Raw genomic sequence first — 115,343 nt, forward strand, 5'->3', positions numbered from 1 at the left:
TGTCATACCGGAGTTATTGGTTGCATTAAATGAAAAGTACCCGAAAATTAAAGTCGCTTTAGGAGAGATTCTGGAAGTTGATTTGGTGAAAAGTATTCAGAATGCCAGCATCGACGTAGGTTTTATCAGAGAATCTCCGTTTGATAATAACCTGTCTTCAAAGGTTCTTTTCCGGGAAAACTTTGCCTTGGTTATTCCCGATAATCATTGGCTGAATGAGGAAAATTTTGAGAATATGGGCCAGCTGAAGAATGAAAGTTTTATCCTTCCTCCAAAACATGCAGGAGAAACGTATTACAATGTGTTGCTGGGAATATGTCAAAGAGAAGACTTTCTGCCTGAAATAATGTTTGAATCAAATTTTGGCGCAACCATTTTGCGTTTGGTAGAGCATAACCTCGGGGTTTCTATTTTACCTGTATCCTATAAATACGGGTCGAATTTAAAAGTAAGGTTTCTGGAACTGAAGAATATTCCGGAAAAAACAGAATTGTCTATGGTTTGGAGAAAAGATGATAACAATCCTGTTCTGAAAAGTTTTTTAAAAGTTGCTAATATGTTAACTTTTGGCATGGATTAGAAAGTATAAAAACAACTCTCAAATGATAATCGTATGACTATGAACTCAGGACGTCTTATTTTTCTGGATTTTATGCGTGGACTGATTATGATTCTGCTGGCTGCTGAAAGCGCAAATTTGTATGAGGCTCTGAGTGAACTAACGACTGAGGAAAGTTTGGGAAGAATTTTTATGGATCAGTTTACGCATCATAAATGGAATGGCTTACATTTTTGGGATCTGATTCAGCCTTGTTTTATGACTATTGCAGGCACTTCGCTTTATCTTTCAACACAGAGCCGGCTTGAGAAAGGCGAACCTCTGAGTGAAATACAGAAACATGTACTGATCCGAAGCCTTAAGCTTTTTGCTTTTGGAGTGGCCTTGCATTGTGTGTATGCAGGAAAAATGGTTTGGGAACTATGGAACGTTTTAACACAGCTTTCTTTAACACTGTTGATTGCTTTTACCATTATTCAGGAAAGAATCAGGGTGCAATTGCTTGTATCTTTTGCCATTTTGCTCTTTTCAGAATGTCTTTACCATTTCGTAAGCATTAAAGGGTTTAACCAGCCTTTTGCTCCCGACAGAAATTTCGGAGCGTTTATGGATATGGTTCTTATGCGAAAAATAAATGAAGGAGGTCATTGGGTGGCTATTAATTTTATTCCTTCCGCTGCTCATACAATCTGGGGGGTAGTCCTTGCTAAATTTTTAACAGGTCGCCTGAGGCCTAATCAGAAGATCAGAACACTCTTTACAATAGCTTTAGGAGCGCTGATTTTTGCTTATCTCCTGGATCTGACGGATCTGTCACCGATTATAAAAAGAATTTGTACCGCTTCTTTTATTATCGCCTCAGGGGGCTGGGTTCTTGTTATCTTTGCGATTTGTTACTGGATAATAGATGTAAAAAAAATAACCAGATGGATTCCGTTTTTCCTGATAGTCGGGATGAACTCCATCTTTATTTATTTGCTGTTTGAAACAGTTGGCCACCAGTGGATTAACAAAACGGTTGCTATTTTCAGCAATGGTATTACTGGTTTTATAGGCATTCCTGTTGAAGTACAACCGGTTTTTGCGGCGTTAGGAGCTCTGCTGGTGGAATGGTACATTTGTTACTGGCTTTATAATAGAAAGATTTTTTTTAAACTTTGAGAAGAAATGGCAAGTTTGGATGTAACCGACTTAAAGATTTTACAACTGCTGCAACAAGATGCCCTTATGACAAATAAGGACATTGCCGCAAGACTGAATCTGACTACAACACCTGTTCATGAGCGTATTAAACGTATGGAGCGGGATGGTGTAATTGAACAATACACGGTGATTCTGAATAAATCAAAACTAGGCAAATCACTCACTGTTTTCTGTGATATATCATTAAAAGAGCATGCGACTGAATTTTTGGCACAATTTGAAAATGATGTAATGCTGCTCCCGGAAGTGGTTGAATGTTACTGCGTTTCCGGTCATAGTGATTTCCTGCTGAAAGTTCTTGTAAAAGATATGGATGAATACCGGGAATTTATTCTCCATAAATTAGCAGCCATTAAGAATATAGGAAATGCACAAAGTCATTTTGTAATGAGTGAAGCTAAAAACTCGACATTTCTTCCTTTGCAGTAGAAAAGCACTAAATACATTTTTATATATTTTGAGCAAAAGCCTGTTCCTCTTTCCGGTAAAGGTTTATTGTTTTTTATTTGTATCCTTAAAAATGGAAAAAAATTTACCATTATTCCCCTTAAACCTCGTGGTCTATCCTTTGGAAGACCTCAATCTGCATATTTTTGAAGAACGTTATCAACAGCTTATCAACGAATGCCTGGAAAACGAAACAACTTTTGGCATACCCACTTTTATAGATGGAAAACTTCCGGGTTTTGGTACAGAAGTGAAAATAACCCAGCTTTCAAAAAAATATGATGATGGGAGAATGGATATTAAAACAATCGGACTGAGAGCTTTCAGAATTATTGATTTTCATAATCCGGTTGCCCCTAAATTATACTCCGCGGGAAAGGTACAACTGTTCAAAGAACCTGAAACACAAAGTATGATTATGCCGGGTTTACTGGAAAGAGTGAAAAAGTTTTATCAGCTGATGTATGAAGACCTGAACTTTAATCCGGAAAAAATACAGCCGTTTTCATATCAGGTTGCTCATAAAATCGGCCTTACTATTGAGGAAGAATATATGTTGCTGACTATGCCGACAGAGTTGGAAAGGCAGGCATTTCTGATTCAGCATCTGGAGCGAATTATTCCTATTTTGACGGAAGTAGAACGTACGAAGGAGCGAATCAGAATGAACGGACACTTTAAGAATTTAGATCCCCTGGATTTTTAACAAAAACTGAGATTTTTACCTAGGAAGATTTTTCCAAAACGATTAATTATCATTTAAAACGTTGATTTATGAATGACAGTAAAATATTGAAGCCTAAAGTTGCCCACTCCAGGTTGCAGGCAATTATTGAGGAGAAATGCCCGAGGTGCAGGCAAGGTAAGATGTTTGAATACCCTTTTCTAAGGGTTGATAAATTTGATAAAATGCATGAATTTTGCCCGGTTTGTAATTTACGCTTCGAAGTTGAACCAGGTTTTTGGTACGGTGCAATGTTTATAAGTTATGGATTTTCTGTAGGATTATTAATTGTTTTAGGGGTTGTTATTTATTGGTTTTTCAATGATCCTCCGATCATGGGTTATATTATTCCGATTACTGTAATTTCGCTGTTAGCGGTTCCCTTTAATTTCAGACTTTCCAGAAGTGTATTCATTCATCTTTTTAGCTTTGTAAAATATAAACCGCAGGAATAAAAAAAAGCTCTCCGAAATGCACCTGGCATTCGGAGAGCTTTTTCTTGAAATTCAGGCGTTTTAAGGTAAATCAAGCAAGAAACCGATTGTAAAGTTTGCATCCCAGTCAAATACAAATTTTTCACATCCTGTTCCGTCAGCAACGGCTTTGTAAATATTTAAACCTGCTTTTGATTTGGCATTTTCCAGTTTATATGCAGAAGGAGCATTGAGAACAGTGTAACGTTCTTTGCCATTGCGAACAGCTTTGGCTAGCTCAAACGGAACTCCCCCGATGATAAAACAAGTTTTTCTTTTATCTGAAGGAATTTGTTTTGCTTTAGCTGACACTTCACTGTAAACAGTAGCATCGTCCACTCCGTTCTGGAAATATTTTGCTCCGTAAGACTCTAATGAATGCAATGCTGTTCCTTCAGTCCAGGAAATTTTAGTGTTTCCTGAGCCAATATCAACCACAAAAGCATTTCCTCTGAATTCTGCGGGAAGTACTGATTTTAATCCTAATTTACCTTCCTGCTCCGGAGTTACGGTATTTACAAAATAGTTTAATGATTTAAGTACTCTGATGATTTTCTGGGTTCCATCGGCCTTTATTGCTCCGGAGCTTACCACGAAATGAATATCCTTGCCGCTTACTCCGAAATCAAGCATTCCTCCGATATATTTCTTCAGACCTGCACGAACATCATCATCAGTGGCCATATTTTCCATGACAAGGCTGTTTCCAAATTCAGCTTTTTCCAGTTTCCAGTTTTTGTCTTTGTCAATTCTTACCACGAATGAGTTAAAACCACTGGCTCCAAGTTCTACCACACCTTTTAACTTACCATTCACAGGAGAAGGTGCTGTGAATTCAAAAGTAGGTTTTGGAGAATCTGTTGCTGTGCTCGAAGATGAAGATGCCTCTTCTGCTGAAGAAGATGCTGACGATTCAGTAGCAGCAGGCATTGAAGGTGATGATACTTCCGTCTTTTCTTTAGACTTTAATTTTTCAAGTAAATCAGTACCTCCGACGTATTTCAAGCCAAAATAGATGGCTGCCAGCACTAATACAGTTATGATTAATCTTCCGGCTATGGTTAAACGTTGCATTTTTTGATGAAATTGGTTTAAAAGAGTTAAAAATATTTTTATACACTTTAATGAAATCCGACCTTATTTCAGGTTCTACTCAAGAAGACTTTTATAGTTTGAGTCTTTAGGAGGGTTGATGCTGCTTTTCGGAGAAGGATCCTGAGGTGAGTCGATGCTGATCATTTTAAATTCACCGTTATTATAAGCATCCAGCATATTCTGACCTTTTTCTGTCAGTACTCCATTCTGAATATCAACCGAATTAATGAAGTCCATTGAATAATCCATAGCACGTTTCATTTCTCCTAATTTTTTACTCATATCATCCTGAATATATTCCATTGATTCATCAAAATAGAACTTCTTGTCAGGGTTTCCTTTAAAGATACTGATTGCCGTTTTCAGGGCATTCGAACTGCTTTTCACGATTTCATATTCTGCTTCTTTCAGTTTTACTTTAATTTCAGTTTCCTTGATGATATAATCAGCTGAAGACTGTACTTTTTCCATAAACCCCAGCACTGTTTTCATGTTCTTTTGCAGCGGAAGAAGTTTTTCATTCATTTCCTGTAAACCTGCTCCTTCAATAGTTGCCAAAGAAGCCGCCTCTTTCATCCCCGGTTTTTCGGTCATGGAATTTGCTTTGTTTGCTTCAGCAAATTTTTGTTTAATCTGGTCATTATTTTCATTAATCTTCTTGTTCAGTTTTACGAGCTGACCAGCAAGAATGTCAATCTGGCCAGACATTTTATCACGTTTTTCTCTCAGATCCTGAATGTAGATTTTCATGATTGCAATAGGATCGAGCTGGATGATCAGGCCAGTGATTTTTCTCATCAGGGTTTTGAAAAGAAAGAAGACAGCTGTACGAACATCTTTGCTTGTCAGCAGAAATATCAGAAGCCCTAAAGCCAGAAGAAGTATTGATAGATAAAGCGTATTTTCAGTGACTTTTATGAGAAATTCTACAATTCTGTTAAAGTAATACAGTCCGAAAGCACCCGCGGCTGCGAGGAATAGGAGGGAGGTCATCCCTTCCGGTTTACTCCAAAAAGATTTCTGGGGTTGTTCGCCTCCGATTTGTGATAAGTCTGCTGCCATTGTTTAAGTTTAGTTTAAAAGATTTTAATATGGTTCAAAGAATTGATTGTGTATGTTATTGCTATATCGTTTTATCGGATTACAGCTTAAGCTTCGCTTTTCAAATATTGCTGAATCTTCAGAATATCACCTTTAATCTGTTCAACAAATGAGTTGTAGGTAAGCTCATAATTACTTTTATTGGAAGTGATTTTTGCACTTTGCTCTGTGATATCTGTTGTTACTTTAGTAAGTTTTGCATTATTCTCATTGATTTTGTTCTGAAGATCAATGATTTGCTTTGCCATGTTTTCATTTTCATTCTGAAGGTTTTTCAGCTCATTTTTCAAACCTCCGACTTTCTCAGCAATGGCAAGTTCCACATCATTCAGAAAAGCCTTTTTGTCTGAGTCAAGGATACCGATATATTGATTGGCTGAAGTTGTCAGTACTGAAACTTCAGAAACGCCTCCCATAGCCTTAAAACTTGCCCAGGCAGCCTGATATTGCTTGTCTTCCGAAAGGTTTAAACCGGACAGGCTTTTTAAGGTCTGCATATATTCGAAATAATCCGGCCCTTTCAGATTTGATTTTTCGATAAGCTGTACAAAATGATCCACAAACTTTTTGTCTATAACCCCGGTTCCGGACGCATTTTGTACGGCAACAGTCTGATGAATCTGTGTTTGAGACGGCTCGTTTTCAGGATTGGGGGTGGTAGCAGTGGTTTGGGTTTGAACATGCTCCGATTCTTCATTGATGAAGAAACTTAAAATTCTGCGACCTAAACTTTTTTCTTCTGCCATGATAGCTTGGGGCGTTTTGTGATTTGGATGATACTTATTGTAAGAGATTATTGTTTATTCAAGTCAGCCTTCCTGCAGAAAGCACATTGCAATATTAGCAAAATGGAATGCGTAATGTAAATTCAGATTGGAAGAATGGTGATCCGGCTTGATGGCGTCCTTAAATTTAAGGATGATTTTCGATTTTAAGCTTTGAAATCTACTATTTATTGGTTTGTCCGCTTACTAAGTTATGGTTTATTAACATAAAATAATTACAATCGGATAAACGCATTTCCTTACAAAGTGACGTAATTCAATAGTTTTTTTACTTTTGTGAAATATATAACACACAATTTAAAGAATAATTTATGCATAGTGCCTTAAAAAGATATGGGTTATCCCTTATTTTTATAGGAATCCCTTGTCTGATCCATTGTTGGTTTGTGCTTTCAAATATAGTAAACTTCCCCTTTCAGGATGATACTTTACTATTAGAATTTGTTAATGCCGTCAGTAAAGAAAATGTAAGTATCAATGTTTTTTTTGAACAGCTTTTTAAAGTAGATAATGATCATATCCTCGTTATTCCGAGATTAGTCTGTTTTACAGATTTCTTAATTCATGGACATTTAGATTTCAGGCTTTACATATTCATTGCGAATATCAATCTGTTTGCCATATTTTTCTTTTTGTGGTTTCAGTTTCGGCAAACAAAACTCCCTTTCTATTATTTTTTTCCGATACCCTTTCTGTTTTTCCAACCTCAGATGTGGGAAATCTCTTTGTGGGCCCTGAATGGAATGCAGCATTCTTTCATTTTATTGTTTGTCTCTGCGATTATATACTGTATTGAAACAAAGAAAACATGGGCTTTCATTACTGCCCTGGTTTTGGGACTTTTTGCCACATTTAGCCATGGGAATGGTATTTTGATTTATCCTGTGATTTTTTTAGCCCTCATGGTGCAATCCCGCTATCGTGAAGGATTTATCTGGATCCTCGGGATGATTAGTTCCCTTGTTTTATATCTTTCAAGGTATGAAGTCAGCCAATCGGCTAGTTTGTCGACAAATATTCTGAGGATTCTGGAATCATTTTTTGCGATTTTCGGCTTTAATGCTTCCGTTTTTCTTCCAATGAATGAAATAATAGTCACTTCGCTTGGGGTAATACTGTTTTTCTTTATGTTTTTTGTCATTGAAACAGATTTGATAAGAGGCATTATTAAAAAAGCAAAAACAACTCAGCTTGAAAACCTGGGGCTCATTACTTTATTTTGTTTTATTGTTCTTACCGCCGCTATTATTTCATTTGTACGCTCCTGGAACGGGGTTGTAATGGAAAGCAGATTTGCAATTTATGCTTCACTCAGTACCATTATCGTTTACATAATGCTGGCCGTAAAACTTGATGAAAAGTATAGGAAGATATGGTTTCTGGCAATTTTACCATTGTCGGTCATTTTTAATTACTGTTCTTATATCAATGAATTCAAAGTAGTTGATTATCGCAAAAGCTCTTTACAGGCTGATATCTTTAACTGGAAATACAATCATACAATGTTGTCTGTACCAGGTCAGTTTACTAAGAATGCAGATTTCTTTCTAAGCCCGGTTTATCAGAAGAAAATCTGGATACTGCCTGACTACTGGGATGAAAATGCAGGAATAATTGAAAATTCAGAACCTCAGAATGCCGGAAATTACAAGTTAAATGTGCATCTGAACCGGCAGAAAATAGCGGAGAAAACGGGCTTTTCCATAAGAAGCGAAGCAGAAATAATAAACCTTGACTTTCCTTTTGTCAAAGGCAATACGAATGAAGCAGTTTATCTGGCATTAAAACATAATTCAGACAAAACCCTCTTATTAATTCCGACGTTTTCAAATACAAATTCAAGGATTCGGACACTTTGGGAACAGAAATATTTCAAGCAGGGATTCAGAGCGAATTTCAATACCGACCATTTACATGAAGGAACTTATCAGATTGGTTTTGTTACCTTGCATAACAATATAGCAAGCATACACTTCAGTAAAGACGTTTTTAACATTAAAGGGCAAAAGATTTCTTTTGTAGCTGATGGCAGAATACTATCTGAAATTTGAGAAAAACAGATGCATATTTTCGGGATAGGCTAATACTTTTATGTTGTTATCGAGCTCTTTAATGTTAGTTTTCAACTTTTTTATTTCTGTGGCAAACCGGATTTCCATCGTTTTGGGGTTATTTCCCTGAAAACGATGGAACATGCTTTCCGGTCCGGTTAATAAGTCCAGTTCCGTTTCAAGTTCCTTAATTTGTTCATTCAGAATCTTATTGTAATGTTTAATCTGGCTTTCTTCTACGCTCAGATTGGTATCCTCTGAAACCAGAAGTTCCATCTTCAGCCTGAATAATTCAAATAAATCATTATTTTGATATGCCTCAGTAATCTGGTGCATAATCTGGTTTTTTCTGATTTTCTTTAGTTCATCCTGTTCTTTGTCCGGATGAAAAACCTTCACCAGATCCGTATAAATCGCTCTGGAAGCTTTGTTTAAATCTTTGATATCTGCTTTGATTTTTTCCTCTTTAGAGATTTGCTCAGACGTTTTTTCAACATCAGGAGCCTGTCTTTTTTTTTCAGAAAAGTCTGATTCATCGTTTTCTTTATATTTAGCTGGCCGGGCTTCTGCTTTAAATGAAAGTAAATCGGCATATTTTTCGTACAATGGCCTCAATTCAATTTTTCCTGCTTTTATAACTAAATCATAGGCTCTTTCAAGAATAAACCCGGCAAGTATTTTCCTTTCTTTAGGCTTGAAAAAAGCGCTTTCATAGTGCTTGTCAAAAAGTCTGACAAATTCGACCAGCTTATTGTTGAATTTTATTTCTAAAGGGACAACCTCTTTGTAAACTCTGATCCGGATTTTCTCCGACAAACTCTTTGCTTCTTTAAGTTGTTGTTTCAATGAGTTAATTCTTTCAATGTGTGCATTGAAAATCCTTTGTAAGCGGGATAACTCCTTTTCAGAAGTTGATTTCAGTTTTAAGATTTCGTTTTGTTGCGGGGAAGACATTACTTTGCAATGAATAAGTTGTTCAGGCAAATGTTGATTTTGCTCTCTTAATAATTGAGTTTTCAGTAAATCTAATTCAAATTGTGCAAAAAGTAACAAATTTACCTTCTCATGAATTATTTATGAGCAGAGCATTGGAGTTAGCCGGATTAGGAGCAGGTAATGTTTCTCCTAATCCTATGGTGGGATGTGTTATTGTTCATGAAGGAAGGATTATAGGAGAGGGCTGGCATCGGAAATACGGAGAGGCGCATGCAGAGGTAAACGCAGTAAATTCAGTAGAAAATAAATCTTTATTGTCTGAATCAGAGGTGTATGTTACCCTGGAACCATGTTCTCATTTCGGGAAAACCCCTCCCTGTGCTGATTTATTGGTATATCATCAGGTAAAAAGGGTGATAATCTGCAATGTTGACTCAAATCCATTGGTTGGTGGAAAAGGGATAGAAAAACTTAAAAATGCCGGGATTGAAGTTATTACCGGAATACTTGAGGAAGAAGGCAGGATTTTGAACAGACGGTTTTTTACATACATTGAGAAAAAACGACCGTTTGTGATCCTTAAATGGGCCGAATCACAGGATGGATTTATTGCTAAGCCTGGCTTTGAGGCTGTTCAGATATCAAATCCGCTTTCGAAACGACTGGTGCATAAGATGAGGTCAGAGGAGGATGCGATTATGGTTGGAACAAATACTGCCAGATATGACAACCCGCAATTGAATGTGAGAAACTGGACCGGAAGAAATCCGCTCAGGGTGGTGATTGATAATAAGTTAGAGCTTTCGGAAGATTTATTTCTTTTTGATGATTCACAGCCAACTATTTGCTATAACCAACTGAAAGATAGGACTGAAAAAGAAACAATTTTTGTGAAAATTCCTGAAAAGGAAACCCTGCTGTTCATACTGAATGATCTTTTTCAACGAAAAATTCAATCATTGATCGTTGAAGGAGGTACAGGATTACTTCAAAGTTTTGCTGATGAAAGGCTTTGGGATGAAGTCTATCTGATAAAGGGAGACAATTTTTTAACAGAAGGGATTAAAGCCCCCATATTATTAAATGCTGAATCGTCCCTGTATCAATGTGAGCAAATAGGAAATGATAAATGGTTTCGCTATCGTTCAGATTTTTAATATTTGCTTTTAACCTCCTGATACCGGAGGAATTAAAGCGATTTCATCTTTTTCGGAAAGCACCAGTCCTAAATCGGCGTACTCACTATTAACTGCCACCAATAGAGATTTAATTTCACTCAGCTGAGGAAATTTTGTTTTGAGGTTTTCAACAAGAGCATTTACGTCTGATTGATCTGTCAATTCCACCTCGGTTGATGAGCTGCCGATAATGTCTTTCGTAATACCGAAAAGAGAAACTTTATATTTTGTCATAGAAATTGCGTTATCATTTAAAGGTTAAGCTTAATTCGTAAAAGAGTCTTAACTTTGTTAAACAGAAAAAATGGGATTATCCATTTCAAACGTTCTTTGCTGAGTAATTTTCCGGAATAAAATCCGGTTTTACCAGACAAAGGTACACGAACCAAGATATATTTTGATGTGCAAAAGTCCGAAAATCATAATAACATCAGTGAGGTAAAACCCTTGTTGCTTGACAACCATGGTCGTCCATTGACGTATTTGCGATTGGCGGTAACGGATCGTTGCAATTTAAGATGTTTTTATTGCATGCCCGAAGAAGGCATTAAATATTTACCGAAGAGTAAACTACTTTCCTATGAAGAAATGCTCAGAATGGTGAATATTCTGGCTGAAATGGGAATTAATAAAGTCAGAATAACCGGAGGGGAGCCGTTTGTAAGAAACAATTTGATTGATTTTCTCGAAAAACTGGCTGAAATAGAGGGCATAAATGATTTAAGTATTACGACAAACGGTGTTTTTACAGGGGATTACATTAAACAAATGAAATCTATCGGGATCAGGTCTGTCAACCTTAGCCTGGATACACTGGATAAAAACAGATTTTATAAAATCACCAGAAGAGATGAATTTGATAAAGTCTATGAAACCTTATTCAGGTTAATTGATGAAGGATTTGAAGTAAAAGTTAATGCCGTGGTGATGGAGGGGAAAAATATTGAGGACCTGATTCCATTGGCCGAACTTACCCGTAATAACAATGTTTCTGTACGATTTATCGAAGAAATGCCGTTTAATGGAGAAGGGGCTCATTATGCCAGACTTGAATGGGATATGCTCAGGATTCTGGAGGAACTTAACTTACATTTTCCTGATTTGCAAAAGCTACAGGATGGCCCTTACTCAACTTCTTATAACTATCAGATACCGGGTTATCAGGGAAATGTAGGAATTATTGCTGCTTTCAGCCGTACTTTTTGCGGAACCTGTAACCGGATCAGAGTAACAGCTACAGGAGAGTTGAAAACCTGCCTTTATGATGATGGTGTGCTGAATGTCAGGGATTTAATGCGGGGTGGGGTAAGTGATGAGGAATTGAAATCAGAATTTATGAAGGCTTTCCGAAACAGAGCTAAAGATGGTTTTGAGGCGGAAAGTAACAGAAAGAATATTGTTAAGGAATCAATGACCACCATCGGTGGATAGAATTGTAAAGCGGTAAAAAGCTGAACAATTTCATAAAAGTCTAAAGACCAAATGACAATCAACCAAATATTTGAGAGTTTTAATACGCTTAAAGTCCTGATTATCGGGGATGTAATGATTGACTCCTACACATGGGGGAAAGTTGAAAGAATTTCGCCGGAGGCACCGGTTCCTGTCGTTAACGTAAAAAGAAGAGAAAACCGGCTTGGCGGGGCAGGAAATGTAGTATTAAATGTAAAAAGTCTTGGTGCTGAGGCAATCATTTGTTCTGTTGTGGGTAATGACTCTTACGGAGATGAGCTGGTGAAACTTCTTGAAAAAAGTGAATTACCTACTCAGGGTATAATTCAGTCGGAGACGAGGATTACTACCGTTAAAGAAAGGATTATTGCAGGCTCTCAACAGGTAGTTCGTGTTGATACCGAGACAGATAAGCTCATAAATGAAGCTGAAAAAGAAGCGCTTATTTATAAAATTAAAGAACTTGCCGGAACGGCAGACGTTATTATTTTTGAAGATTATGATAAAGGCGTTCTTTCAAAGGAATTAATAGCAGAAGTAATAGATTTTGCCAATCAACATAAAATCCCTACCGTTGTTGACCCTAAAAAAAGGAATTTTCTTCATTATAATAAAGCAACACTTTTCAAACCTAATCTCAAAGAACTTAAAGAGGGTCTGAATATTCACTTTGACGTTAAACAACCGGAAGAACTGGCTGAGGCTGTAGAAAAATTGAGAGTTGAACTTGAGGTGGAAGGAGCTTTTGTTACGCTTTCGGAGCTCGGAGTTTTTATTGATTTCAGAAACGAGAGAAAACACATTCCGGCACATATCCGCCAGATTTCTGATGTTTCAGGAGCCGGAGATACTGTAATTTCTATTGCTGCCTGCTGCCTTGCCTTAGGGCTTTCTCCGGAACTCATAGCCGGGTTATCAAATCTGGGAGGAGGACTGGTTTGTGAATCAGTCGGAGTGGTTCCGATTGATAAAGGATTATTGAAAACGGAAGCTTTAAAGCATTTTAATTAAACGATATTATCGCCTGAGCATGTCAGTTTACGAAGTACATAAAGATAATTTTTTGATTTCTACTGATAAGGCTAAATTACAGTTAGGAGTGATTCATCAGTATTTATCTGAAGAATCTTATTGGGCGAAAAATATCCCGATAGAAATTGTCGAAAAGTCTATAAGCAATTCTATTGCTTTTGGCGTGTATGACAAAAATGAACAGGTAGGTTTTTGTCGTGTAATCAGTGATTTATCTACATTTGCTTACCTGGCAGATGTGTTTGTACTAGAAAATTCGCGGGGGAACGGTCTTTCTAAGTGGCTGATGGAAGTGGTATTAGAGCATCCTGATTTACAGGGACTTCGTCGGTGGGTGCTTGCTACAGAAGATGCCCACGGACTTTATGCGCAATATGGTTTCGTCCCGCTCGAGAAGCCACAGAATTTTATGAATATCAGGCTTGCCAATCCATATGCCTGAAAATCAGGGTTTTTCTTCTATTCCCATCATGGTTAAAGATGGATTAATAGTTCTTGGTGTAATGGTGATTTTGAAGACCTTATTCCCCTCTATTTTATATTCTACAGCATATCTTCCTTTTTCTTTTAAACTCCTGTACACTGCGGTGTAATTTACTTTTGTTTCCCATCCGTTAATTGCCAGTGAAGCAGCCAATAAATCAATGCATTTACTGAGATTTGAAAAATAAGAAAATGCTGTTTCTTTTTGCCTGAGAGCATTCAGATTTCCGATCGGAATGACGGCAACTTCATATATAGTTTGCTGCTTCATTTTTAATGAAAAAGAGCGTTTTTAAGATACAATGGCCAATTTGGTTAAATAATTTGAATAAATTGAAAAATAATTTCATAATTTTTCAGGCCATAAACTTTTTTAATACTTCTGTCGTTTTAACATCATACTGCTTAATAAAGCAAAAAGCCCCACTTTACGGTGAGGCTTTTTATTTTCAAAAAATCTTATCTACTGAACAACCGCAGTAAATTCAATTTCTACAAGATAGTCTGCTGAAACCAATTTGCTGATTTCATAAATACCTGTAGTTGGTTTGATTTCTCCGAAATATGCACCATGAGCTTTCGCTATATCGTCAAATTTAGTGATATCTGTTGTGAAAATTCTGGTACGAACTACGTCATTCAGACTTGCTCCTGCCTGTTCCAGAACTTTGGCAATTCTTTCTATAATATTGTTTGTCTGAGCATAAGCATCATCAGCCTTTACTGATTCACCATCAACAATAGCCACGGTTCCTGATACCTCAATAATGTTACCGAGACGAACTGCACGGCAATAACCCATTTTGTCCTCCCACGGAGAGCCCGAGAGAATATTTTGTCTTTGCATAATTGATTAGATTGTTTAATTCAATCGTAAAGATATTGACAGATGGAATCGGAAGGTAATTTTTTTGAAGATTTTGGAAGAAAGACGTATTGAATCCCGGGATAAAAGAAATTCAATACGTCTTTATAAATTAGCTAGTAACCAGGATTTTGTTTCAGATTACTGTTACTCTGAATTTCATCTAATGGAATTGGCCATAACCAACCTTTCGACGGATCGAAAGAGCGGGTATCAGCTTTAAGTCTTGCGAAAACCCATTTTGAAGGATCAGAAGGGTCAGAAAGTTTGCTGATGTCATAACCATAGACATCTTTTACAGCAGATTCAAGCTTCCATCTTCTCATATCTGAATAACGTGTACCTTCAACGGCAAATTCTACCCGACGCTCATGACGGACAATCTCACGAAGTTGTTCTTTTGACAGGCCGCTTCCTTCAGCATTTTCAATAGCTGGCATATTTACAGAAGATCTTGTTCTGACCATATTGACCAAATCATATACTTCTTTCCCTGTATTTCCGGATTCAATCAATGCTTCGGCCCGCATGAGAAGTATATCAGCATAACGCATCAGAATGTAATTTAGGCCGCAGTTATTTTTATCTGTATTGCTGATATCGGCATATTTTCTCGGACGTGCTCCGGTAATCTGCCCATCACTGGCAGGGATAAATTTAACATTTCCATATTGAGAACCCGGCAAAACCAGTGTAGCAGAGAGACGAGGGTCGCGATTGATAAATGGATCCTGCTCGTTATAACCTGAATTACCGGCATTAATACTTTTACCGTTTTTCATATAATAAGCATCAATAATATCAGAGGTAACACCCGGAGTCGGCCATTCAGAGAAAGATAAAGCAGTACTTGGCCAGGGTTGCGGGCGTAAATTACGGATGTACTGAATGTCAAAGATTACTTCCACATTATTCTCGTTCTCTTCCTTGAAAAGTCCTTCATAGTCAGCAAAAAGCCGGTATTGATTCAGATCCATTACCTCTTTAGCTGCCGCCGCCGCTTCAGTCCATTTTTCGTTATAAAGATACAAGCGGGTTTTAAAAGCTAAAGCAGCTCCTTTAGTGGCCCTGCCAACATCGGCTCCGGTATAGGAAGCAGGTAAATTGGCAGAGGCAAAATTGAAATCATCAATAGCTGCTGCAAGAACCTGATCTTTGGCCGTTCTGGTTACTTTAGCTTCAGAAAGGGGAAGGGTTTTCAGAATCAAAGGAACATCTCCATAAAAATGAGCGAGATCGGCATACATCATTCCTCTGAGGAATCTTGCTTCAGCCTGCATTCTTTTTTTAAGTGTTTCGTCAATTTTAACATTCTGGGTATTTTCCAGGAAAGTGTTTACACGTCCGATTGTGCTGTAAGCAATTCTCCATTTTCCCAAAGCTCTGCCACTGCTTGAGTTTTGCTGCCATTTACTGAATTCCAGCGAACCCTGCCAGGCATGATGGCAAAGGTGGTTGTCAGACATGAAGTCGTATTGATACCAGTTGTCATTAATGGCAGAATAAATCCCCATCAAAGCCATATCTACTTCTGTGGCATTGGTATAAAATGTTTGCGGAGAAAATTGATCTAATGGTGATTTATTAAGCAGGTTGTCGCTGCAACCGCACAATAACAAGGTCAATGCTAAGAATATTTTTCGGGAATTTTTCATGTTTCTGGGGAAATTAGAATTTAACATTAAGACCTAGCGTGTAAATCCGAACTTGCGGATACGCTTGCGCACGGACCTGATCCACAGGTTGCTCAGGGTCAAAACCTTTAAATTTGCTGAATGTCAGAGCATTTTGGATATTGGAATAAATACGAATACTTCCGATCCCAATTTTAGATAATACAGATGTCGGTAAAGTATAACCGATTTCGATGTTTTTAAGACGCAGGTAAGAAGCGTTTTCTACGAAGAAATCAGAATGGATATTGGTACGGGTTTCATCAAAAACCAAACGAGGATATTTGGTATTAGGATTTTCAGGAGTCCACCTGTCCATCCACCAGATACCATTGTTTGAGAAGTTTGAGAAAGGAATATACAATTCCTGAAAACCATAACCCTGGATTCCCTGTACTCCCTGCCAGAACATGCTGACATCAAAACCTTTCCAGTCAGCATTTAGTTGAACTGAATAAGTTAAATCCGGGAATTGCTTTCCGATGATTGTACGGTCTTTGTCCATCGTAACTTTTCCGTCCCCGTTCAAATCTTTAAATTTAAAATCTCCGGGTTGCGGATTGAAGTTAGCTACCGTAACAACGCCTTCTTTTAGCGTGTACTTACGCTGGCTGTTCGGAATGCTTGCATCGTTATTATTCTGCCAGTTGAAATCTGAAATCTGGTATAAGCCATCTGTCTGATAACCATAGAAAGAATTGATTGCATATCCTTCGATATAAGCCTTCTGACCATTGATAATCGGACTGCGGCCATACAGATCCGTGATTTCATTTCTGATATGACTTAAATTTACGGTAGCTCCGAAATTTAACTTATTGGCAAATTTCTTGCGATAAGAGACTGCAAATTCAATCCCGCTGTTTTTAACTTTTCCGACGTTCTGGAAAGGAGGTGTTAAATCTCCCATGGTAATAGGGATAGGGATTTGCATTAAAATATCATCCGTTTTCTTCTGGAAATAATCTAATGTAAAGCTGAAACCATTTGAAAGTGTCAGATCTGCTCCGATATTCGTTTGAGTGGTAGTTTCCCATGAAATATCTGTATTAGCTAAAGCCGTGGCTGCTACTCCGGGTTTAAGTGCTCCTCCTAAAGTATAATTTTGTCCGGAAGACAAAGTACTTACATAGGCATAATTGCTGTTAATATTCTGGTTACCTAAACGGCCCCATGAAGCTCTTAGTTTTAACTCTCTGATTCCCGGAATTTCATCCTTGATGAAGTTTTCTTCCGAAATACGCCATCCGGCTGAAAATGACGGGAATGTTCCCCATTTCAACCCTTCTCTGAAACGGGAAGACCCGTCCCGTCTTACATTCGCTTCAAATAAATAGCGGTTATTGAAAATATAGCCTACTCTTCCGAAAACAGATTTCAATCCGAGGTCATAAGCACCGCCTCCGTTAGACATAGTTGCCGCATCCCCAAGGCCCAACTCAGGCTGAGTGTTGTTGACAAAGTTTTTGCGGTAGGCATTGCTCCAGTCTGTTCTGAAGCTCTCTTCTGAATAACCTGCCAGCAAAGCAATGTCATGTTTCCCGAATGATTTGTTATATCTGAGTAAACCGTTCAGAAGTGTTTGTGAATCCTGCTGGTTATTTTCCGAAAGATCAGATGGCAATTTGTTATAATTTCCATCTAATTTATAAAGTGAAATATTCGCATGATAGCGATTGGTTTGTGTCTGAATCCAGTTGTATCCCAGGTCTAATTCAGCACTTAGTCCGTCAAGAATAGTATATTGTGCTTCGATCTGGCCATTAAACTGATGACGTAAATCTGTGGCGGTACTTCCTGCCATTGTTTCTCCATAAAAATTCCGTTCACCGATTACAGCAACATATTCACCTTTGCTGTTTCTTAATGGCCAGACCGGAGCAGTAGTAGCATACCATTTGGTGTTCCATTCATCTGCAGGAGACAATCGGTTACTGCGATTTCCCGCAATTCTTCCTGAAAGACGTAAGGCTTTGTTTTTAAGGAAATAGGCATCAAGGTTAGAGCGGAAGTTGATACGATCATACTGGTTGGCAATCAGAATCCCTTTTTGGCTGAGATTCGAAAGCATGAACGCGTATTTAAGGTTATCGTCCCCGCCCGTCAGACTAAGGCTATGATTTTGCATAGGAGCTTTGTCATAATACACATCGAAATAATTGATATTCGGATAAAGCGGATCACTTCCGTCTCTGAATTTCTGGATTTCTGCAGCAGTGTATCTGGGTTGACGGCCAGAATTAATAGAGGCCTCATTGTATAAAGTGGCATATTGCTCGGAATTCATCACTTTTGGCAAAGAAGTTGACTCCTGCATACCGAAATAGGCGTTGTAAGAAACCTGTATTTTTTTGGAAGTACCTCTTTTTGTGGTGATGATGATTACCCCGTTTGCGGCTCTGTTTCCATAAATTGCAGCCGAAGAAGCATCTTTTAACACAGAAATGGTTTGAATATCCTGTGGGTTTACATCATTGATATTAGCCGGAAATCCGTCTATTAATACCAGAGGATTACTGTTATTTAATGTCCCGACTCCGCGGATATTGATTACAGCATTATCATCTCCCGGTTTTCCGGAAGTCTGAGCCGCATAAACCCCCGGAATCTGACCTTGTAAAGCAGCACTCGAATTGGTAAGCGGACGGGATTGCAATTCTTCCATATTTACAGTTCCAACTGCGCCGGTCAGGTTTACTTTCTTTTGGGTTCCGTAACCTACCACAACCACTTCATTTAAACTGCTGACATCTGCAATAAGCGTTACATTCAGGACAGAGCGGTTGCCAACTGTAATTTCGGTTTTCTGATATCCTACTGATGTAAAAATCAGAATGGCTTTTTCATCAGGAACTGAAAGTCTGAAATTACCTTTTTCATCAGTAGTAGTACCTTTATTAGTTCCTTTAATCTGAATACTTACTCCTGGAAGAGCCTGATTATTGTCTCCGCCAATTACTTTTCCTGAAACGGATTGCTCCAGAACTTCCGTGTTTTCTTTGGGAAGGGATACTTCCTTTGGGCTGATCAGATGCTCTTCAGCCGGATTCAGAATAATTTGCCCTCCGATAACTTTGAAGGAAATTTTCATGGGTTTTAAAAGCCCGTCCAGAACTTCTGATAATTTGGATTCGGAAGCGTTGATATTTACTTTTTTATTTACTTCAATAGACTTTGAGCTATATACAAACTGTACATTGGTAAGATGTTCAATCTGGGAAAGGGCAACCCGTAATTTTACGTCTTCGGCTTTGAGCGTGAGGCTCTTATTGAGGAAGTCCTGCGCCATGCCGTCATGTGCTTTAGACACTGCGACAAAGGTGATTGCCAATACGATTTGATAGAAGGAAATTTTCATAATGGTTAATAATAAGCCACTACATTGTCGATTTTTTTTCATACATTTGATTGGTTTTGTTAGTTAAAAGATTAGACAAAACAAGCCCTCCTTTCATCTGAAAAGATGAATAGTTTCGAAGCTGAGAGGGTTTTTCAAAGCTGGCAATGGGGGAAACATTGTCAGCTTTTTTACATTTCCGGGGGATTAACTTTTCATATTGTTTTTGAATTTTGTGTTAGGGTTAATTAATAAATACTTCGGGAATCTGTTTCTGAATCAGAACTCATTCGCATCCTTTTCCGGTGATAAGAATAGTCGTACCGTTGACTGTGTAGCTGGCCCGCATTACTCCGCAAATAATATCCAGTTTGGTATAGAGAGGTTTTTCAGCAAGATTTGCTGTAATTGTACAAGTGCTTATATGCTCATTTTCCAGCATAATGTCAATTCCGTAATTTTTCTCCAGATCGTCTAAAACTGCTGACAACGGAACATCATCATATTTGAAAGAAATAGCATTTGATACATTATTAAGCTGAACCGGTTCACTCACCAGACCTGTTACGAAAAGATTGCTTTCCTGGAAATAAGTGACTTTATGATTTGGGGTAAGAATTACACCGTTTTCTTCTTTTTTACCTGTTATTGTTTTTTCAAAAACAGATACACGCCCTGTTACAACTTCGACCTCAATATTAGCTGTCTTAGGCTCTGATTTTATAAAAAAGCTGGTTCCCAATACTTTGGTTGTTATTTTTCCGGCATAGACAAAGAAAGGTTTTTCCGGGTTTTTAGTCACATTGAAAAAGGCATTTCCTGCTAGATACACCTCTCTTTTATCAGAAGAAAAATGATTAGGGACCCGGAGTGAACCTGCTGGCTGAAGGGTAACTTTTGTTCCGTCTTCCAGGGTAATTATCTGTTTGGCGGATGAGGTATTTGTAGTAGTATAAAATCCTTCAGTGTTTTTTTCAGTAATTAATGTTTCTGTATTTTTTTGATTGATCTTCAGAAGAGAAAACGTTAATGCCAGTAAAAGGCAGGCAGCAGCACTGATACGGAAAGAAACTTTTTTCCATAAAGGAATCTCTTTTGTCTGAAGAGGAAGGTTGATTTTAATGGTTTTTTGTTCAATTTTCTGCCAAAGCTGAAATTTATAATCATCAAGCTCTTCTATCGAGGTTAACTCTTCAGGCTCTCTGTCGAGAAGGTCGTACCATTGTTCTACCAGGGTACTTTCCTGCGAGTTGCACTTACCGTCGATATATTTTTGTAAAAGTTCTTTAAATGCTTTCCGACTCATTGGATGTTGAAATTGAGCTTATGTATGTTTTCGGATATATAAGTCAATTAACGCTTTCTGTTCCGCAAAAGGTTTTATAAATTCTTTGAAAGTTTATAGTTTTTGTAATGTTATGCTAACATGTTCTTTGTAAAATACAATGAAGATTAGTTTATTCCCCCTGAAGCAAAATTAAAATCATGGCGAAAGAAGTGAATTCCTGCAGATGCGTCTGGAGGATTTTGAGTGATTTGGCAAGATGATGCTGAATGGTGCGCTCCGGAATACTGAGCAGTTCGGAAATTTCCCGGACAGATTTATGTTCGATATGGTTTAATTTGAAGATTTCCCTTGTTTTTTCAGGAAGCTGGGCAATTGCGCTGTCTATAGCTGCTGTAAGTTCAGACAAAGCGACCTGCTCTTCTGTAGGATTAAAAGCATCCTGTGCTAAATTTTGGGCATAGCTGACGTATTTCTCTTCAACAATCTGTGATTTAATATGATTGATGATCTGATAACGCAAAGAGGCAAAAAGATAGTAGTTGAGCTGGGAAATCTGAAGCTGATCTTTCTTCTCCCAAAGTCTTACAAAAAGATCCTGCAAAATTTCCTGAACGGTTTCTCTGGACTGAATTTTTCGCAGGGCAACATGAAATAGTTTTTTCCAGTATCGATTGTAGATTTCCTGAAATGCGGATTCATCTCCTGTTTTGAGGAGTTTTATCAACAGTTCATCACTCAACAATGCATATTCCATAAAAAACATTTTTACAAAGTTGAAACAAAAATCAAAAAACTCAAACTATAATACAATTTTATATGATTTGGTTTCAATTTTGTCAAATGTTCTCAGAAACTATCAAAACTAAAAAACGTCTGAGTTTGCTGTTCAGACGTTTTTAGTTTGATATGGATTTATGCGTTGACTAATACCAGGTTTCGTTCCATCAGTTCTGTCAGTTGTTTGACAGTTTGAATGTTATGTATTTCTTCATCAGGAAGATTTACATGGTATGTATTCTCTAAATGAACAATCACCTCCAGATACTCCAAAGAGTTCAGTCCTAAGTCTGAGCGGAGATTCTTCCACGGTTGAATCAAAGTCGGGCGAATATGAAAATTCCGTGAAAGAAATTGCTGAAATTTCTCATAATTGAACTTCATGGTTTTCTTTATATTTGATAGGTTGACGATTGATTAAAGCCTAAAAACGAGTATCTGTCGGATTTAGTGTTCCAAATTTGTAAAATATTACTGAATTTTCCACTTTTAATTGATGAAATAATGAATAAACAACACCAATTATGCTTATTCAGGGATAAAAGGTGTTTTGTACATTATACAGTTCATTTAAAATATAGAACCAGTCTGATTGTATTCTTCCTTTGGTTGAATTGTCGGCGGTAACAGCTTATACATAACAGGCGTCACCAGACGAGCCAGTAATGTTGAACTGATTATTCCTCCGATTAAAACTAATGCCAGCGGAGAATACAGATCGGAGTACTCAATTACTAATGGAACCAGACCTCCGATGGCTGTTAACGAGGTAAGTACAATCGGAACAAACCGTACTTCTCCCGCTTCTCTGATTGCCTCTTCGAGTTCCATTCCGTCCTGTCTTAACTGATTGGTAAAATCTACCAATAAAAGAGAGTTTTTAACCTCTATTCCAATCAGGGCAATAAAACCTACTACTGCGGTAAATGACAGGGTTTCGCCCCAGAGCAGCAACATTAAAATCGCACCTACAATCCCTAAAGGTATGACAGACAGTACAATAAGTGTTGATTTGAAGTTGCGAAACTCCAAAATCAAAATGGCAATCATTCCAAAGACAGTTATAAGGATAATAACCCCTATTCCTCCGAAAGATTTTTCTGCATTTTCTGCTTCTCCGGCTACAGTGTAGTAAAAACCTTTTGGAAACTTAAACTTATCAAGCTTCTTAATTACTTCCTGATTTGACTGGGCTGTATTATATCCTGATTTCAGAAATGTTGAAATCGTTACATATCTGTCCTTGTCATAATGGAGAATCTGATTCTGAGAAGTCTCAAAACGTACGTCCACTAATTGTTTCAGAGGAATTGCCACTCCATTTGCATTATTGACGTACAAATGATCAAAAACTTCAAGGTCTTGCTGAACTCCCTTCCTTGGAATAGAAATATTGATATTATAACCATCTTTCTGGCCGTCTTCCCGGTATGTTCCCATGTTCAGGCCAGCAATACCTAACCTTACAATTCTGTCGATTTCTGAGGAATTTACCCCAAGCAATCCTGCTTTTTCTTTATTAACAACTACTTTAAGATCAGTTGGTTGAACCTTTAGCGGGTTGTTGGTATAAATTGATCCGGGATGGTCAGCCAGGATTTTCTCTATTTTAAAAGCGACACTTCTCAGGGTATCAAGGTTATCTCCAAAAATCCGGTAAGCTAATGGTGCCTCAAGAGGAGGCCCTTGTTCAAAATCTTTTACCTCGATTTTAGCATTGGCATATCCGACCAGTTTAGTCCGCAATTCGTCAATCAATGTTTTCTTCTCCTGAGTTTCCATATCCTCAAGAAGAACGAATATTTGTCCCGTATTTTCAGATTGCCCTTTCTCTATGACGTTATAATAGATTCTTGGATTAAAGCGACCGACGTTTGAAGCGAAATTTTTTACTTCCGGTACCTTTTTTAGCTCATTTTCGACAAATTTTACTGCTTTTTCAGTTGAAGCCATATTCGAACCAACCGGTGTTTCCACATTTACGAGAAACATTGGTTTCTCTGAAGTAGGGAACAGTGAAAATCCGAGGTATAATTTTGCAATGAACATTACTCCGACAAAGACTCCCATTCCGGCAAGCAGGGTACTTTTCGGATGACGAAGGCACCAGTCCATTAACTTTCCATAAGTTGCTGAAATGATCTTTTTCATTCCTCTCAAAATGAAATTCCCTTCAGGATTGTGTTTTTCTGACAAAAGAACCGATGAAAGAAAAGGTACGATTGTCAAAGAAACCAACATGGAAGCCAGTACCGTAAATATTACAGCCATAGGAAGGCTTCGGATAAATTTTCCGGCCGCTTCCGGGAGATTGGCAACAGGCAAAAAGGCAAAACACAATAAAACCGTACAACCTAATACTGCAAGACCAATTTGTTTAGTTGCTTCAATAGAGGCTCTTTTTCTCGGAATCCCCATTCTCATAAACCTCTCAATATTCTCCACAACCACGATGGAATCATCTACCAGAATTCCCAGTGCGACAATCATACCTACAATAGAAAGCTGGTTGATGGTGAAACCGAACAGGTATAACATCGTCAGACCAATTGCTAAAGACAATGGGATTGAGATCATTACAACGATACTTGCCCTTGTTCCAAGTGGCAGTAAAGTAATAAGAACCAATAAAATGGCAATACCAAAATCTTTTCCGAAACGACTTAACCTTTTGTTTACTGAATCGGCCTGGTCAAAGACTGTTACCATATCCACACTTTTGGGTAATTGTGCCTTAAACTGAGCAGCGATAGGATCAACTGTATTCCGGATGGCAATAATATTCTGTCCCTGTTTCTGACAGGCGGTTACAAAAACACAACGATGCCCGTTAAGCCTGGTTTTATGCGTTTCATCTTCGTAGGCAAATTTGACATTAGCAACATCTTTCAGATAAACGATTTTTGAACCATTGGTAAAAACAATCGTGTTTCTGATTTCATCCAGGTCCTGATAAGCGCCGGAGGTTTTAACATTAAATTTTTTAGAAGCAAGATTAATACTTCCACCCGGAATATTGATATTTTCTGACTGAATTGCTCCGATAACACGGTTTACAGGAATTTTATCCTGAGCCATTTTTTCCAGATTCAGCTCGATTGCTATTTTTTTCTCCGGAAAACCCCAGGTTTTGATATTGGTCAGAGATTTAACCTTCTCTAATTTCTTTTCAAGGTCTTCAGCATGCTCCTTTAATTTGGAATAAGGCAGATTCTCACTGACTAAGGCAAACTGATAAATGTTAACATCAGTTGGTCTGAATTTTTGGATACGAATATCAAGGATTTCGGCAGGAAGGTCTTTTCTGATGGCATTTACTTCTCTGACAACTTCCTGATATTTTTCTTCCGGATCCATTGAAAAATCATACTCTATCTGAAAGATTGCAGCTCCGTCAAGAATAGTTGTACGAACTCTGTTGATGTTATCAAGTTCATTGATTCTTTTCTCAAAAGGGTCAACAACGAGCTCTTCCATATCTTTCGGAGTTGCTCCCGGATAAATAATCGTTACGCCATATTGCGGGGATTCAAATTCCGGATCTTCTCCCCTGGGCATATTGAGGAGGGAGTAAAGTCCTATTGAAAGGACGGCCAAAAACACTACTAAGGTGAATTGGTAGTTTTTTACGGAAAATTCTGAGATTCTCATACTAAAATGATTTTGAAGGATAGAATGCGTGAGGTATTCTCACACTCTTTTCAATATTTCAGGAAGAAAACAGGCATATCCGGCAAGCTGAAATGATACTTACCTGATATAAATCCCGCTTTCTTACAAATAGCTGTTTCCTGTTATTGTACAACTTTGACTTTTGTGCCATCAACCAGGTAGGCAGAGCCATCTGTAATTACAGACTGAATACCGGACAATCCGCTTTCTACAAAGGCTTTGTCTGTCGTTACGCCGGCCAGCTTGACTAAATGTTTTTTTGCGATATTTCCTTCGAGTACAAATACGTAGGCATCTTTACCATTTCCTTCAATAATCGCATCAAGCGGAACAGAGGTAAACTTCTGAATTACAGAAGGAATGATCAGAGAATTGGCAAAAAGGCCAGTCGCCATTTTGCTACCGGAAGTATTGAGTTTTAGTTCTGCCTGATATAATCCGGAAGTCTGATCGGCGCCTTGTGATAAATTTGATACAGAAGCAGTAAAAATCTGATTCGGGAAAGCATCCAGCTGAACTTTTGCGTGATCGCCGATTCTGAGACGGGTCCAGTCTTTGTCGGCAATTCCTACCTTTACAACCCAGTCATTAGCTCCGGTAGCATTGATAAAAAGCACTCCTGTACCCGCATTGGCTAATTCCCCTTCATTCATTAGTTTTTTTACAACTACACCTGAAGTTGTGGCATAAATTTTTGAAAAACCCTGATTATATTTAGCGATTTCCAGATTTTGTTTGGCAACACTAAGCGCCGTGCTAAGATTTTGAACCTGTTCGAGTGTAGCTACGGAGTCTTTGTACAGATTATTTATTCTTTTAAGATCCCTTTCAACTTTAGAAACATTATCGGTTGCCTGGCTTACCTGAGCGTTAATTTCTGTGAGGTTCAAAGTAGCAAGAAGCTGTCCTTTTTTTACAGATTGTCCTTCCCGAACATATATTTTTTCAATAATTCCGGTGGTTTTGAATGACAACCTGGCTTCGGTAAGTGAAGAAACCAGACCTGATGCTTTTATAGGTTCAGTGTTATTTCCTTCGGTAATATTGATCACTTTTACGGCAATTACTTCATCAGAAGAAACGGCTTTTTGATGCGTATTTCTTTTCTTTCCACATCCGGCAACGGTGACAATCAGGATTGAAGAAAAAATGAAAGATATGGCAAGTATTTTGTTTTTCATTTCTTTAAGTAGTTGAATGTTAGAATATTGTAATGCACAGTTTCAGTTTTTACGGTAATGGATTATCCGGTTTTGTCAAACGGAAACCGCAGATATTGACGGTTGAATTATTGGTTTAAGTCATAGCTTGCTTTTGCGCGCTCCAATTCTGCCCAGCGAAGCCATACATCGTATCTTGCAAGAGATTGCTGTAACTGAGCGGCGGTAATTTGAGTTTGTGCATCAAGCAGTTCAATAAAATTCAGCTGGCCTTCTTTATATCTCCGGAATGAATCACGGTAATATCTTTCCGCTGTTGATACCTGTGTCGCTTTACTTTCAAAAATCTGTTTGGCAGACTGATAAGAATTATGTGCTAATTCAGATTGCAAGTCTAACTGGTTTTTTACCTGAATAAGCTGTTCATTCAAAGAAGCCAGTTCCATTTCAGTTTGCTTGACTTTCAATTGATTACGACCGAAGGTGTATACTGGAATATCGAATGAAATACCGACCAGGAAAAAAGCATTAGGTTTGAAAAAGTTTTTGTCAGAGGCAAAAATAGTAGAAGCATTTCCCTGAGAACCGAAGTCAAAAGAGGCTCCTATTTTTGGTTTTTTATAAGACTGATTAATATTCAGTAGCTGTCTGTTGATATTAATTCCGGTTTGCAGTTTGTCAAGTTCTTCTCTGTGACCCTCATTAATTGTACTGTGAAAATCGGCCTTGCTATAGGTGGAGTCTTCTTCGATGCTAATAGTAAAATCACGATTTAACAGGAAGTTGAAATAAGCTGCGGCATTTTTTTTATTATTTTGAGCGGCCTCGATTTCAGATTCGATTCTGCTGATTTCATTTCTGGTGCGAATGAGAACAGAAGGATTGGCAGAACCGTTGGCAATCAGGCTTTGATTAACCCTTTCGCTTTCGCGGAGTAATTTTAAGGCATTTTCATAGATTTTGATGGCTTCCGCTGATTTGAGATAATTGAAATAGGCAGATTTGATGTCTTTGACTAATTCCCTTTTCAGTACCTGAATTTCGGTTTGCTGTAAATTAATCTGCTCTTTTTTAATAGACTGATTGTACTTTATTTCAGCATTAATCAGGGGCATGGTGGTTTTAAATCTTGTGTCGTAAAAGTTTTTTGGGACGAGCTGTTCGCTTACATTGTCGATCTGGGGAAATAAAGAAGTCTGGGTTAGCTGATTAAGTGTTTTATAAACCGGATTAAGCAGATCTCCTACCGGGAAATCGATCTTTCTCCCACCCATAGCAGTTGAATAGGTGGTATTAAAACTCACAGTTGGCAGAAAGAGTGTTTTAGCTTCCCCAAGCGCAAAAATGGCCTTTTGGAGCTGAAAATTCTGTTGCTTTAGTATCTGGCTGCTTTTCAATCCCTCCTGAATATAAGCGTCAAGTTTCTTATCCTGAGCATGACTCAGGTAGCAGGGGAAGGTTAAAAAAGCCAAAGTGATGATTGTTAGGAGTTTAGCTTTCATTATATATATTTATTATTTGAGTTGTATTAATTTAATGAACACTGTTCAGTGTTTAGGCAAAATAAAAAGCATCAGTTTTCCGGGAAAATCATAATGCTTTTAAAATTTCAACTTTACTCTGTAATCTTATCCGGGAAGAATCGTATTACTTGTTGCTACTAAATTGGTAGAACATTTTGCGATAATTTGTCCGTCCGTATTTTTTATATTGCCTTCAGCATGAGCTATCTTTTTCCCCATTCTGATGATTTTTGAGGTTACAATCACTTTTTCTCCACATTTTGCCGCAAAAAGATAATCAATTGAAAGGTTAACAGAGCTATAGAAAATATTGTTGCTCAAAGTATAGACTGTCATGCCGATTATATCATCAAGCAGTGCGGCGGAGGTGCCACCATGTAAAATACCAGCAGGGTTACACATATCTTCTCTTACTTCAAACTCAGCTGTTATGGAACCCTCTTCTGCATGAATCAGCACTCCATTAAGCCATTTTGACATAGGAGAGGGGCTATGATTTCCTATCGGGGAATTAACTTTTGACTTAAAAAAGTCGAGAATTTGATTGCTCATGCGTGTCTTTTATTGATTTTCAGGCCTGGAAATGGTGTTTTGTTTAATCATTCCCAGCATTAATTCCACAGAACCGTATAACAGTTTTTCAATATCAAAATCCTTGAAAATATGAAACCTGTCACGAATATGCAGGGAGGTGAGTCCATGCATATATGACCAGATTGAAATAGAGAGCAGATTAATCTCTGTAGGTTGAATATATTGTTTTGCGATACATTCTTCCAGGGTTGTTTTCAGGTAAGTCAGACATGTCAGACCGCAGTCCCATCCTTCATCTGTCTCTTTGATAGCTTCCATGGGTGCTTTCTGAATAAACATCAGGTCATAAATTTCAGGATTTGTGATGCCAAATTTCATATAAGTATGGCCTAAAGCACGAAGTCGCTCAAAGGGATTTTCGATTGAATCTGACAACCTGAATTCTTCAGTAAGTTTTTCAAAACCTAATTCGTGTACCTCATGGAAAAGCTCATTTTTATCCTTGTAGTACAAATAGATAGTTGCCGGACTATATTCAATGCGTTCTGCGATAGCTCTGATAGAAGCTTTTTCGTAACCTTCTTCGATAAAAACGTCCTTAGCGGCTTCCAGAATTTTGGTCCGCATTTCCTGTTTTTCCCTGGTTTTTCTTTCTGTAATTCCCATTAATTAATTTTAAAAAGATTAGTAATGGCCTGGAAACCAATTACTTTATTATTTAGCTCTTGTCCAGACCGTCGTACGGCCAAGTAAAGAAAATCCAACAAATCCTCTGATGTCCAATTGATTAGGATTTTTCAGCTTCATGTTGGAAGAATACGTTTTACCGCTTTTAGGATCATAAATACTGCCATTTTCCCAGGCTTTTCCGGTAAAGTCAAAATCCTTTAGAATTACCAGACCAATCAGGTCTTTTCCTCTTAGAGATTCCTGTGGATTTTTCACATCCTTTGTGTCTCCGTTTTTCCCCCAGATTATTTTTCCGAAATATTTTTCACCCTGCTTAAAGATAGTGATTTTCCCGTCCTTTTCCTGAGTAAGCCAATCCCCAAGTATATCATCCTTATGAAGCGACTGAGAAAAGCTAAAGTTTAATGTTAATAAAGTTATTGTTAAAAAGCTGAATAGAGTTTTCATAAAGATTTGAATTTCAGTATTGTTGTTTAAAGAAGGAGTTAAAGACTTACTAGTATAGTTATATTTAATATTCAATGTAAATTTAATAAACACTGTTTAGTAAATCCAAATTTTTTCAGGACTTTTTAAGAATTCGGCAAATATTTTCAAAATTGGCGGGCAAAAAATTGCAGTTTTTCAGGATGAAAAATAGATTTTTCAAATAAAAATTAAATTTAGAGAATAAATTCTACGAAAAATTATTTTTTTAAAAATAGTAATTATCTGATTTTTAGGTTATTATGTTGTTTAGGTTATTGATTTAACACAATTGAGATTATTATTTGGTTGTGCTATAAGGAGGATATGCTTAATTTTGTGGTCTATGTCATTAACCATTTCATCTTCGTTACGCAATTAAGATTTAACAACTGAAATCATCGGTTAATCAAAAGTAGATTTTTAAGTATTATTAAGATGGGTTGAGGAGAGACCTCCCTCGGAAAAAATAATTAGAAGATATGAATTATCCACTTACTCAAATTCCAGAAAGAACTGAAAAGCCGCGCCAAAAAGGATTGACAATGGTGATGGACAAAGGACTAAGCCTAAGACAAGTTGAAGATTTTTTGGAGACTGGTGAAAACTATACTGATATTGTTAAACTTGGTTGGGCAACATCATTTGTTACACCAAAATTAAAAGAGAAATTAGCCATTTATAAATCGGCAGGTATTCCTGTTTACTTTGGAGGTACTTTGTTTGAAGCATTTATTGTTCGTAAAAAGTTTGATGATTATCGCAGGATTCTGGATCAGTTCGGAATGGAATATGCAGAGATTTCGGATGGCTCTTTAGAAATGGATGGTGATGAGAAATGTGAATACATCAGACAATTGTCTAAGCAGGTAACCGTTTTGTCGGAGGTTGGTTCTAAAGACGAGGCAAAAATTATACCTCCTTACAAATGGATTAAACTGATGAAAGCGGAGTTGGAAGCTGGTGCATGGAAAGTAATCGGGGAAGCGAGAGAAGGAGGGAATGTTGGTTTGTTCCGTTCATCCGGAGAAGTACGCCAGGGTCTGGTAGAGGAAATTTTAACTGAAATTCCGGAGGAAAAAATCATCTGGGAAGCACCTCAGAAGTCTCAGCAGGTTTGGTTTGTTAAATTAGTAGGAGCAAATGTAAATGTCGGAAATATTGCACCACATGAAGTTATCTCACTTGAAACAATTCGATTGGGGCTTCGAGGGGATACATTTTCACACTTTTTAGATAAATAAAAAGAGATTTATGGCCCCACTTCAATTTGAAGAGGGGCTTTTTTTTAGTATTAAACTTTAAACAAATTTATGAATTAATGGAAATCGTTCATTTTTTACTCGACCTACTCAAAAACCCATTAGAAGCGCTTAACGGATTTATCCAGGATCATGGCACGTTTACATATGCTGTGTTATTTTTAATCATCTTTGTTGAAACCGGTCTGATCGCAATGCCTCTTTTACCCGGAGATTCCCTGCTTTTTGCAGTGGGTGTAATTGCTGCAACAACCGGTAAGATTGATGTTTGGTTTGTGATTCCTTTGTTGATAGGAGCAGCATTACTGGGAGATAATGTGAACTACTTTGTGGGTAAATATTTTAGTGATTTCATTAAATCTAAGGATAAAATTCTCTTTTTGAAAAGAGAGCATATTACTAAAACAGAAGAGTTTTACGAAAAAAATGGCGGAAAAACAGTAATTATGGCTCGTTTTGTGCCGATTGTTCGTACTGTGGCACCATTCGTTGCAGGAGCAGGCAGCATGAAATATCCCCGTTATATTTTGTTTTGTGTAGTGGGAGCAATTCTTTGGGTAACTTCAATTACGTTATTAGGTTATTTCCTGGGAACCAATGAAGTTATCAAACAGAACTTCGAAAAGGTAGTATTAGGAATTGTAGCGTTCTCGGTATTACCAATGGTTTTCGGTTATCTGAAAGCTAAGTTTGCCAGGAAAGCAGCTTAAGAATAGAAAAGGGTATTAGTAATAAAAGCCTGTCAGAACTCGGTTCTGACAGGCTTTTATCGTTATGCAATATTCAGAATGAATACTATTTGAGAATACTTGAAAAATTGATGCTTTTAAAGAAAACATAAATTGTAGAAAGAAAGGCTCCGAGCAGGATAAAACCGATAACCATTACTGAGCGTTTGGGTTCGCTTTTCTTTAATGGTATCTGGGCAGGTTCAAGAACTTTAAATACGGGCGCTTCCTTTTGAATTTTAACTTTAGCTTCCTCTAACTGACGGGATAATTCAGAGTAAAGATTAAACGATAAATCAACGTCATATTGGAGCTTCTTTTCCTGATCTTTTGCTACATTTAGGAAGAGCCCTCTGTTTTTATCCTGATAATTGGATAAGTTAAAGAGAGAACCGTCATATCGTTTTTTTGCATCTGAAACCCGATTCTCAAGAAAGGTTATTTCCTTTCTTGTTTTCTCAGTACGATAGTTTGTTATATATCTGGTGAGATATTCCTGAGCAAAAGTAGCCAGGTTAGCTGCTGCAATCGGATCAGTCATTTTAGCAGAAATACTGATAACCCCTGATTTTTTATCTATTGCAGCACCTATTCTTTTCTGCAATTCTTTGATAATAATCGTTTCTTTTTTGTTGAGGCTTAAGGCTCCTGAAGTAATGCTCTGCTGAAGTAGTGTCTGATTGTTTTCATATCCATCATCAGAATCTCCCAGAATCTTATAATAAAGCGTATTTTCTCTTTGGTGGCGCAAGTACTCGTAGATACTCTGGTAATTCCTGCTTTTTTTGATGAAAATCTTTTTCTTTAATGCCTCAAGCATAAAAGGAGTACTTTGAATAATGTTCGGGTAAAGGTCTGGTCTGATAGCCTCAGATGAACTCATACTTCCCAGATCAATTCCGGCAAGCCCGGCAAGTGATTTAAACTTACCAAGTCCTCCGACGCCATCCTTTGACTCAAGTTCCGGAAGTAATTTAACTTCCGAGACAAATTCATTAGGAGTCAGAAGACCAATTACTGCACCCGTAATACCAAAAAGCAAGGCAATAACTATTATTAATAAACGGTGTTTTTTAAGAGATTTAAGGAAAACGCTTAAATCGATGGCGACTTCCAAATCATTCTTTGCTATATGTTTATTTTGAGATTCCAAGGTTTAATCATTAAGTGATAAAAACGGATACAAATTTTACTTACAATCTCTATTTGTTAATCAGATTGACAATTGAGGTAATCGTAAGACTGAGAGAGGCTATCCCTGCAACAATTGCGATTCTCTCCGAGGGGGTTAATTTGCGGGCATTCTTTGCTTTTGAAGGAATAACTATTTCCGATCCTTGTTCAACTTTTGGATAAATCGGGATGAAAAAAATATGCTTTGTTCTTCCTGAAGTACCGTTTGCATATTTTACATATACCCTGTTTCTGACTGCAAATTCTGTGTAGCCTCCTGCCGCAGAAATGTAATCTTTAATTGTAAATATACGGTTAAAAGGTATAGAGACAGGATTTAATAATTCTCCGGTTAATTTCACTGTTTGTAACTCTCTCGGAATCACAAGCCTGTCTAAATCAAGCAATAGTAAGTTTTCTTTTGAATCAGGTTTTTCAAGAACTTTTTGTAATTCAACCCCGATAATGGTGGTGTCTCTGTAAAACCTTGCTCCTCTCAGGAATGCACCTTCTTTCAAACCTCCAGCCATCTTAATTAAGTCGGAAATACGCTGAGATTTGTCTTTTATTGAATATTTTCCCGGAAATAATACTTCCCCTGAAATTTCCACATTTTTCTGAGGCTCATATCTTGGAGATTTACGTACATAAACCAAATCAAATGGTTTTAGTACATACTTGGATTCTTCGGAGGTAAGCTGAAGATTTTCGTTAATATCAAAGGTTTTAATAATCACGGACTGATTCGGCTCTAAACCGGTAGTATCATCTTTTACTCTGCGGGAGAGCTGAAGTTTAGAGACACTTGCCCCATAAGTAAAACCACCTGATTTTATGATTAAATCACCAACGGTCATACCATCAATATAGTCAAATGTCCCTTCGCGGTTAACTTCACCGGAAATAGTTACTGTACGGATTTCTCTTAGTCTGCCGATTGCTGTAATTGTAATAACATCTTCTCTGATTAAGGGGATATCCTTTACTTCGCCTCTCAAAAGTTTGCCAAGATCGAAAGCAATGATTTCAGGGTCGTAATTTTCTTTTCTCCGGGTAATAATAGCCCGGTTGAGGAATGCATCCTCTTTAACGCCTTCAGCTTTTCTGATAAGTTCTTTTACTGTTGAAAGTCCGTTTTCGATCGCATATTCTCCCGGTCTGAAAACAGAACCCTTAATTTCTACTTTATTTTCGTATCGCTCAATAATAGCACCGATAGCGTATTTATCGCCATTTTGAGGGATGAAAGTGTTTACTTCATCCTGAGTAATATTGATAAGTTTTAACTCTCTTGAAGTATTTCTTTTAAGTCCTATGGTATATGTATAAGCCTTGTCAGTAAATCCTCCGGCAAAACGTAAGACATCTTTTAAATTTTCACCTTTCTGAACCTCGAAAATCATCGGACGTTTTACCTCTCCCTCAAATTCTACTCTGGTTTCATAATCTGATACCCTGATAATATCCTGATCCTGTAAACGGATATTGTCTTTTTGGTCAGCACGCAGCAGGAAATCATAAAGATCAAGGACTCTTACTACTTTGTTATCTCTGATTACTTTAATATTTCTGAAAGAACCATTTTCTGAAGGTCCGCCTGAGAAATAGAGGGCATTAAATACTGTTGCCAGAGAGGAAAGCGTATAAGTTCCCGGATATTTGACCTCTCCGGTTAAAGTAACTTTTATACTTCTTACATTTCCCAAAGTTACCTGAGCAGAAGCACCGCTTCCGGGATGGTTTAATCCCTGATATAATTGACGTAAACGGCCAATAATTCTTTCAGAGGCAGCGTCAACAGTTAATCCGTTTACATAGATGGGAGAAAGGTTTAATACTTTCACCGTTCCCTCCGGACTTACTTTTAACTTATAATTATCTAAAACATCCCCAAAAATATCGACATTCAATTCATCGTCAGGACCAAGCTGATAGCTTTTAGGAGTGGCTATACGAAGGTTTGGCTCAAAGGTCAGGGTTTCATTATTAAAGAGATTACTGCCAAAAACTTTAACTTTTTTAGGCATTTCCGGTTTCTCTGTCAGTAAGCTGTCCTTCTTGTCTTTGTTTGATTTTAATTTGCTGATATTTAATGATTTGTCTGGATTCTGTTCATTATCCTGATCATCCTGTTCATCATTTTTATTCTTAGCAGGAGTATCTGTTTTTTTCTTGGAAAGGTCATTTGGAAGCGTTCTTCCCGTTGAATTTGTGTTGTCCTTGTCGTCAGATGTATTTTTTTGATTTGCCTTAACTTTAGCAATCCTGTCTTTCATTTTAGCAATATCAGAGGGGGTATAACCTCTTGAAAGAGCCGCCTTCTCAATCTGAGATTCTGTCATGCCACTTTCCTGAGCTTTTTCGTAGAACTGGACAATCTGTTCATCAGTTAACTCATCAATTTTAGGATTCTTTGTCTGAGAAAAACCCGGGAGAACAATAAGAGAAAATAGTATAATAAAAAGTGAAGTTTTCACTTGGAATGTAAACTGCTCTAGTGAAAATTTAGATTTTTCCAGTATATTAAAATTCATTGTAACTTAATTTTAGACAAGTTCCCTTATTTAACTGCCATTTGTGAAGAAACACAGTCTAAACCAAGGAGGATTTAGAACCGCAAAAATAGAGAAATATATTGAAACTTGTCAATGAAGGCAAATGGAAAGAGAATTTTAAATTATCTAAAGGTTGGAGAGATTAAAAAAAATAACATCAATCAAGTTAAATGAAAATAGTCCTGTTTCATATCCTTTAAAACCAGGTCTAAATAATCGGGTAAGAACCTTCAATATAAAAGGGGAACTTTTTGAAAATTCCCCTTTTGTAAGCTACAGTTTCTCCATGAGTTGTACGACCATTCTGTCTTTCCAGGACTTAAATGTACCGTTAAGAATTCGTTCTCTCGCCTGACTAACCAGCCACAGATAGAAGGTTAAGTTATGAACGCTGGCAATCATTGCACCCAGCATTTCATCTGATTTTACCAAATGGCGCAGATAGGCTTTGGTATAAAATGAACTTACGTAGCTTTCCGGAAGGCCCGGATCAAGTACACTGAAATCATCTTTCCATTTTTCATTTCTGATATTAATAACTCCCTGTGTGGTGAAAAGCATGCCGTTTCTTGCATTTCTGGTAGGCATTACGCAGTCGAACATATCAATACCAAGTGCAATGCTTTCAAGAATATTTGCTGGTGTTCCGACTCCCATCAGATAGCGGGGTTTATCTTTAGGTAAAATATCAGTAACCAACTCAGTCATTTCGTACATCATTTCCGCAGGTTCCCCTACCGAAAGACCGCCAATAGCATTACCTTCTCTGCCAAATTCTGCGATAGCTTCTGCTGATTTTTTTCGGAGATCTTTATAAACACTACCCTGAACGATAGGGAAAAGAGTCTGACTGTATCCATATTTCGGTTCAGTAGCGTCAAAATGCTCACAACACCGTTTCAGCCAGCGGTGGGTCATTTCCATTGATTCTCTTGCATACTCATATTCACATGGATAAGGCGTACATTCGTCAAAAGCCATAATGATATCAGCTCCGATTGTTCTCTGGATATCCATAACTTTCTCAGGAGTGAAAATATGTTTTGAACCGTCGATATGAGATTTAAAGGTAACCCCCTCTTCTTTGATTTTACGGCCTGTACCTGACAGAGAATAAACCTGATAACCTCCGGAATCAGTAAGGATCGGTTTGTCCCAGCCATTGAATTTGTGTAAACCTCCCGCTTTTTCAATAATATCCAGCCCCGGACGAAGGTACAGATGATAAGTGTTTCCTAAAATAATCTGGGCATTAATATCCTCTTTCAGTTCCCTCTGATGGACCGCTTTTACAGAACCTGCTGTGCCAACAGGCATAAAAATCGGTGTTAAAATTTGTCCATGATCGGTTTGAATTACACCTGCACGTGCATTAGAATTCGGATCGGTTGTTTTTATATCAAATGTCATAAATTTTCTATTTCCACTGGCTTTACATTTTCTGAAAAACCTATGCTGTAAAAATGTATATTTTCAAAAAAAATCAAGAAAGTGCTGATTTTCAAACCCCGGACCTGAGATAATTACATTGCAAAGTGCCGGGAAAGACCCTGAAAATGCCTATCTGAAATCAAGATTTGAAATTTCAGGGTGCAAAATTACGAAATTCAGGGAGAAAACTATGTATTTTACAACAAGCACTCATTTGTAAATATTATCTTTGCATTTCATAGCTCAATCTCCTGATTATTAAAATTATTCAGATTTGATACCAATTTTATTCAGCTTATTCGTCCTGGCAATTGTCTATCAATTGTACTTTTTGATTTTCATTTTTGCTAAACTTAACAGATATGAAACGCCTGGCTTTGAAGAGTCAGTGAATAATGACGGCATTTCCGTGATTGTTTGTGCCTGGAATGAAATTGAAAATTTAAAGGAATTAATTCCCCTTTTAGATAACCAGAATTATCCTGATTTTGAAGTGATTATTGTTGATGATCGCTCAGTAGACGGGAGTTATGATTATCTGCTGGCTAATTGCCATTTGTTTAAGAATGTCAGATTTCTGAGAATTGAACATACACCTGAGCATCTTTCAGCCAAAAAGTACGCATTGACGCTGGGCATAAGATCCGCCAAATACGATATTCTGCTACTTACAGATGCAGATTGCAGACCGCAGTCTGAGTCATGGATTTCAGGAATGAAAGCTTGTTTGAGTCAGGAAAAGGAAATTGTACTGGGCTTTTCACCGTATTACAAAACAAAAGGTTTTCTGAACAGATTGATTCAATATGAAACCTTTGTCACAGCTTTGCAATATTTCTCTTTTGCGCTTTCCGGGATGCCATATATGGGAGTGGGGAGAAATCTTATGTATCGAAAAGAAATTTTTACCAGAAACAGAGGATTTGCACAGCATACAAATATTATTGGCGGGGATGATGATTTGTTTATGAATGATGTTGCAACCGGAGAAAATACAGCTGTCTGTCTGAATCCCGATACCTTTGTATATTCATTTCCGAAACTTGACTGGCAGGCATGGTACAGGCAGAAAATCCGCCATATTTCAGTTAGTAAATATTACCGTAAAAAGAATAAGTTTTTGCTGGGGAGCCTTGCAACATCGCAAATGCTGGTGTGGATGCTTTTTCTTGGATTGATTGGCTTTTTGATTTATGATGTATTAGTTTTTTGGCTGATCGGGCTTTTTTTACTCAGACTGATTTCTCAGTGGATTATTTTCAGCAAGGCAAGTCAGAATCTGAATCAGATCATAAAGACAAAATCCATTCCGGTTTTCGATTTTATGTTTACTATTTATTACTTAATTATGGGTTTTTGGAGTTTTGTATTCAGGAAGAAGAAAATAAAATGGCGTTAGGTTTCAGGTAAATTCTGTCCACAATACCCTTATCAATTAATACCAATACCCCTTAGCGGATGAATCAAGAGCTAATTCTTAAATATTTTCCACAAATAAGTCCAAAACAGCAGGAGCAATTTGCTCAGCTGGGAGATCTGTACAGATTGTGGAATGACCAGATAAATGTTGTCTCTCGTCAGGACATTGAGAATCTTTACGAAAAACATGTATTGCACTCTTTGGGCATAGCCAAAATAATTACTTTTAAAGAAGGTACTGAAATACTTGATGTAGGAACGGGAGGCGGCTTCCCGGGAATCCCTTTAGCCATCATGTTTCCGGAATGTAAATTTCATTTGGTAGATAGCATCGGGAAAAAAATTAAAGTTGTTCAGGAAGTGGCCAATGCTTTAGGACTTGAAAATGTAAAAGCAGAACAGGCAAGGGTTGAAACGTTACAGGAAGATTATGATTTTATTGTCAGCAGAGCGGTTACCCGTCTTTCACCTTTCTATAACTGGGTACGCAATAAAGTCAATCGTAATTATTTCAATACCCTGAAAAATGGAATCCTTTATCTGAAAGGCGGAGATTTGGATGAAGAACTTCAGGAATTTGGCAAAAAACATAAAGTATATGAGCTGTATGAGTTTTTTGAAGAGGAGTTTTTTGAGACAAAGAAGGTAGTTTATGTACCGATGGTCTAAAAATATATATTTTTTGAAAAAAAAATTGAAGGTGTAAAAAACTGAATATCAAAAGTTTTCGGTTTTTCAAAGGCAAAATTAGCAGGGAAATAGAATTTTTTCATTCAAAACACTTGCGTAATACCTAATAACCTACTAATTTTGCATCATCAAACAACAGTATTCCTTCTTAGCTCAGCTGGTTAGAGCACATGACTGTTAATCATGGGGTCCTTGGTTCAAGCCCAAGAGAGGGAGCAAAAAGCCTTAAATCGAAAGATTTAAGGCTTTTTTATTTTCAAGTCTTCAGCACGCAGACCTTTCCCTTTTTAAATGTTTCTAATGGAAATATTACATTCTTACCAGAGAACTTATCAGATAGTATTTGTAGGGTTTTCAAAAACACAATAAATATTTATTCCTATCTTTACTAAACATTTTAATCTATCTCTAACATTTAACATATCCAGAAAATGAACACTTTAGGAAAAGTATTCCAGTTTTTTGTTGCCTTATTACTTTTATCTTCTACATCGGCTTTTAGTCAGGTGAAATTGACCAAGCTTTGGGAATCTGATACTACTCTGACGACTCCTGAGTCGATCTATTACGAACCCAAAGAAAATATCCTTTATATCTCATGTATTAACGGAGGCCCTTCTGCTGATAACTCGAAGAGTTTTATTTCAAAAATTGATTTAAATGGAAAAATTACAAAGCTGAAATTGACTGAGAATCTGCAATCAACCAAAGGATTGGTAGCTTTAGGATCGAAACTTTATGTTACAGAGATCTTCAAATTAGTTGAAATCGACTTAAAAACCGGAAAAGTACTGAACAAGTACGAAGTGCCTGAGGCTAAATTTTTGAATGATGTAACAGTAGATGCTAAAAACAATGTGGTTTATTTCACGGATATGAGATCAGACAGGCTTTGGAAACTGGACAAAGGTCAGATTGTAAAAGTTGCCGAAGGTGCTCCGCTTAAGAGCCCGAATGGAGTAGTGTTTGAAAAAGGAAAACTGATCGTTGGTAACGGTGATGGCAAAGTTTTGGCTTATGACCTTAAAACAGGAGAATATTCTACTAAAGCAGAAGGATTAGGTGGAATAGATGGAATCCTGCCTGATGGAAAAGGCGGATATCTTGCTTCTGAATGGAGAGGAAAGGTTTGGCATGTTAATCCGGAGGGTAAAACGTCTTTACTGCTGGATCTGGTAGATGCTAAAATCAATACTGCGGATTTTGAATATATTCCGGGTAAAAAATTGCTGGTAATTCCGAATTTCTTTAAAAATAAAGTAACGGCTTATTCTGTTGATTAAGTTCTGAACATATTAAAAAGGGCATGAAAACCCTGCAAAACTTTTTATGAAATCCCACGATTCAACAGATTTTCGTGGGATTTTAATGTATAATAACCCTTTAATTAAGCAATGGAATATCGTAAACTCGGAAAAACAGGCTTTAATATTTCAGCCATAAGTTTAGGAACCTGGCAGGTTGGTGGAAAATGGGGTGATGATTTTAGTCATGATAATGCTGATAAAATATTGAATAAAGCGGTCGATTCAGGGATAAATTTTATTGATACAGCGGATGTTTACGGAGGAGGAGAGAGTGAAAAGGCTGTTGGCCGGCTTGTCCGGAACCGATCTGAACGAATTTTTGTCGGTACCAAGTGTGGAAGACAACTAAATCCTCATATCAGCGAAGCTTATCAACCCAAAGTTTTGAGGGAATTTGTAGAAAAAAGTCTGAAAAATATGGGACTTGAAACGCTTGATCTGATTCAGTTACATTGTCCGCCGACAGATGTTTTTTACAGACCTGAAATCTTTGAAGAATTTGATATTCTGAAAAAAGAAGGGAAAATCCAACATTTAGGGGTGAGTGTTGAGAGAGTCGAAGAAGCTTTGAAAAGTATAGAATTTGATAATGTAACGACGATTCAGATTATTTTCAATATGTTCAGACAAAGACCTGCAGAATTGTTTTTTGAACAGGCTTTGAAAAAAGACATCGGCGTAATTATCAGAGTTCCGCTTGCCAGCGGGCTGTTAACCGGAAAATTCAGTAAATCTTCTGCTTTTACAGCGGGGGATCATCGTAGTTTTAACAGAAACGGAGAAGCGTTTGATAAAGGTGAAACATTTTCTGGCATAGATTATGAGGTTGGTTTGCAGGCGGTGGATTGCCTTAAAGAAGCTTTTCCGAAATACCGGAACCTTGCTCCGCTTGCACTCAAATGGATTCTGATGCACAAAGCGGTAAGTTGTATTATCCCGGGTGCTTCGGTGGAAGAGCAGGTAAAATCAAATCTTGATGTATTTAAGATTCCGGAATTATCAGAAAAGGAATTAAATGCAATACAGGAGATTTACGAATCTAAAATCAAACCTATGGTGCATCAGTTGTGGTAATACAAATATTACATTACAGACAATAGAATTTAAAATGTGTAGTTATTATTCCGGCTCTGCATTATTATGAGTCAGCATGGAGGTTTTCCGGATCCGGATATAAAGCAATTTTTGTTTTATGCCAATCTCTCTATATTTGTGCAATTAGTTATTTAGTTCAAAACTCAATATGACAAAAATTCTCTTAGTAGAAGACGATGATAGCCTTGGTTTTGTAGTGAAGGATAATCTTGAACAGGAAGGTTATCAGATAGACTTGCAAACTGATGGTAAAAAAGGTCAGAATGCCTTTCAAACCAATCAATATGATATTTGTATTCTGGATGTAATGTTACCGGAAATGGATGGATTTACATTAGCTGAATACATAAGGCATTCAGGAAGTGATGTACCAATCGTTTTTTTAACAGCTAAATCCCTGAAAGAAGATAGAATTAAAGGTCTGAAAATCGGAGGGGACGATTACCTTACCAAGCCTTTCAGTATTGAAGAACTTGTTCTGAGGATTGAAGCTATTCTGAAGAGAACCGGGAAGAAAACCGTGGCAAATTCTCATATTTTGCATGTCGGACAATACACATTTGACAGTAAAAATCTGAAATTGTCAATTAGCGGGGAGGAGCAGGATCTGACTCATCGGGAAGCTGATTTATTGTCTTTTCTGATTCAAAATAAGAATGAAACTATTACCAGAGATAAAATTCTGATCGCCATCTGGGGAGATGATGATTATTTTAAAGGCCGGAGTCTGGATGTGTTTATTACCAGATTAAGAAAATACCTGGGGAAAGATCCGGCGATAAAACTCACCAATGTCCACGGAGTGGGTTTTAGATTAGATGTTTAACGTAAAAGGATCAGCTGAAATTTCAGCTGATCCTTTTACGTTAGTGCAATTCAATTATTGAGTTTTCTTTAAAATTTACCAGGCAACTGTTACAGCCCCGCGTTTTGTCAGAACTCCTCTTTCCGGATAATATTCAGATTTATAATTGATAATCCAGGCAAAACTGTCTGGTTTTACAACTTCTCCTTTGTATCGTCCGTCCCAGCGGTCATCAGGCCGGGTTGAGGTAAACATTATTTCTCCCCATCTGTTAAAGATTTTAAGAGAGAAATCTTCCCTGGAAATATGAGCTGTAAAAATATCGAAATAGTTGTTTAGCCCATCTGCATTCGGAGTAAAGATATTTGGAACAAGAATGCTTGGTTCACAGCGGTCGATAACATTTGTTTCAAATGTATTGGTACAGCCGTTGTTATTATCCTTAACCAGTAGGGTATAGACCCTTGGCTGAATCACAGTTATTTTTGGTGTATTCTGACCACTTACCGGAGCAGGTGTCCAGAAGTATGAATAATAAGAAATCGGATTTCCGGCATCTACAATTATCGGTAAATTATCAGGAACACATAAATAGTATTCTCCTCTCATAAAAATAACAGGAGCAGGTAAAAGCGTAATTTTAATTGTATCAGAAACTACGCAAAGTCCTTGAGAGGCTCTGATCCAGTAATCTCCTGAATGGTCAGGTAAAATTGACGGTCCTGATTGTCCGTTTGACCATGAATATTGTATTCCCGGAATTGGTGATACTCCGATATATTCTTTTCCATTGTTACAAACAGAACGATCAGGCCCCAGGTTAACATTAGGTGCCGGTAGAATTGTAATTGTTTTCTGAGCACTGCCTGTGCAGCCATTCAATGTCAGAGAATAGGTTAATACATCTGTTCCCACACTTGAAGGAGGAGTATATTTACCTGTTGGAGTGACATTGTTACCAGACCAGATTCCCCCTGCAGGAGAGGCACTCAATTGGACAGGAGTACCGTTGGCACAAATGCTGGACGGAAGACCAACATTTATTTTGGGCGTTGGATTGAAAACGATATTTACTTCGCTGAAACTCTGGCATCCCGGATTGACAGGATCGGTTACTGTTACAGAATAGATACCCGATTTGGTAACCGGAATACTTGTAAGATTTTTATCTCCGGTACTCCAAAGTATGTTTCCTGTTGCCGGGATAGGCCCCAATACAAAAATCTGCCCCTCACACAAAGGAGATGGGGGAGGTAATAATGTAACAGTTACTCTTGGTTTAACCCCGATTTTCAGATTATTTACAAAGTATTTACAACCTGCGGCATCACTTAATTCAAGTGAATATGATCCTTGTGATAAATTTCTTATTTCATAACCGGAGCCGATGGCAATTGTCGTTACCAAGCCAGATGAAATAGTTTGATCAGGCGGGCCGATTTTATTCAAGGTATAATTTAATGGGATAAATTGACTTCCGGAACCTACTTCAAACCGGATAACACCATCGTTCAGCACATCACAGAAGGTATTGGTTGTCTGAGTAACAATATTTGGTTTTAATATATTGATAAGGTTCAGACTGATATTAACCAATGTATCACAGGAAAGCAGGCTTTGTATTTTAACCCGGTAATTTCCGGCGGCAATACCTGTAATTGAATTAGATGTCTGACCTCGTATTTCAATACCATCTTTATACCACACAAATGAATACTTATCTATCGGGATAAAATTATCAAGTGTAATGGCACCGTCATTGGCATTACAGCTGGTAGGTTCTTTTTTGGTGGTTGAAAAATTCGACAAAGGCCTTGTTCCTACATTAACAGAATCCGAAACTTCACATCCTGTGGCATTATTTTTTACCGAGACAACATACAGGCCTGGTTTACTGACAACTACTGTAGGTGTAGTAGCTCCGGTAGCCCCTGAAAGCCATCTGTAAGAAAGGTTAGGGTCATTAATCCCGCCACTTCTGGCGTCAAGTGTAAAGCTGTTCCCTTTACAAATTGTAGTATCTTTAGCAATATCTAAAGGTTCTTTGGCATTAAGTTTCACTACGACCTCATCCTCTGTGGTACAACCACCTTTTCCGAGAATAAAGACGTTATATTTACCTGACTTTTTGGCCATGATAGATGCGGTAGTATCTGGCAGAAAATTGCTATCCAATGTCCAGCGGTATTGGGAATTCGGAGCAAGATTTTTAGAATCAAGCCGTACTTCAAAGGCACATAGATTAATATCTGGCCCTAAATTAGCATTGGGTTGCGGGTAAATGGTAAAAGGCTGTGCCGGTAATGTGGTATCCTGTTTACAGGAATTAGACATAGTTACCGTAACATAATAGCTCCCGGGAGTATTAAATAGATAATTTACTTCCATTTTATTAGTTCCCGTAATTGAACCTACTTTATCGGCCGGGTTGGGTTTCCCATCCTTCGGAAGAACCCCTCTGTAAAAATTCCAGTCTGTTTGGGTGTTCTTTATCGGATCGCAAAGATTACTTGTCTGAAATTTACTTGGTTTGCCAAAACAGGTATCTCCTCCGGTAATACCGACTCCCTGGTTATCTTGTTTTGTGAAGATGACAGGCTGCGTAGGAAGTCCGAGCTGACTCACCCTTCCATTAAGATCAAGACCATCAATTTTGTATTTTATGGAGTCTTTTGCAGCAACAGCCGGAAGTAACTTGTTCGGCTCTCCGATTACCGCTAACTTGGTACTTCCCTGAATGGCCATATAGATTTTACCACCATTAGGGTCAATCTGAACCGAGCCAAAATATTGATTGGTTTTAGAACTTAATGAGTCAATGGTTTTTCCCGACTTTAGAATATCCGGAGCATTGTTTTTTGAAATATCAAACTGTAAGAGTTTGGAATACTGTTCCGGACTTGCCAGGGAATCCGCTTTGAGTGTAACGTATAGTTTGGTATTATCAGGTGAAAACTCTACGCCATAGGCACTTGGAGGTGCGGGGCCAAGGTCAACGGTTACCGGATTTTTAATATCTCCTGTTTGTATGTCAAAATCATAAAGTTCAACGCGGTTTTTAGGAGGTCCCGGAATAATAACAGCAATTTTTTTCCCGTCTGCCGATACTTTTGTATAACCCTTCCCTTTTTGAAGAGAGTCAATCGGACTGCCGACAGAAATGGATTTTTCCTGAGAAATACCGTTTTTTGTAACCCTGTAGAGTCTGAAAGTATTATTTCCATAGTCATGCGAAATAATCCAGTAAGTTGAATCCGTAGTATTGCCGGCTGTAATTAAATGCTCAGTGGTTGGTTCATAGCTGAGCGGAACATTTGATTTGACAACTGCCCCTTTACCTCCGTTTCTTCGGATGTCTATAAGGCTGTAGCTAAGTTGTTTTGTACCGTTTGTTTCAGTGGTTGTAAAAACATAGTATAAAGATTGACATCCCCGGCAACTTGGCTGCGGAACAATTACTGATGATTGTGAGGAATTCGGACTACCCCCAAGCGTATCGGCTTTAGTATTCAGAAAGGGGAGAAGGTTGCCGTCTTTATCATAAATGTTTCTACCGTTCGTGTAAAACAAAAGATTTCCTTTTGCATCTGTAATACCCGAAACCCCTTCTTTACTATTAATTTTACCTTTATCGTCAGAGCTGGGTTCAGAACCACCTGATCCTGTTCCACCAGTACCTCCTGTTCCGGTACCTCCTCCTGTGCTACCGGCACCACCTCCCCCAGCCGGGAATTTAACCCCGGCACCGTTACCAAAATACCAGTAATTGGAAGCATCTTCCTGTTTAGGAGGCTCTACACAGATCTTAACATTCAGTTTTGCTTCGGAAGAACAGGACGTTACGGAATCTATAACTTCTACAGAATAGCAACCTTCCTTATCAACGGTCAGTGTCTGAAGGGTATCTCCCTTAGGATACCACAAATATTTCAAGGTTGTCCGGTCTTTTGGGACATGCCTATAAGGATCTAAGGTAATAGACTGTCCTTTGCATATTACAGTATCTTGCTGAGTTGGCTGATTACCAAGATAGAAGCCCTGAGGCGGCTGACCGATTGTAATTGTTTGCGATACTGTCTGAGTACTTCCATCGGCCAATGTTCTGGTCAGCGTAACTGTTTTATTTCCGGGAGTAGTATATAAATGGGCAGTATTTTTTGAGGTGGAAGTTTTTTTATTCGGGTCTGAGGAAGAATCGCCGAAATCCCATTTCCAGGCGACAGCTTTTTTTACAGTATCCTGAAAAACTGTTGCAGCAGTAGTATCAGAACAGGTTGATAAACAGTATTTCCTCGAATAAAATCCGTTTGGAGTCTGAGCATAGCTAAAACTTGTGGTCAGGATTAAGCCAACCAAAATTAAGAATGATAAAAAAAAAGATTTCTTTATATATCCAATCTTCAACATTTCTACGTTAACTTTCTACATTGTTTATCATACGAAAAGAACAATTGCCTAATGGCATCAAATTTGCTGAATTAGTCTTAGAACATGCAAATTTATTTGCTTAAATCGTCGGATACAGCTTTTTTAGAACGAAAAGATAATCTAAAAATTATATGATTCACGAATTTGTGCAGTAATAAAATAACGGTCTCAGAAATCATACGGATTAAAATTCAGTTGTAAGTTTTTTGAGATTGAATATCCTTTTCGGTGTTTCCAAATGTATTTTTAATAACTATAAATGGTGATTTTGGTTTCAAAGTTAGAGACAAATTCTGAAGTGCAATCAGCAGTCAGATAATGTCTTTCTCCAGTTTGAATATAATGATATTAATTACCGATGTCAATATTAGATGAGTAGATACTCTGTAATTTGGCATTATGAAAAAATTAAACGTCTTTTTTAGACCTCAATTTAATGTTGAAGAAAGTTTATCTTACGATACTGGGCTTAATTACATGCGTATGCTCTCTGAAGGCGCAGGATCCGCAATACTCTCAATTCTATGCTGCGCCCCTTTATATTAGTCCTGCCTTTGCCGGATCAGCGTTTGCACCCAGGCTTACTTTCAACTACAGAAACCAATGGCCTTCTCTGAATGCCAATTTTATTACGACCTCTTTTGGGGCAGATATGTATTTTGATAAGATAAATAGCGGAGTAGGGCTATTAGTAACATCAGATCAGCAATTTACAAATCTGAAAACAACAGATTTGGGTTTACAATATGCCTATCATCTGAAAGTAAATGAACAGGTTTCCATGTCGCTTGGTGTTCAGGGGTCCTATGTGTCGAGAAGTATTAATTTTAAGGATTATATTTTCGGAGACCAGATCCAGAATTATTTATCAACCGGAAGGTTTCCTCCTTCTGCAGATCCGATTTTAGCTGGTGGAAATGTGGCTCCTCAACTGAATTATATGGATTTTTCTACCGGAGCATTGGTTTATACTGATCAGTTTTGGGGCGGGATAACTGTAAATCATATCAACAGACCCAATCAGTCGTTCGGAACCAGTGAGGCCCGTTTGCCAATGAAATACAGCGTAATCGCCGGTTACAGAATACCTTTGGCTGATTATGTGATCGGGAATAATTTAGGTGATGCGATAGAGAAAGAGAAAAGTCTGACTCCTGTGATTAATTATAAACGACAGGGAGAATCAGATCAATTGGATGTAGGAATGTATCTGACATATTCACCGCTTGTAGTTGGCTTATGGTACAGGGGAATTCCTTTGAAAAAATATACCAAAGATGGGGCATCAATCCCAAGTCATGATGCACTGGTAGGTTTGATTGGTTATCGTCAGGACAATTTTTCTATAGGTTACAGCTATGATGCAACAATTTCAACATTGAGCGGAACAGGCGGATCGCATGAGATTTCCATTTCTTATATTTTTAATGATTTGTTTGATCTTAAACCAGCTCCGAGAAGAAATAAAAAAGAACTTTCCTGTCCTAAATTCTGAAAAACGAATTTGATTTGGGAAATAAAAAAGGCGATATTTTACAAAATATCGCCTTTTTTATGGCTGATTCATTTAAGCGTCAACGATCAAGGTATAGGTAAGACCTTACTTTCTTTGAAAGTAGATAAAATCACCATTGTCTGGGTTCCTGCAACCTCTTCAATTTCATTGATTTTTTCCAACATCAGTTTCTGGTAAGAAGAAATATCTTTTGCAATGATTTTAAGTAAAAAATCACCGGAACCTGTTACGTGATGGCATTCAATGACTTCAGGAATCGTATTGATTTGTGATACAAATGATTCCGTAACTTGTTTTTTATGTCCGGTCAGCGAAACGGTTACAAAAGTGGTAACTCCTAATCCTACTTTATCTCGGTTTAGTTGTGCGTGATAACTTTGAATTATGCCAGAGGTTTCAAGTTTTTTAACTCTTTCAAGAGTCGGTGCAGGAGATAATCCGATCTCTTTAGACAATTGAGCATTGGTGATTTTTGCATTTTGTTGCAAAATTTCCAACACTTTATGGTCAATCTGGTCCAATTTGTTGATACTCATTTTATTTGGTATTTTGATTGAAATACAAAGCTACATACTTTCTTCCTTTTTTCTAAAAAATATTGCTAATATACTGATTAGTAAAATATTATTTTTATTAATCGGTAATTTAATCGTAAAAAAGCTATAAAATTTTGGAATTACCAGAATAGAATGCTTTTTCTTAAAACGAAATATTATTCTGCCTTACAGACTAACTTTTGCTTTTTTTGTTCAGATACCAAATCTTTTGTTTTCTTCCTTTTTAAAAAATGAGCTAAAATACCTAAAATCATTGCAGGAAAGTGCATGAATCTGAGTCCTTTTCCTGATAATCAGCATAAGTGGAATCCTGTTGTCCTGCTGATTTTTTCGTTATTATTGATAAAATCTGAAGAAAGCAGCAATGAACATTATTTATTTGATGGCGAACAAAACGGATAAAATGGACTGCCAAATAACATTTTTTAAATTTTTTTCAAAAAAATACAAAAGCTCAAAAAACTGAGAATCAATTATTTTGCCTGATAGGAAGGCCTTCAGGAAGTGATTTTGGGAATTTTTTTTACGGGCATATTTGCAAAAGTGAATGAAACCACCTAATTTTGCACTCACAATCAACAAGCGAAAATAGCTCAGCTGGTAGAGCGCAACCTTGCCAAGGTTGAGGTCGCGGGTTCGAACCCCGTTTTTCGCTCAGCTTATAAGCACCGATTTGGTGCTTTTTAAGTTTAGTAGGCCAAAGGGAAGTCTTTTGCTGAAGCCGAAGTGGTGGAACTGGTAGACACGCAGGACTTAAAATCCTGTGAGCCGAAACGCTCGTATGGGTTCGATTCCCATCTTCGGTACCATCGCTAAAAGGGTTACACATTCAATGTGTAACCCTTTTTTTATTGGCAATGAGCTATATCAAATAGCTCTGTCCACTCCATAACGCTTTTTTAAAAGAATTGGAATAGATCCCAAAATGCCCCAGTGTATCAACGAATCAGAGGCATTTTAATAAAATCTATAAGAATACACGTTAGAATTCTCTGAGAAAAATCTTTTGCAAGACTTGATAATTCATTCTTATAAGGAATAAGAGTAAGAGAAGAATAGTGGTATCAAATATAATATAGCCTGTTTGATGAGATAGAAATACATGACAGGCAATCAGATTGAGAACCATTGGGATGAGCATGATTACCGCTAAAAGATAGGTTTTTTTGAAAATAAGTAACAAACCGGACAGAAGCTGGCAAAAACCTATAAAGTAGATGTAACCGCTTTCTGCAAGTAAGTTATAAAATACAACAAACGAATTGTTCACTTCATTAACTGGTACAGGGTGGTGCCAGATTAATTTTTCTGCGCCATGCCATACAAATAATAAAGACAGTAATAGCCTGATTACATAAATAATAGTATTCATACTACGAAATGTTTGTTTGCTGGTTATTATTTTTCAGCCATTTAAAAGCTATCCATAAATTTACAGCACTTAAAATCAGCATCAGTGAAAGCATTAGGATAGGAGCATAATTGGGAGACTTACTTTCCACTTCATTATAATCCATTATTAAAACATATATACTCAAAAATAAAAGTAATGCGCTCAGGATAAGGTTGATCATTCTAACCCATTTCTGATCACTGATTATCATTAAGATGATTATGGTAATGGGAACCGAGAAAAACATCACAGTATTCATAGAAACCTGAGCAACTGTCATCCTTTCCGGATTAGGTGCAATGATGCTTTTCCCGAGAAACAGAGGCAAAAACTCTGTGATGATATTCACAATTATGCCTGTCATATAAGTAAGCCAAAGTGCGATTGTTTTTTGCTGGTAATTCATCTTGTTTTGAGATAAGATTATTAAAAATTTACTCTTCCGCTGATACCAAAGGTTTGAGGAGTACCCAGCATAACGAATGTTCCGTTTTGTGCATAGCCGAAGGCTAAATACTTTTCTTTAAAAGTGTTACGGATCCAGGCTGTCAGTTCAAATTTTGAAAAAGAGAGTCCGGCTTTAAAATTGACTAAGCTGTAAGGGGATTGCCGGATAGCGTTTTTAAGGTCAAAATAGATTTCACCAATGCTGTTCCATTCCGCTCTTAGCTGATAACGAACCTTATTTGTTTTTGTAAAGGCAGCCTGATATTGAGCAGCTAAGACTGATGTATATTGAGGAGTAAGAAATACCTTATTTCCATTAAAGTCCTTCATAGTTGTTCCTTCCGGAAGCGGTAACTTTTCATATCTTGCATGATTATAGCCTACATTGTATTCAAGTTGAAGGCCTTTTACAGGAATGTAGGCTGCTTCGATTTCTGCTCCGTAATTTTTAGCTTCTCCTGTATTCATTGTAGCTTGCTGATTACCTGATCCCGGAAGAAAGCCGGTAGTTTGCATATCAAACCAGTGTATATAAAAAAGGGCCGCATTAATTCTTAATTGGTTATTTAAAGCAGTAGTTTTTACGCCAAATTTATAATTATTACTTTTCTCAGAACCATAACTGATATAATTCGGATTAGTTGTTTGTTCATTGAACCCTCCGGCTCTGAATCCCCGGCTATATGACAGATAAGTCTTTATATTGTCCTTCAGTTGCCAGCCTATATTAAGTTTAGGAGAAAAAGCATTATATCCTGCTTTTCGGGTGCTGTCTTTTAGCAGAACCCGGTCAGGAAATCCATCTTTTTTGAATAATTGACTATTTGTAAATTCTTTGCTTTCATCGTCATAACGAAGGCCCGCTGTTACTTCAAGTAAGTCAGTAATCCTGTAGGTTGTTTGTCCGAATACCGACCAGATGTTGAAATTACTCTTGGAAGTAAGTATTATACGATAGGGAGCATAAGGGTCTGCTGAAACAGCATCTTTTCCAATACCGTAGTCGTATAATGCCGGGCTTTTTTCAGATACATATAAGGCACCGCCGGTCCATTTCCATTTCGACGGGCTTCCGGGCAGGCTATTGACTCTTATTTCCTGTGTAAAACTGTTCTGATAATTGTAATCAGGTAATTCCAAATAAGTAAAAGAAGTAAAATCGTACGGAGAAAAATCTCCATCCATTAATCCGGTACTAACAAAACGGCTTTTTTGAAAGGAAGAAATACTTTTTACCGCAATATTTCTACCCGTATAACCAATTTTAAGTGAGGGTTGCACACTTGACTGATTTACCCATGTATTCAGGTTCTGATTAGTAGTATAGGGATTTGAAAATGCAATTGCAGTATTAGCTGCATAAGGATATGCTCCCCGGTTTTTATTCTGGTATGTATTTAGATTCAGGTTAAAATCCCAGGTGGCAGAAGGTTTGTATAATAAAGTGGCTGAAGTGCCGTATCCGGTGTAATGGTCAAATGTCGAGTTATCGAAAAGATTGGTGATATAACCTTCTCTGTCATGGTAAAAACCTGAAAGTTTAAGGAATAGTTTGTCTTTTATCAATGGGCCGTTTATTGCCATACTGTAGCGTTGCATGCCATAATTCCCTGAACTGATTTCTGCGAAGCCATTCCAGTGATTTGCAGGAGTTTTGCTGTAAATATTTATTACTCCGCCAATCGCATTTCTGCCGTATAAGGTACCCTGAGGTCCGCGGAGTACTTCTATTCTGTCAACATCATTAATGACAGAATAGGCATTTTGCAAACTGGTTTGCGGGATATCATCTACAAACATAGCTACCCCCATCGTGGTACTGTTTGCTCCCACACCTCGGATAGTGATGTAAGGACGCTCATCACCGATGTTAGAAACAAACAGATTGGGAACCAGTGCGGTAATGTCTTTTACCGACCATATCCGGTATGCGTTGATTTTTTTTGCAGTAATTGCTGAAATGGCTAACGGCAGATTTTGCAGGTTATTTTGCTGCTTTTCGGCAGTAACGGTCACAGTCTGCAATTCAGTAGTGTTATCAGAGCATTTGATTTTTATCGCTGTGGTTTCATTGGAAACTACCTTAATCTTATGTTTTTGCGTTTCAAGCCCTATAGCAGAAATCACTAATGTGTATTCTCCCTGAGCAAGACCTGAAAATTCAAAACGCCCGTCTGTATTCGTTTTTGTCCCTTTATTATTCTCTTCAATTCTAACACTTGCATGTGCCGAAGGACTTCCGTCTTCTCTGAAAATATACCCCTGTATATTCCCTGGATTCTGAGCCAAAACAGGAATAGATGGCAGTAAAATAAATAATAGTATGATAATCTGTCTGAGCATTTTTATGGGGATTAAAATAAAAGAAGTTGTTGTTATTTGGAATTATTCCAAATAGTTTAAATTTGCCTGCAAATCTAAACTACTGCCACCTGATACTGAGAACCCAAAACGGATTAAAGCGTACGTGAAACGGATAAAAATCATGAAACAACAAATTCATACGGAAGACTTTCAGCAGCTTATTATTGAAAATGCTTATCCTGAGCGTTTCTATAGCGAAGAGGGTATAACAGAACGGATTATTGTGATCAATGAGAGTTTTGGAAAGAGCAGCCTGAAGGAAATATTTTTTGATGGGGTATATATAAGTGTCGGAGCCCTGAACATATTTAAACCTACTATTTTACATACAAAGGCTGATTTTGAGACAGTAGCTATGCACTTTTGTATTGAGGGGAGCTCTCATAGCCGTTTACAGGGAAGTTCAAAAAACTTTACCACTTTTGGAGCAAACCAGCACAATCTTGTTTATATGCCTTATTATGAAGGGAAATTAGAATTACCCGAATATGCAGACATGAAAATGCTGGAAATTAATCTGACGCTTGAATTTTTTCAAAGAATAGCTTCGGAGGAATTTCCGGTCTTTAAATCCTTTTTTGAAAACATCCGCAGTAAAAGTCATGGTATATTGGGTAAACACAATCGGACAATTACACCTAGGATGCAATGGCTCATAAAAGAAATAGTTGAATGTAAACAAAAAGGATATTTAAAGAGGCTGTTTTTAGAAGCAAAAATACTTGAGTTATTTATGCTTCAGGTCGAAATGTTTGAAGAGCCTCAGTTGCAAAAGCAGGCATTTATAAAGAAGAAAGACGTAGATAAAATCGTTCATGCGCAACATATCATTCTTGCAAATATTAATACCCCTTACTCATTACTTGAGCTTTCAAGACAGGTAGGAATTAACGACTTTAAATTAAAGCGTGGTTTCAAAGAAGTATTCGGAAATACTGTTTTCGGATATATTCATCAGATACGGATGGAGAGGGCTAAGGAGAAATTGTTACAGGGAGAAATGAATATCTCGGAGGTGGCAGATTATACCGGATATAAAAACCGTACACATTTCAGTGCTGCTTTTAAAAAGACTTTCGGGTTTTCTCCGACTGGATTAATTAACTGTAAAGGAGGGATTTCCTGAAAATAAAAAAACCGATTCAGGAGAAATCTCCTAAACCGGTTTGAATTAACCCAAACAAAAGATTACCAGCCCGGCGTCTGCTTATAAGCGCCGTTGCTTCTTGAAATTTCGTCCGGGCTTATAGGCCAGGCCATATGTTTGTTAGGATCGAAGTTTCTCGCAGGCCATACTTTCTGAATAGTATATGGAGAATTAGGATCTGTCTTATTCGTATGAATTCTTCCTGTTAACGGTGCATTGATTTTAGCAAAATCACCCCAACGTTTTAAGTCTGCAAGTCTGTCTGTCCATTCGCAAGCAAGTTCAGTACGTCTTTCATGTTTCAGATCAGACATTGTAGGGTTTGCAATTGGCTGTAAACCTACTCTTGCTCTTACTTCATTCAATGGCGCAGCTGCTTCTGAGCTTTTGCCCTGCTGTAAAAGAGCTTCTGCTTTGAATAAAAGAATTTCAGCATAACGCATTAGAGGCAGGCTAAGTTTAGTAGTAGGATAATCACCGTTTTGATTAATCATCATGTTACTTCCTGCATTCTCGTTTGAGCCGTAGCTGTATGGCTCCATGTATTTGTTAATCTGGAAACCAGAAAGGCTGTTGGTCGAGAAATAGCTTCTTTCTTTACCGAAATAAGTAAATTTATCTCCAAACTTCAGAATAGTCACTTCACGTCTCGGATCATTCGCTTCGTACTCATCATAAAGCTCCTCTGTTGGCTGGAAATATCCCCAGCCATTATAAATACCCCATCCTTTGTTTTCAAGAACAACACCCATAAATTCTGATCCGCCCTGAACATCAGAAGTTACAGACCAAAGGTATTCCGAACTCCAGTTATTTTCTATTTTGAAAACAGCCTGATAATTGGCTTTTCCATTGGCTTTTCCTGAAATCAAAGCTCTTTTACCTTCAGTCTTGATTCTATCGCATAAAGCCGGAATCAAAGCCCATTTCGACTGATCGTATTGTGCCCAGTAAGCATATACTTTAACCATATATCCCCATGCAGCAGCCTTGTGAGCTCTTCCCTGATTTTCGGAAGAATATGTTTCGAAGAAAGGTAAAAGATCAGCAGCTTTTGTAAGATCACTGATAATCTGAGCATAGTTATCTGTTACAGAAGGAAGTTGCGGAGGAATTCTGCTGCCAAATTCAGCATTTTCTACACCATCATATGGAACTCCCTGGTTTTTATGTCCCCAAAGATAGGCTAACCAGAAGTGAGAGAATGCTCTCATGAAATAAGCTTCGCCTAATGAACGGTTTCTTACGGCGTCACTGATATTTGTTGCACCTTTTACACCTGCAATAGCCTGATTGGCTTTATTCATCATCCAGTACAAATCATTCCAGCCATCTGTCATATAACCCTCACGTCCTGAAGGAATGAAATTTTTGATGTTTTCTCCGTCCGCTTTTGAACGGCCCACGATTAAGTCATCGCTTGCATTCTGCATCCAGAAAAGGTTTCGTCCCCAGGTTGATTCATTACGCATAGGAACGTAAATGGCAGCAATTCCTTTTTTAACATCGTCCTCACTTTTCCAGAAATATGCTGTGGTCGGCTCTCCGTTTGGTTTGGTATCAACCCAATCTTTCTGACAAGAACCCATTGTGACGCCCAGGCAGATCAAAAAAGCGGTACGTCGTGTCAATGATTTTATATATTGTTTCATAAAAGTAAATCGTTAATAATTTTCGGTAAATGGCAGAATGAATTTGCAGAACCTTTATTTAAATTATTACGGAAAGTTTCAGTAACAAATTCATTCATGTGCCAATTATGCTTTAACTGTTTGTTGAAAAAGACCTAGAATTTAAGTTTTAATCCCAAAGAATAAACTCTTGAAACAGGGAACTGTCCTCCGTCAAGACCAATACCGCCTACTTCCGGATCCATTCCGCTGTACTTGGTGAAAGTCAATAAGTTGTCTCCGCTGAAATAGATTCTCAAACTTGAATTCCAAACCATTTTCGGGAAAGTATAACCGATGATTAAGCTTTTAAGTCTCAGATAGTTTCCGCTTTCAAGATACCAGTCTGAAGGAGTCTGGAAGTTTTTATTTGCATCACTTGCCGAAATACGGGGAATATTTGAACCTGTATTGGTTGGTGACCAGGCATCGAGGATTTTATCCCAACGGTTGTAACCCTGTTCTGAGGCATTTAAAGTAGATTCTTTGAAAGCATTGAATATTTTAACGCCACCTACGCCCTGAAGGAATAAGCTAAGATCAAAGTTGTTCCAGTTTACATTCGTTGTAAATCCGAACGTCATAGTCGGGAAAGCGCTGCCCATATATACTCTGTCCGCATCATCAATTTTACCATCGCCATTCTGATCCACAAATTTCAGATCACCTGCTTTAGCATTCGGCTGAATTTTTTTACCTTCTTTGGCATAAGCATTAGCCTCAGCATCTGACTGGAAAATACCATCAGATTTAATTAACCAATAAGAATAATATGGCTGACCAACTGTTGAACGGAATGGAGCTAATGTACCTCTCCAGGCGTCAGAGTGTTGCCAGAAAGAGTTGACATTGTCATCAATATATTCAACGTTGTTTTTCAAAGTGGCAATGTTTCCGCCGATTTCGTAACTAAGCTTACCGATTTTGTCTCTCCAGGTTGCTGCAAGTTCAAAACCTGTATTTCTGATTTTTCCCTGATTAATCAATGGAGCACCATATCCGTAAGTTTTTGTCCATTGAGTATCCTGTGACTTAATCAGGTCAAATGTAAGTTTGTCGAAGTAATCAGCTGTGATTGAAAGTCTTTCTTTAAAGAAGGCCATGTCAACACCGATATCAGTTTGCTGAGAAGTTTCCCATGAAAGGCTCGGGTTGTTTCTGCTGCCTACATATAAAGCGCTTGACAGAGGAGCACCGTTTCCTACCTGATAAGTATAGTCTGAAGAAAGTTTAGGATAACCATAATACAATCCTACAGATGCAATGTTTCCTATTTGTCCCCAGCTCGCACGGAATTTCAAAAGATCTACACCTTGTACATGAAAGAAAGGTTCTGAGCTAAGTTTCCAGGCTGCTGTAACTGCCGGGAATCCTTTTCCGCGGAAACCATCAGCTAGTCTTCCTGCAATGTCATAACGGTAGCTACCTGTAACAAAATAACGGTTTGCCCAGCTATATGATAATCTGCTTACATAAGAAAGGTTTCTGTCTGTCCAGTCATAATCGCTTGGTCTGATTTGGTCAAAAATAGTAGCATTTACAAAAAACTGCGCCCAATCCTGTTCGTTTTGTAAGCCTCTTGCTGCTGTAGTAAACCCTTTAGCACTATTTTCCTGAGCAGTTACAGAAAGCATTGCTCCGATGCTGTGTTTATTGAAGGATTGAGCGTAATTGGCTGTATTTTCCCAGATCCAGTTATAGCCTTTATCGGTACGATATGATAATGTATTCTGGTTGTTCGGTTTTCCGGGTTCTGTTCTTGAAGGTTCGAAATTTTTGTAGAAAGCACTTGTCTGACGATAAGAAAATCTGGTAAGGAAGCTTAAACCGGGAATGATGTTGGAGAAAGATAATTCCGAAACAGACTGAAGGTCATTACTTTTATCATTCGGATTGTTACGAAGTAAAGTAGCAACCGGGTTAATCGCATCACCGTGAATACCAAGATATGGAGAATCTCTCGGTCCTACACCCCCGAAACTTCCGTCAGGATAATAAACTGTAGCCGCTCTCGGCATATAAATTGCTGAAAGAATTGTTCCGCTATAACCACTCTCTGTTGATGTTCCTACAGCTCCATGATTATTCCAGAACAATTCCTGACGGAACTTTAGTCTGTCTGTGAATTTATAGCTTGTGTTAAAACGCAATGAAATATTTTCACTATAGGTATTAAGAAGAGTACCTTCATTTCTTTCATAACGTCCCTGAAAAAGTGTTGAAAACTTTTCTGTTCCGGCGTTAATGGAAATATTATGTCTCTGTACAATACCTGTTCTGAAAATTGCGCCAATCCAGTCAGTACGTGTAATCTGGTCATTCGGGTTTTTGGTAGCATCCCATCCATCTAAAGGAGCCTGTCCTGCATTGGCAGCAGCTAAGTTTGCTACCATTGCCTCATCCTTCGCAGTTAATGACTGCGGTGTTTTCCAGGCACTTTTAACACCTGTAAATCCTGAATATTCTACTGTAGGCTTACCTTGAGTTGCTTGTCTTGTCGTAATCAGAATTACCCCTGCTGACCCTGAAAATGCACCATAAATTGCAGCAGAAGCCGCATCTTTTAATACAGTAATAGATTCAACATCTGCCGGATTATAAGGAGCATTTGGTACACCATCCACTACATAAAGAACACTTTCACTTCCTCTTGAACCCGTACCTCTGATTGTAATATTAGGGGTTTTATCCGGGTGACCTCCATTATTGATTGCCGTAACACCTGCTACCTTACCCTGAATCATACTGCCAACATCCAACACCGGACGTTCCTTGATTTTATCCATATCCGGAACAGAAGAAACTGCTGCTGAAAGGTCCTTTTTCTTAGATGTTCCGTATCCTACCACAATTACTTCATCCAAAGACTTCGAATCCGTTTTCAAAACAATATTGATAACAGATTGCTTCCCGATAACAACTTCCTGTGTAATAAACCCTACAAAACTGAAAATCAATCTTGCGCCGGTATTCTCCGCTGTGATGGCATAATGTCCGTTTACGTCTGTTGTTGTACCTTTAGTTGTTCCCTTCAGTAAAACACTTACGCCCGGAATTGCATTATTGTTTTCATCAAGAACAGTACCTTTTACAGTAACTGCTGCCGTGATGTCAGAATTTGACGATTCCTCAAAAGAAACGCCATCATCGCTGGAAGATTCATAAGCAGTTTTTTTGATAGCAGATAAGAGGATCTTTTCATTAATTGCACGATACTCAATCTGTAAAGGAGACAATAATCGATTTAAAACTCTGCTTAGCTTCTCGCTTTGAGCATTAAGAGAAACTTTCTCCTGTAAACTCAATCGGCTGTCACTGTAAACAAATTTAATTCCGGTTTGCATATGAATCTCCTGCAAAGCTTTTTTCAGGCTTACATGCTCTATATGCAAGGTGATTTCTTTGTTCAATACTTCCTGAGCATTGACAACTCTGGCATGAGTCATGCTGACAGCAAACAAGCAAAGTATAAGTTGGAAGGCACTTATCCGCATGATTTTTAGTCGGTTACGATAGTAGTGTTTGGTAAAATTCTTCATAATTTGAGTTAGATAATGATTTTTTCTGGACAAAAAGAATCCATCATCACAAGTGTTTGTGATAGATTAAATTGGGTTTCGTTAAAGTTTGAGCGTTTGTTTACACTGGATTTTGAGGGTTTATGGATAATGACAGTAAGAGTTCATTTTGATTGAGGGTGAGTTTAAGTTAATGATTTATCAGTTACAGCCAGGCCCCGAAAGTTCTACCTGATTATTTTCCAGACTGTAGGAAAGATTGGTAGTTTCTGAAATAATGTCTAAAATCAATAATAAATTCTCCTGATCGAAATCTGCAGTAATTCTGCAGTTTGCAATCTGGGCATTGATAAGTGTGATTTTTGTATCAAATTTCTCTTCAAGCTGTTTGATTACATCTTCCAGACGTGAATTGTCGAAGCTGATTGTAACTGGTTGATAAAGTGTCTGTTTATTTTCTTTAATAATATTTTTGTTGACTGTTAAAAGAGTAGTCTGTGGATTATAGGCAACAGACTGACCGGCCGTTAAGATTGCGGAGGATTTATTCACACTTTCTTCCATCACTTTCACAGAAACCTTTCCGGTAACTACAGAAACCTCAACAGGAGAATTTTTAGTCCTGGACTTCACAGTAAAACTTGTTCCAAGTACCGCAATCTGAATTTTATCTGTCTGGATGATAAACGGATGCTGACGGTCTTTGGCGATTTCAAAAAAACCTTCCCCACGGAAGATGATTTTTCGTTGTTTTCCTGAAAAACGTACCGGAAAACGAACTTCTGTATTCGGATGGAGCCAAACCGCACTTCCATCAGAAAAATTATGTCTTACAATCTTATTTTGAGTATTGGTGAATACTTTCCAGTTGTCTGAGATTTCTGCTACAGCAGATTCCTGACTGAATACTTTTTCTCTTTTCTGCCAGAGAACACCCAATACTCCCAGAATAATTAATACTGAAGCAGCAATCATTCCTGTTCTTAACCAGGAAGGCCTGAATGAAATGACTTTCCCGGAACCCGGTAATTCGATGTGTTGGTTAATATTTTCCCAGGTTTCAACCTGAAATGTGTCTTTTTGCTGAGGGGATAACTTTGACCAGCTATCTTCATCGCCCGGAAGGGATTCATACCAAAGCTCAACCTTTTCCTTTTCTTCAGGGTTAAGGCTGTTTTCTAAGTAACGCTTAAGCAAGTCCGGGTCAATGTTTTTTTGCATTATAAATAAGGGTGTGTTTCGTGAGTCTGACTGTAAGTCGCATGTCAGCGATAAATACCCTTACTCGATTTCAAAAAAAAATTAAGAAATTGTATAAAACCCTAATACGGCGAGTAATGCGTAGTCTTTGAGGTGAAGGCGAAGCAGGCGAAGAGCCTTGGTAATATGTTGTTCAACGGTTTTTTCGGCAATCTGGAGTTTGCCGGCAATCTCTTTATTTGTATGCCCCATTCTGCTCAATAAAAATACCTCGCGGCATTTTTCCGGCAGTTTAGACAATGCGTGCTGATAATCGTTATTAAGTGTTTCGTAAGCTAAGGTTTCTTCTGTGCAGTTCGTAGAATCAATTTCCTGAAGCAGCAGTTTTTCCTGTAATAATTGTTTTCTGAACTGATTGATAATCTGATTTTTAACTATTCCGAAGAGGTAATTCCTAAGATTGGTTTGCAGTTGAATTTTAGGATAATTTTGCCAGAAACTTATAAAAAGATCCTGAATGGCTTCCTGGGCCATAAAATGATTTCTCAGTTTTTCGTTTGCTTTATTATATAGCATTGGCAAATAACGAAGATAAATTTCCTCAAACGCGTTCACGTCGTCATGATCCTGCAATAAAGCCAGCAAGGTTTCGTCGTCGAAATGTTTAAGTAAATTATTTTTCATTTGGAATAAAATAATAGAAAATGATTTTTTCTCACCAAAATATCAATGATTCAATAGTCAAAAGGGCTTTAGAGAAAGTCTGATAATTTCAGTAATAAAATGCCTACTATTCTTTTCTGTGGAATGCTAAGCCGAAATTTACATTGAATAAAAGGACTTTTGCAAGGACTGTTATTCGATTTTAAGAAAACTTAATAATGTGGAATGCATCTGTCAGAGAATTAAATATAGATTTTCAGGAAGCAGTTTGACGGTAATTGCCTGAAAACTACTGAAATTGGATGCGATTCTCAGTGTTTGCCAAAATAACCTGTTGAAACGCAGGTTAAATGTGAATAATATCCTGATTTATGGAAATGATAGGAGTAGGGAGGAAATATCAATGTTCAAATTAGTATAAAATTCTGTAAATCTGTATTTGAAAAAGGATTAAACTTTTATTTTTAAAGATGATAAAGAAAGATATTCAGCTTCATGGGATAGTATGTTCGGAAAAAGTCAGTAAAACTGAATACTGTTTAAAAACACAAAGAGGTAGAAATTACGCTACCTCTTTGTGTTTTGGCTTATGAAAAACCGATTTTTGCCCGGAACCTGTTAAAACACCGATGGAGAATTTGGCGATAAATCATACCAAATTGCTCATAACACCAATCTCTTAATTGTTTAATTTCTTCAATAACGAGGCTCTTTACAGCTTTTTTTAACTCTTTTTCAAACAATTTTGCATCAAAACTTACTTTGCTTAAAATCATTTTTACATATTCGATGGTAGTCATGGTAGTCCTAAGATTTTTGAGCTGGTTAACAATCAAATAGTATTAAGAAGTAATTTTTATAATGTTTAAAACGTATTTATCAGAAAGCTTTATCGGTTTTCAATGGAATAAACACTTTAAATTTCCAGAAATCACTCAAACCGATTATACTAATTTCTAAACATAAATAATCTATTTGCTAACCCTCTATATAAAACTATTATTTTTGTATAACGATGTGTTTGCGACAAAATTATATAATTATTTTAATATTTTTTTGTTTCCTGTTGAGTTTTTTTGCAAAAGCTCAGGAGACAGAAATTTCTGTACTTATTGGGGAACGAAATATTGGAGTGAATGAACCTTTGGCAGTGAGCGTAACAATACGCAAGACCGGAGAGGTTGAAACCCCGGTTGCCAAATTCCCGGAAATTCCGAATTTTTTGAAAAGAGGAACTTCCACTTCCCGTGCTACATCATATGCAAATGGCCAGAAAATTATCACTTATACAATCACCCAAAATTACCAGGCTATAAAGGAAGGGAGCTTTAAGGTTAATCCGATCAAAATTACAGTCAATGGGACGGAGGTAAAATCAGAAATGGCAAATGTCATTGTTTCTCCTGAAAAAGATAACAAGTCAGCGTCAAATGATGACTTTGCTGATTTTATAGATGCCAGTAATTTCAAAGATTTTGAGGAAGTCAAAGAAGATGCGTTTCTGGCACTTACTACCACAAAATCCAAACCTTTCGTAGGAGAGGGTTTTACGGTAACACTCGCATTTTATGTGGCTGAAAGCAATGGGGCAGAAATGCAGTTTAAGAATAATGAAATCCAGATTCCTGAAATCATAAAAAGAATAAAGCCCAACAACTGCTGGGAGGAAAGTCATGGATTGACAGAAGAAAAAATCAGCAAGGTTACGATAAATGACAAAAAATACACAGAATATATGTTTTATCGGGCCACATTCTATGCGCTTAATAATCAGAAAGTTATATTTCCAGCTGCTGCCCTCAATCTGGTAAAGTTCAAAACTGTCAAAAACGGAGAAAAATTACCTGAAATAATCAGATTTGTTTCCCGACAGGTTATTGTGGAACCGAAAGAATTACCTGCTCACCCTCTGAGACAGGAAATTTCGGTAGGAACATTCTATCTTAAAGAAAATACCAATAAAGTAAAGATGTCTACCGGAAAGGCTTTTCAATACCGAATGACTATTGCCGGAGATGGAAATATCTCTACTATAAAAATCCCTGAGATAAAGAATGACAGTCTTTTTGACTTTTATCCACCGGAGTCTGAGTCGGTTGTAACACCTCAGAACGGAAAAATTATTGGCAATAAAACCTTCACTTTTCAGATTATTCCGAAACAAGCTGGTAGTTTTGCATTATCAAAGTACTTCAGATGGATTTATTTTAATCCGGTCAGCTCGAAGTATGATACTCTGAAATCAAGCCTTGTGATTCAGGTTTCGGGAAAGAAGATACAGACTGTTGAAGCTCCGGTAACTGCCGGGTCGGTTTATGATGGACTGGATAAGGTGGATACTTCAAAGCAACAAACTGATTATTCAAAAATATTGAAAGATGAAGCTAATGTCCTGATAATATTTATGTTATTAGGCATGACTTATATTTTTTGGAGAAGAAAATAGGTGAAAAATGGTTTAGAGAATGTTTTAAAATCATTTTCTGAGTCATTTTGGTATATAAGTAAATTTGAATCTAAATTTCCAAATGAGCAGTTCATACGGTAAAATATTTAAAATCAGTACTTTCGGAGAGTCCCATGGTGCTGCTGTGGGAGTAATTATTGATGGTTGTCCTGCCGGAATTGACTTTGACCAGGAGTTTATCCAAAGCGAATTGGATCGTCGTAAACCCGGGCAGTCACGTATCACCACACAAAGAAAGGAAGCAGATGAGTTTCAGGTTCTTTCAGGGGTATTTGAAGGTAAAACGCAGGGAACACCCATTGCCATGATGGTTTGGAACGGGGATCAGCGGTCGAAGGATTATTCTCATATTTCTGAACAGTTCAGGCCATCTCATGCTGATTATACATATCAGGTTAAATACGGAACACGTGATTATCGAGGAGGAGGAAGAAGTTCTGCCCGCGAAACTGTAGCAAGGGTTGCTGCCGGAGCTTTGGCAAAACTTGTACTCAGACAGATTAATGTGGAGATTCACGCTTATGTTTCGCAAGTCGGAAAGTTAAAATTAGATAAACCGTATCAGGGCCTAGATTTGTCAAAAGCCGAAGAAAATGCGGTAAGATGCCCTGATCCGGAAATTGCACAGAAAATGTTCGATTTGATTGACGAGACCCGTAAAAAAGGAGACTCAATCGGTGGAGTAGTAAATTGTGTTATTACAGGAACGCCTGCGGGATTGGGAGAGCCTGTTTTTGACAAACTTCATGCAGAATTAGGAAAAGCCATGTTAAGCATCAATGCGGTAAAGGGCTTTGAATATGGCAGCGGGTTTGAGGGAGTCGAAATGTATGGCTCAGAACATAACGACCTTTTTTATGATGAAAATGGAGTAGTTAAAACCCATACAAATTATTCCGGAGGTATTCAGGGAGGGATTTCCAACGGAGCTGACATTTATTTCCGTGTAGCATTTAAGCCGGTGGCAACTATTATGCAGGATCAGGAAAGCCTGGATCAGAATGGTAATGTTGTAACGGTATCAGGGAAAGGACGTCATGATCCATGTGTTGTGCCAAGAGCCGTACCAATTGTAGAGGGTATGGCAGCTTTGGTATTGGTTGATGCTTTATTAAGACAGCGGGCTTCCGGCCGTTTACTCATTTAGCAGGTTGGCCGAGGTAAGAAAACGCTTGATGAAATAATAATACTTGTTGATAATCAGTTAAGAACCTAGATTAAATTTAATCTCCGGAGTAATGTATTTCTCCGGTTTTATTAAACAATATCTCTGTACAAAGATTTATGAAGTCCTTTGGGTTTAAAGAGTCATAAAGAGAGTTTTTGGAATAATAGAGAACTGTTGAAAGATTAATTTAAAAGGTATCGAATGATTGAGATAAAACTATCCGCAGAGAAGATAATTTCTTTTTTTGCTGACATCGAGCTGACACCCATTGAAAAAGGCTATCTGGAATCCCATGCCATCAGATATAGCCACATTATCCAAACCATAGATCCTTTGATCAAAAAGATTATTGAGACTAAGAATAAGGTAAACATCCTTGATATCGGACCTCATTATCTGACAGGAATACTTAAAAGATTTTATGGCGAAAAGGTTGAGATTAATACCCTGGGCTGGCCGATTGACAAAAAAATAGTGCCTTCTGAAATGATTCATACTCATTTCAATTTTGACCTGAATTGTTGTCAGCACAAGGAGAAATGGATTAGTTCTGACAAACATGACCTGGTAATTATGGCTGAGGTGATAGAACATTTGCATACAGCACCTTCTATTGTACTGGATTTTGTGTCAACTTTTATTAATCCGGGAGGATTTCTTTATCTGGGTACACCCAATGCAGTGTCTTTGAAAAAAAGAATGATTATGCTGATGGGGCAAAATCCTTATGAAAAAATCCGTGAAAACTGTATCAATCCGGGACATTTCAGAGAATACACTATTCAGGAGATCAAAGAATATTGCAGAGAGGTGAATTTATCTATCTATGATTATGAAATTGTAAATTATACTCCTGCAATGGGAGTAAAAGGTAAAATTGTACGTTTTTTGGGAAGAAAATATAATAACTTTAATGAAATGCTGAGTATTATAGCTCAGAAAACCAATGTTCTTTTCTGATGAATATTTTATGGGAATAGCGCTTCGGCAAGCCGAAATGGCATTTGAAGAAGGTGAAATTCCCGTAGGAGCTGTCGTTGTATGTCAGGAGAGAATTATCGCAAAAGCTTACAATCAGACAGAAAGATTAAACGACGTTACGGCACATGCGGAAATGCTGGCATTAACTGCCGCCACTCAATATCTTGGCGCAAAATATTTAAAGGATTGCACTTTGTATGTTACGCTTGAACCCTGTCTCATGTGCGCAGGGGCAATTTATTGGTCACAATTGGGGAGACTGGTTTTTGCTGCCTCAGATGATAAGAGAGGATTCGAAAACGTAAAACAAACAGTGCTTCATCCTAAAACGATCCTGATAAAAGGAGTTCTTCAGCATGAATCAGAGGAACTTTTACGTAATTTTTTTAAGAAATTAAGAACCTAAAAAGATATTCAGTCGTTACAGTGGCAAGAGGACTCTGAATAAACCGATTGAACTGAGAGGAGAGATTTTGATTATGACGGGCAAAATTTTAATTTTGTCAGTATATATTTTTGGTTTAGTCTATTTCAGAGCAATAACCTTATAACTTAATATAACTTAAATATGACATTTGTATTAGATCCGCTTCCATACGCAAATAATGCGTTAGAACCTCATTTCGATGCCTTGACAATGGAAATTCACCATGACCGTCATCATAATGCATACGTAACTAATCTTAATGCTGCCGTTACCGGTACAGAATTGGAAGGTAAGTCACTGGAAGATTTATTGGCAAATATCAGTAAATTGGCTCCTGCTGTTCGTAATAACGGAGGAGGTCATTTTAACCATACTTTCTTCTGGAATATTTTGTCTCCAAATGGAGGAGGAGCACCGGTAGGTTCACTTGCTGAGGCAATCACTGCAAAATTTGGTTCATTTGACGATTTTAAAGCTGAATTTAAAAAAGCAGGTATTGGTCGTTTCGGTTCTGGCTGGGCCTGGTTAGTAGCTCAGAAAGATGGCTCAATTGCGATTTCATCCACCCCAAATCAAGACAATCCGTTGATGGATGTTGCTGAGGTGAAAGGTACACCAATTATTGGTCTTGATGTATGGGAACATGCGTATTATCTGAAGTTTCAGAACAAGCGCCCTGATTATATTGATGCATTCTGGAATGTATTAAACTGGGAAGCTGCTGAAGCACGTTATAAAGCCGCTAAGGCTTAGATAGTTAGAACGAACAATTATCAAAACCTCATTTTTTTTGATAAAATTTCATTCAAATTCTTGTATTTTGATAATTGTTCGTTAATTTTGCATTCCCAAAACACACGGAGATTGTAGCTCAGCTGGTTAGAGCATCGGTTTGTGGTTCCGAGGGTCGTGGGTTCGAACCCCATCATTCTCCCAGAGCCTTGTCATTATGACAAGGCTTTTTTTTATAATAATGAATAACCATTTTCGGGTAAGAATAATGATGTTTCTATGCAGCCAAATCATCTCCATGATATTTTGACCCTACGATACAGGAAAGTTATTTTCGTTATTTTACCATTAATGTATATTGCAGGGGTTATTGGTCTTCAGATACCCTTTACCCAGGAGCTTTTCAAATCTCTTTCCCCATTTAACCTTTGGATTTCTCTGGCACTTTTGCTTCTTTTTCAGGAAGAATACAATAGAAAATTTATTGTTTTTAGCCTTATCGTTTTCAGCACCGGCTTTTTTGTGGAAGTTTTAGGAGTAAAAACCGGGGTGATTTTCGGGGAATATGTTTACGGGAAGACCCTGGGATTTAAAATATTTGATGTTCCGCTTACAATTGGAGCCAATTGGCTTACCTTAATTTATTGTACCGGAATATGCTCTGATAAAATAACTGCCTTTCTAAGCAAGCATGTTCATACAGGGTTTTCGGCAAATATGTTTGCATCAGTATCAGGAGCCTTTCTAATGACTGCACTGGATGTTTTAATTGAACCTGTTGCCGTAAGACTTGATTTCTGGCATTGGAAAGATGGAATAATACCTGTGCAGAATTACATCGCCTGGTTTGTGATTAGTTTTATCCTCCATGTGTATTTTAATAAATCCCGGTTTTCTAAGACAAACGCTTTAGCTCTGAGATTACTGCTTTTAGAGGTTTTGTTTTTCAGCGCACATACTTTAGCATTCGCTTTGTTGTCCTGATGCATTGATATTCAGGAAATTGGATATAATTTTAAACTTTTTTAAAAAAGAAAAGTTCTGTTAATATTCATATCTTAAGGACCGATGACAGAAAACAATGGAGGCCACATTATTTGAGAAAAAACAACCTGCCAGCGTAAAATAATTTCTATTCAGATAAATCTTAGGAAGAAGGTTACATATTTCAGCAAGACAAGATAGACCACAAGATGAGTATTTATTCCATAAAAGATTTAGAGCAACTTTCAGGTATTAAAGCTCATACACTAAGAATTTGGGAGCAGCGATATGATATTCTGCGGCCTAACCGTACAGATACCAATATTCGTACTTATGATGACGGGGATCTGAAATTGGTATTGAATATTGCTTTATTGAAGGAACACGGATATAAAATCTCCGAAATTTCAAAAATGACACCTGAGACAATGAGTAAGGAAGTCGTGAAAATTTCTGACCAGCAACTCAGTTATCCTGATCAGATTCATGCGCTGACATTGTCGATGCTTGACTTAGATGAAGAGAGGTTTGAGAAAATTATTAATACAAATACAATTCAGTATGGGTTTGAAACGATGATGATTAACATCATTTATCCATTCTTAAGCCGTATTGGTACCTTATGGGTAACAGGATCGATCGGACCTGCGCAGGAACATTTTATCTCCAATCTTGTCAGACAAAAAATAATTGTTGCTATAGACGGACAGCTTGCTACTTTAAAACCCGGAGCGAAGAAATTTTTACTTTGTTTACCTGAAGGAGAATTACATGAATTGAGTTTACTTTTTGGTAATTATATCATTCGGGCCAGGCAGAATAAGGTAATTTACCTTGGTCAGAGTTTACCTTTTTCTGAATTGCTTTTCGCTTATAAAGTCCATAAACCGGATTATATATTCTCAGTAATAACATCTGTTCCGGGGCCGGATGAGGTACAGAGTTATGTTTATGAATTGTCTAATGCTTTTCCGGAAGCGAAGATACTATTGAGTGGATATCAGGTGGTTGGACAGGATATTGATTGTCCTGAAAACGTAAGGATTCTGATTCAGATGAAAGAATTAGGAGGGATTGTAGCAGGGAACTAAAAAGCGGCCGGATTTCAATCCGGCCGCTTTTTAGTTCTTAAATAAAATGATCGCCTCTTTCCTGAGCGTCAGTTACAAAATTCTTGACTTTTTGCTCCTGATCTTTCTGACAGATCATTAAAACATTATCATATTCTGCTACAATATATCCATCCAAACCCTGTACCACGACTAATCTTTCCTGAGGTGTTTTGATAATGCTGTTTTTTACATCATACAGCATCACATGGCCGTCTGTTACATTCTCGCTTTCGTCCTTATTGGAAACCTCATATAGTGATTTCCAGGTTCCCAGGTCAGACCATCCAAAATCACTTAATACCACAAAAACATTCTGTGCTTTTTCCATGATACCATTGTCAATAGAAATGCTCTTGCAAATGTGGTATGCCTTGCTGATAAAATCTGATTCCTGATCTGTGAAATAAAAAGGCTCTCCGTCGTCAAAAATCTCAGCCATCTTAGGAAGATATAAATCAAATGCTTTTTTAATGGCTCTTACATTCCATACAAAAATTCCGGCATTCCATACGTATTCACCGCTTTCCAGAAAAGCTTTTGCCAGCTCAAGATGAGGTTTTTCTGTAAATGTTTTTACTTTTTTAACCTCATTATCGTCCTGAATGTATTGAATATAGCCATAGCCGGTGTCCGGACGGCTTGGCTGAATACCTAACGTTACCAATACATCTTCATTCATTGCTTCATTGATGGCAATGTTTATCCTGCGTTCAAATTCTCTTTCCTGAAGAATAATATGATCAGAAGGAGCAACAATGATATTGGCATTAGGATTCTTTTTGGCAATTTTATAGCTGGCATAAGCAACACAGGGTGCAGTGTTTCTGCGGATGGGCTCAGCAAGAATTTGTTCGTCAGACAGAAACGGGAGCTGTTGTTTAATCAGATTTACGTAATCTGCACTGGTAACGATGTAAATATTTTCTTTGGGACAAATACCATCAAACCGGGCAGCCGTTTGCTGAAGCAGGGATTTGCCTGTTCCCAGCACATCATGGAATTGTTTAGGATTATTTGTCCGACTAAAAGGCCAGAATCTTGTTCCTACACCTCCAGCCATAATAACTACAAAGTTGTTGTTCATTGTAAAGTGTTGAAAAGTAATTAATGTGCTTCTTTTAAAAAGTTATCTATTCTAAGGGCAGCGTTTTCACGAATGCTCATGTAGAAGAAATTAATATCAGCTTTATGCCATACTTTGGTTTTAAGCAAAAACCTTCCTTTGATATAAGGCTGACTGATCCAAAGCATCCCCTGATGGTTCTGTGCATCGGTTAATTCGGGAATCATTCTGAATCTCAAACCTACTCCACCTTTGTTTAATTCTTTAGGTGCATAATTTTCATCAAGACTCCAGGTCAGTGGATTGGTACTTACAGAGGATCTTAAGCCATTTTCGTACCAGGATGGATAATAGTCTCTGGTAAAAGTGTTCCAAGATACGAAACAACCTACTTCTTTTGCAGATTTACAAGGTTTAATATTTGTAAAACTATTATAAGAAGTAGAAATTCCTATCAGATAAGCGGCAACTAACTGCGTTTGTAAGGGTTTTTCGTCAAAAAATTCTTTGATCAGCCGGGTAGCGTGGACTGTTCCCTGGCTGTGAGATGCAATAATGACAGGCCTTCCATGATTATAGTTTCTTAAATAATATTCAAAAGCTGACTTTACATCTTCATAGGCGAGATTCAGTGCATTGTCTCTATCCTGATGATTTTTCGTAAAAAAAGCAAAATAATGTGCTTGCCGGTATCTTGGCGCATAAATTTTGCAGGAACCATTAAAGACTGATGCCTGATTCAGAATCGTAGAATAATCTACATTTTGATTCATTTCAGCATTATTGACATCTGCGTTCCAGATATATTGATCTTTGGGCTCACCGGTAAATATAGTAGGGTGAACAAAGAAAACATCTGCTAAAGCTGTTGCCTGTTCATTTTTCAGATTAGAATTAACAGGAATGCTGTCTGCCGGATCGACTTTTGAAGGTAAAGACGCCCAGTTTTCCTCTCTGCTGTAGTCAGGCCTGGGTGGTACTGAGGTATGATTGAAATCCTCTTTGATTATCGTAAGATTCTTTTTACAACTGACTAAAGAAATTGTAATGAGTAAGATAATGAGATTTTTCATATGTATATATTGTCATTACAGGATTTGGATAAGTAGAAATTACTATAAAATATTAACTTGAAACTTTAAATATTCGATTTTATGGAAAATAATCGGCAAGCATAACATTATATAATAATTTTTGGAAAATTTTGTAACATGTTTATTTTTTTTAACCGAATAATTTGCATCTTTATGGCGTAAAGCTAGGTAATACAACTGTTAATACAATAAAAATCAGATTATGAAATCAAATTTTACAATTTTGCGGTTTAGCACAATAACCGTATTAATCCTGCTGATAGGAATAACTTCATTTGCACAAACTAAGATTTCAGGAAAGGTATCAGATGCTTCAACCAAGGAATCTCTTGTAGGTGTAAGTATCTCTGTAAAAGGAAAAGTGGTTGGAACGATTACTGATCAGAAAGGTAATTTTTCTTTAACAACTGTTACACCTGTACCTTTTAAAATCGGAGTGACGATTGTCGGGTATGCCCCCCAGGAATTTACCATAACAGATAGTAAATCTGATTTAAATATTCAGATGGTAGAACAATCTGTGATGGGCCAGGAAGTGGTTGTTTCGGCCTCCAGAGTGGAGGAAAACATTATGAAATCGGCTGCGTCAATTGAAAAAATGGATATTCGTGCTATCAGAGAAACCCCGTCCGTAAACTTTTATGATGCGCTAGCTAATATAAAAGGTGTGGAAATGAGTACACAATCGCTCACCTTTAAGTCGGTTAATACACGTGGATTTAATTCGAATGGTAACGTGCGGATGGTGCAGTTAATGGATGGAATGGATAATCAGGCTCCGGGCTTAAATTTCTCGGTGGGTAATATCGTAGGAATGTCTGAACTTGATGTAGAAAGTGTTGAATTAATTCCGGGAGCTGCTTCGGCTTTATATGGCCCAAATGCCATTAACGGGATTCTTCTGATGAATTCTAAAAGTCCGTTTCTTTATCAGGGCTTAAGTGCTTCGGTAAAAACAGGAATTATGAATGAAAGTAACAGAAGTACTGCTACTACTAACTTCAATGATATTTCAGTACGTTATGCCAAAGCATTTAATAACAAATTCGCTTTTAAAGTTAATTTTTCTTATTTGGGAGCGAAAGACTGGGAAGCAACAGATTACAGAGACGGATATAACCTGAGTAATTCACTTTTTGCTAATCCGAACAGAGCTACCAACCCGAATCAGGGATATGACGGTGTGAATACCTATGGAGATGAAACCGCTTCAGATTTACCAATTGGTGCCGGCGGATCGAATGTCAGGGTTTCAAGAACAGGATATTATGAAAAAGACCTGGTTGATTACAATACCAGAAGTTTGAAATTCAATGCCAGTTTACATTACAGACTTACAGAAAAAGTAGAAGCCATTATTCAGGGTAATTATGGAAACGGTACCAGCGTTTATACAGGACAGGATCGTTACAGTCTTAAGAATTTTGACCTGGGACAGTATAAAATCGAATTGAAAGGAGATAATTTCTTCTTACGTGCTTATACCACTCAGGAGCGTTCAGGAGATTCTTATGCTGCAGGTACTTTAGGCCAGCTGGTGAATGAAGCGTATAATCCAAGTGTAATCCGTAATGCTTCAGGAGCAGTAATAGGTGGCTGGTTTGCAGAGTATGCTACAGCTTTTGCAGGTGGGGTTCCAGGTGTAACAGGAGGTAACCCTGCAGCAGCCAGAGCCTTTGCCGACAGAAACAGACTGGTTCCGGGAACACAGCAGTTTGATGATGCAGTAAATGCTATTAAAAAGAAACCAATTCCAAACGGAGCCGGATTTAATGACAAGACCAATCTTTACCACTATGAAGGAATGTACAATTTCAAAAACAGTGTAAAGTTTGCTGAAATCATTGTCGGAGGTAACTACAGAGTTTATTCATTAAACTCAGAAGGAACTCTTTTTGCAGATAAAGACGGAAGAAGTATCAGTATTAAAGAATGGGGTGCTTACGGACAAATTTCAAAATCTTTCTTCTCTGATGTTTTGAAATTGAGTGCATCAGCAAGATATGATAAAAATGAGAATTTCGATGGTCAGTTTACACCAAGGGTTTCGGCAGTAATTTCTCCAAATCCTGAGCAAAACTTCCGTGTTTCTTACCAGACTGGTTTCCGTATTCCTACAACACAAAACCAATACATCGATCTGAAAACTCCTCAGGCTTATCTGATCGGAGGTTTACCTGAATTTACCAACAGATTTAACAGTGCTACTAACCCTGCATTTACCAGAAATACTTTCTTATCTGCAGTAGCTGATATTACAGCTCAGGTAACAGCTTTGGGTACTCAGTTAGGTAATAGCTTAGCACAGGAATTTGGTGCTAATCCTGGTGCTTTCTTCCAGAAATATGGTATTACACCAACTTCTGATCCGGCGGCTATTCAGGCAGCGATTAAAAACCTTGCTACTCAGCAGGCAACGGCTCAGACGCCTCAGATTGCGGCAGGTGTGTTAGCTTCAGGAAAGTATCAGCCTTATCAGCAAAAAACTTTCAAGCCTGAAAAAGTAAGAACAATAGAACTTGGATACAAAGGCCTGCTTACTCCTAAATTATTCCTTGATGCTTATTATTACCACAATACTTACAAGGATTTTACTTATCAGGAGATTGTTTTACAATCAACCAGTGGTTCTCCGCTTGGTTTGCTGAATACCGGAACACGTCAGGTTTATGCATTCCCTGCTACCAGTGAAGGAGAAACTACTTCGGAAGGCTGGGGTATTGGTTTAGACTACAGACTGGATAAAGGTTATAATGTTGGATTCAATGTTTCTAAAAACTCTCTTAACGGATTTGATAATAATATCTTAAATTCAGGAGGCCGTGCTGAATTTAATACACCAAACTATCGCTTGAATGCAAGTCTTGGAAATAGAAATATCGGTGGCTCTGGATTTGGATTTAACGTTACCTGGAGATATCAGGAAGGATTTGTATGGCAGTCAGGTTTTACTGCGGCATGGAGTGCAACGGATACAAACATCCCGTCATTTAATACTTTAGATGCTCAGATTTCAAAGAAACTGACAGGAATTAAATCTATCCTGAAAATCGGCGGAACAAATATTCTTGGTAAATCTTACACTACTTCATTTGGAAACCCTTCTGTAGGATCAATGTTTTACGTAGGTCTTACTTTCGATGAATTATTGAATAAGTAACAGATTACAATATCTGATTTAGAAACGGGGAAGAAGTATAATTTACTTCTTCCCCGTTTTTGCATTCAGGGCGCCGATTTGTAAAACAAAGCGTTCATGTATGGTATTGCTGATAATGTTTGTCCTCTACCGGCAAATTATTCATGGTTTTCCCCGGTTTGTTGAGTGAAATACTTTTGGTTTTAATTGCATAACGCTCTCAGGCCTTTCATAGCTTATGCTCTGCTTTCAATCATTATGAAAAGAAAGACCTGGCTTCAACGATTTATATCCATTAAAAAAGCATCGAAATCAATGAAGATTCCGATGCTTTTAAATATTGATTGATTTTACAATCAGAAGATTTTTATTGCTTTCTCGAATTATGAGAGATCGTCTCTACCAATTCTCCTCTTGCCATTTTTTCGGCTTTATCAATATAAGTCAGAGACTTCTGAAGTGTTTCATCCATTTGTGCCATTACCTGAAAATATTCGTTATTCAGTCCGTTTTTGCCTTTATTCTGCCAGATATTGCGGGCGATATAAGCTTTAATCTGAGTTTTAATATATGGTTTTGAGCGATTGAAATCATTCTCTCTGAGTTTAACATCAGATCTTCTGGCAAGCTTCTGCATGTCGCTCAGCATAGCATCAGTAATGACGAAAAGCTTGTTAAAATCCTTGAAAGTCATTTTTTCAAGTGCTTTTCTGTTGTCATTCGCATAATCCAAAGCATACTCACGGATGATGTTTTTTCCCAGCAACTCATAAAGGTATTTAGTAAACATGGTAGTATCTCTTGGAATAAACACATCAGGAGTAATGCCGCCGCCACCATAAACAGTTCTTCCGCCAACAGTACGATACTTTAATTTCTCGTTAAATTTAATGCTGTCTGCTGAATAGAATTCCCCGCTTTTAGATCTCTGGTCGTAATCTTTTTCATATTCATCTTCCTTCCCTAAGGTATATGGTTTCTGAATACTTCTTCCGCTTGGTGTATAATAGCGGGAAATCGTAAGTCTTAGTTCTGAACCGTCAGAAAGGTTTACAGGCATCTGAACGAGCCCTTTACCGAAAGAACGACGGCCAACAATCAGGGCTCTGTCATTATCCTGCAAGGCACCTGCAACGATTTCAGCAGCAGAAGCACTTCCCTCATCAACAATCAGGGTTAAAGCTCCTTTTTCAAAAATACCATCTCTTTTGGTAAAAGTCTGAGAATCGTATTGAGTTCCTTTACCATCTGTATAAACAATGAGTTTTTCTCCACCCAGCAATTCATCAACAATTTTCTCTGCACGATCTTTATAACCACCCGGATTTCCACGAAGATCTAATACTAAACGCTTCATATTGGCATTTTTCAGATCACTTAAGGTATTTTTAAACTCGTCATAAGTGGTTTCAGAAAAACGGTCAATTTTAATATAGCCGGTCTGGTTGTCAATCATATATCCTGCACTTACTGAATAAGAAGGAATACGGTCGCGGGTCACGTTAAAAGTTTTCAGGGTCTTTTCACCATAAGGTAAAATATCCAGTTTTACTTCGGAACCGCGTTGACCTCTTAATTTACTGTAAATAAAGGCATTGGTAACTTTAGGGCCGGTAAGGGAGGCACCATTTACTTTGATAATTTTATCGCCGCTTTTTATTCCGGCAGAAGAAGAAGGGCCATTAGGTAAGGCACTTACAATATAAACAGTATCGTTAAAAACATTGAATTCTATACCAATTCCGTCAAAGCCTGCTTCCAAAGGAGCTTTCGCTAAAGCGGCTTCATCTGCAGAAAAATAAGAAGTGTGAGGATCCAGCTTTTCCAGCATTTTCTTGATAGAATAATCTACCAGAGTATCAGTATTAACGGAATCTACATAGCTGGTTTCCACAAGTGATAAAACTTCACGGTATTTGTTAAAACCTTTGGTAACACCGGCCATTTTGTTGTGACCTCCGAAAAATGTCGCACCAACCAATATCCCGCCTGCTAAAGTCAATGAAATTAATATGGGTAATTTTACGATAATCGGTGAATTTTTTATGTCTTGGTTTTCTTTCATCACTGGCATGTTTTCAATTTTCCACACTTCGAAAAGCAAAAAAAGGGTTTAATTCCCCTGAAACGCAATTTTAGTATTAAAATAATAAAATTTTGACTTAAAGTTACAAAAAACAAAAATTCTATCCTCGGCTTTTAGGATAAATTCATCACTTTTTATGAAATATCCTATCTTATAAAATTGGTCTGTTTCCTCAAAATATGAAATATTTTGCAAAAATCATTAAAAAGGGGCAATTTTGGTAAAACAGATTTTCAGAGAATGGCAAGGATATTGGCAATTGATTACGGGAGTAAAAGAGTAGGGCTGGCAGTAACAGACCCTTTAAAAATTATAGCGTCTGCGTTGGATACTGTTCATAGCAAGGATGTGATCGCTTTCCTGAAAAATTACTGTGAAAAGGAATCTGTAGAAGCTATTGTGGTAGGTATGCCTAAAAACCTTGATAATAATGATACCAATAATACTCCGTTAGTTGAAGCTTTTGTGAAGAATCTGAAAAAGCAATTTCCGGAAATGCCGATTCATTTGCACGATGAGCGTTTTACCTCTTCAATGGCATTGCAGGCAATGATTTCAGGAGGAATGTCAAAAAAAGACAGGAGAGAGAAAGGTAATGTGGATAAAGTTTCAGCAACGATTATTTTACAATCGTTTATGGAAGAACAGGAGTTAAGGAAATAAAAAAACAGTTTAACTGATCGGTTTTGAATCAGTTAAACTGTTTCACCATATTAAAATATGCTTACTTCTGAACCACTTTAGCGAAGCGGTGATAGAAAGGCGTTTTACTTTTTTCACTTTTTGGCATGTACTTACCTGTAATGATAGGTACATACATTACGCGGCGGCGGGATTTTTCACCAAAGTTTGGAGAAACTTCCACTCTATGCCATAAACGACCGTCGTGGATTGTCAGATCTCCGGCATTGATTTCAAAACCGATTTCGCGTGGATCCGGATTGTGATCAATAAATTGTTTTTTACCGAATAACAACTTCAATACACTTTGATTTTGCGTGCCGGGTAGTACTCGCAATCCACCGTTTGAAGAAGGACAGTCGTCCAAATGGATACCAACGTTCAACATCGGAAGGATTTTCTGACCCAGGAACAAATCACGAGGGCTGTCTGTGTGCCATCCCATTTGCGTAAATTTACTGTTTTCAGCATTTACATAATGGTTAAACACTAATCCGTCTTTTTCGTTATCACTAATACGGCCATCATATGGTTGTAAGAGTTCAACCAGAAGTTTGAGGCGTGGATCTTTCAGAAATTCAGCGAGAACAGTACTGTACTTATTCGTGAAGCACATCCTTTGGATCATTTTATTGCCCTTGGGATCTTTTCCGAATTTTAGTGGAATACCATTGATTTTCTCAATGCCTTGCTCAATCCAGCTTTTTTCAATTTTATCTAATTCACTAATGAATAGTTGAATCGTTTCCTGATTAATGAAATTCTTAAATTGGATGACTCCGTATTTCTGAAAATAGGCTTTCTGCTCTTTAGTCAGCTGGTCACCCAGGGTGAAGGTTTTATACTCGAACTTTACCATCGTCTAAAATTGTACAAAATAAAGTTTTTAAAAAAGTTTCTTATGGTTTTTGGGTATCGCTTTCAAGACCAAAAATACAAAACGGTAGCGTATAGACCTTTTTACCAATGTTATATGATAATAAAATGCAAATTAAGCAAATGTAATTTTAATTTTAATTAATTGTCAAATAATTATTATTAAATATTGTAATATTAATACGAAGTTGTAAAAATAATATTTGAAATTTGTACTTTAATAATTTTTGTAAGGTTGTAGTGATCTTTAAAATCGTGAAATATATAACACAAACATTGTACAAAAAGTTGCTTTTACTGGGTTTTCTTTTTTTGTATAAAATTAATTTTATTTCATCACAAAACATCAATGATTCTCTGGCATTGACCAGAAATCGTAATTTACTTGTTGTACCTGCTATTACACACTCCATTGAAACCGATTGGTCTTTTGGAGCGGCTGCTTCCTATACTTTCAGGTATTCACACGAAGATACCCTCACAAGAACTTCAAATTTACAAACTTTAGCGTTGTATTCGCTTAATAAACAATTTGTTGTTGCCCTAGATGGTACAATTTTTTTTCCTCATGAGAAATATATTTTAGGACTTCATGGCTCTTTCAGCTATTTTCCGGATAAATTCTGGGGTTTAGGCAATGATACACCGGATTCCAATGAGGAAAGCTATATCTATAAACAATTCTATATTTTTCCACATCTTCAGCGAAGTTTTTTCCATCATAATTTTTTCATCGGCGCAATGTATGAGTTTCAAAAGGTTTTTGGAATTAAATACGGAATGGATAAACCGAATATCAGTGAGAGTCTTTTTGAAAAAGAAAATATTACCGGAAGGAACGGAAGCATCGTTTCCGGTTTTGGTGTCAGCTTTACCTGGGACAGCCGGAATGAGGCTTTTTCACCAAATAAGGGAAGTTTTGCCCAATTGAAATACATAGATTTTAATAAATTATTCGGTTCGGAGTACTCATACTGGAATATCGTTTTCGATGCCAGGCGATATATTGCCGTTAATACCAAACATGTTCTGGCTTTACAGGCATTTGCATTTTTTAATGAAGGGACTGTACCCATCAGAAGTATGGCTTTGCTTGGCGGAAACAATAATATGAGAGGATATTATGATGGTCGTTTCAGGGATAAAAACCAGGTCGTCTTTCAGGCTGAATACAGATTGCCTTTGTTTTGGCGGTTCGGAGCAACAGGATTTGGCGGTTTAGGGGAAGTCAGCGACAGAATAGGAACCTTAAATACATTACATTATACCTATGGTGCCGGCCTGAGATTTGCCCTTAAACCAAAGGAAAAACTGAATATAAGGGTGGATTATGGATTCGGTGAAGGGGGATCGAATGGCTTATATTTTATGATTGGGGAAGCTTTTTAGTGAAAAATCAATGCCCGGTGTGAATGTACGATTCGTATATTTCTCACCGGGCATTGATTTGTTTACTCCTTTGTATGAACGGCGATTAACGGAGAAGCGAATTGTACCTCATTTTTCTCCAGAATTTTCATGATTTCAAAATTGATATTTTCCTTGATTTGCTGTGATTTCCAGTAATCCTGGGTTTGTATGTAATAGATAACCAGCACATCTACAGAATTTTCACTGAAACCTTCGAATCTTACCCCACCTTGCTTTTGATTTGTCAGTTCGTCTGCATCAATAATTTGCTGTATGTCAGCAATGACTTTTTTCAAACTATCCACGGGTGTATCCAATCTGAGTTTAAGCAGATATCTAGCCCTCCTGTAATCTCTTTTAGAAAGGTTATCAAGTGCCTGGGAAGTCAATAACCTGTTCGGAATTGTTACCAGACTTCCTTCCAGTGTTCTGATCCGGGTACTTCTGAAACCAATTTTTTCAATTTCTCCGGAAATTTTATCGATTTGTACACCATCTCCTACTGTAAAAGGTAAATCAAGGAAAATAGTAAATGAAGCAAATAGGTTTTCCAGGGTTTCTTTGGCAGCCAGAGCAATAGCCAGACCACCTATTCCAAGTCCGGTAATAAGTGCTACTACGTCGATATTGAAAACTCGTCCCAACATGACAAATCCGGTAGCCACGACTACGAAAACAATGGCAAGATCTCTGAAAAAAGGAACAAACTGGTCATCCAGTTTACTTTCGGTAAGTTCAGCTTTACGCAGAAAAATCAGGGCAAAGAATTTGATAACTCTGATGATAATCCATGAAATAGCTCCGATCAGAATACACTGGAAGGTTCGTGCAAGGATTAAACGAATACCAAATTCATCTATTGTAGCAAACTGCCAGCTGGGGGGGAAAACCAGATAATGAAAAGCAAGGTAGATAATTAAAAGCGTAATCAGGAATTCTACGGGTTTCCTGAGTAAGGCAATGCATTCACTGACAGCTACCTGATCACTGTTGATAAACCTGAAAAGAAACCTGCTCAGGAGTACTGAAAGGACTCTTTTTAGCAATAATCCTGTTACTAAAATGGCTGAAAACCAGAGATAATTTCTTAAAGGGTTTTCCAGAAATTCACGGGATAGAAAATCATTTAGTAAATTCATAACTTTAAACATTGTGATAATTTAAACAAAACTACATTTAACGCTCATTTCATCAAAATGAACCTTAGCATCGATTTAGGAAACACCTATGCCAAAACGGGATTTTTTGAAGCAAATTTGTTAAAAGAAATACATTGGAAGCTCACTTACCGGGAGCTTGTCGATTATGTAAGCAGTATCCGGCCGGAAAATATTATTATTTCATCGGTCAGTTATCCTGAGGAACAACTTCAAAAAGAGTTTGCAGAAATCACCTCAAAAGTGTTCCTGCTTAAAAATACAACGGCTGTACCCCTGACAAAGTTGTATGATACCCCCGAAACTCTTGGTGCAGACCGGATTGCTGCGGCCATAGGAGCAAAGGTTTTGTACCCTGATGATAACTGTCTTGTGATTGATATGGGAACCTGCATTACCTATGATTTAATTGATGCTGAAAATAATTTTCATGGGGGAATTATTTCCCCGGGAATGCGGATGAGATTTAAGGCTATGAATACTTTTACGAGTCGTTTACCGTTATTAGAACCCGAAGGCATCCCGCCGCTTATAGGGAAAAGTACGAAAACTGCTATGCAAAGTGGAGTTATTAACGGACTCATAGCAGAAATTAATGGAATAATTGAGCAATATGAGGGGGTTTTAACAAAAATTAACGTCGTTTTTACCGGAGGAGACGCTCCTTTTTTTGAAACCCGCATAAAATACCCGAACTTTGTCATACCAGAATTAGTTTTGGTGGGCCTTAATAGAATTTTAGCATATAATGTCGAAGAAAAATAGATTTCAGGTAAAAGTAAAATTTATAGTTTTAGCGCTATTCACACTTCAGTGTACACTACTTTCAATTCGTACCACTGCTCAGGTAGTAAACTCACCATTGTCTTATTTAGGTCTTGGAGAATTAAATGACGGATCATCTATTACAAACCAGATGATGGGAGGTTTGGGTGTTGCCAACGCTAATGGAATCTATGCTAACTTAATTAACCCGGCTCTTTTAGCCCGCAACCGCTATGTTGTTTTTGAAGTAGGTGTAAACGGTGAATATAAATCGATGCAGAACTACCGTCAGAAACAGAATATCTTCGGAGGTAACTATAATTCTATTTCTCTTACCCTGCCGCTGTCTTCAAGATGGACTGGTTCTTTGGGTTTAATTCCTTACAGTACAGTAGATTATGAAACAAGATCTATCCGTCGTTTGAACCTGATCGGAACAGATAGCCTTATTTATACCTACAAGGGTTCGGGCGGGATAAACAAAGCATTTTGGTCAAATGGTTACAGAGTTGGGAAAGAGATTTATTTAGGTCTGGAGATCGGATATCTATTCGGGGCGGTGAACCGTAATATCACTTCTCAGGATTTAAGTGATAATCAGTATTATCAGGTGCGTCTTGAAGATCGTACAAACTATTCGGATGTTTCTTTTAAAGCAGGATTTGTGTGGAGACCGAAGTTGAAGAAGGATCTTTTCCTGAATGTTGCAGGTACTTTAGACTTAACTTCAAACCTGAAAGCTACCAGATTAAAGCGTTATGCTATTTATGGTGCTGATGGCGTTACGCAGATTAATGCTGATACCATCAATAATATGACCAGTGGGAAAGTTAAAGCACCCAGAACAGCCAGATTAGGTTTAAGTTTGGAGAGACCTTCGAAATGGTTGGTTTCAGCAGATTTTTCTTATACAAAATGGGCAGCTTATACAACTCTGGTGGATGAGCCTCAGGTGCTGAAAGATAGCTACAAAGTAGCGATCGGTGGAGAATTTACACCGGATTTTAACTCGATTTCAAACTATTTCAAAAGAGTTCAGTATCGGATAGGTGCTAGTTATGCTCAGACACCTTATGATTTTGTGAATACTGGTGCTGTTACTAAGGATATGAATATAACAATGGGGGTTTCACTGCCATTGCGAAATCTGTCTTATATCAATGTTGCTTATGTTTTCGGAAAACGAGGTAATTTAAGTGATAACAAGCTGGAAGAACAATACCATAAATTTGTGATCGGATTTACACTTAGTGACCAATGGTTCCAGAAAGTGAAAATCAACTAATGGTTTTAACAAATTGTGTGCATATTTTAAATGTCAGACTTATTGCAAGTCTGGCATTCTTTTTTTGAGTAACAATTCATGAAGAATCTATTCTTTTTCATCATTTTTTTAGGAATAACTTTTTTACAGGTTTCCTGTAAAGAGGAAAACCATAAGAAGAAAATTCAGTTATACGAAGGACCGCTTTCTGAATTGGATGGGATCAACATGACCTATAGCGACTCTGCACGACTTATTGTGAGAATGGTTACGGAAAAGCAGTTGACTATGCCCAATGATGACAGGGTGTATCCTAAAGAAGTAAAGATTTTTTTCTATGACCGTCTGGGGAATGAAACGACTAATCTGAGGGGTGATTCTGCCCGCTATTTCCGGTCATCCAATCTTTATAAGGTTTACAGACATGTTGTAATTAATAATACCTTAAAAGGAGAGACACTTAAAACGGATGAACTTATCTGGAATCCTGACCAGAAAAGGGTTTATACGGATAAACCTGTAGATGTTTATACCAGAGAAGAGGTGCTTCATGGAATAGGTATGGATGCGAACCAGGATTTTACGCAATACACTTTAAGAAGAGTAACGGGTGTTGTAAGTGTTAAAAACCTTCCCCAGTAGGTAATCACATAGACATATTCATATAGAGTGAGTTATAATCAGCTGCTCTTTTTATTCTTGTAACCACATAGGCATATAGGTCACATAGGGAAGATTAGAATTGGTTACTACTTCTTTTTACACTTTTCTAAGATTTTTTCTACTTCTTTCGTTTCGGTTATCTCTTCTTTATTACCCCATTGTTTATAGATATAGGTAGATATTTCGGCAATATCCAATGCCAGTAGCTGAGAATTTGGAGGCATTGGCTGATGATAGGTTTTGCCATTTACTACAATTGTGTCAGATAATCCATTCCGGATGGCACAAATGACCAGTTCTTTATTTTTTAACATAAAATCTGAACCGGCGAGAGGGGGATAAAGTCCGACCAGGCCTTTTCCATCATTCTGATGACAGTTGGCACAATGCGTCTTATAGAGTTCCATTCCCTCTACATAGTATTGTTTTTTCTTCAAATCTTCCTTGCTGTCACAGGCACTGAAAAGAGCAGCCAAGGCTAATAAAAATGGGAAATATTTCACAAGAGATCAATTGAAATGTAAATCAAAAATTACTGTTTCTTATCCAAAAGCAGGTCTATGTCTTTCATCAGCACATCTACTTTTTCAGGAAGTGTTCCATCATAAATACCTCTGATATGGCGATTTTCATCAACCAGAATAAAGGCTCCGCTATGTACAATACCCCCTGGTTGTGTGTTATCTTCAGTGGCCGTTACCATATAGCTTTTTTGCCCCAGTTCATAAATTTTAGCTTTATCTCCGGTAACAAACTGCCATTGACTACCTGAAATACCCAGGTTTTTTGAAAATTCCTTTAAAACACCCGGCGTATCATGACGAGGGTCAATGGTGTGAGAGAGAATAGCCACTTTAGGATTGTCTTTATATTTGTCATAAATTCTCAACATCTGAGTTTTCATTTTCGGACAAATTGTAGGACAGGTAGTAAAGAAGAAGTCAGCAATGTATATTTTACCGGCAAAATTCTTTTGGGAAATCAGAACGGAGTCCTGGTTAAGGAATTCAAAATCAGGAATTTGATGATAAATGGTGTCAATTACTTCTTTCCCGTCAACCATTTTCACTTTAGTGTCTTTCTGGCCGAGAATTGGTAATTCTCTTTTGCTTTCAGAACAACCTGCTACCCAAAGGCTGGCATAAGTAACAGACATTAAGAGTAAGGATCTTAATCCTGCTCTTCTCACTTTTTTCAATTCCCGCATTTTCAATCCGCTTTTATTTACTTAGAAATTTCTTTGCTTTTTCGATACTGGAGTTTGTCAGGTTTTTTACTTCCGTAATTTTTGCTTTTTCCCCTTCAAAATATTTTATTACCTCTTCATGACTTTTACCTTTTACCAGATCAGGATTATAAGCTGCCATCCAGTCAGACATTTTGTTATCTGCTGAATCCAGCTCAGAGATGATTTTTAAGGCTGTAACGGAGTCAGGAGATACTTTTGCTATACTATCCAATGTACTTTTTAAAGCCATCACTTCATCACCCTTGGGCATCACCTGGTCGTGTACTGCCATAACATCCTCAATAAGCTTTCTCTCTTGATTATTGCTTTCTGACTGGTTGTTACAGGCAGAAACTGCAAAAGCAAATACCGAAAGTAGTAGAATCTTTTTCATATTTTCGATCAGTAAATTTCGGATCCGGATATTTATTATTTATCCGGATCCGGTTTTTAGTTGGTTTTGATTAATGTATTCAGATTCATTGATTATAAAATCTGAGTTATATCTTGTCTGAAAACCCTGAACCTTCTCAGGTTTTTGATATCAGGTGGTTATTCAGAATTTCTCTGGCATTTTCAATGATAGCAGCAGAAGGTTTTTCTCCACCAATCATTTTTGCTATTTCCATAACCCTCTCATCATTTGTCAGCCTTCTTATTTTAGAAACCGTTTTGACAGATGAATTATCTTTATATACAAAATAATGAGCATTTCCCTGAGCAGCTATCTGGTGCAAGTGGGTTATTGCAATAATCTGATGTCCACGAGCCATATCACGCATCATATTTCCTACCTTTATTGAAACTTCTCCGGAAACGCCTGTATCGATTTCGTCAAAAACAATTGTCGGCAAGGCTCTTTTATCTGCCAGGATGTATTTGATAGCCAGCATCAAACGACTGAATTCTCCGCCGGAAGCTACGTTTTTCAGTTGCTGAGGTTTGATACCTTTATTAGCAGAGAACAAGAAATTGATGTTATTGATTCCGGTAAGTCCGGGTTTCACTAATTCGCTGTCAAGTTTTAAAGAGGCATTTGGCATTCCAAGATCATGAAGAAGGGATGCTACCTCATTTTCAATCGACGGCAAAACAGCAAGTCTGGTTTCAGATAAGGCTTCTGCCTGTTCCAGCATGGCCTTTTCGGCTTTTTCGGTATTAATCCTGGCTTTTTCAATAGCCTCATCAATATTCAGAACTTTACTGACTTTTTGCTGTAAATCAGCTTGTATTTCCAGTAATTCCCTGATATTTCTTGCCTGATGTTTTTGCAGTAAATTATAAATCAGACTGATTCTTTCCTGAAGGCTGTCAATTTTCTCATTGTCAAGTTCAACCGCTTCTTCTTCGCCGGCCACTTCATCTGCGATATCTTTCAATTCAATCAGACAGCTGTTCACCCGTTCTTTCAGTGCTGCGAACTGAGTTCCGTAAGTACTGATGCTATTGAGATTGGATAAAGTATTTCCCAGAAAGGAAATAACGGATTGTTCAGGATTGCTAAGGTATTCTGCTGAAAGCTGAAGTTTAGATTTTACTTCTTCGGCGTTTTCGAGGATGTTTAATTCCTGCTCAAGCAGTTCCAGTTCACCATCCTTGAGTTTGGTTTTTACCAGTTCTTCAAGGAGAAAAGCATTGTAATCAAACTCTTTCTTGCTTTCTTTTGCTTCGGATAAAAGCTCGGTATAAATTTTTTGAGATTTACTGAATAACAGAAATTCAGATTTGTAAGACTCAAAAAGATGATTGTTCTGGGCATAAGTATCAACAATCTGAAGCTGGTATTCATTGGCACCCAATAGCAAGGTGTCGTGCTGGGAATGAATATCCATCAGCTGAGAAGTAATTCTTTTCAGTGTCTCAAGATTGACGGGGGTGTCATTTACAAAGGCTCTGGATTTTCCTTGCGGGGAAATTTCCCTTCTGATGATGCAGACCTCTTCAAAATCAAGTTCTTCTTCATCAAAAATAGTCTTTATGGCATATCCGGAGATATTAAATTCACCTTCAATCACACATTTTTCTTCAGGGTTAAAGAGCGTTTTGGTATCCGCCCTGTTTCCCAGAAGTAAACCGATAGCGCCGAGCATAATTGATTTTCCGGCACCGGTTTCACCTGTAATAATGTTTAATTCAGTATCAGGTCTGAGTTCTAACGTCTCGATTAATGCGTAATTCTTTATTTGCAGATGAGTCAACATAGATTTTTGCTTAGACAGTGCAATTTACAAGTTACGGCTTTAACAAAAAAAAGTTTAATTGATTTGATAAAATTTAAGATAAGAAATTAAACGAATGGCAGAATAACTGAAATGAATGAAGGATTTCTAAAAATAAAAGCCATCCCGAAGAATGGCTTTTAAAAAACAATAAGGTATTTATGATTACTTAGCCAGAGCAACTTTCAGGTTTTCGTCAAGTGCGGCTAAGAATTCTTCAGTGTACAAATAGTGCTCACCGTGAGTTACTTTGTTACCATGGATACAAACAGCTAAATCTTTAGTCATTTTCCCTGATTCAACAGTTTCAACACAAACTTTTTCCAAAGTCTGGCAGAAATTGATCAAAGCTTCGTTTCCATCTAGTTTACCACGGAATTCCAAACCACGTGTCCAGGCAAAGATAGAGGCGATCGGGTTAGTTGAAGTTGGTTTTCCAGCCTGGTGATCACGGTAGTGACGTGTTACTGTTCCGTGAGCTGCTTCAGCTTCCATAGTCTGTCCGTCCGGAGTAACCAAAACAGAAGTCATCAAACCTAATGAACCAAAACCCTGGGCAACGGTATCAGACTGAACGTCTCCGTCATAATTTTTACAGGCCCAAACGAAATTACCATTCCATTTCAAAGCAGAAGCTACCATGTCATCAATCAGACGGTGCTCATAAACAATTCCTTTTTCTTCGAATTTAGCTTTGAAGTCGTTTTCGTAGATTTCCTGGAAAATATCTTTGAAACGGCCATCGTATTTTTTAAGGATGGTGTTTTTAGTTGAAAGATATAAAGGCCATCCTTTGCTCAATGCCATGTTGAAACATGAATTGGCAAATCCGCGGATAGACTCGTCAGTGTTATACATTGTTAAAGCAACACCATCTCCTTTGAAGTTGAATACTTCGAAGCTCTGAGCTTCTGAACCATCTTCAGGAGTGAATGTAACTGTCAATTTACCTTTTCCTTTGGTAAGAAAATCAGTTGCACGATATTGATCACCAAAAGCGTGACGACCAATCATGATAGGAGCTGTCCAGTTTGGAACTAATCTTGGAACATTTGAGCAGACGATCGGCTCACGGAAAACCGTTCCATCCAGAATGTTACGGATGGTACCGTTTGGTGATTTCCACATTTGTTTCAGGTTGAATTCCGTTACACGGGCTTCATCAGGTGTAATGGTAGCGCATTTGATACCAACACCATATTTCTTGATAGCCTCTGCGGCATCAATTGTAACCTGATCGTTAGTTTCGTCACGATATTCCATGCCCAAGTCATAATACTTGATATCAACATCCAAGTAAGGAATAATCAATTTGTCTTTGATAAATTTCCAAATGATTCGGGTCATTTCGTCCCCGTCAAGCTCTACGACGGGATTTGCAACTTTAATTTTTTCCATGATTGAACAGCAAATTAGAATTTATACAGCTCGGTTACTGATAGTTTTCAAAAATAAATTAAAATGAATTTTGGGCAAAGGTAATCAATGAATTGTTACCCAGAAAAAATTCTTTTTGCTGAAATCACTGTTTTTGAGAATTGCTTACTGATGAAAGAGTTATTTGTGTCATTTTTAAGGAATTGAATTATTAACTTTGGGTTTTAAACTGATAAATATCATGATAACCATTAGAGAAATTACTCCCTCTGAAACCTGGCCGATCAGGCATCGTGTTATGTGGCCGGATATGCCGGCAAGTTATGTACAGTTGGAAGAAGATTTTAATGGTATTCATTTTGGCCTTTTTGAGGAGGAAAACCTGATTTCCGTGGTTTCACTTTTTGTAAAAGACGGAGTAGGACAGTTTCGGAAGTTTGCTACCGAAATAACAGAGCAAGGCAAAGGATATGGTGCAAAACTTCTGGCCTTTCTTGTCACAGAATCCCGGAAACGTGAACTGAAAGAACTCTGGTGTAATGCCCGGGTATCGGCCTTCCCTTTTTACCAGAGACAGGATTTTGAGGTGGTTTCTGAAACCTGGGAAAAGGATGGAGTAGCGTATGGGAAAATGAGAAGAGTTTTTAATTAAGCATATATTCAAACCAGAATAAACTTATAAATGATATGATCCGGATTGCTCAGAGTAAAGAAGATATTTTGAAATGCTGGGAGGTTTTACATTTATTAAGACCTCATTTGAAAGAAGCAGATTTTGCTGACAAAGTTATGGAAATGTTTTCCGAAGGATATCAGATTGCTTTTATTGAAGAAAATGAAAAAGCTGTTGCTGCGATAGGTTTCAGGTATCTGCAAATGCTCTATAACGGAAAACAGATTTATATTGATGACCTTTCCACCGTGGAAGAAGCAAGAGGAAAAGGTTTTGCAGGGAAATTACTGGATTATGTGGTAAATTTGGCAAAAGAAAAAGGTTGTCAATGTGTTACGCTGGATTCCGGCCCGGCCAGACATACAGCTCACAGACTTTATCTGAATAAAGGTTTCAATATTGACAGCTATCATTTCTCAAAGAAAATTTAATAAGCCCTGATGATTGATTATATTCTAAGAATTGCCTGTCCGGATGAAAAAGGGCTTGTGCATAAAATTACCGGAGTCCTTTACCATAATGAATTAAGTGTAATCAGAAATGATGAGTTTGTAGATCGGGAAAATGACTATTTCTTTATGAGAACCGAGTTCTCGGGAGATTGTGATCCTGACAGAATTGTAAACGGATTAAAAGGGATTTTACCGCAATCAGCTATTATAGAGCTTATTACAAAGCAGATTAAAGATGTAGTAGTTTTAGTGACAAAAGAACATCACTGTCTGAGTGATCTTTTAATCAGAAATGAATATAAAGATCTGAATTTCAATATTTTGGCAGTGATCGGAAATCATGATACACTTCGCCCGCTGACCGAAAAATTCAATATCCCCTTTCATCATGTTTCGGCGGAAGGAATTTCCAGAGAGGCGCATGAATCAGCCATAGAGCAACTGGTAAAAAGTTATAATCCTGATTATCTGGTTCTTGCTAAGTTTATGAGAATTCTGACACCGGAATTTACTGATAAATTTAAAAATCAGGTTCTGAATATTCACCATTCATTTTTACCGGCATTTATCGGAGCAAATCCGTATAAGCAGGCCTATCAGAGAGGAGTAAAGATTATCGGAGCCACGGCACATTTTGTAACCGATGACCTGGATGAAGGACCAATTGTTTATCAGGACATTATCAGGGTAAATCATTCAAAAACTGCTCAGGAAATGGCTCAGGCCGGAAGAGATGTGGAGAAAATTGTACTGGCAAATGCCTTGAAATTAGTTTTTGAAGACAAGGTTTTTATTCATGGTAACAAAACAATTATTTTTGAATAGAACCATTTTCAACAGAAATCCAGTAAGTCCCTCATTCGGAAAGCTAAGCTTTTGGAGAATTCTGGAGGTAATTTTGTAACTTTGCGATATTGTTATTTAATCATAACCAACAATGTTTGAAAATCTAAGCAGTAAACTCAATACCGCCATCCGTACGCTGAAAGGTCAGGGGCGTATTACGGATGTAAACGTAGCGGCAACAGTGAAGGAAATACGTAAGGCTCTTATGGATGCCGACGTTAACTATAAAGTAGCTAAAGAAATTACCGATAAAATCAAGGAAGAAGCTTTAGGGCAGAAAATCCTGATTGCAGTTGAGCCAGGTCAGATGTTGGTCAAAATCGTTCATGACGAACTGACGGGCTTAATGGGTGGTGAAAAGAAAGATATTAACCTGAAAGGTGATCCTGCTGTAGTTTTGATTGCAGGTTTGCAGGGTTCAGGTAAAACTACTTTCTCAGGTAAACTGGCACAGCATATCAAAAAAGGCGGAAGAAATGTTCTTTTGGTAGCTTGCGATATTTATCGTCCTGCGGCTATTGACCAGTTGAAAGTACTTGGAGAGCAGGTAGGAGTAGAGGTTTATGCAGAACCTGAGAACAAAAATGCTGTTTCTATTGCCCAGAATGGTATTGAATATGCCCGTAAAATGGGTAAAAAAGTAGTTATTGTCGATACCGCCGGCCGTTTGGCAGTTGATGAGGCAATGATGAATGAAATTGCAGCCGTAAAAGAAGCCATCAAACCTACAGAGATCTTATTTGTAGTAGATTCAATGACTGGTCAGGATGCGGTAAATACCGCTAAAACCTTCAATGATCGTCTGAATTTTGACGGGGTGGTTCTGACCAAACTGGATGGAGATGCACGTGGTGGTGCTGCTCTTTCAATTCGCCACGTTGTGGAGAAGCCGATTAAGTTTATCTCTACCGGAGAAAAAATGGAAGCGCTGGATCAGTTTTACCCTGATCGTATGGCCAGCCGTATTTTGGGTATGGGTGACGTACTTTCTTTGGTTGAAAAAGCTCAGCAGGCTTTTGATGAGGAGGAAGCGGAAAGAATTAACAAGAAAATTCGCCAGAACCAGTTCAGTTTTGATGATTTCTATTCTCAGTTACAGCAAATCAAAAAGATGGGTAACATCAAGGATTTGATGGGAATGATTCCGGGAATGGGTCAGGCCGTTAAAGATGTTGATATCTCCAATGATTCGTTCAAACCGATAGAGGCCATTATTCAGTCAATGACTCCTGCTGAACGTAAAAAACCGGATATTATTGATCCTTCACGCAAGAAACGTATTGCCACTGGTTCAGGAACCTCAATTCAGCAAGTGAATAACCTGATGAAACAATTTGAGGATATGCGTAAAATGATGCGTATGATGAACAAGGTTCAGGATGGAAAAATGAAAATGCCAACCTTGCCAAAGCGATAGATTTTAGACTTTGAGAAACAGGATATCAGCAGGCGTTAAAAAACGCTTTCCCTGCTTCTTGTGTTCTGACATTAATTTTATGAAGATAAAAGAAATCAATCATGTTGCCTTGTATGTCAGAGACGTGGGGGTTAGCATGAAATTTTATGGAGAAACGCTTGAATTAGAACAGGATTTCAGACGCCCCGCTTTTGATTTCGGAGGAGCCTGGTATAAACTGGGCAGCAGGCAGTCTCTTCATTTACTTGATGGAAGAACCGACGAAGAGATATCAAGCAGTTCAAGACGAAACCATTTTGCAGTAGAAGTTGAGTCTATCAAAGAATGCGAAGCATTTCTGCGAAATAAAGGCCTGGAATTTATGGGCCCTAAATTAAGACCGGATGGTGTTCCGCAGATATTCCTGAAAGACCCGGACGGATACTGGATGGAATTTACAGAATTATAATCTTTGTAAAGAAAGGAAGCTATAAGTTTCCTTTCTTTAATTCACTGGCTGCATGAGCAACCGCTCTGGCGGTTAGCGACATATAAAAAATTGAAGGACTCTGGATACCTGTACTTGTCATACAGGCTCCGTCTGTGACAAATACATTTTTACAGGCATGTAATTGATTCCATTTGTTAAGCATTGAAGTTTCAGGATCCCCGCCCATTCGACAACCCCCCATTTCGTGAATATCCAGACCAGGCGGCCAATGTCTGTCACTCGCTACTATGTTTTTAACCCCTGCCGTTTCAAGCATTTCTGAACCTTGTTCCAGGAAATCTTTTGTCATTTTTTCGTCATTATCATCGTAGCCAACAGAGGTTACCAATAAGGGAATCCCCCATTGATCTTTTTCAGTCTTACTCAGATAGACATGATTGCTTTCTTTTAAGATGGTTTCCCCCTGCATATAAATATAAGCACTCCAGGGGCCGGGCTTAGTCATAGCTTCCTTAAAATCCGCTCCAAAAGGTTCGTTTGTATTTGAGCCCCGTCCTCTGTTAGCTCCCATAAAAGCCATATAACCACCCACAAAACCGGTATCCTGTTTCCTGACGTTCCTGAAATTAGGAACCATACATTCCGAGGGATTATAGCCGAAACTGTATTTATCTTCAAAACCTTCTATATCCCCGCTAATAGTTCCTCTGTAATTATGAAAACCAACATATTTTCCCAGCGTTCCGCTATCGTTTCCGAGGCCATTTGGAAAGCGTTTACTGGTAGAATTCAGTAAAATGAGTGTGCTATTCAGGGCTGAGGCATTTAAGAAAATGATTTTAGCGAAGTAATCAGTTGTTTCTTTGGTTTCGCTATTCACAACTTTCACCCCGACCGCTTTTTGCTTATGTTCGTCGTAAATAATAGAATGTACAACGGAGTGTGGGTAAATCGTTAAATTTCCTGTTTTGGATGCCCAGGGTAAAGTACATGAATTGCTGCTGAAATATCCGCCGTAAGGGCAGCCCCGCATGCATTTATTACGAGCCTGACAAAAGGCTCTGCCTTGTCTGGCATGCAGGTCGGTAGGTTTGGTAACATGAGCCCAGCGGCCTTGTACCATATGGCGGTTTGTGTACCTGGCATTGATCTTTGATTTCATGGATTCTTCTACACAATTGAAATCAAAAGGTGGTAAAAATTCTCCGTCGGGCATTGTTTCAACGCCGTCTTTATTGCCGCAAACCCCTATAAATTTTTCAACATGAGCATACCAGGGAGCAATGTCATTGTATCTGATGGGCCATTCCATTCCATATCCCAAACGGGAAGGTGATGTAAACTCATATGGACTCCAGCGTGGACAAGCTCGCCCCCAGATCAATGATTTTCCACCAACCTGATAACCTCTGACCCAATTAAATGGCTTTTCCTGTATATATGGATGGTCGGCATCTTTTACAAAAAAATGCTGGGTATCTTCCCCATAACCTGCTGCCTGGCTAATGATTGGGTTTTCCTGTAAAGTTTTCAGCGGTAATTGCTGAAGATGCTTAAATTCCCAGGGGTTGAGTGTTGCAGTAGGATAATCCCTGATATGTTCTACATTTCGTCCCCGCTCAAGCACAAGCGTGTGAAGCCCATGATCGCATAGTTCTTTTGCAGCCCACCCGCCACTGATACCGCTCCCGATGACAATGGCATCAAAGGTCTTTCTTTTGCCTGAATTTATTGAAAAATTGAAAATTTCGGACATATCTATTTGAGGGTGGAATCGTCAGATATAAATTTTATAAATATAATGTGATAACTGTGTAAAAAGTATGAGGTATTAACCAGAAAATATCTAATTCTTTAAAAGAAAAGTAATAATAAGTCCAGATTAATGATGGCAGAATAGAAAGAATTGTAGAATAAATATTTAAAAAGGTTCAGAAGTTTGAACAGCAGTGTTTTAAGGAATGTAGCAAATAACCAGAAGTTGTTCTGGCTATTGAATAAAAAAAGGGCATTTCCGAATCAACCGGAAATACCCTTTTGTAAGAAATTTTATTGGTTATTTTCTGATTACCGCACCAAGTTCTTTCTCAAAAGCACCCATAAGACGTTCCATTGTTTTATCAATTACTTTATCGGTTAAAGTTTGTTCAAAATCCTGTAAGATAAAGCTTACCGAATATGATTTTTTACCTTCTCCCAGATTATCTCCCTGATATACATCAAATACGTTAATAGCACTTAACAGGTTCTTTTCATACTGACGGGCAAGCTTTTGAATCTGGTCAAAAGTAACTGCTTTATCCAATACCAGAGAAAGGTCACGGCGTACTTCCGGAAATTTAGGTAATTCAGAGAAAACAGCTTTATCTGAATGTTGTTTGAATAAATAATCCCAGTCAAAATCTGCGAAGAAAACGGCTTGTTTTACTTCAGCTTTTTTAGCCAGATTAGCTTTTACCAGACCTAAACGAACCACTTCTTTTTTATTGAGCGTATAGGATAAACCGTACTCAAACGTTACAGAGTCTTCCAGAGGTTTGCTTTCAAAGTTACGTAAGCCAAGGCTGTATAATACTTTTGCCACAGCTCCGGCTAAGGTATGAAATGCAACTTTTTCAGATTTTACCTGCCATGTCTCTGCATCAGTATTTCCGGTTACAAATAAGGCCAGGTGACGTTTTTCAACATATTTGTCGTTGATTTTATGGTAAGTTTTACCAAAATCAAACATTTTAAGGTCTTTTTGGCGACGATTGATATTGTAGGCCAATACTTCCAATCCTGAGAACAACATCGTTTGGCGCATAACACCTAAGTCTTCAGAAAGCTTGTTAAGTATTTCAACATTTTCTCCGGCCAATTCTCCTTTAATCAGTTCACTGTAAGAAGGTTTGGTCAATGAATTGGTAATAATTTCATTGAAACCATTTGCCGCCAGAATCTGGGTTAATTTTAATTGTAATTTATCACGGTCTTTAGCAGGGAAAGCCGACAGGAAATCTGTTCCCAGATTTTCAGAAAGCTCAACATTGTCAAAACCATAGATTCTCAGAATTTCTTCAATAACATCTGCTTCTCTGGTAACATCCACACGGAAAGGAGGAACGATGGCCAGAAAACCATCTTCAGTTTCCCCGGTAATTTCAATTTCCAAAGACTGAAGAATCGACTTAATCAGAGATTTTTCAAGCTTTTTACCGATAAGGCGGTCAATATTTTTGTATAAAACCTCTATTTTGAAATCTTCAACCGGAACCGGATAAAAATCACTTACTTCAGAAGCAACTACGCCACCCGCAAGTTCCTGAATTAAAAGTGCTGCGTATTTTAAGGTATATAGTTTCAGATTAGGATCTGTGCCACGTTCAAAACGGAAAGATGCATCCGTTTTTAAACTATGGAACATCGCTGTTTTTCTTACAGAAGAGGGATCAAAATAGGCAACTTCTAGATAGACTCTTGTCGTTTCATCTTTTATGCCTGATTTTGTTCCACCGAAAATTCCGGCAATTCCCATAGGCTCATCTGCATTGCAAATCATAAGATCAGTCGCAGAAAGAGTACGCTCCACTTCATCCAGCGTTTTAAACTTCGTTCCGGCTTCAAGGGTTTTTACGATAACTTTTTGCCCTTTTATGGCATGCCAGTCATAAGCGTGCATTGGCTGCCCAAGTCCGTGGCAAATAAAGTTCGTTATATCAACAATGTTGTTGATAGGACGAAGACCGATTGTTTTCAGGTATTTTTGTAACCATTCCGGAGAATCCTTAACCGTTACTCCATCAATCGTAAGTCCGCAAAAACGAGGACAAGCCTCAGCGTCTTCAACGATCAGTTCAATCGGGAAATTTTGGTTATCAACTTTAAAGGATTCAACAGAAGGAATGATGATTTCACGTCCGGTTACGGCTTTAATGTCTCTTGCTACACCAAGATGAGAAGCAGCATCAGCTCTGTTCGGCGTAAGTCCGATTTCAATAACTTTATCCGATTCCAGTTTAAAATATTCTGCGGCAGGTGTTCCGTTTGGTAAATCAGTGTCTAAAACCATGATTCCGTCATGAGAATTACCCAAACCAAGTTCATCTTCAGCGCAGATCATTCCTTCAGAAAAATGTCCGTAGGTTTTTTTACGATCAATTGTGAAAATGGCTTGTCCGTCTTTTCCGTACAGCGTAGTACCGACAGTTGCTACAACCACTTTTTGCCCTGCCTCAACATTAGCCGCACCGCAGACAATCTGAGCAGGAGTATCCGTTCCGATATTTACAGTTGTAAGGCTTAATTGTTTTTCTTTAACAAGGAAACGTTCACAGGTAAGTACTTCAGCGATTACAAATCCTCTCAACCCACCCGGTACGGCATCGTGTTCTTCGATACCTTCCACTTCCAGACCAGTTCCGGTCAAAAGGTTGTCCAGTTCCTGGGTAGATTCGTTTATTTCTATAAATTGTTTAAGCCAATTAAGTGAAATTTTCATATTTCTAAACGCTATTTCATGTTTTCAAAGGAAGAAAATGCTTTGTTTCTTAAGCCTTCGTTGAATAAATCGTTAAAATTCTTTGTAAAAACCAAGAATGATAAAAAGTTTCGCAAGTTACGATTTTTTAGGCTTTACTTGGAACATGAGTTAAACAAAAACTCTGCAAAAAGCGGGTTCTTGCAGAGTTTTTGGGAAAGGCTGGTATTTCTTCTGTTTTTCAGGTTAATAAATGGCAGATTCTGCCGGGATATCAGACCTGATAATTGTTTATCATCTGAATAAATCTATAATTTCATAACCACCTGAGCTCTGTCAGCTTTGCTGATTTTCTTATAAAAATCTGCCAGTTCAGCATAGCTTCCCGGAGGGAAAATGCCTCTTTTTCTGATAAATTTCCGATAATAATACAGTTTCTGATCCTTGATTTTAACCTCCGACTGGTATTTACCAAATGCTGTTTCGATATTAACCGGAGCAGGCTGAGCTTCTATGATAGCTTTTGCAGGCAGCTGGAACATGACGCTGTCTGTTTCAGTATAAGCATTGATTAACTCTACATCATGTTTTCGGCTTTTGTCGGTTACCGGAAGAATCTGGTTAAAAACAGACATCAGGTTCGGATTTAAAAACATTCTTGTTCCACTTTTTGAAGCACATTTCCTGATCAGAAGAGAGTTTTTAACCTTAGAAACCGGAATAGTTTTCTTTTCATTCTGAATAGAAAACTTTACCAGATCAAAATTTGGAATATGAATCTGGCTATACATAAATTTTTTCTGCTCATCGTCATTCATACGGGAGATTGCACTTGCATAATCATCCTGTAAAATACCGGTAAAAAGCATCGAAGTTTCAGCTTCGGCATCACCTTCTTCATTCAGTACAACCTGGATATTGCGATGCTGCAGGTTATCCTTTTCTCCATAGCCTGGCGTCATAACCAGTTTACCACCCTCAGGTGTAGCGAGCAGGGCATGACGGTCACTGGTAAAATCAGATAAATAACCAAAGGGATTTGTCTGGCTTGTGCACTCGAGCCAGATAGAATCCTGTTTCATCGGAACACATAAAATTACATGGTTAAACTGCTGGGAAGGGAAGTCAGTCAGGATATCTGCCTTATCGTCACCTGCCTGAATGGAAGTATAGTAAGATTCTATATTTGCGCTTTTCAGAATAGATTTCATGAAATTAGACAAGGCTTTACAATCGCCATAACCTTTTTCGGCTACATATTTTGCCTCAAAAGGCTGCCAGCCCCCGATGCCCAGCTGAATACTGATGTACCGGGTTTTGTTCTGCATATATTCGTACAGCTTCTTTACTTTTTGCACAGGATCGGTAATTCCGCTGGTTAATTGTTTCACCTCTGCAATTGTTTCCTCCGGTAAAATGTCTCTGTTTTTACATAAAACATTATCAAACTCACCCAGGTCTTTCCACGAGGACATTTTCCCCTGATAACCCTCTACTTCAAACTCATTCGGAGCTGTAATTACTCCCGGGCCATATTTTATTTTTCGCGGAGCGTAAGGCTCTTTTTCAAGGACCGGCAGATTTTTAACCATCCAAGAGTAACTTTTTATCCCGTTATTTTCTTCGGTAACAGCAGCTCCTATGCCATTCAGTTCTTTATATCGAAGATCGAGAGAGGCAGGAACCGAAATTTTGAAAAAGTCCTGTTCTACAGCCAGATTTTCTGAATCGAAATGCGGATACCAGCTTTCGTAGCTCAACATATTTCTGTCGGTTTCCTCGTAGCTGAATTCTACAGTAAAAGGAAAACTGGCATAATTGAATTGTCCGACTTTATACCTTACATCATCGAAAAGGTTAGTGTTTGAAATACCACTCTGATCAGAAATATCGCTCTTTTTCAAGGTTTTTATCTTTTCACCAAGCGTATTGTAAAGCGTCCCTTCAATGTTGGTAACTTTGGAAAGTTTGTCATATCGAACGGTTAAGGTAGAATATTCAATTCCCTGCTGATCCAGAATCGTAACAATATAATGTACTTTTCTTTGCCCTTCCCCGGAATTTCTGACGGTATAAAAAGTTTCACTTTTACGCATGACTGCATGTGCATTTTCCCGGAGATTTTCAGGAATAGCTGCAGCAGGCCATTTCACCTGACCTAAAATGAATGAAGAGCAGAACAACCAAAAAAAGGCAGAATAAACGAACTTTTTCATAAATGAAGTTTAATAATTTTCGGAAAACCAAAGGGGTTATTATTTCTTTTTAAGCACAATTTTTTCGGCTTGTTTGGCTACAATCTGGCTGTAAAACTCTCTCAGAGTACCATATTCCTCAACTGCAAAAAACGTCTTTTTTAAGTGAACTCTACAACTTACATTTAATATACCATTCACCTCTGAGACAATATAAGTGAACCTTGCCGCATCGTTTGGCATAGCAATTCTTATACTTTTCGGCATCTCGTCAACTACGTATCCTTCAGGTAATTTATAACTGCCTGAGAAGTTTTCCTCTCTCAAATAAGCAATATCAACAGGATAAGTTCTGTTGGGATTGATAAACGGATTACTTTTTAACTCTTCTCCCAGCATAGGATTCAGAAGAATTTTCTCATTAAATGTGCCAACAGCATCATTGATTTTAGTTTTGATAATGATTTTAGGGGTTTTGACAGAATCCTGGTTAAACTCGAAGTCTTTTAATTCTATAGAAGGATTTTCCCAGAGCGGCTGGTTTTTCTTCAGACTTTCAACGAATTTGGCTTTACCATTTTGTGAGACATTTTCTCTGAAATTCAGGGCATTGTATCCTAATCCTGAAACATTAATTGTTCCTTCAAGAGAAGCATTTGAGGGGTCAATGTTAAAATTAGTTGTGGTGAATTTGACACTCTTCTCATTTGGGGTAATCGGAATCCAACGGCTGTTCCTTTTGGCAATAATCCTTCCTTCACCATTAAGACAGTGTTCCGGAAGCATACCAAACGATAGAAGCTGACTGGTTGCATCCAGCAAAATGTCTTCTCCACCGATATTTACATGTGCAATTACATAATTAAACCTTGTAATTAGCGGGAAATCTTTCCATACTTTTCCATGATCTCTGGTACTGAGAATTACCGGATTGGCATTGATCCCAAGGTCTTGTAATAAGCCGGTAAGCATGAGGTTGATTTCAGCGCTTGAGCCTTGTTTTTTACTGAAAGCATTTTTCAGGGAAGTGTTTTCAGTGTACTTTGACATTTCTCCGTTCCAATTCATGTTTTGCTGAATAAAAGCATACGCGGCTTTTGCTCTGGCTAAAGTATCGGCAGGACTGATCTGCCTGATCGATTTTGTATATTCATCCAAAAATCCAACTTTTCTTAATTCTCCCCAGAAATAGCTATTATACAGCAGCTCTTTGTCGAGGTTTGGCCAGGTAGTCGTAAAGGATTTGGCATTTGGCATTCCGTTTACCCAATATTCAGCCAGTTCGAAATGAATGGAACTTACATAATCATTCAGTGTGGTTAAATAAGGCTCAGGATTAATGGCAGGAATATTTTCGGCGATCCAATGGTAATACTGGTACTCTTTACTGGTTTCATCCTTATTTGTGGTTATATAGGCAAGCCCCTGATTAATAACTCTGTAAGAGAAATTTCGGGGAGCACTAAATATGTATTCACTTGTTATAACCGGAGCGTTTCCCTGAAAATACCAGTTTTTAGGTTTAAATGGGAAAGGAGATTCTATTGTATATGCAATATCTATTACCGAACCTTCTTTTACCTGTGGCAATGTAAAGCTAACTTTTTCGAAATATTCATCCTCTTTTTCCACAAATCTGGCATCTTTACTCATTTCATAAGTAACAATGCTGCCATTCTCCATATTATAGGTAATTCCTGAGATCTTGTAAATCTGTTCTCCACGACCGGACGCTTTGTCATTGTACAGGAATATTTTGGCGTTAGCTTTATTTACTCCGCTCTTTTTAAGAATTTTTATCCTTTTAACGTATTCATACCTGATGAGGTAATTATGATCGGTTTCAATAAAGGTTGCATTGCCATAATCATAGAGTACTACAGCATCTGCGCTGGTATCTTTTTCATAGCTTTTCATTTTCAGTTGCTCAACGCTTACAGGCTTATTGAGAGGATGTGCAGGATTATCCTGAATCTGTTGTGAAAAAACGGAAAGAGATCCAGATAAAATGAAACTTAGAAAGAGGAGTTTTCGTACTATGACTGACATATTGAGGTTATGGGTTAATATAAAAAAGAGGCACGGTTACTTTTTCTTCAAAACAATCTGCTCGGCATGTTTGGCTACTATCTGAGCGTAAAATTCTCTGAGGAAGGGATATTCCTCCGGAGAATAGATTGCTTTTTTTAATTGAATTTTGGAGTTTAAGTATATAATCCCATCAGTTGTTGAAAGGATATAACTAAATCTTGCTCCATCCTTTGGCATTGAAAGTTTTACACTTTTAGGCATTTCATCCACAGTGTATCCTTCCGGAATTTTAAAAGACACAGAGAAATTCTCTTCCTTGAGGTAGGTCAGGTCAACCGGGTAATTTCTTTTCGGATTGGTTAACGGATTACTTTTCAGTCCCTCTGTTAACATAGGATTAAGGAATATTTTGTCATCCAATGCCGTAAAGGCATCTTTAATCTTGGTTTGTATAACAATTGTAGGCTGGGTAAGTGTGTCTGATTTATACTCGAATTCTTTAAATTCGATAACCGGGCTTTCCCAGTTAGGCTGACTTTTTACAAGAATGTCTGAAAATTTCGGCTTACCTAATCCGGCATAACTCTCTAATAACTCAAAAGCAAGGTATCCGAGTCCGCTTATCTTTATGGCTCCGTCTACTGAGGTATTTTCAACATTAATGTCAAAACCTCCCTGAAAAACTTTGATCGTTTTCTCCTGAGTTTCAATCGGGATCCACCTGCTGTTTTTCTCAGCAACAAGCCTTGCGGAACCATTCATACAATGTGCAGGGAGCATTCCAAAATTGAGGTGCCTGCTGGTAGCATCCAGCAGAATATTTTTCCCATCAAGGTTAATTTGAGCAATTACATAATTAAATCTGCTCAAATAAGGAAAATCCTGCCATGTATTACCATTTTGTCTGGTACTTAAAACAACAGGATTTGCTGCAATACCTAATTCTCTCAATAAACCAATTAACAATAAATTGATTTCGGCACTATTTCCTGTTTTATTACTTATGACATTTCCCAAAGAACTATAATCGGATTTCAAGGTGATTTCGCCATTCCATCCTACACTCTGTCTGACTAATTGATAAGCTGCTTTAGCTTTTTGAAGGGTATCTGTAGTATTGATAGCTTTGATACTTTTAACAAAATCTGCTGGAAAAAGAGCAGAATCATAAGCACTGATGAAATACTTATCCTTTAATAATGCTTTGTCAAAATCCTCCCAGGTTCTTGAAAAAGACTTTGGCGCCTTCATACCAACAGTCATAAATTCTGCTAATTCAAAATGAATCATACTCAGGTAATTAAGCGAAGTATTGATGTATGGTTCATCATGAAATGCCGGAACATCTTCTGCAAGCCAATAATAGTAGGTACTTTCTTTTTTTTCATTAATATCATCCTCTTTTAAATAGGAGAGGCCTTGATTTACGATTCTATAAGAAAGGTTTAAAGGACTTTCAAAGGAATATTCACTTTTCATAACCGGAATATCACTCTGAAAAAGCCAGATTCTCGGTCTGTACGGATATGGAGACTCTAAAACATAAGAAAACTCAATAACAGAACCCTCTTTTACTTGTGGTAAAGTAATTGTCATGGTTCTATTATGAAAGTCCTCTTTAACGGTAAATTTGGAATCTTTTGCCAGCTTATATGTTCTGATTTGTCCATCTTCAAGGTTATAGGTAATACCTTTTACATGACTGATTTCCTCTTTATTATCGTTATCGGAGTAATAAGCAGGAATAATGAATGTGGCTTGTGAATAAGCACTTTTCTTGAAAATCTTTATTCTTTTGGTGTATTCATAACGGATATAATATCTGCCGTATCCATCAATAACATTAGCCCGCCCAAAGTCATATAAAACCACTGCGGAGGCGCTGGTATCTTTCTCGTATCGCTTCATTTGCAATTCTTCCAAACTTACGGGTTTTGTCAGGGGATGATCCTGGGGGTACGATTGCCCTGAAGTTTTGCAGGCAATAAATATAGTCAGAATCAAAAGAGTAGCTTTTGAAAAAGAATTTAACATTTAAGTCGGGTTAGTTTATAATCTGAAAAATGAACCTATTTTTTCTTCAAAACAATCTGCTCTGCATGTTTGGCTACAATCTGAGCGTAAAATTCTTTTAATGAGCTATATTCTTCTGCATAGAAAGTGGGCTTTTTCAACAGAAATTTACTGGAAACAGCAATTTTACCTTCTTCTGTTTTGGAAACGAAATAAGAGAATTTTCCACCATCGTTCGGAAGAGAAAGGCGGATGTTTTTAGGCAGTTCCTCTATTTCATAACCCTCAGGAATACTGAATGTTGCGATATAATTCTCTTCAATCTGTGTGGCAAGTTCAACAGGAAATTTACGTTCAGTGGTTTTAAAAGGGTTTTCCTTTTCCCCTTCACCCAAAAGAGGATTTAAATAAATATGATCTCCGGCAATTGAAGCGGTTTCCTGAATAGAAGTTGTGATGTTTTCAACAAGCGGATCAGAAAGTTCTTCCAGTTTTTCAATCTCGAATTTTGAAATATTCCAGGTAGGATGTTTTTTCCTGAAACTTTCTATGTATTTAGCTTTGCTGTCAGTAAAGATTTGTTTTCGGGCATATAATCCTCCGTATCCTAAATGTGAAATACTTAAACTGCCGTTCATCTGACCTTCGTTATTCAGGTCAAAATTCAGGATTAATGTTTTAGTTATTCTTTCGTTTGAGCTAAGCGGAACCCAGTCGGCATTTGCTTCATGAATCAGCCTTCCTGAACCATTCAGACATCTTACAGGGATTTTCCCAAAATCAAGGAATGGATCAGTGGCATCCAGCAGTACACTATTGTCTCCGATTTTTACCCAGGCTACAACATAATTGAATTTTTTCTCCAGAACATAATTTGGTAGTATACGCCCATGATCGCGTGTGCTCAGAACAACAGGATCTGCTTCGATACCAAGTTCTTTGAGCATGGCAATAAACATGAGATTAATGTCTGCACAATTCCCGGTTTTGTTTTCAAAAGACTTTTTCAGAGAGTTGGAAGTGTAAATACTCGAATTACCATCCCATTTCATATTTGTTCTGATAAACTGATAAGCTGCAAAAACCTGATTTACTGGTTCTTTTTCCGCAGCCTTAATAGTATTTACTTTTTCTTTCAGAAAACCACCCCGTTTAAGTTGTGTACCAAAATTTTCATATTCCAGTAAGGTCTTGGTAAAATCTTCCCAGGTAACTGAGAAATATTTTGAATTAAGCCCTCCCGGAGGAATAATTGCTGCGATTTCAAATTCAACTTTGGCATTATAATCATTCAGTGTTGTCATAAAAGGTTCTTCCTGAATAGCCGGAGCATCTTTGATAACCCAGCGATATTCTTTTCCCTCGTATCGGGTTGTAGTAGGATCCAGACTGATATTTACAGGTTTTACCGTAGAGATAAAGAATGGTTCATAGCCCTGATGAATCATTTTGAAATGATAAAAATCCGGAATCTGTACTTTATACTCACTCCATATTACAGGAATGTTTTTTTGAAATTCCCAGGTAGGAATGCTTGTGTCAAAGTCAGAGACAGTTGAATAGGTGTATTCTATCACTGAACCTTCTTTTACATTCGGCAGGGTAATTTTTTTGTAAGTCAGATTTTCCGTTTGTTTCTCATCAAAAATAGAAGCTTTATCGAGTTTATCTGTAACAATCTGATCATTCACCAGGTTATAAGTTGCCCCTCTCAGATTTTCGATACGTTCCTTGTTTGCTCCTTTATATCTTCCGAGAGGAATTTGATATGAAGCCCAGTCGTAACCGGATTTTTTCAGGATTTTAATTCTCCGGTGACGATTGAAAACGACCTGAAGTCCTGAAGATTCTGAATACCTGTAATAGGCATCTGCAATATCACTTAGAATAACAGCTTCAGAAGAAGTATCCTTTGGATAGCTTTTCATTTGCAAATCAGCCAGGTCTATTTTACCGAATTTAACAGTTTTTTCCTGTGCTAAAATATTGGAAAGAGGAAATAGGAGAATGAATAGTACGGACAGAGTACTTTGTAGAAAATACCTTGAATAATGTTTCATTAGTTTTAATAGAATGGGTTATTTTAGAATGTTTGGTTTAATCGCATCTTGAAAACCACATAGCTCTGTAATAATCATTCGATAGAAACAATTTATCAGAGTAACAGGAGGAGTTTAAGAGTGTAGATATGATGCAACTTAAGAAACCTTTTGTTAATTATGAAGCAAAGCTGACAAAGTTTTTATGAATTTTTAGTAAAAGTGGTATTAAAACGGGGAAGGTACACCATCGGAAGATTTACCGGTTTTAAGTACCTATGTAAATAAACGTTTTATACGAGAATTTTTTAAAAGCTTCATTTTATAATCAACCCTGATTTTTCTACGCCTGGGTTGATTTTGGGAATATAATGCTGATAGTCTAATGAATGTATTGTAATGTACAACCTAAGTGATTGTATTTTACAATGATGTGATTTCTTGAAAAAATTCAATTGAAAGTAGCTTTGCAAAGCTATGAAAACTCTGAAAGAGATTTTGTTCATTGGTCAGTTTTAGAAGCCAATGGGAAGTTTTAAAGATTTCGAGAGAAGGAGTATGTATTGTATATTTTCAAAACCAAATTATAATAATGAAGAAATCAAATACTTGGATTACAATGAGCAGTAAAAAGGATGTTCTACTATTTTTAATTCCCATCATGATTGGATTAATGATTATTGGTTGTACAAATGAAGAACTCTCCACAATTTCTAAAGAGAAGAAAACTGAAGTCATAAATATCGAAATGGCAGAAAAATGGATTGAAGGGAATATAGAATTGAATGCTAAGAATAAAAACGGGAATTACAGATTGATCCATTGGGAAAGATCAGGGACAATTTTTGACCATAATAAAGGAGTAATGACAATAGAGGTTCCGGTGTATGAAACAAAATCTAATAATTTTGAACAGAATGTACTTGATAAGGAAAAGGAGAAGCTATTTTTTCTGAGAAATTCTGAAAATGGATATACAAACATTAAAATTTATAAAGACTTATCAGGAGATTTCCATTGTGAGTTGGTGACATATATTTACTCATATAATTCCAATCCTGTTGTTTTTGTTACAGATTGGTACGGAAATCTTATAAAAAACATAATGTCTGATGGAGCGAATGATTTTTACTTTAATCAAGAAATACTTAAAAATTTGAGAACTTCCGGAATATGTTCTCAAGTATGGTATAGCTATATTATTGACGTTGATCCGGCACAGCCCTGTTGCAGTGGTACAATTAGAAGAGAAACAAATTATTTATATTGGGATTGCGGGGGATCTTCAGGCCCTTCTCAAGGACCTCCCACACCAGGAAGCCCGGGAGGTGATGGTAACGGAGGAAATTCCAATGGAACTTCATCTAATGAAAGTGCCTTGAGAGGAAGAGCGGCGGGACTTGCTATCAATGATTTTGAGATTGCGTGGGATCAGGAACCAACTATTAATCTCCCTTTACTAACCCATTGTCAGCAGAATGCTTATATGGATTATCTCACAACCGCAGCTGGAATAGAGTCTAACTATGATAATGCCAAAGAGAATTGTTTGATTAATGCCGGATTAGCTACAGCAGGTGTTGGGTTTTCTCAAAATTTAACATTTAAATCTTTTGCCAAATATCTTGCGGGAAAACCTTCTGGAGCTAGCGTCGCTTCATTCATGAGACTTGCAAGTGTAAGCAATTATGTGGCATATAGGTGTATTGAGTCGAATCTTAGCAACGCAAATGATCAGATAAATTTAGCATATAAAAAATTTGTTTCTACCTATAGAAGTTGTAAATAACCATGTTTTAGGGGCCGGGAGGCTGTTGTTTTGAAATAAATGAGGAATTATTTAATTTCACTACGCTAAACTACATATCTAATACATGATTTTATTATAGTGTTCTTCCATTAATTAAATGCTTTTGCTATTACCTTTTTTAAAATCAATATGAAAGATAAATTTAAAATAACTTTAGGGAAATATTTGCTGGTAATCCCTCGTTCAATATTTACTTATGGATGCCTCATTCTTTTAACTATATACTTTCAAGAACTTAGTGATTTAAAAATGGTGAAAGAAATGATCCAAATCACTGGTCTTGTACCATTTGATTTATTTGCGCTGTCAACGATTGCTATATTAATAGCATTTAAAGAAACAGACTACTTGTTAATAGTGATTCTCCTTTTTTTAACTAATAGTATATTTATTTTTCACAAGTAGCTATTACTGAAAGAATTGATATACGCATACCCCGCAATCTATTGCACCCCTTAAATCCCCCGACAAGATATTAGTATTATTTCTTAACCCATTTTGACAAAATTCTAACGGTAAAAGATCTACCTCATTATCGGTGTAACCTGATATTGAATAAATAAAATACTACACTGTTATGAAAAATGAATTAGCAATTGGAGAAAAAATCCGTCTGATAAGAATTTTTAAGGGATTTTCTCAGGAATCTATATCTTTTTGTCTTGGTATTTCTCAGCAAGCTTACCACAAAATTGAAAAAGGGCAAACAGCTTTAACGAATGAGAGATTAGAAAGTATTGCTGAAATATTGGAAGTGAAAGTAGTTGAAATAGAAAGTGTTAACTCATTGGCATTTCCGATGGATAGAGAAAAGACTAAAGAATGCAGGGTTGATGCTATAGAGGAGAAATTAATTAAACTGGAAGAACTTGTTGATAGTATCACAAAAAGATTGGAAATTGCATCATAACCCCAAAATAAGAGAGCTACATAATCCGAAGTTATGTAGCTCTTTTATTTTAAATATGCTTCTATTTCAAAAGCTTCATTTTATAATCAACACTTACTTTTCCTTTAGAAATATCAGCGAGCTTATTTTTCAGCATTCTTTTCTTTACAGCATTCAGATGATCCGTGAAAAGGATCCCGTCGATATGATCGTATTCATGCTGAATGATTCTGGCGGCAAGACCTTCATATACTTCAACATGCTCATTCCAATCTGTATCTACATATTTAATTTTAACATATTCCGGACGAAAAACATCTGCTCTGATTCCCGGAATAGAAAGACAACCTTCCTCAAAACCCCATTCTTCACCATTTTCTTCAAGAATCTGAGCATTAATAAATACTTTTTTGAAATCAATTAAAGAAGAATCCTGATCTTTCGGCTCTTCATCCTCATTCATCGGTCTTCCGTCAACTACAAACATTCTGATGCCCAGGCCAATCTGAGGAGCTGCTAAACCTACTCCTGAAGCAGTGTACATCGTATCAAACATGTCTTCTGCCAATTGTTTGACATCCATGGAATCTTTTTCTATATCTACGGCCACCTTTCTAAGAATTGGGTCTCCGTAAGGGACTATTGGATAAATCATTTGAATAATAACGATTTTGAAATCGCTTTTACTAGTTAATAAAATTGCGATTGTTTTAAGAACCGCCAAATATTGTGCAAAGTTAATGAAAAACCTCTGCTCTTGAAAATCAGAGTCCATAAATAGGATATTGTGAAAATAATCGCCAGACTGCACTAAAAAATATTTGAAGAGAAGAAGGACTGGGAGGAGGAAGAAAAATCAGATAAACCGGACTGAGCAGGTAACCGGATAATAAATTTACGTTACTTTTGTTGTTCCCGAATTGATCAGAATTCAAGAAAATTGTAAATATCCTGTCAGCAGAGATGCCGCTCTTCATCGATATTCATACGCACCAATTGACTGTGGAGGAAAATGGCCTTCGTATTCATAACCTTGCGGTTAATCAGCCGGGTTTTTGTGCAGATGAATATTTCAGAATATATCACACAGAAAGATTCTTTTCAGCAGGAATTCATCCCTGGTTTTTGCAGAGAGAATTGGTTGGAAAAGGAATGGAGATTTTGGAAAATCTACTTGAAAACCAGCAGATTTTAATGGTTGGTGAATGTGGGTTGGACCGTATAGTTTCTATTGATTTTGAATTTCAGAAAGAGGTTTTTATTCGTCAGATTCTGCTGGCAGAAAAACTGCAAAAACCATTGATTATTCATTGTGTAAGAGCATTTCCGGAGTTAATTGCTATTAAAAAAAGGTTAAATGTGAAGGTTCCGATGATTGTTCATGGATTTAATAATAACTTACAGATCTGTGAGCAATTAGTAAAAAATCAATTTTATATCTCACTGGGAGCTGCCTTACTCAACCCCGGCTCGAATGCTTCGAAAGCCGTCTGTACAGTTCCGTTGAATCAGTTATTTCTGGAAACTGACGACAAAAATTGCACAATTTCGAGTATATTTGCAGTAACCTCAGAGTATTTAGGGCTTTCTATTGAAGATTTACAAGAAGCTATTGCTCAGAATTTTAGAAAAATCACTGAAATTTAATCAATAGCCATAAAACAGTACTTTCAAATAGATTTTCAGAAAAAACCTGCTGAAAAATTTCAGAATGATAGTTTAAGGTAAATTTGTTTAAAAATTCTTTAAGTCCTGTCAGGCCGGAAAATTGAGATTCCTTTCATCAGGAAATCCATTGGAATCTGAAATCCCGGGTCTTTCGTTTTTATGAAGAAGAGAGAAAAGAAAACTGCTAAAATAGCCGTTCCCAAATCGAAAAAAGACAACCTGCCAAGCCAGGAAAATAAAATAATCAATACGGAGTTTACCTCAGCGGCAAATAACCAACGCCCCATTACAACAACTATATCAATGCAAAGAAACTTTTTTAAGGCACATCCATGGCATGGTATCCAGATTGGAAATAATATGCCAAACGTCGTTACAGCATTTATCGAAATTGTCCCTACCGATACCGTCAAGTATGAAATAGACAAAGAAACCGGATATTTGAAGATCGATCGTCCACAGAAATTCTCAAATATTGTTCCTTCTCTTTACGGTTTTGTTCCCCAGACTTATTGCGGTGACCGCACTGCTGACTTTGCCCGTGAAAAATCAGGGAAAGACATCGCAGCCGGAGATGGTGATCCCTTAGATATTTGTGTCCTTTCAGAAAGAGCGATTACCCATGGTGATATCATTTGTCAGGCTATTCCAATCGGCGGAATCAGAATGATTGATAAAGGAGAGGCTGATGATAAAATTATTGCTGTTCTGAAGGACGATCCGATTTATGGCAAATGGAGAGATATCTCAGATTGTCCTAAAGATGTTGTACAACGTTTAAGACACTATTTTGAGACTTATAAGTTAGTGCCGGGCGATATCAGCAGCCACAATGTAGTTGACATTGACGAAGTTTACGGCCGGGATGTAGCGCATGAAGTAATTTTAAAATCAAGAGAAGATTACCGTAATATTTTCGGTTAGTAATAATTCAAAAGAAGGATTTTGGAAAAGGGGAAACTCTGATTCGAAATCCTTCTTTAATGTTATGGTTCTTTCAAATGTTCCCGCACCCATTTATCCTCCAAAAATTCCCTTCAACATAAATACAAAGTTTTGAAAAGCCATCAAATTATTTTTGAATTCTAATCAGTTATTTAGCTACATTGTAGGCTAAATTTTAACCAAAGCTTTTAAATCATGTTACAATTCTTAAAATATGTATTTGCTACAATTGTCGGACTTATTTTGTTTACAGTTGTGGCAATAGTCCTGCTTCTTGGTGTGGGAGCCGCCATTGGCTCATCTAAGGAGTTGGTTGAAGTAAAAGAAAAAACAGTACTCAAACTGGACCTTGACAAACCTATCGTTGAAAATGTTGCTGAAGATGAAAATCCTTTGAAAAACCTGACTTCTTTCTCAGGAAATGCTGAGAAGATAGGTCTTGTTCAGATCAAGGACATTTTGAAAAAGGCTGCTTCTGAAAAAAATATAAAAGGGATCTATCTTCAGGCTCATTACCCGATGGCCGGATATGCTCAGGTTGAAGAAATCAGAAATGCCCTTCTTGAGTTTAAAAAATCAGGTAAATTCATCTATAGCTACGGAGAAGCCTATTCTGAAAAAGGATATTATCTTACTTCAGTTGCCGATAAAATATATCTGAATCCTGCCGGAGGATTAGATTTTAATGGAATTAGTGTGGAATACACTTTCTTCAAAGGCACTTTGGATAAATTGGATATAAAACCGGTTGTTTTCAGGGTTGGAGAATACAAATCTGCCGTTGAGCCATTTATCAGAGAGAATATGAGTGATGCCAATAAGGCACAAACTACTTCATTCATCAATTCAATCAATAATTACGTTTTCTCAAACATTGCCAAAGCCAGGGGTTTAAATGTAGATGATCTTAAAAAAGTTGCAGATGACCTGGCTGCCTACAAACCTTCAGGAGCACTTTCGAATAAATTGATTACAAATGTTGGTTATTATGATGAGTTTGAATCTGATCTGAAAAAAGAATTGAAACTTAATAGTAAAGACGAGATAGAATTTATTAATTATTCGAAATTTCTGAAAGTAAAAGCTTCTGACGAAGCTTCTGAATCGGAGAATAAAATTGCCATTGTGGTAGGAGAGGGTGAAATTGTTGGTTCGAAGGGAGGAGATGGAACAATTGGCTCTGATGATTTTGTGAAAGAATTGAAAAAAGCCCGTGATGATAAAAAGGTAAAAGCCATAGTCTTAAGAATTGATTCTCCGGGTGGTTCTTCTCTGGCTTCAGATGTCATGTGGAGAGAAGTGGAATTGACCAGAAAGGTGAAACCTGTCATAGCTTCTATGGGGGATTATGCGGCATCGGGTGGTTATTATATGGCAATGGCAGCTGATACCATTGTTGCACAGCCAACTACCATTACTGGATCAATCGGAATTTTTGCTCAGTTCTTTAATTTTGAAAACTTCCTGAAAAATAAATTGGGAATTACGCACGACAGAGTTACAACAAATGCTCATTCAGATTTTCCTTCTGTGACCCGTGAACTGACGGATTTTGAGAAAAGCTGGTTCCAGAATTCGGTTGATCAGGGTTATGAGACTTTTACAGGAAAAGCAGCGAAAGGTCGTCATATGAGTATTGAAAAGTTGAAATCACTTGCGGGAGGAAGAGTCTGGACAGGGATTGAAGCTAAACAAAATGGTTTGGTTGATGTTTTAGGAGGGGTACAGGATGCAGTGAGAATTGCCGCTAAAAAAGCCAGATTGAAAGAAGGTGATTATGGGGTAAAATACTTCCCGAAACCAAAGTCATGGTATGAAGCATTGATGAATAATGCAGAGGAAGAAACAGAAGCTAAATTACTGCAATCACAATTCGGCGAGCTTAGCCCGTACGTAAAAGAGATCCGGAAATTAAAATCTCGTGAAGGGATTCTGGCGTTGATGCCGTATAAAATGGAACTGAAGTAATTAAGAACATAAAATTTAAGGTTTCAACAACTAATAAGGACTTCTAAGTTTGTCAAACTGGGAAGTCCTTTTTAATTTTGATAGCTTGTTAAAATGCGATTTGGCAAATCGCCTTTGAAAAATTATGATAAAGAATAACTGGACAAGAGCCGAAATCGAAGAAATTTACAATTTACCATTTTTAGAATTGGTATATCGTGCCGCAACGGTTCACCGTCAATATAATGATCCTCAGGAAGTACAGGTAAGCACGCTGCTTTCTATAAAGACAGGAGGTTGCCCTGAAGATTGCTCTTACTGTTCTCAGGCAGCCCGTTATCATACAGATGTGAAAGTACAGAAATTAATGCCTTTAAAGGAGGTTCTGGCCGCAGCTGAAAGAGCAAAAGATGCAGGGAGTTCACGTTTCTGTATGGGAGCAGCATGGCGTGAGGTCCGTGACAACCGTGATTTTGACAATGTATTGGAGATGGTCAAAGGTGTTAATGAAATGGGTATGGAAGTTTGCTGTACACTTGGAATGTTAACGGAAGAACAAGCCAATAAATTGAAAAATGCGGGATTATATGCCTATAATCACAATGTTGATACCAGTGAAGAGCATTATCAGGATGTGATCTCTACCCGTACTTATGACGATCGTTTAAAAACGATTGATAATGTAAGAAAGGCAAAGATTTCAGTTTGTTCAGGTGGAATCATTGGTTTGGGAGAAACGGATGGGGATCGTGTCGGAATGTTAATGACCTTAGCAAATATGCCGGCTCATCCTGATTCAGTACCGATTAATAACCTAGTCCCGATTGCAGGAACACCGCTTGGAGATCAGAACCCGGCTACTATCTGGGATATGGTAAGAACTATTGCTACTGCCCGTATTCTGATGCCGAAATCAATGGTACGCTTATCCGCAGGTCGCTTGGAAATGTCTTATGAAGGACAGGCATTCTGTTTTATGGCAGGAGCTAATTCTATTTTCTCAGGAGATGTATTATTAACGACACCGAATCCGAATGAGAAATCAGATAAAGAATTATTTCAGATTTTGAGTATTAAACCAAGGGAAGCATTCAAAAATGAAAAGCAGCAGCCAGGTGTTGAGTTTCAAATGATTCCGTCAGCTATGGAAGCTTTGGGATAACCGGATACTCATTGATATAAATAAAATGCAATGCTCAGGCGTTGCATTTTTGTTTTTTAGTGGTGACAAAAGGCCGAAATACAGTCTTAATTCCTAAACTTCATAATTTAAATATTTAAAATTTCTCAAATGAAAAAAGTAATCCTTTCATTATTAACAATCATTTTTGTCTATTTCACAGGATGTGTAGGTCCGGCTCCGGAACCTGTTGCACCAACAAACGAATTGCCTGAGGCGGATGGTAAACTGGTTATTGAATTTACAGATCCTAACTTAAATGTAACTCCGAGCATTACTGCCGCAACAGGGGATAATGTGACGATCTCTCTGAACATCAAAAAGTCTCCGGATGGAGGAAAACCCAGATATCTTGAGGTATATGTAGCTGACGAACCGAATAAAAGAGGAACGAGGGTTTTTGACGCTATTAAACTAAAAAATATCGATGATCAGACCAAGACCATAGAATATACAATTTCAGCCAGTACAGGGAAGAATTATATGTATTTTGAAGTACTGGATAACAATGATAAAAGAACCAGAAAGCAGATTACTGTAAATATTGCCTCAAACGCTCAGATAGCTTCATGGAGTGGAATTGCTTTAGGAGCACAGACTAATAGCCTGGGATCAAGATTATCTTCTTCTACAGGCGATGTTTACCGTGTTTGTGATTTGGATTCGAATATCAGATATGTGGATATTACTTATGCGGCAATTGGTTCTCCGGTTACTAAACCAACAATCCTCTCAAATCCCCGCAGAGCGGTTGATGGATTATCTACTACCATTACAGATTCTAACTGTGCCGGATCAAGCTCAGGAGGAGGTTCTGCAACTTATTTTGTAGCTGCTCCTGCAAACACTGATTTTACCGGTGCTACAGATGCAAGTCTGGCAGCGCTGACAGTCTCTTCTTCAAATCCGCAGGAAGTTATAGTAGAAGCTGGCAAAGTATATGCTTTTCTGAATGGAAGAGGTAAAAAAGGGTTGATCAGGATCAATTCGATAGATTCAGGAGTTTCCGGGAAGGTAGTTTTTGATGTCAAAGTTCAGATGTAATAAAATAGGGTATTTGCAATAAAAAAGCGATTCCGGTTTGATTCCGGAATCGCTTTTTTATTGAAGCACTTTTCTCATTTTCCAATGCTGGATTTCTCCGAAAAGAAGGTAGGATTCAGCGATAATTTCGTAACCGATATGCTTATAAAAGGCAACCGCATTTTCTCTTGCATCCAGTACAATTTCCGTCATTCCTCTTTCAAGGGCAATGTTTTCAAGATACTGCATTAATAGTTTTCCTATACCTTTTCCCTGAGCATTTGCAGAAACGGCAACGCATCTTACCTGTCCTTGTTCCTGTGAGTTAGTTTGCATGCGGGCAACGCCGAAAACTTCTTTTGTTTCTTCATCAATAGCCATTGCATGATCTGCCTGGTCTTCATCTGTCAGTACCTCACTTCCTTTAAGTTGTCCCCAGGGTTCTCTTAAGATGGTGAAACGAAGATTATAATAAAGCTCCCATTCTGAGGCTGTTTCGGGTTTTCTGATAGAGATCATATAAGCGTCGATAAAAAGAAAAAGACGCAGATTCTGATGATACCATCCAAACCTGCGTCCTTAACCTGAATTGTATAATTATTTTGCGTAATTTACCGAGCGCATTTCACGGATTACCGTTACTTTTATCTGACCCGGATATTGCATTTCTTTTTCAATTTTCTGTGAAATATCATAAGATAGCATACTTGCTTTTTCATCGGTTACATTGTCAGAATCAACCATGATTCTCAATTCACGTCCTGCCTGAATGGCATAACATTTCTGTACTCCATGGAAGCTTGTAGCAAGATCTTCAAGTTCTCTCAGACGTCTCATATAGGACTCCATCATTTCACGTCTTGCTCCCGGACGTGAGCCTGAAATGGCATCGCAGACCTGGATAATCGGAGAAATCATTGAAGTCATTTCTATTTCATCATGGTGAGCTCCGATTGCATTACAAACTTCCGGGTTTTCCTTGTATTTCTGAGCAAGTTCCATCCCCAGAATAGCATGAGGTAATTCCGGTTCTTCATGCCATACTTTTCCAATGTCATGTAATAATCCGGCTCTTTTAGCCAGTTTTGCATTTAAGCCTAATTCTGCCGCCATTGTAGCACAAAGCTTGGCTACTTCTCTTGAGTGCTGAAGAAGGTTTTGTCCATATGAAGAACGGAAACGCATTCTTCCAACCATCTTAATCAGTTCAGGGTGTAAGCCATGAATACCAAGATCTATCACCGTTCTTTCACCGATTTCAATGATTTCTTCGTCGATATTCTTCTTGGTTTTAGAAACAACCTCTTCAATACGGGCAGGGTGAATACGACCGTCCTGAACCAATCTGTGCAAAGATAGTCGGGCGATTTCACGACGAACCGGATCAAAGCCGGAGATAATGATAGCTTCCGGAGTATCGTCAACGATAAACTCAACGCCTGTCGCTGCTTCCAGAGCACGGATATTTCTACCCTCACGACCGATGATCTTACCTTTTACGTCATCAGATTCAATGTTGAAAACAGATACACAGTTTTCAATGGCATTTTCAGCAGCAGTTC

95 protein-coding genes and 4 tRNA genes (2 of these 99 cut by a window edge) are annotated in these 115,343 nt (G+C 37.7%); 49 read left to right on the top strand and 50 right to left on the bottom strand.

Annotated features, from left to right (window positions below; all coding sequences use genetic code 11):
- The 5 genes from BM179_RS16480 to BM179_RS16500 form a co-directional block, all read left to right on the top strand.
- Positions 1 to 580 carry the 3' portion of a LysR family transcriptional regulator gene (locus tag BM179_RS16480; RefSeq protein WP_092018260.1) on the top strand. Its footprint begins 311 nt before the window's first position, so 580 of the gene's 891 nt are visible here — the last part of the coding sequence; the start codon falls outside the window, past its left edge; its stop codon occupies positions 578 to 580.
- A 33-nt stretch (positions 581 to 613) separates the two neighbouring features.
- Positions 614 to 1,720 carry an acyltransferase family protein gene (locus tag BM179_RS16485; RefSeq protein WP_229632964.1) on the top strand — a complete coding sequence of 369 codons (1,107 nt, stop codon included), beginning with the start codon at positions 614 to 616 and terminating at the stop codon, positions 1,718 to 1,720.
- A 6-nt stretch (positions 1,721 to 1,726) separates the two neighbouring features.
- Positions 1,727 to 2,191 (top strand): Lrp/AsnC family transcriptional regulator, encoded by a 465-nt coding sequence (locus BM179_RS16490; protein ID WP_092018262.1) that lies wholly within the window; start codon positions 1,727 to 1,729, stop codon positions 2,189 to 2,191.
- Between the two features lie 91 nt (positions 2,192 to 2,282).
- Positions 2,283 to 2,915: an LON peptidase substrate-binding domain-containing protein gene (locus BM179_RS16495; protein WP_092018263.1), complete on the top strand. Its 633-nt coding sequence runs from the start codon at positions 2,283 to 2,285 to the stop codon at positions 2,913 to 2,915.
- Between the two features lie 68 nt (positions 2,916 to 2,983).
- Complete coding sequence (locus BM179_RS16500) at positions 2,984 to 3,388, top strand: DUF983 domain-containing protein (RefSeq protein ID WP_229632965.1); 405 nt, start codon at positions 2,984 to 2,986, stop codon at positions 3,386 to 3,388.
- Between the two features lie 60 nt (positions 3,389 to 3,448).
- On the opposite strand, the gene BM179_RS16505 is transcribed toward BM179_RS16500, so the two are convergent.
- The 3 genes from BM179_RS16505 to BM179_RS16515 form a co-directional block, all read right to left on the bottom strand.
- Positions 3,449 to 4,480 (bottom strand): acetate and sugar kinases/Hsc70/actin family protein, encoded by a 1,032-nt coding sequence (locus BM179_RS16505; RefSeq protein ID WP_092018264.1) that lies wholly within the window; start codon positions 4,478 to 4,480, stop codon positions 3,449 to 3,451.
- A gap of 75 nt (positions 4,481 to 4,555) precedes the next feature.
- Positions 4,556 to 5,563: a hypothetical protein gene (locus tag BM179_RS16510; protein ID WP_092018265.1), complete on the bottom strand. Its 1,008-nt coding sequence runs from the start codon at positions 5,561 to 5,563 to the stop codon at positions 4,556 to 4,558.
- Positions 5,564 to 5,649: 86 nt separating this feature from the next.
- Positions 5,650 to 6,348 carry a hypothetical protein gene (locus BM179_RS16515; protein ID WP_092018266.1) on the bottom strand — a complete coding sequence of 233 codons (699 nt, stop codon included), beginning with the start codon at positions 6,346 to 6,348 and terminating at the stop codon, positions 5,650 to 5,652.
- 749 nt (positions 6,349 to 7,097) lie between these two features.
- Between BM179_RS16515 and BM179_RS16520 the strand changes: the two genes are divergently transcribed.
- Entirely contained in the window at positions 7,098 to 8,438 is a 1,341-nt protein-coding gene (locus BM179_RS16520) for a hypothetical protein (RefSeq protein WP_143095251.1), read from the top strand.
- Here the strand turns inward: BM179_RS16520 and BM179_RS16525 are convergent.
- Positions 8,424 to 9,392, bottom strand: coding sequence for a hypothetical protein (locus BM179_RS16525; protein WP_092018268.1), 969 nt, complete (start codon positions 9,390 to 9,392; stop codon positions 8,424 to 8,426). The genes BM179_RS16520 and BM179_RS16525 overlap by 15 nt on opposite strands.
- Positions 9,393 to 9,475: 83 nt before the next feature.
- On the opposite strand from BM179_RS16525, the gene ribD reads away from it, so the two are divergent.
- Entirely contained in the window at positions 9,476 to 10,531 is a 1,056-nt protein-coding gene (gene ribD / locus BM179_RS16530) for a bifunctional diaminohydroxyphosphoribosylaminopyrimidine deaminase/5-amino-6-(5-phosphoribosylamino)uracil reductase RibD (protein ID WP_374754585.1), read from the top strand.
- Between the two features lie 9 nt (positions 10,532 to 10,540).
- Here the strand turns inward: ribD and BM179_RS16535 are convergent, their stop codons facing one another.
- Positions 10,541 to 10,786, bottom strand: a complete 246-nt coding sequence (locus tag BM179_RS16535; RefSeq protein ID WP_092018270.1) for a MoaD/ThiS family protein — start codon at positions 10,784 to 10,786, stop codon at positions 10,541 to 10,543.
- Positions 10,787 to 10,999: 213 nt separating this feature from the next.
- On the opposite strand from BM179_RS16535, the gene moaA reads away from it, so the two are divergent.
- Genes moaA through BM179_RS16550 form a run of 3 tightly spaced genes read left to right on the top strand, consistent with a single transcriptional unit; the run spans position 11,000 to position 13,478 of the window.
- A complete protein-coding gene (moaA, locus tag BM179_RS16540) occupies positions 11,000 to 11,983 on the top strand; it encodes a GTP 3',8-cyclase MoaA (protein ID WP_092018388.1) in 984 nt (327 codons plus the stop codon).
- Between the two features lie 51 nt (positions 11,984 to 12,034).
- On the top strand, positions 12,035 to 13,015 hold the full coding sequence (locus BM179_RS16545) for a bifunctional heptose 7-phosphate kinase/heptose 1-phosphate adenyltransferase (RefSeq protein ID WP_092018271.1): 981 nt from the start codon (positions 12,035 to 12,037) through the stop codon (positions 13,013 to 13,015).
- 19 nt (positions 13,016 to 13,034) lie between these two features.
- On the top strand, positions 13,035 to 13,478 hold the full coding sequence (locus BM179_RS16550) for a GNAT family N-acetyltransferase (protein WP_092018272.1): 444 nt from the start codon (positions 13,035 to 13,037) through the stop codon (positions 13,476 to 13,478).
- A 3-nt stretch (positions 13,479 to 13,481) separates the two neighbouring features.
- Here BM179_RS16550 and BM179_RS16555 read toward each other — a convergent pair whose 3' ends face one another.
- The 13 genes from BM179_RS16555 to BM179_RS16615 all read right to left on the bottom strand — a co-directional run bounded on the left by BM179_RS16555 (position 13,482) and on the right by BM179_RS16615 (position 29,485).
- Positions 13,482 to 13,790, bottom strand: coding sequence for a hypothetical protein (locus tag BM179_RS16555; RefSeq protein WP_092018273.1), 309 nt, complete (start codon positions 13,788 to 13,790; stop codon positions 13,482 to 13,484).
- A 192-nt stretch (positions 13,791 to 13,982) separates the two neighbouring features.
- Positions 13,983 to 14,366 carry a RidA family protein gene (locus BM179_RS16560; RefSeq protein ID WP_092018274.1) on the bottom strand — a complete coding sequence of 128 codons (384 nt, stop codon included), beginning with the start codon at positions 14,364 to 14,366 and terminating at the stop codon, positions 13,983 to 13,985.
- 134 nt (positions 14,367 to 14,500) lie between these two features.
- Entirely contained in the window at positions 14,501 to 16,039 is a 1,539-nt protein-coding gene (locus BM179_RS16565) for a RagB/SusD family nutrient uptake outer membrane protein (protein ID WP_177219430.1), read from the bottom strand.
- A gap of 13 nt (positions 16,040 to 16,052) precedes the next feature.
- Positions 16,053 to 19,457, bottom strand: coding sequence for a TonB-dependent receptor (locus BM179_RS16570; RefSeq protein WP_092018276.1), 3,405 nt, complete (start codon positions 19,455 to 19,457; stop codon positions 16,053 to 16,055).
- A gap of 223 nt (positions 19,458 to 19,680) precedes the next feature.
- Positions 19,681 to 20,700, bottom strand: a complete 1,020-nt coding sequence (locus BM179_RS16575; protein WP_092018277.1) for a FecR family protein — start codon at positions 20,698 to 20,700, stop codon at positions 19,681 to 19,683.
- Positions 20,701 to 20,851: 151 nt separating this feature from the next.
- The gene (locus tag BM179_RS16580) at positions 20,852 to 21,436 is read right to left on the bottom strand and encodes an RNA polymerase sigma factor (RefSeq protein ID WP_092018389.1); all 585 of its coding nucleotides are present in this window, start codon (positions 21,434 to 21,436) and stop codon (positions 20,852 to 20,854) included.
- Positions 21,437 to 21,594: 158 nt separating this feature from the next.
- Entirely contained in the window at positions 21,595 to 21,843 is a 249-nt protein-coding gene (locus BM179_RS16585) for an acyl carrier protein (RefSeq protein WP_092018278.1), read from the bottom strand.
- Positions 21,844 to 22,029: 186 nt separating this feature from the next.
- On the bottom strand, positions 22,030 to 25,110 hold the full coding sequence (locus BM179_RS16590) for an efflux RND transporter permease subunit (RefSeq protein ID WP_092018279.1): 3,081 nt from the start codon (positions 25,108 to 25,110) through the stop codon (positions 22,030 to 22,032).
- A 143-nt stretch (positions 25,111 to 25,253) separates the two neighbouring features.
- A complete protein-coding gene (locus tag BM179_RS16595) occupies positions 25,254 to 26,312 on the bottom strand; it encodes an efflux RND transporter periplasmic adaptor subunit (protein ID WP_092018280.1) in 1,059 nt (352 codons plus the stop codon).
- A gap of 107 nt (positions 26,313 to 26,419) precedes the next feature.
- Entirely contained in the window at positions 26,420 to 27,793 is a 1,374-nt protein-coding gene (locus BM179_RS16600; protein WP_092018281.1) for a TolC family protein, read from the bottom strand.
- A 126-nt stretch (positions 27,794 to 27,919) separates the two neighbouring features.
- Positions 27,920 to 28,366: a PaaI family thioesterase gene (locus BM179_RS16605; RefSeq protein WP_092018282.1), complete on the bottom strand. Its 447-nt coding sequence runs from the start codon at positions 28,364 to 28,366 to the stop codon at positions 27,920 to 27,922.
- A 9-nt stretch (positions 28,367 to 28,375) separates the two neighbouring features.
- Positions 28,376 to 29,014 carry a TetR/AcrR family transcriptional regulator gene (locus tag BM179_RS16610; protein ID WP_092018283.1) on the bottom strand — a complete coding sequence of 213 codons (639 nt, stop codon included), beginning with the start codon at positions 29,012 to 29,014 and terminating at the stop codon, positions 28,376 to 28,378.
- A 48-nt stretch (positions 29,015 to 29,062) separates the two neighbouring features.
- Complete coding sequence (locus BM179_RS16615) at positions 29,063 to 29,485, bottom strand: DUF2147 domain-containing protein (RefSeq protein WP_092018284.1); 423 nt, start codon at positions 29,483 to 29,485, stop codon at positions 29,063 to 29,065.
- A gap of 500 nt (positions 29,486 to 29,985) precedes the next feature.
- Here BM179_RS16615 and BM179_RS16620 point away from each other — a divergent pair, with 500 nt between their 5' ends.
- Both BM179_RS16620 and BM179_RS16625 read left to right on the top strand, forming a co-directional pair.
- Positions 29,986 to 30,747: a phosphosulfolactate synthase gene (locus tag BM179_RS16620; protein ID WP_092018285.1), complete on the top strand. Its 762-nt coding sequence runs from the start codon at positions 29,986 to 29,988 to the stop codon at positions 30,745 to 30,747.
- Positions 30,748 to 30,824: 77 nt separating this feature from the next.
- Entirely contained in the window at positions 30,825 to 31,475 is a 651-nt protein-coding gene (locus BM179_RS16625; RefSeq protein WP_092018286.1) for a VTT domain-containing protein, read from the top strand.
- A gap of 85 nt (positions 31,476 to 31,560) precedes the next feature.
- On the opposite strand, the gene BM179_RS16630 is transcribed toward BM179_RS16625, so the two are convergent.
- From BM179_RS16630 to tgt, 3 genes are all read right to left on the bottom strand, one after another.
- Complete coding sequence (locus BM179_RS16630; protein ID WP_092018287.1) at positions 31,561 to 32,646, bottom strand: GNVR domain-containing protein; 1,086 nt, start codon at positions 32,644 to 32,646, stop codon at positions 31,561 to 31,563.
- Positions 32,647 to 32,695: 49 nt separating this feature from the next.
- Complete coding sequence (locus BM179_RS16635) at positions 32,696 to 35,200, bottom strand: SLBB domain-containing protein (protein WP_092018288.1); 2,505 nt, start codon at positions 35,198 to 35,200, stop codon at positions 32,696 to 32,698.
- Positions 35,201 to 35,494: 294 nt separating this feature from the next.
- On the bottom strand, positions 35,495 to 36,631 hold the full coding sequence (tgt, locus tag BM179_RS16640) for a tRNA guanosine(34) transglycosylase Tgt (RefSeq protein ID WP_092018289.1): 1,137 nt from the start codon (positions 36,629 to 36,631) through the stop codon (positions 35,495 to 35,497).
- A gap of 295 nt (positions 36,632 to 36,926) precedes the next feature.
- On the opposite strand from tgt, the gene BM179_RS16645 reads away from it, so the two are divergent.
- From BM179_RS16645 to BM179_RS16670, 6 genes are all read left to right on the top strand, one after another.
- Complete coding sequence (locus BM179_RS16645) at positions 36,927 to 38,051, top strand: glycosyltransferase (protein ID WP_092018290.1); 1,125 nt, start codon at positions 36,927 to 36,929, stop codon at positions 38,049 to 38,051.
- A 59-nt stretch (positions 38,052 to 38,110) separates the two neighbouring features.
- The gene (gene rsmG, locus BM179_RS16650) at positions 38,111 to 38,740 is read left to right on the top strand and encodes a 16S rRNA (guanine(527)-N(7))-methyltransferase RsmG (RefSeq protein ID WP_092018291.1); all 630 of its coding nucleotides are present in this window, start codon (positions 38,111 to 38,113) and stop codon (positions 38,738 to 38,740) included.
- 163 nt (positions 38,741 to 38,903) lie between these two features.
- Positions 38,904 to 38,977, top strand: a tRNA-Asn gene (locus BM179_RS16655).
- Between the two features lie 215 nt (positions 38,978 to 39,192).
- Positions 39,193 to 40,044 carry an SMP-30/gluconolactonase/LRE family protein gene (locus tag BM179_RS16660; RefSeq protein WP_092018292.1) on the top strand — a complete coding sequence of 284 codons (852 nt, stop codon included), beginning with the start codon at positions 39,193 to 39,195 and terminating at the stop codon, positions 40,042 to 40,044.
- 111 nt (positions 40,045 to 40,155) lie between these two features.
- Positions 40,156 to 41,142 (top strand): aldo/keto reductase, encoded by a 987-nt coding sequence (locus BM179_RS16665; RefSeq protein ID WP_092018293.1) that lies wholly within the window; start codon positions 40,156 to 40,158, stop codon positions 41,140 to 41,142.
- 169 nt (positions 41,143 to 41,311) lie between these two features.
- On the top strand, positions 41,312 to 41,989 hold the full coding sequence (locus tag BM179_RS16670) for a response regulator transcription factor (protein ID WP_092018294.1): 678 nt from the start codon (positions 41,312 to 41,314) through the stop codon (positions 41,987 to 41,989).
- Positions 41,990 to 42,064: 75 nt separating this feature from the next.
- On the opposite strand, the gene BM179_RS16675 is transcribed toward BM179_RS16670, so the two are convergent.
- Positions 42,065 to 46,324 carry a PKD domain-containing protein gene (locus BM179_RS16675; protein WP_143095252.1) on the bottom strand — a complete coding sequence of 1,420 codons (4,260 nt, stop codon included), beginning with the start codon at positions 46,322 to 46,324 and terminating at the stop codon, positions 42,065 to 42,067.
- 508 nt (positions 46,325 to 46,832) lie between these two features.
- Between BM179_RS16675 and BM179_RS16680 the strand changes: the two genes are divergently transcribed.
- Entirely contained in the window at positions 46,833 to 47,891 is a 1,059-nt protein-coding gene (locus BM179_RS16680; protein ID WP_092018296.1) for a PorP/SprF family type IX secretion system membrane protein, read from the top strand.
- Positions 47,892 to 47,977: 86 nt separating this feature from the next.
- Here the strand turns inward: BM179_RS16680 and BM179_RS16685 are convergent, their stop codons facing one another.
- The gene (locus tag BM179_RS16685; protein WP_092018297.1) at positions 47,978 to 48,448 is read right to left on the bottom strand and encodes an Lrp/AsnC family transcriptional regulator; all 471 of its coding nucleotides are present in this window, start codon (positions 48,446 to 48,448) and stop codon (positions 47,978 to 47,980) included.
- A 603-nt stretch (positions 48,449 to 49,051) separates the two neighbouring features.
- On the opposite strand from BM179_RS16685, the gene BM179_RS16690 reads away from it, so the two are divergent.
- A tRNA-Gly gene (locus BM179_RS16690) sits at positions 49,052 to 49,124 on the top strand.
- A 65-nt stretch (positions 49,125 to 49,189) separates the two neighbouring features.
- A tRNA-Leu gene (locus tag BM179_RS16695) sits at positions 49,190 to 49,278 on the top strand.
- Positions 49,279 to 49,451: 173 nt separating this feature from the next.
- On the opposite strand, the gene BM179_RS16700 is transcribed toward BM179_RS16695, so the two are convergent.
- The 3 genes from BM179_RS16700 to BM179_RS16710 are packed head-to-tail and all read right to left on the bottom strand — an operon-like array spanning position 49,452 to position 52,652.
- The gene (locus BM179_RS16700; RefSeq protein ID WP_092018298.1) at positions 49,452 to 49,841 is read right to left on the bottom strand and encodes a DoxX family membrane protein; all 390 of its coding nucleotides are present in this window, start codon (positions 49,839 to 49,841) and stop codon (positions 49,452 to 49,454) included.
- Between the two features lies 1 nt (position 49,842).
- Entirely contained in the window at positions 49,843 to 50,268 is a 426-nt protein-coding gene (locus BM179_RS16705) for a hypothetical protein (protein WP_092018299.1), read from the bottom strand.
- A gap of 20 nt (positions 50,269 to 50,288) precedes the next feature.
- Positions 50,289 to 52,652: a TonB-dependent receptor gene (locus BM179_RS16710; RefSeq protein WP_092018300.1), complete on the bottom strand. Its 2,364-nt coding sequence runs from the start codon at positions 52,650 to 52,652 to the stop codon at positions 50,289 to 50,291.
- 142 nt (positions 52,653 to 52,794) lie between these two features.
- Here BM179_RS16710 and BM179_RS16715 point away from each other — a divergent pair, with 142 nt between their 5' ends.
- Positions 52,795 to 53,799 (top strand): helix-turn-helix domain-containing protein, encoded by a 1,005-nt coding sequence (locus BM179_RS16715; protein WP_092018301.1) that lies wholly within the window; start codon positions 52,795 to 52,797, stop codon positions 53,797 to 53,799.
- A gap of 62 nt (positions 53,800 to 53,861) precedes the next feature.
- On the opposite strand, the gene BM179_RS16720 is transcribed toward BM179_RS16715, so the two are convergent.
- The 5 genes from BM179_RS16720 to BM179_RS16740 form a co-directional block, all read right to left on the bottom strand.
- Entirely contained in the window at positions 53,862 to 55,472 is a 1,611-nt protein-coding gene (locus BM179_RS16720) for a RagB/SusD family nutrient uptake outer membrane protein (RefSeq protein WP_092018302.1), read from the bottom strand.
- 134 nt (positions 55,473 to 55,606) lie between these two features.
- Positions 55,607 to 59,029: a SusC/RagA family TonB-linked outer membrane protein gene (locus BM179_RS16725; RefSeq protein WP_229632966.1), complete on the bottom strand. Its 3,423-nt coding sequence runs from the start codon at positions 59,027 to 59,029 to the stop codon at positions 55,607 to 55,609.
- A 180-nt stretch (positions 59,030 to 59,209) separates the two neighbouring features.
- Positions 59,210 to 60,229, bottom strand: a complete 1,020-nt coding sequence (locus BM179_RS16730; RefSeq protein ID WP_092018303.1) for a FecR family protein — start codon at positions 60,227 to 60,229, stop codon at positions 59,210 to 59,212.
- 81 nt (positions 60,230 to 60,310) lie between these two features.
- Positions 60,311 to 60,892 (bottom strand): RNA polymerase sigma factor, encoded by a 582-nt coding sequence (locus tag BM179_RS16735; RefSeq protein WP_092018304.1) that lies wholly within the window; start codon positions 60,890 to 60,892, stop codon positions 60,311 to 60,313.
- A 566-nt stretch (positions 60,893 to 61,458) separates the two neighbouring features.
- Positions 61,459 to 61,671: a hypothetical protein gene (locus tag BM179_RS16740; protein ID WP_092018305.1), complete on the bottom strand. Its 213-nt coding sequence runs from the start codon at positions 61,669 to 61,671 to the stop codon at positions 61,459 to 61,461.
- A gap of 215 nt (positions 61,672 to 61,886) precedes the next feature.
- Between BM179_RS16740 and BM179_RS16745 the strand changes: the two genes are divergently transcribed.
- From BM179_RS16745 to BM179_RS16780, 8 genes are all read left to right on the top strand, one after another.
- Positions 61,887 to 63,317 carry a BatD family protein gene (locus BM179_RS16745; RefSeq protein WP_092018306.1) on the top strand — a complete coding sequence of 477 codons (1,431 nt, stop codon included), beginning with the start codon at positions 61,887 to 61,889 and terminating at the stop codon, positions 63,315 to 63,317.
- 82 nt (positions 63,318 to 63,399) lie between these two features.
- A complete protein-coding gene (gene aroC, locus BM179_RS16750) occupies positions 63,400 to 64,485 on the top strand; it encodes a chorismate synthase (protein ID WP_092018307.1) in 1,086 nt (361 codons plus the stop codon).
- A gap of 222 nt (positions 64,486 to 64,707) precedes the next feature.
- A complete protein-coding gene (locus BM179_RS16755) occupies positions 64,708 to 65,466 on the top strand; it encodes a methyltransferase domain-containing protein (RefSeq protein WP_092018308.1) in 759 nt (252 codons plus the stop codon).
- Positions 65,453 to 65,893, top strand: coding sequence for a nucleoside deaminase (locus tag BM179_RS16760; RefSeq protein ID WP_092018309.1), 441 nt, complete (start codon positions 65,453 to 65,455; stop codon positions 65,891 to 65,893). The genes BM179_RS16755 and BM179_RS16760 overlap by 14 nt, the downstream gene beginning before the upstream one ends.
- Positions 65,894 to 66,055: 162 nt before the next feature.
- Positions 66,056 to 66,667 carry a superoxide dismutase gene (locus BM179_RS16765; protein WP_092018310.1) on the top strand — a complete coding sequence of 204 codons (612 nt, stop codon included), beginning with the start codon at positions 66,056 to 66,058 and terminating at the stop codon, positions 66,665 to 66,667.
- 106 nt (positions 66,668 to 66,773) lie between these two features.
- Positions 66,774 to 66,849 (top strand) — tRNA-His (locus tag BM179_RS16770).
- 76 nt (positions 66,850 to 66,925) lie between these two features.
- The gene (locus BM179_RS16775) at positions 66,926 to 67,630 is read left to right on the top strand and encodes a carotenoid biosynthesis protein (RefSeq protein WP_092018311.1); all 705 of its coding nucleotides are present in this window, start codon (positions 66,926 to 66,928) and stop codon (positions 67,628 to 67,630) included.
- 209 nt (positions 67,631 to 67,839) lie between these two features.
- Positions 67,840 to 68,721 (top strand): MerR family transcriptional regulator, encoded by an 882-nt coding sequence (locus BM179_RS16780; RefSeq protein ID WP_092018312.1) that lies wholly within the window; start codon positions 67,840 to 67,842, stop codon positions 68,719 to 68,721.
- Between the two features lie 37 nt (positions 68,722 to 68,758).
- On the opposite strand, the gene BM179_RS16785 is transcribed toward BM179_RS16780, so the two are convergent.
- Complete coding sequence (locus BM179_RS16785; RefSeq protein WP_092018313.1) at positions 68,759 to 69,826, bottom strand: mannose-1-phosphate guanylyltransferase; 1,068 nt, start codon at positions 69,824 to 69,826, stop codon at positions 68,759 to 68,761.
- 20 nt (positions 69,827 to 69,846) lie between these two features.
- The gene (locus tag BM179_RS16790; protein WP_092018314.1) at positions 69,847 to 70,878 is read right to left on the bottom strand and encodes a DUF3089 domain-containing protein; all 1,032 of its coding nucleotides are present in this window, start codon (positions 70,876 to 70,878) and stop codon (positions 69,847 to 69,849) included.
- Positions 70,879 to 71,101: 223 nt separating this feature from the next.
- Between BM179_RS16790 and BM179_RS16795 the strand changes: the two genes are divergently transcribed.
- Positions 71,102 to 74,059, top strand: coding sequence for a TonB-dependent receptor (locus BM179_RS16795; protein WP_092018315.1), 2,958 nt, complete (start codon positions 71,102 to 71,104; stop codon positions 74,057 to 74,059).
- Positions 74,060 to 74,405: 346 nt separating this feature from the next.
- Here the strand turns inward: BM179_RS16795 and BM179_RS16800 are convergent, their stop codons facing one another.
- Positions 74,406 to 76,103: a S41 family peptidase gene (locus tag BM179_RS16800; RefSeq protein ID WP_229632968.1), complete on the bottom strand. Its 1,698-nt coding sequence runs from the start codon at positions 76,101 to 76,103 to the stop codon at positions 74,406 to 74,408.
- Positions 76,104 to 76,364: 261 nt separating this feature from the next.
- Here BM179_RS16800 and ruvX point away from each other — a divergent pair, with 261 nt between their 5' ends.
- Positions 76,365 to 76,787, top strand: coding sequence for a Holliday junction resolvase RuvX (gene ruvX, locus BM179_RS16805; protein ID WP_092018317.1), 423 nt, complete (start codon positions 76,365 to 76,367; stop codon positions 76,785 to 76,787).
- A gap of 61 nt (positions 76,788 to 76,848) precedes the next feature.
- Here ruvX and BM179_RS16810 read toward each other — a convergent pair whose 3' ends face one another.
- Complete coding sequence (locus BM179_RS16810) at positions 76,849 to 77,664, bottom strand: phytanoyl-CoA dioxygenase family protein (protein ID WP_092018318.1); 816 nt, start codon at positions 77,662 to 77,664, stop codon at positions 76,849 to 76,851.
- Positions 77,665 to 77,936: 272 nt separating this feature from the next.
- Between BM179_RS16810 and BM179_RS16815 the strand changes: the two genes are divergently transcribed.
- The gene (locus BM179_RS16815) at positions 77,937 to 79,070 is read left to right on the top strand and encodes a BamA/TamA family outer membrane protein (protein ID WP_229632969.1); all 1,134 of its coding nucleotides are present in this window, start codon (positions 77,937 to 77,939) and stop codon (positions 79,068 to 79,070) included.
- A 62-nt stretch (positions 79,071 to 79,132) separates the two neighbouring features.
- On the opposite strand, the gene BM179_RS16820 is transcribed toward BM179_RS16815, so the two are convergent.
- A complete protein-coding gene (locus tag BM179_RS16820) occupies positions 79,133 to 80,230 on the bottom strand; it encodes a mechanosensitive ion channel family protein (RefSeq protein WP_177219432.1) in 1,098 nt (365 codons plus the stop codon).
- A 57-nt stretch (positions 80,231 to 80,287) separates the two neighbouring features.
- Here BM179_RS16820 and BM179_RS16825 point away from each other — a divergent pair, with 57 nt between their 5' ends.
- The 3 genes from BM179_RS16825 to lptC all read left to right on the top strand — a co-directional run bounded on the left by BM179_RS16825 (position 80,288) and on the right by lptC (position 82,919).
- Positions 80,288 to 81,013: a type III pantothenate kinase gene (locus BM179_RS16825; protein ID WP_092018320.1), complete on the top strand. Its 726-nt coding sequence runs from the start codon at positions 80,288 to 80,290 to the stop codon at positions 81,011 to 81,013.
- Entirely contained in the window at positions 80,997 to 82,298 is a 1,302-nt protein-coding gene (gene bamG, locus BM179_RS16830; RefSeq protein ID WP_092018321.1) for a BamG family beta-barrel-assembly machinery protein, read from the top strand. Before BM179_RS16825 ends, bamG begins: the two co-directional genes overlap by 17 nt.
- Positions 82,299 to 82,376: 78 nt before the next feature.
- Complete coding sequence (gene lptC / locus BM179_RS16835) at positions 82,377 to 82,919, top strand: LPS export ABC transporter periplasmic protein LptC (protein WP_092018322.1); 543 nt, start codon at positions 82,377 to 82,379, stop codon at positions 82,917 to 82,919.
- Between the two features lie 107 nt (positions 82,920 to 83,026).
- Here the strand turns inward: lptC and BM179_RS16840 are convergent, their stop codons facing one another.
- The 5 genes from BM179_RS16840 to BM179_RS16860 form a co-directional block, all read right to left on the bottom strand.
- A complete protein-coding gene (locus tag BM179_RS16840) occupies positions 83,027 to 83,443 on the bottom strand; it encodes a c-type cytochrome (protein ID WP_092018323.1) in 417 nt (138 codons plus the stop codon).
- 29 nt (positions 83,444 to 83,472) lie between these two features.
- The gene (locus BM179_RS16845) at positions 83,473 to 84,147 is read right to left on the bottom strand and encodes an SCO family protein (RefSeq protein ID WP_310586954.1); all 675 of its coding nucleotides are present in this window, start codon (positions 84,145 to 84,147) and stop codon (positions 83,473 to 83,475) included.
- Between the two features lie 13 nt (positions 84,148 to 84,160).
- Positions 84,161 to 84,562, bottom strand: coding sequence for a hypothetical protein (locus BM179_RS16850; protein ID WP_092018324.1), 402 nt, complete (start codon positions 84,560 to 84,562; stop codon positions 84,161 to 84,163).
- A 136-nt stretch (positions 84,563 to 84,698) separates the two neighbouring features.
- Positions 84,699 to 86,369 (bottom strand): DNA repair protein RecN, encoded by a 1,671-nt coding sequence (gene recN / locus BM179_RS16855; protein WP_092018325.1) that lies wholly within the window; start codon positions 86,367 to 86,369, stop codon positions 84,699 to 84,701.
- A gap of 183 nt (positions 86,370 to 86,552) precedes the next feature.
- A complete protein-coding gene (locus tag BM179_RS16860) occupies positions 86,553 to 87,785 on the bottom strand; it encodes an isocitrate dehydrogenase (NADP(+)) (protein ID WP_218159240.1) in 1,233 nt (410 codons plus the stop codon).
- A 220-nt stretch (positions 87,786 to 88,005) separates the two neighbouring features.
- On the opposite strand from BM179_RS16860, the gene BM179_RS16865 reads away from it, so the two are divergent.
- The 5 genes from BM179_RS16865 (at position 88,006) to BM179_RS16885 (ending at position 91,600) form a co-directional block, all read left to right on the top strand.
- Entirely contained in the window at positions 88,006 to 88,416 is a 411-nt protein-coding gene (locus tag BM179_RS16865) for a GNAT family N-acetyltransferase (RefSeq protein WP_092018327.1), read from the top strand.
- Between the two features lie 35 nt (positions 88,417 to 88,451).
- Positions 88,452 to 88,868 carry a GNAT family N-acetyltransferase gene (locus tag BM179_RS16870; RefSeq protein WP_229632970.1) on the top strand — a complete coding sequence of 139 codons (417 nt, stop codon included), beginning with the start codon at positions 88,452 to 88,454 and terminating at the stop codon, positions 88,866 to 88,868.
- Positions 88,869 to 88,877: 9 nt separating this feature from the next.
- Positions 88,878 to 89,714 (top strand): formyltetrahydrofolate deformylase, encoded by an 837-nt coding sequence (gene purU / locus BM179_RS16875; RefSeq protein WP_092018329.1) that lies wholly within the window; start codon positions 88,878 to 88,880, stop codon positions 89,712 to 89,714.
- Between the two features lie 112 nt (positions 89,715 to 89,826).
- Positions 89,827 to 91,152, top strand: a complete 1,326-nt coding sequence (gene ffh / locus BM179_RS16880; RefSeq protein ID WP_092018330.1) for a signal recognition particle protein — start codon at positions 89,827 to 89,829, stop codon at positions 91,150 to 91,152.
- 79 nt (positions 91,153 to 91,231) lie between these two features.
- Positions 91,232 to 91,600, top strand: coding sequence for a VOC family protein (locus BM179_RS16885; RefSeq protein ID WP_092018331.1), 369 nt, complete (start codon positions 91,232 to 91,234; stop codon positions 91,598 to 91,600).
- A 19-nt stretch (positions 91,601 to 91,619) separates the two neighbouring features.
- On the opposite strand, the gene BM179_RS16890 is transcribed toward BM179_RS16885, so the two are convergent.
- The 6 genes from BM179_RS16890 to BM179_RS16920 form a co-directional block, all read right to left on the bottom strand.
- Positions 91,620 to 93,338 (bottom strand): GMC oxidoreductase, encoded by a 1,719-nt coding sequence (locus BM179_RS16890; protein ID WP_092018332.1) that lies wholly within the window; start codon positions 93,336 to 93,338, stop codon positions 91,620 to 91,622.
- A 300-nt stretch (positions 93,339 to 93,638) separates the two neighbouring features.
- Positions 93,639 to 96,062, bottom strand: coding sequence for a phenylalanine--tRNA ligase subunit beta (pheT, locus tag BM179_RS16895; protein ID WP_092018333.1), 2,424 nt, complete (start codon positions 96,060 to 96,062; stop codon positions 93,639 to 93,641).
- 287 nt (positions 96,063 to 96,349) lie between these two features.
- Complete coding sequence (locus BM179_RS16905; RefSeq protein ID WP_092018335.1) at positions 96,350 to 98,257, bottom strand: DUF3857 domain-containing protein; 1,908 nt, start codon at positions 98,255 to 98,257, stop codon at positions 96,350 to 96,352.
- Positions 98,258 to 98,296: 39 nt separating this feature from the next.
- A complete protein-coding gene (locus BM179_RS16910) occupies positions 98,297 to 100,285 on the bottom strand; it encodes a DUF3858 domain-containing protein (RefSeq protein WP_092018336.1) in 1,989 nt (662 codons plus the stop codon).
- Between the two features lie 36 nt (positions 100,286 to 100,321).
- Positions 100,322 to 102,301 carry a DUF3858 domain-containing protein gene (locus BM179_RS16915; protein WP_092018337.1) on the bottom strand — a complete coding sequence of 660 codons (1,980 nt, stop codon included), beginning with the start codon at positions 102,299 to 102,301 and terminating at the stop codon, positions 100,322 to 100,324.
- 35 nt (positions 102,302 to 102,336) lie between these two features.
- Positions 102,337 to 104,340 (bottom strand): DUF3858 domain-containing protein, encoded by a 2,004-nt coding sequence (locus BM179_RS16920; RefSeq protein WP_092018338.1) that lies wholly within the window; start codon positions 104,338 to 104,340, stop codon positions 102,337 to 102,339.
- A gap of 571 nt (positions 104,341 to 104,911) precedes the next feature.
- On the opposite strand from BM179_RS16920, the gene BM179_RS16925 reads away from it, so the two are divergent.
- The 3 genes from BM179_RS16925 (at position 104,912) to BM179_RS16935 (ending at position 107,039) form a co-directional block, all read left to right on the top strand.
- The gene (locus tag BM179_RS16925) at positions 104,912 to 106,108 is read left to right on the top strand and encodes a hypothetical protein (RefSeq protein WP_092018339.1); all 1,197 of its coding nucleotides are present in this window, start codon (positions 104,912 to 104,914) and stop codon (positions 106,106 to 106,108) included.
- 150 nt (positions 106,109 to 106,258) lie between these two features.
- Complete coding sequence (locus BM179_RS16930) at positions 106,259 to 106,534, top strand: hypothetical protein (RefSeq protein ID WP_092018340.1); 276 nt, start codon at positions 106,259 to 106,261, stop codon at positions 106,532 to 106,534.
- Between the two features lie 172 nt (positions 106,535 to 106,706).
- The gene (locus BM179_RS16935; RefSeq protein WP_092018341.1) at positions 106,707 to 107,039 is read left to right on the top strand and encodes a helix-turn-helix domain-containing protein; all 333 of its coding nucleotides are present in this window, start codon (positions 106,707 to 106,709) and stop codon (positions 107,037 to 107,039) included.
- A gap of 61 nt (positions 107,040 to 107,100) precedes the next feature.
- Here BM179_RS16935 and def read toward each other — a convergent pair whose 3' ends face one another.
- Positions 107,101 to 107,673: a peptide deformylase gene (def, locus tag BM179_RS16940; RefSeq protein WP_092018393.1), complete on the bottom strand. Its 573-nt coding sequence runs from the start codon at positions 107,671 to 107,673 to the stop codon at positions 107,101 to 107,103.
- A 308-nt stretch (positions 107,674 to 107,981) separates the two neighbouring features.
- On the opposite strand from def, the gene BM179_RS16945 reads away from it, so the two are divergent.
- The 5 genes from BM179_RS16945 to BM179_RS16970 all read left to right on the top strand — a co-directional run bounded on the left by BM179_RS16945 (position 107,982) and on the right by BM179_RS16970 (position 113,802).
- A complete protein-coding gene (locus BM179_RS16945; RefSeq protein WP_092018342.1) occupies positions 107,982 to 108,665 on the top strand; it encodes a TatD family hydrolase in 684 nt (227 codons plus the stop codon).
- A gap of 324 nt (positions 108,666 to 108,989) precedes the next feature.
- Positions 108,990 to 109,610 (top strand): inorganic pyrophosphatase, encoded by a 621-nt coding sequence (locus tag BM179_RS16955; RefSeq protein WP_092018344.1) that lies wholly within the window; start codon positions 108,990 to 108,992, stop codon positions 109,608 to 109,610.
- 216 nt (positions 109,611 to 109,826) lie between these two features.
- On the top strand, positions 109,827 to 111,599 hold the full coding sequence (sppA, locus tag BM179_RS16960) for a signal peptide peptidase SppA (protein ID WP_092018345.1): 1,773 nt from the start codon (positions 109,827 to 109,829) through the stop codon (positions 111,597 to 111,599).
- Between the two features lie 124 nt (positions 111,600 to 111,723).
- Complete coding sequence (bioB, locus tag BM179_RS16965) at positions 111,724 to 112,740, top strand: biotin synthase BioB (RefSeq protein ID WP_092018346.1); 1,017 nt, start codon at positions 111,724 to 111,726, stop codon at positions 112,738 to 112,740.
- Positions 112,741 to 112,869: 129 nt separating this feature from the next.
- The gene (locus BM179_RS16970; RefSeq protein WP_092018347.1) at positions 112,870 to 113,802 is read left to right on the top strand and encodes a hypothetical protein; all 933 of its coding nucleotides are present in this window, start codon (positions 112,870 to 112,872) and stop codon (positions 113,800 to 113,802) included.
- A 57-nt stretch (positions 113,803 to 113,859) separates the two neighbouring features.
- On the opposite strand, the gene BM179_RS16975 is transcribed toward BM179_RS16970, so the two are convergent.
- Both BM179_RS16975 and rny read right to left on the bottom strand, forming a co-directional pair.
- Positions 113,860 to 114,300: a GNAT family N-acetyltransferase gene (locus tag BM179_RS16975; RefSeq protein WP_092018348.1), complete on the bottom strand. Its 441-nt coding sequence runs from the start codon at positions 114,298 to 114,300 to the stop codon at positions 113,860 to 113,862.
- A 78-nt stretch (positions 114,301 to 114,378) separates the two neighbouring features.
- On the bottom strand, positions 114,379 to 115,343 hold the 3' portion of the coding sequence (gene rny, locus BM179_RS16980; protein ID WP_092018349.1) for a ribonuclease Y. The gene runs 619 nt beyond the window's last position; 965 of the gene's 1,584 nt are visible here — the last part of the coding sequence; its start codon lies beyond the right edge, outside the window; it ends in the stop codon at positions 114,379 to 114,381.

This window comes from Pseudarcicella hirudinis (genome assembly GCF_900115665.1).
Taxonomy (GTDB): domain Bacteria; phylum Bacteroidota; class Bacteroidia; order Cytophagales; family Spirosomataceae; genus Pseudarcicella; species Pseudarcicella hirudinis.

Excerpts from the sequence above, each read along its gene's own strand:
- BM179_RS16520 (WP_143095251.1), top strand. The coding sequence starts at position 7,098 with ATGTGGGAAATCTCTTTGTGGGCCCTGAATGGAATGCAGCATTCTTTC.
- BM179_RS16670 (WP_092018294.1), top strand. The coding sequence starts at position 41,312 with ATGACAAAAATTCTCTTAGTAGAAGACGATGATAGCCTTGGTTTTGTA.
- rsmG (WP_092018291.1), top strand. The coding sequence starts at position 38,111 with ATGAATCAAGAGCTAATTCTTAAATATTTTCCACAAATAAGTCCAAAA.
- BM179_RS16890 (WP_092018332.1), bottom strand. The coding sequence starts at position 93,338 with ATGTCCGAAATTTTCAATTTTTCAATAAATTCAGGCAAAAGAAAGACC.
- BM179_RS16870 (WP_229632970.1), top strand. The coding sequence starts at position 88,452 with ATGATCCGGATTGCTCAGAGTAAAGAAGATATTTTGAAATGCTGGGAG.
- BM179_RS16800 (WP_229632968.1), bottom strand. The coding sequence starts at position 76,103 with ATGAAAGAAAACCAAGACATAAAAAATTCACCGATTATCGTAAAATTA.
- BM179_RS16745 (WP_092018306.1), top strand. The coding sequence starts at position 61,887 with ATGTGTTTGCGACAAAATTATATAATTATTTTAATATTTTTTTGTTTC.
- BM179_RS16595 (WP_092018280.1), bottom strand. The coding sequence starts at position 26,312 with ATGAAAAACAAAATACTTGCCATATCTTTCATTTTTTCTTCAATCCTG.
- tgt (WP_092018289.1), bottom strand. The coding sequence starts at position 36,631 with ATGACATTTGATATAAAAACAACCGATCCGAATTCTAATGCACGTGCA.
- BM179_RS16975 (WP_092018348.1), bottom strand. The coding sequence starts at position 114,300 with ATGATCTCTATCAGAAAACCCGAAACAGCCTCAGAATGGGAGCTTTAT.
- bioB (WP_092018346.1), top strand. The coding sequence starts at position 111,724 with ATGATAAAGAATAACTGGACAAGAGCCGAAATCGAAGAAATTTACAAT.
- BM179_RS16525 (WP_092018268.1), bottom strand. The coding sequence starts at position 9,392 with ATGTCTTCCCCGCAACAAAACGAAATCTTAAAACTGAAATCAACTTCT.
- BM179_RS16580 (WP_092018389.1), bottom strand. The coding sequence starts at position 21,436 with ATGGAATATGCATTGTTGAGTGATGAACTGTTGATAAAACTCCTCAAA.
- ffh (WP_092018330.1), top strand. The coding sequence starts at position 89,827 with ATGTTTGAAAATCTAAGCAGTAAACTCAATACCGCCATCCGTACGCTG.
- BM179_RS16515 (WP_092018266.1), bottom strand. The coding sequence starts at position 6,348 with ATGGCAGAAGAAAAAAGTTTAGGTCGCAGAATTTTAAGTTTCTTCATC.
- BM179_RS16755 (WP_092018308.1), top strand. The coding sequence starts at position 64,708 with ATGATTGAGATAAAACTATCCGCAGAGAAGATAATTTCTTTTTTTGCT.
- BM179_RS16715 (WP_092018301.1), top strand. The coding sequence starts at position 52,795 with ATGAAACAACAAATTCATACGGAAGACTTTCAGCAGCTTATTATTGAA.
- BM179_RS16970 (WP_092018347.1), top strand. The coding sequence starts at position 112,870 with ATGAAAAAAGTAATCCTTTCATTATTAACAATCATTTTTGTCTATTTC.
- BM179_RS16955 (WP_092018344.1), top strand. The coding sequence starts at position 108,990 with ATGCAAAGAAACTTTTTTAAGGCACATCCATGGCATGGTATCCAGATT.
- BM179_RS16570 (WP_092018276.1), bottom strand. The coding sequence starts at position 19,457 with ATGAAAAAAAATCGACAATGTAGTGGCTTATTATTAACCATTATGAAA.
- BM179_RS16910 (WP_092018336.1), bottom strand. The coding sequence starts at position 100,285 with ATGTCAGTCATAGTACGAAAACTCCTCTTTCTAAGTTTCATTTTATCT.
- BM179_RS16720 (WP_092018302.1), bottom strand. The coding sequence starts at position 55,472 with ATGAAACAATATATAAAATCATTGACACGACGTACCGCTTTTTTGATC.
- BM179_RS16725 (WP_229632966.1), bottom strand. The coding sequence starts at position 59,029 with ATGAAGAATTTTACCAAACACTACTATCGTAACCGACTAAAAATCATG.
- BM179_RS16565 (WP_177219430.1), bottom strand. The coding sequence starts at position 16,039 with ATGAAAAATTCCCGAAAAATATTCTTAGCATTGACCTTGTTATTGTGC.
- BM179_RS16505 (WP_092018264.1), bottom strand. The coding sequence starts at position 4,480 with ATGCAACGTTTAACCATAGCCGGAAGATTAATCATAACTGTATTAGTG.
- BM179_RS16685 (WP_092018297.1), bottom strand. The coding sequence starts at position 48,448 with ATGAGTATCAACAAATTGGACCAGATTGACCATAAAGTGTTGGAAATT.
- BM179_RS16495 (WP_092018263.1), top strand. The coding sequence starts at position 2,283 with ATGGAAAAAAATTTACCATTATTCCCCTTAAACCTCGTGGTCTATCCT.
- pheT (WP_092018333.1), bottom strand. The coding sequence starts at position 96,062 with ATGAAAATTTCACTTAATTGGCTTAAACAATTTATAGAAATAAACGAA.
- BM179_RS16790 (WP_092018314.1), bottom strand. The coding sequence starts at position 70,878 with ATGAAAAATCTCATTATCTTACTCATTACAATTTCTTTAGTCAGTTGT.
- BM179_RS16760 (WP_092018309.1), top strand. The coding sequence starts at position 65,453 with ATGTTCTTTTCTGATGAATATTTTATGGGAATAGCGCTTCGGCAAGCC.
- BM179_RS16615 (WP_092018284.1), bottom strand. The coding sequence starts at position 29,485 with ATGAAAACTCTATTCAGCTTTTTAACAATAACTTTATTAACATTAAAC.
- BM179_RS16700 (WP_092018298.1), bottom strand. The coding sequence starts at position 49,841 with ATGAATACTATTATTTATGTAATCAGGCTATTACTGTCTTTATTATTT.
- BM179_RS16590 (WP_092018279.1), bottom strand. The coding sequence starts at position 25,110 with ATGAGAATCTCAGAATTTTCCGTAAAAAACTACCAATTCACCTTAGTA.
- BM179_RS16635 (WP_092018288.1), bottom strand. The coding sequence starts at position 35,200 with ATGAATTTTAATATACTGGAAAAATCTAAATTTTCACTAGAGCAGTTT.
- BM179_RS16620 (WP_092018285.1), top strand. The coding sequence starts at position 29,986 with ATGAATTATCCACTTACTCAAATTCCAGAAAGAACTGAAAAGCCGCGC.
- BM179_RS16865 (WP_092018327.1), top strand. The coding sequence starts at position 88,006 with ATGATAACCATTAGAGAAATTACTCCCTCTGAAACCTGGCCGATCAGG.
- BM179_RS16935 (WP_092018341.1), top strand. The coding sequence starts at position 106,707 with ATGAAAAATGAATTAGCAATTGGAGAAAAAATCCGTCTGATAAGAATT.
- BM179_RS16485 (WP_229632964.1), top strand. The coding sequence starts at position 614 with ATGACTATGAACTCAGGACGTCTTATTTTTCTGGATTTTATGCGTGGA.
- BM179_RS16600 (WP_092018281.1), bottom strand. The coding sequence starts at position 27,793 with ATGAAAGCTAAACTCCTAACAATCATCACTTTGGCTTTTTTAACCTTC.
- BM179_RS16730 (WP_092018303.1), bottom strand. The coding sequence starts at position 60,229 with ATGCAAAAAAACATTGACCCGGACTTGCTTAAGCGTTACTTAGAAAAC.
- BM179_RS16825 (WP_092018320.1), top strand. The coding sequence starts at position 80,288 with ATGAACCTTAGCATCGATTTAGGAAACACCTATGCCAAAACGGGATTT.
- BM179_RS16925 (WP_092018339.1), top strand. The coding sequence starts at position 104,912 with ATGAAGAAATCAAATACTTGGATTACAATGAGCAGTAAAAAGGATGTT.
- BM179_RS16550 (WP_092018272.1), top strand. The coding sequence starts at position 13,035 with ATGTCAGTTTACGAAGTACATAAAGATAATTTTTTGATTTCTACTGAT.
- BM179_RS16510 (WP_092018265.1), bottom strand. The coding sequence starts at position 5,563 with ATGGCAGCAGACTTATCACAAATCGGAGGCGAACAACCCCAGAAATCT.
- BM179_RS16680 (WP_092018296.1), top strand. The coding sequence starts at position 46,833 with ATGTTGAAGAAAGTTTATCTTACGATACTGGGCTTAATTACATGCGTA.
- BM179_RS16500 (WP_229632965.1), top strand. The coding sequence starts at position 2,984 with ATGAATGACAGTAAAATATTGAAGCCTAAAGTTGCCCACTCCAGGTTG.
- purU (WP_092018329.1), top strand. The coding sequence starts at position 88,878 with ATGATTGATTATATTCTAAGAATTGCCTGTCCGGATGAAAAAGGGCTT.
- BM179_RS16860 (WP_218159240.1), bottom strand. The coding sequence starts at position 87,785 with ATGGAAAAAATTAAAGTTGCAAATCCCGTCGTAGAGCTTGACGGGGAC.
- BM179_RS16820 (WP_177219432.1), bottom strand. The coding sequence starts at position 80,230 with ATGAATTTACTAAATGATTTTCTATCCCGTGAATTTCTGGAAAACCCT.
- BM179_RS16775 (WP_092018311.1), top strand. The coding sequence starts at position 66,926 with ATGCAGCCAAATCATCTCCATGATATTTTGACCCTACGATACAGGAAA.
- BM179_RS16560 (WP_092018274.1), bottom strand. The coding sequence starts at position 14,366 with ATGCAAAGACAAAATATTCTCTCGGGCTCTCCGTGGGAGGACAAAATG.
- BM179_RS16625 (WP_092018286.1), top strand. The coding sequence starts at position 30,825 with ATGGAAATCGTTCATTTTTTACTCGACCTACTCAAAAACCCATTAGAA.
- ruvX (WP_092018317.1), top strand. The coding sequence starts at position 76,365 with ATGGCAAGGATATTGGCAATTGATTACGGGAGTAAAAGAGTAGGGCTG.
- BM179_RS16555 (WP_092018273.1), bottom strand. The coding sequence starts at position 13,790 with ATGAAGCAGCAAACTATATATGAAGTTGCCGTCATTCCGATCGGAAAT.
- aroC (WP_092018307.1), top strand. The coding sequence starts at position 63,400 with ATGAGCAGTTCATACGGTAAAATATTTAAAATCAGTACTTTCGGAGAG.
- bamG (WP_092018321.1), top strand. The coding sequence starts at position 80,997 with ATGTCGAAGAAAAATAGATTTCAGGTAAAAGTAAAATTTATAGTTTTA.
- BM179_RS16605 (WP_092018282.1), bottom strand. The coding sequence starts at position 28,366 with ATGAGCAATCAAATTCTCGACTTTTTTAAGTCAAAAGTTAATTCCCCG.
- recN (WP_092018325.1), bottom strand. The coding sequence starts at position 86,369 with ATGTTGACTCATCTGCAAATAAAGAATTACGCATTAATCGAGACGTTA.
- BM179_RS16710 (WP_092018300.1), bottom strand. The coding sequence starts at position 52,652 with ATGCTCAGACAGATTATCATACTATTATTTATTTTACTGCCATCTATT.
- BM179_RS16905 (WP_092018335.1), bottom strand. The coding sequence starts at position 98,257 with ATGAAAAAGTTCGTTTATTCTGCCTTTTTTTGGTTGTTCTGCTCTTCA.
- BM179_RS16585 (WP_092018278.1), bottom strand. The coding sequence starts at position 21,843 with ATGAAGTTCAATTATGAGAAATTTCAGCAATTTCTTTCACGGAATTTT.
- BM179_RS16740 (WP_092018305.1), bottom strand. The coding sequence starts at position 61,671 with ATGACTACCATCGAATATGTAAAAATGATTTTAAGCAAAGTAAGTTTT.
- BM179_RS16735 (WP_092018304.1), bottom strand. The coding sequence starts at position 60,892 with ATGAAAAATAATTTACTTAAACATTTCGACGACGAAACCTTGCTGGCT.
- BM179_RS16810 (WP_092018318.1), bottom strand. The coding sequence starts at position 77,664 with ATGGTAAAGTTCGAGTATAAAACCTTCACCCTGGGTGACCAGCTGACT.
- BM179_RS16795 (WP_092018315.1), top strand. The coding sequence starts at position 71,102 with ATGAAATCAAATTTTACAATTTTGCGGTTTAGCACAATAACCGTATTA.
- BM179_RS16850 (WP_092018324.1), bottom strand. The coding sequence starts at position 84,562 with ATGAAAAAGATTCTACTACTTTCGGTATTTGCTTTTGCAGTTTCTGCC.
- BM179_RS16920 (WP_092018338.1), bottom strand. The coding sequence starts at position 104,340 with ATGAAACATTATTCAAGGTATTTTCTACAAAGTACTCTGTCCGTACTA.
- BM179_RS16765 (WP_092018310.1), top strand. The coding sequence starts at position 66,056 with ATGACATTTGTATTAGATCCGCTTCCATACGCAAATAATGCGTTAGAA.
- BM179_RS16945 (WP_092018342.1), top strand. The coding sequence starts at position 107,982 with ATGCCGCTCTTCATCGATATTCATACGCACCAATTGACTGTGGAGGAA.
- BM179_RS16845 (WP_310586954.1), bottom strand. The coding sequence starts at position 84,147 with ATGCGGGAATTGAAAAAAGTGAGAAGAGCAGGATTAAGATCCTTACTC.
- lptC (WP_092018322.1), top strand. The coding sequence starts at position 82,377 with ATGAAGAATCTATTCTTTTTCATCATTTTTTTAGGAATAACTTTTTTA.
- BM179_RS16575 (WP_092018277.1), bottom strand. The coding sequence starts at position 20,700 with ATGAGTCGGAAAGCATTTAAAGAACTTTTACAAAAATATATCGACGGT.
- BM179_RS16785 (WP_092018313.1), bottom strand. The coding sequence starts at position 69,826 with ATGAACAACAACTTTGTAGTTATTATGGCTGGAGGTGTAGGAACAAGA.
- def (WP_092018393.1), bottom strand. The coding sequence starts at position 107,673 with ATGATTTATCCAATAGTCCCTTACGGAGACCCAATTCTTAGAAAGGTG.
- BM179_RS16705 (WP_092018299.1), bottom strand. The coding sequence starts at position 50,268 with ATGAATTACCAGCAAAAAACAATCGCACTTTGGCTTACTTATATGACA.
- BM179_RS16535 (WP_092018270.1), bottom strand. The coding sequence starts at position 10,786 with ATGACAAAATATAAAGTTTCTCTTTTCGGTATTACGAAAGACATTATC.
- BM179_RS16610 (WP_092018283.1), bottom strand. The coding sequence starts at position 29,014 with ATGGGAATTACAGAAAGAAAAACCAGGGAAAAACAGGAAATGCGGACC.
- BM179_RS16885 (WP_092018331.1), top strand. The coding sequence starts at position 91,232 with ATGAAGATAAAAGAAATCAATCATGTTGCCTTGTATGTCAGAGACGTG.
- BM179_RS16930 (WP_092018340.1), top strand. The coding sequence starts at position 106,259 with ATGAAAGATAAATTTAAAATAACTTTAGGGAAATATTTGCTGGTAATC.
- BM179_RS16780 (WP_092018312.1), top strand. The coding sequence starts at position 67,840 with ATGAGTATTTATTCCATAAAAGATTTAGAGCAACTTTCAGGTATTAAA.
- BM179_RS16660 (WP_092018292.1), top strand. The coding sequence starts at position 39,193 with ATGAACACTTTAGGAAAAGTATTCCAGTTTTTTGTTGCCTTATTACTT.
- sppA (WP_092018345.1), top strand. The coding sequence starts at position 109,827 with ATGTTACAATTCTTAAAATATGTATTTGCTACAATTGTCGGACTTATT.
- BM179_RS16915 (WP_092018337.1), bottom strand. The coding sequence starts at position 102,301 with ATGTTAAATTCTTTTTCAAAAGCTACTCTTTTGATTCTGACTATATTT.
- BM179_RS16545 (WP_092018271.1), top strand. The coding sequence starts at position 12,035 with ATGACAATCAACCAAATATTTGAGAGTTTTAATACGCTTAAAGTCCTG.
- BM179_RS16490 (WP_092018262.1), top strand. The coding sequence starts at position 1,727 with ATGGCAAGTTTGGATGTAACCGACTTAAAGATTTTACAACTGCTGCAA.
- BM179_RS16665 (WP_092018293.1), top strand. The coding sequence starts at position 40,156 with ATGGAATATCGTAAACTCGGAAAAACAGGCTTTAATATTTCAGCCATA.